Raw genomic sequence first — 115343 nt, forward strand, 5'->3', positions numbered from 1 at the left:
CAGTGTTGGACTGACCGAAAAACAGGCGGCCGGGCAAGGCTTTGACGTCAAAATCGGCAAATTTCCATTCCAGGCGATCGGAAAAGCGTTAGTCCATGGTGAAGCTGATGGCTTTGTTAAAATAATTGCCGATAAAGACACAGACGATTTACTTGGTGTACATATGGTCGGACCGCATGTTACCGATATGATATCAGAAGCTGGCCTAGCTAAAGTGCTTGACGCCACACCCTGGGAAATGGCGCACAGTGTGCACCCGCACCCGACACTTTCGGAAGTGATGGGTGAAGCAGCAATGGCTGTTGAAGGTAATCAGATACACGGATAATAACTTATCTTTCGTATAAAGGGGAGGGAACGTAAATGGCACAAAATCGCCATCAATCATTAGGTTTAACGGATGAACAGGCAGTAGACATATACAGGCACATGGTCTTAGCCCGTAAAATTGACGAGCGGATGTGGCTGTTGAACCGTGCCGGAAAAATCCCGTTCGTCATTTCATGTCAGGGTCAAGAGGCCTCTCAGATAGGTGCCTCATTTGCGCTCGACCGGAATGCAGACTATACTGCACCTTATTACAGGGATCTGGGAGTTGTCCTGGCATTCGGGATGACGGCTAAAGAATTGATGCTTTCGGCGTTTGCAAAGGCTGAAGACCCCAATTCCGGTGGTAGACAAATGCCAAGTCACTTCGGGCAAAAGAAAAATCGGATTTTAAGCCAATCCTCACCAGTGACAACACAGTTGCCGCATGCTGTGGGTATTGCGCTGGCAGCTAAAATGGAAAAGAAAGATTTTGCATCGTTTGTAACATTAGGTGAAGGCTCATCAAACCAAGGTGATTTTCATGAAGGTCTGAACTTTGCCGGCGTTCATAAACTGCCTGTCATAACGATGGTCGAAAATAATAAATATGCCATCTCTGTCCCGCTGGATAAACAAATTGCAGGCAAAAATGTGTCCGATCGCGCTTCAAGCTATGGCATGCCAGGTGTGACGGTCGACGGCAATGACCCACTGGCAGTATACGAGGAAGTTAAAAAGGCAAGAGAACGTGCCATCAATGGTGAAGGACCGACATTGATTGAGGCTGTATCGTACCGGTTTACCGCCCATTCAAGCGATGATGACGACCGGCAATACCGGGAAAGTGCTGAAGTGGAAGAAGCAAAGAAAAACGATGCGATTATCTCATTTGCTGCTTATTTAAAAGAAGCTGGCATTATGACAGACGACCAGGAACAAACGATTCGCAGTGAAATCGATGCGACGGTTAATGAGGCGACTGATTACGCGGAAAAAGCCGCGTATCCTGAACCAGAGTCTGCATATCAATACGTCTATGAAGAGTAGGGGGAATTTGTCATGCCAGTCATGTCATATATTCAAGCAGTTACGGCTGCGTTACAAGAAGAAATGCAACGTGATGAAAAGGTATTTATTTTAGGGGAGGATGTTGGAAAAAAAGGCGGTGTATTCGGTGCCACCAAAGGCTTGCATGATGCATTCGGCGATGATCGCGTCCTTGATACACCTCTCGCGGAGTCGGCTATTGCAGGAGTCGGAATAGGTGCTGCCATGTATGGGTTGCGTCCCGTTGCGGAAATGCAGTTTGCCGATTTCATTATGCCGGCTGTTAACCAAATCATTTCTGAGGCTGCCAAAATGCGCTATCGCTCCAATAACGACTGGAACGTGCCAATGACGATACGAGCGCCCTTCGGTGGCGGTGTGCATGGTGCCTTATATCATTCGCAATCAGTCGAGGCTCTGTTTGCGAACCAGCCCGGATTAAAAATCGTCATGCCATCCACACCATATGATGTGAAAGGACTTTTAAAAGCGTCTATCCGCGACAACGATCCGGTTCTATTTTTCGAACACAAACGAGCATACCGGCTGTTAAAAAGTGAAGTTCCGGAAGAGGATTATGTCCTGCCAATCGGTAAAGCGGATGTGAAACGAGAAGGTTCTGATGTGACAGTTATCACGTATGGCTTATCCGTCCATTTTGCGCTGCAGGCCGCCGAGAAACTGGAAGAAGAAGGAATCGATACACACATTCTTGATTTGCGTACGGTCTACCCGCTCGATCAGGAAGCGATTATTGAAGCAGCCCAGAAAACAGGAAAAGTACTGCTGATTACTGAGGATAATAAAGAAGGCAGTATTATTGGGGAAGTGGCAGCGATTATTGCAGAAAACTGCCTATTTGACCTTGATTCCCCAATCCAGCGTCTTGCGGGACCTGATATACCAGCCATGCCATTTTCACCAACGATGGAAAAGAATTTTATGATCAACCCGGATAAAGTCGAACGGGCCATTCGCGAATTAGCAGAATTTTAATCTCAAATTAGGGAGGGAATTGCAGGATGGCAGCCGAAAAAATCAACATGCCGCAACTGGGAGAAAGTGTCACGGAAGGTACGATCAGCTCCTGGTTGGTTGGCCCAGGTGATAAAATTAACAAATACGATCCAATTGCAGAAGTCATGACGGATAAAGTCAACGCTGAAGTGCCGTCGTCATTTACAGGTGTTATCAAGGAGCTGGCTGCACAGGAAGGGGACACCGTTCAGGTTGGCGATCTCATGTGCTATATCGATGCAGAAGGCGAACCGTCCAGTGATGATTCCGGACCATCTGATCAAACGGAAGAAAAACAGGATGAAACAAAATCAGAGACTTCTACCGACCAGTCTATGAAAAAACGCTACTCGCCTGCTGTTATGAAGCTTGCACAGGAAAATGATATCGATTTGCAGCAGGTGAATGGTTCAGGCAGAGGTGGCCGCATCACGCGAAAAGATATCGAAAAGTTGATTGCTTCCGGTGACAAGCCGGAACCAGCAGCCGATACGGGCAGTGTGAAAGAAACCGCACAGTCAGCATCACCGCGGCCTACGCAGTCACCTGTGGCAGCTCAAACAGGTGATATCGAAGTTCCGGTTACAGGCGTCAGGAAGGCAATCGCCCAAAATATGGCGAAATCCACTCAGGAAATACCTCACGCTTGGATGGCGGTTGAGGCAGATGTGACGGATTTGGTCAGTTACCGCAATCAGATGAAAGACGAATTTAAACAACATGAGGGGTACAGTCTGACATACTTTGCATTCTTTGTAAAAGCTGTGGCCAGGGCATTGAAAGAATTCCCGCAGTTGAACAGTACATGGGCAGGAGATAAAATCATTCAGCATAAAGACATCAATCTGTCCATCGCGGTAGCAAAAGACAATGAACTGTTTGTACCGGTTATTAAAAATGCAGATGAAAAAAGTATTAAAGGCATCGCCGGGGATATTCATGATCTGGCAGCACGGGCGCGTTCCGGGAAATTGACATCAAAAGACATGCAAGGCGGGACGTTTACGGTCAACAATACTGGGTCTTTTGGCTCTGTACAGTCCATGGGGGTCATCAATCATCCGCAGGCGGCTATCTTACAGGTCGAATCGATCGTCAAACGCCCGGTCATTATCCAGGATATGTTCGCAGCGCGTGATATGGTGAATTTATGTTTATCCCTTGACCACCGGGTATTGGATGGATTAATTGTCGGACAATTTTTAGCAAGGGTAAAAGATATTGTGGAAACTATTAATGCTGAAACCACCAATTTATACTAGAAATGGCTGAATATGTTTACGGCTTCCGGGAGCATCTGCTGGAGGATACCGGCCAGGCGTCAATCATCACCAGATTTTAATAAACTCACTGGGACATTAATTTAAAAGTTTTCTAAATTGAATTTGGCCAACAAACTTGATAAGCTGACTTTAGGCAATACCAATCATTATTTAAAAGGAGATGGATTCACATATGGATTTCAACATATTCATGAACGATGTCGTCAACGCAGCCCGGGAAGATGTGCGGGAAGCAGGTTATGAAGAATTAACGACATCAGACTCTGTTGATGAGGCAATGAATCGTGAAGGCTCAACATTAGTTATGGTTAACTCAACTTGTGGCTGTGCCGGTGGTGTTGCGCGCCCTGCAGCAGTCAATGCAATCCATTATGATAAACGACCTGATCATCTGGTCACAGTCTTTGCTGGCCAGGATAAGGAAGCGACTGATAAAGCACGGGAATACTTTGAAGGGTTTCCACCTTCCTCACCATCTTTTGCATTTATGAAGGATGGCGAAATCGTTACGATGCTTGAACGTTCTGACATAGAAGGATACAGTGCAATGGATGTTGTCGGCAAACTGCAAAAAGTGTTCGATGATCATTGTGAGGAAGTCTGAGCATAATGATATAGTATGGGGCTGTCTCAACAACGGGTCAGCCTCATTTTTTAAATCATTAGCTGTATCACCGTTTAAGGAGAGTCTAACGTGAAAATTGGCACCCGTACCCTCAAAACAGCTATAGGAACACCGATTGCCATTTCAATTGCGCAGGTTTTGGGCTTGGCTAATTTTGTTTCCGCAGGCATTTTAACAATCCTGTGTATTCAGCCTTCCCGAAAAAGGTCTGTAATGAGCGCATGGCACCGTTTTTTAGCTTGTGTGGTTGCTGCTTTATTTTCGATGGTATTTTTTGAGCTTTTTGGTTATCACCCAATTGTGATTGGGATTATGCTTGCATTTTTCATCCCGGTAACCGTCCTGTTGAAAGTCACGCCGGGAATTGCAACCAGTTCGGTCATCATTTTGAATTTATACAGTGCTGAATATATTTCATTTACTTTTTTGACAGAACAATTTCTAATTATTATTATCGGCATTGGTACAGCGTTGCTCCTGAATCTATATATGCCGAGTATGGAAAACCAATTAAAGCAAAAACAGGATGAGCTGGAGCATAACTTTCAGATCATATTAAACGAAATCGCCTTGTACATACGCAATAAAAACGAAAATTGGGATGGAAAAGAGCTGCGGATTTGCGAGGAAGTATTACAGGATGCTATGGATTTAGTATTATTGGATAAAGAAAACCATTTGCTGCGAAATGAGCATCCTTATCGTGATTATTTTCAGATGCGTGGCAAGCAGCTGGAATTACTTGAAAGAATGCTTCCGTTGGTCAGCAAACTGCCTAACAGAGATGCCATCTCATTAAAAATAGCTCGCTTTTTTGAAAACCTGGGTGATAATGTTCATCCTGGCAATACAGCATCGTTTTATTTGGATGAATTGGAAGAACTGCGTCGAACTTTTGACCGGGAAAAATTGCCGGAAACACAGGAAGAGTTCGAAACCCGTGCCAATTTATTTCGCCTGCTTCACGATATAGAGGATTATCTGCTGCTGAAGAAAAAATTCAAAAAAAGTGATATGACCGATAAAAAAACCACCCAAAAAAGACCGGAATAACATACGCTCCAGTCTTTTCATCCTGTGGACCCGCTGTGTTTAAAATTTCGGCATCTGACTTTGCATAAACAAGGACATGTCCGTTTATTCCCGCCTTAACGGGTAGTAAAACCCCTGTTTTAAGATATTGGGGTGACTCCGAAAAAGATAAGTAGAGGATCAACTACCCGTAAAGGTCCGATTCTGTTCAACAAGCATTCAGTGGGAGTGGAAAGGAAACCTCCACTGAATGAAGTTTCACTTTATATAAACATGGACAGCCCCATTGTTAATGTCGAAAGGATCATAGCCAGAATCATAATATATATGATAACTTTTAATCTGCGTTCACGTTTTGATTTTCTTTTAGGTGCTTGCGATTTGGTTTGGTTTTTAGCCATTTTAAGTCCTCCTTAAATGCTTTGCCTGACTTGTATTTTACCGTTAATTAACGATTTGGACAAGTGCGATCATACAATAATTGTTAGGAACTGAAAAAAGAAAGCCACGTGATAATACTTCGAACGCTTTTCTGGAAAACAGCAAAGCCGTTCACGATTTTATCAAGGTTGAGCAGTTAATCTTCCCGGCTGTTCGGGGAATATTCAACAATACATGGCACATCGCCATAATCAATTCAGGAGGTATCGATAATGATTTCAATCAATCAAGACAGGCTGATCAACGAATTTTTTGAACTGGTTCAGATTGACTCAGAAACCGGTTATGAAGCGGAAATGGCAGACGTGTTAACAAAAAAATTCAAGGATTTAGGTCTGGACGTAAAAGAAGACGGAAGCAAAGAGGAAACAGGTCATGGCGCCGGCAATTTAATATGTACATTAAAAGGCAATCAAGCGGGTGTTGATCCGATTTATTTCACCTCCCATATGGATACGGTCGTACCTGGCAAAGGTATCAAACCATCAATCAAAGATGGTTATATTGTCTCCGACGGCACAACGGTTCTGGGCGCAGACGACAAAGCAGGGCTTGCTGCTATTTTGGAAACCATCCGTACGTTAAAAGAACAAGACATCACGCATGGTGATATCCAATTTGTCATTACCGTCGGCGAGGAATCCGGTCTGGTTGGCGCTAAATCCATCGATGGTTCACTCATCAATGCAAAGTACGGTTACGCAATCGATAGTAACGGCGCTGTCGGCGATGTTGTTGTAGCAGCACCGACACAGGCTAAGCTATATGCTGTTATGAAAGGAAAAACGGCACACGCTGGACTTGCACCTGAAAAAGGTGTTTCAGCGATTACACTTGCAGCAAAAGCGGTTGCCAAAATGCCACTAGGCCGGATTGATGATGAAACAACAGCAAATATCGGTCGGTTTGAAGGCGGGAAACAGACAAATATCGTTCCTGATCGGGTTGACATCTTAGCCGAAGCCCGTTCACTTGTTCCTGAAAAAATGGAAAAACAGGTTGCAGAAATGAAAGAGGCTTTTGAAAATGCCGCCAATGAATATGGGGGTAGTGCGGAAGTAGATGTTCAAGTTATGTACCCCGGTTTCAATCAAAAATCGGATGATGACGTCGTGGCAGTTGCCCAGGATGCAGCCAAATCAATTGGCCTTGAAAGCAACCTGCAAAAAAGTGGTGGTGGTAGTGACGCAAATATCATTTCCGGACTGGGCATTCCGACTGTCAATCTAGCTGTCGGTTATGAAGATATTCATACAACGGGTGAGCGGATTCCGGTTGACGAACTAGTGAAAATCACCGAGCTTGTGACTGCAATCGTGCAGGGAGTGACTGACAGATAAGAATAATCATCAAATGATCTGTGCCTGGGAAAGAGATAAATGCCCGGGCACATTCATTATGGTTATTTTATAAAAAATGGTTGCCTGACACAAAATCCATAAACTGCGACGTAAGTCAATAGTTGAGTGGAATGACATCGCTACGGAAATACACTTGGTGCTCGTCGTGTTGCAAGTGATTGCGGGAAGCAGCACTCCTTGCAACTCGCAGCTAACTCGGCGGATGTTTTGCTCGTCGCTTTCCGTGGGCGGCTGATGAGCCTCCTCGATCCGGCGCTCTGTGGGCTCTCATCTAGGCCTCTGCTCCCACAGGAGTCTCCGTGTATTTCCTCCGCTAGGTTTTATTGACTGGACTAAGAGTCGAGATAGAAATAACACCACTTCACTAGTCCGGGTGAGCGGAGGGCGGTGATTCCTGCGGGAACAGCACGTGTCCGAAGACCCCGCAGCGGCGGTTTTCCGCGAGGAGGCTGAGGCCGTGCCCGCGGAAAGCATCCGCCCGCAGCGATTCCGGACGGTGGGTTGAAAGATCGCTGTTTATCTCAACTACGAGGTTAAGAGCAACAAAATTTACGAAAAGACTTAAATAAAATACTTTTCCGAAATTAATGTAAAAAATGTTAAACTAACAGGGTATCGACATGAACTGTGATAGGGAGGAGAAGTTGACATGAAGGATGGGCTAAACAGACCAAAAGGATTCGGAGAAATACTTGATGCTGCCTTTACGTTATGTAAACAGTATTTCTCAAAGTTTTTTTTGATTGTACTGACAATCATTGGTCCCCTTTATTTACTGCAATCAATCATTTTACTATTAACCGGCACCAGTTTCTTCAGAGAAGCCGGCAGCGGTGATAATTGGTTTGAACAGACGTTGAACGGTTTTGAGGCAACGGCCAATACAACACTGGGAGAGGATTTGGTGAATATGGCTGTGGGACTTTTAACGTTTGTTTTCATCCCCGTTGCTCAAGCTGCCGTACTATTCGCCGTTTCCCAATTAAAAAAGCATGACACGTTTAAAATCGGTAGTGTTATGAAACAGGCATTTTCAAAATTCTGGCTTATTTTAGGCGGAAGTTTACTATTTGGAGTCATCTTGTTTGCGATGATCTTTATCCCGACGGTTGCCATTACAATTATCGGCTTTCTGAGTATTTTTGCTGATCCAGTTTCCGGTATCGCCGTAACGATTATTCTTTTATTGGCTGTGGGCTTAACGGCGGCTTATTTTCTGTCACGCTGGAGCTTTTATCTGGGAACAGCCGTTTTTGAAAATAACATACCAGGGCTTTCGAGAAGCTGGCATCTGACTCGTCAAAACAGCTGGAAAGTATTTGGAATCTATATTATCTTTTTTCTGATATTTTTAGCCATCAGCATAGCAGTTGAATCCATCGCCATCGCAATCCTTGGCAATAGTGTGCTCTACTCGATTATTATTAATCTAGTAACGCTGTTCACAACGACGATATTTATGGTTGGGTATGCCATCATTTATTTTGACTTGAAAATCCGGCAAGGCGGCGATGACTTAAAGGATATGATTGAGGACTATCAGAATGCCGGCGATAAAAAGTAGTGCAGGCATGTATAGCCAAGCTGGGTGGTGATCTTAATCGCAAATGCAGACAAAGCAGCGAAACAACTGCAGGAAATTTTAGATCAAAACGAATATCAAATGTACTATGAGGACGACCGGAATTTTCTTCAAATTTGGTGGGATCGTTTGACCAACTGGATTGGTGAGCAATTAGCTGAATTATTTTCCGGATTGGAGCCGTCCAGCGGTTTTGCCGACTTGGTTCTGTTTGTCGTCATTGCTGCTGTTCTTATCCTTATTGGAATGGTGGTTTTTCAGCGTGTCCGTCGTTCACGTAGAAGCCGTGGGTTTACCGAATATAAACCATTGCAGTCGCTGAATGAAGCAAAATGGGCGTTTACCGATCATCTTGAGGCAGCACGTAAGCAGGAGGAATCCGAAAATTATACAGATGCTGTTCGGCATACGTTCCTATCGCTCTTGCTTTATTTTCATGAGACAGGAAGGCTTAAGGCGCGTAATTGGAAAACAAACTGGGAATATTTGACCGAGTTGCAACAGGTGGACAGACAACTGGCGGACTCGTTTCATCAGCTTGCATTCGTATTTGATGAAGTGGTCTATGGCGAGCGGATACTAGAGAAAGATGAATACATCCATTACCGGGATGAAGCGTTTAAGTGGCTTCATGACGGATCAAGGGAACCGGATGTTTCCGGGGAAAGTTAAGGGGGGCAGCAGCTTGCAAACATCAAAAACGGGCAGAAGGACACTGTTATGGCTGGTTGTTGTTCTTCTGTTATTTATCGGAATCAGTTATATGTTCGTACCGGATACACCGGAAGAGTATCCCGGCTTTGTTTCGGAATCCCCATCCCCCACTGGTGTGAAAGCTTTTTATACATATATGGATGATCAATTCGGTGCCGTTAATAGATGGGACCGTTCGCCGGAACAACTGACTGAAAAAGGCGGAAATCAGTTATTGATGATGATTGGACCGTCTTTCACTCCGAATTCAAAGGAGATGGATGAATATATTTCCTTTCTGGAGTCCGGCAATACGATTTTGCTTATGAAAGAAAATCCGGACGGGATGTTTGGTGTGGAAACCGTGCCAGTACAGGGTGATGAAACCGGGAGTATAACCGATCAGGATGGGGACGGGTATCAGGCAGACTTACGTTCAGCGTTTCGAATCGACCCCGCCACACATGATAACGTACTCGTGTATGATAATGCCGGTGCCATCGCAGTTGAAAGCACGTTTGGAAAGGGTAGATTAATCACGTCGACAGCCCCCGAGTGGATGACGAACGAAAGCATCTTGGAGCAGGACCATTTGGAATTGGTTCTTTCACTCACACAGACCACCGAATGGGATACGGTTTATTTTGATGAGTATATGCATGGGTCCGGAAATGCACCAGCCATCACAACACTTTATCCGGACTGGCTGCTGGTATTGGCATTTCAAGCCATTTTGCTAACAACCCTATGGCTCATGTTCAAGGGGAAACGCTTCGGTTCTGTCATCAAACCACGGGAAGAAACAGTCCGGTTTAGTGATGAGCGTATCCAGGCTCTGGCAGCATGGTATCAAAGGGGGAACCGATATCGTGATGCATTGCGGCTTCAGGCGGATTATTTGAAACGCCTTCTGCAGGAACGCTGGGGGATTCCGTATTACAAGGACTGGCCGGATATTCATGAACAACTTGAGCGAAAAACGGCGGCAGGGCCGGAGATGGAAACATTCATTGATGAATTAGCAAATGTTTTACACCAGGATCACGTCAGCAAAAAAACGTACCTGTCATGGTCGAAAAGAATTGATCGATTACGGAAAGAGGTGGAAGAAGGATGAGAAATGAGCTGGTATCATTATTGGAAAAATATGAAGAGCGAATTCTTGGTCAGACTATGAATCTGAAACTTTTATTATCTGCTGTGCTGGCAGATGGCCATGTATTAATCGAAGGTGTGCCTGGTACAGGAAAAACACAAACGGTTAGGACACTGGCCGAATTATTGAACGGAACCTTTAATCGGATCCAATTCACACCAGACCTGCTGCCAAGTGACATTACCGGAAGCACCATTTACAATATGCAGGAAAGTAACTTCCAAACAATAAAAGGGCCGATATTTTCAAATATACTATTGGCTGACGAGATTAATCGGACACCTGCCAAAACGCAGGCAGCCTTATTAGAGGCAATGGAGGAGAAGCAAGTGACGATCCAAGGAGAGACGTATAAACTCCCGGAAGTCTTTTTTGTCGTGGCTACCCAGAACCCGATTGAATTCGAAGGCACCTATCCATTACCTGAAGCCCAGCAGGACCGATTCTTGTTGAAGCTGAACATTGACTTCCCATCGTTTGAAGATGAAACGAGTGTATTAAAGCATGTACTAGAGGGTAAAAATGCCGGGATAGTAACGGATTCGGTGCTGGGCATGGACACGTTTTTATCCATACGCCAGGAAGTAACGGCCATTACGTTGAATGATGATATTCTACATTACATTATGCAAATGATTCGCCGGACAAGAGATATGGAAGCTGTTCGATTCGGTGCCAGCACAAGGGCGGCCATCTCCATTGCTAAAGCTGCAAGAAGCTGGGCGTATTTAACAAACCGGGATTATGTAACGCCTGATGATGTTAAAATGGTTGCCAAACCGGCATTGCGGCATCGTTTGCAACTAGCGCCGCATATGGAATTGGAGGGAGTTGGACTGGATGAAATCATTGAAGAGCTTGTGGGATCGATTGCTGTTCCGAGATAGGGGCATTTTACCGGCGGGTCGGCTGCTTGTTTTGTTTCTCATTTTTTCCTTTGGTGTTACTGTCCTGGCGGCTTTCTCGACCATGTCATGGCCTTGGCTCTTTGTCGTCAATGGCCTCTTTCTTTTGATCAGTCTGCTGGATGTATGGTTGGCACCGAAAAGGAAAGACCTGTTGTTTAATCGGGAGGTTCCTGATGAATTGGAGCGGGGCATGACGTATGCTGTTCAAATTGATGTTGCCAATGCCTCGGCCCAAGTCTGCCACGTCCGACTAATCGATGGATTACCGCAATCATTCCGGGCGCCTTTTCCACTGAAGGGAACGGTTAAAGCGCGCGGAACTTCTGTATTGTCTTATCAGGTGAAGGCACCGGTAAGGGGAAACTATGCGGCAGATAAACTGTTCATCCGTTACAAAAGCATCTTGGGACTATGGGAAAAACAAATGGCTGTTAACATCAAACAAAATGTGAAAGTCATTCCTGATTTAACGGAAACCAAACAATATCTGGAAAGCCCGCAGCGGTTTCTACTGTATGAAGGTATGAAAATCCGTAAACAACGTGCGGAAACAGGGGAGTTCGCGCAAATCCGTAACTATGTCGTTGGTGATGATCCGAGAAAAATCAACTGGCGTCAAACAGCAAAATGGCAGGAAATCATGACCAATGAGTACGAACCGGAACATGGGAAGTATGTCACGATTTTAATCGATTGCGGACGGATGATGGGAGCCGAACTTCAAAAAGGGAACCGGCTCGAAAAAGCCTTGGAAGCAGCATTGACAACGGCTGCAGCAGTACTTAAAAACGGGGACTACGTCGCAGTGCTTGCGTTTTCTAAAGATATCACCCGGTTTGTGCCGCCTGCAAAAGGTATGAACCAACTACAGAAGATATTACAAGCTATCTATAATGTAAATGTCGAGGCAAGTGAAGCCAATTATTCAGCAGCCATCAATTATTTGTCTGCCACGCTGAAGAAACGAAGTCTGATCCTGTTATTCAGTGATATTCAGACTTTTCTGCATGAAGAAACGGCTCTGTTGTATTTGAAACGGTTGCGCAGGCAGCATTTATTTATGATGATTGGCATCGAAGACGAAACGCTGCTGGCAGCTGCAAGACAACAACCGGACAGTGTCAAAACGGCCACGGTCAAAAGTATTGCGCAACAGCAAATACACATCAAAAAACGCGAGAAAACAAACTGGGAAAAACAGGGATTCTCCATGGTGGAAGCCAAAGAAGAACACCTGGCATCCGTTGCCGTTTCACAGTATATCCGTATTATGAATGAAGGCTTGCTTTAGCGTCGCTTTTTTGCAGCAGTATTTTTCCACTTAAGATATATAGAATTAAGCCGGCCATGGTCAGGATCGCGACGGCATATTTTGTTTCCGGTGAAAGGGAGGCGGGGGTGATGAACCCTTCAATGATACCGGCGATGATGAAGAGCGGAATCGTTCCCAGCAAGAGCTGGACAGATCGCTTTGCCTGTCTTTTTAATTGATAACCGCGCGAAAACGCACCCGGTACAAACAATTTATAGCCCATCAAAAGCCCCGCGCCACCTGCAATGAAAATGGCTGAGAGTTCAATGACACCGTGCGGAACAATATAAGCCCAGAATTCATAGGAACTGCCGTAATGCCAATATAAACCGGCTAGTGCACCAACCATGATACCGTTTGACACCATAATATAGACCGTCAGTATGCCAAACGTGATGCCGCCTGCAAAGGCCAGGAAAGCCACTTGAATATTATTCGTCATGATTGAGGCGGACATTAAAGAAGCATCCATCGACCCGGTGTTGGTATTCAGCTGTTCCGGGTCGACTGATTGTGCCACTTGTTCCGGCAACAGCGAATAGAGGTTCAGCGGGTCATCCAGTACAGAAAGAAATGCTGCCAATGCGCCGACTGCAAACAGGACCATGGCGACGATGACCGCCTTCCATTGCTCCAGCAGCAGTCCAATAAATGTTGTGCCGAAAAATGTGCACATTTGCCGGAAACTGGACACTTGGTCCTTGTATAATAAATTGTGGGCCTTGGCAACCAGTTTGTTCAAATAATCTGTTACATCTTCATTCGGAAAATAAGTTTGACTGTAGGACAAATGCTGGGTTGCTTTTTGGTAAAGCCGGTTAAATTGGTCAATATCATTTCCAGACAAGTGTCGTTTATTTTTACTTAGCTTCGTTATGTATTGTTCAAGCGTTTTCCAGCTCCCGCGGTTCTGTTTGATAAATGGTCTGATGTCCATGAATGCACCTTCCTTCACGACGTTAAATCTATTATAATTTGTCTCGAAGCTAATTGAAACCTATACAGACAAAAAAGGGGAAAATAGTGATGAATCAGGAGAACGTATCTGTCAAGACACCGGAATTCGTATCATTGGATTTTAAACTGGCCGGTCTGGGCAGTCGTGCAGGAGCCATGATTATTGATCAACTTTTACTGATGATATTCAACATCCTTACGATTCTTATTTTGGTATTTGCGACCCAGGCAGATTTTATTACATTTATGAATGGGTCAACAGTGCCATTGGCAATAGGTATTATTTTGATATTTATCATGAATTGGGGCTATTTTTTCGTAAGTGAATATTTTTTTGGCGGAAAAACACTCGGCAAACGACTATTGGAGATCAGGGTTATTCAGGATAACGGCCACAGCATCACATTGCTTTCCAGTCTGATCCGCAATCTGCTGCGCATTATCGACATGATGCCACCTGCATATTTTATCGGGATAATCATGGTTTTCTTCCATTCGAAACATAAACGGCTTGGCGATATTGTTGCCGGAACGATTGTTGTGCATGAACGAAAAGGAAAGAGCGCTACTAAATCCAGTTTGATTGAAAAAGAAATAGAGGCAAGAGGTCTCACAAAAGAAAGCTTATCCATTGATGATTGGGCGCTTCGTTCGTTCGGAATGAAAGAATGGAAACTAGTAAGAAGGTACAGCGAGCGACTGTTGCAATTAGAGGAGGCCGATCGCCTGCAGCTAACGAAAGAATTAGCCACCGTTCTTTTTCCGAAAATCGGACTTGAACCGGAGAATATGAACAACCAGGAGATAGAGGATACACTGCTCGCTCTGTATCTGATTTTTAAAGACGAATGGGAATTTGAGTTGTGAATGGAACAACAATTTCTCTCGGATTTGTCCATTCTTCCTTTAGTGGTATAATAAAATTAATGATGTTTGAAGGTGGGTGCAGCTCATGGATAATAACGAGAAGTTCGAACATTGGCAAGATATTGCGGAGTATGATTTAGAAACTGCGGAAGCCATGTATAAGGCTGGCCGATATTTATACGTGGTGTTCATGTGTCAACAAGCTATAGAAAAACTCACCAAGGGACTTCATGTTTTACACAGGGAAGAGGAAGCAACCAGGACGCATAATATTTATTCGGTTTTTAAAAAAGCTTTTGATCCCAGTCAAAAGGATGAAAAGTTTATTAGGAAAGAAGAAGAATACGCACCTTTTTTTGCAGAACTTTTAGCGTATTATATTTCAGAGCGATATCCCTCTTATCGGGAAAAACTCTCAAATACCATTAAACAAGGAAAAGCTGAAGAAGTATTGAAACAAACGAGGGAGGTGTTCACATGGCTGCACTCCCTCCGAAAGTTATAGAATCCATTGAACAGTTTCTTTCAAATATCTCCTCGGAGATTCCTGTAAAAAAAGCAGTTCTTTTTGGATCGTTTGCCAAAGGAACATACGATGAGGATAGCGATATAGATTTGGCGATCTTTTCCGACTACTTCGAGAACATGTTGAGAGTGGAAGGAACAACCTATCTGCTGATTCAGGCTCAGGAATTTGACTTGGATCTAGAGCCAGTTGCTTTTACCGGTAAAGAATACGATGAACGTTTGGGTATCGTTGATGAAATTTTAAAAACAGGTATAGATGTTCAAGAGACGATGTGAGAATCAGAAGTTAGAGTATTGCCAGCCTTTTTCTTTTTAATAGGTCTTAGCAATGTGCCGGTATATTTTTGCAAGGGTTATATTGATAAAATGATCTGGCAGACTGTTGTAATCTATATGATATAATAAGGGAAACACGTTTAAAGGGATGTCTACGATGTCACAATGGTATCCGAAAAAAGGAAGGGTCATTTTTCATGTGGATATGAACTCATTTTATGCTTCCGTTGAAATGGCCTTTGATCCAAAACTGAAAGGCAAACCGCTCGCCATTGCCGGTAATCCGGAAGAACGCAAAGGCATTGTCGTCACAAGCAGTTATGAAGCCAGGGCTAAAGGTGTCAAGACAACGATGCAGCTATGGCAGGCAAGAAAGCTCTGTCCGGAATTGATTGTTTTGCGTCCCAATTTTGACCGATACCGGACAGCATCGAAGGAAATGTTTCAAATGCTTGCGGAAATAACGCCATATGTCCAGCCGGTATCCATCGATGAAGGCTATATAGACGTAACCGGCACCGAACAGCACGGCAGTCCGATTGAAATCGCCCAAAATCTGCAGCAAAAAATCAGCAGTGAATTAGACCTCCCCTGCAGCATTGGCATTGCACCCAACAAATTTCTGGCAAAAATGGCCTCGGATATGAAAAAGCCGATGGGGATCACGATTTTACGCAAACGCGATATAAGTGACAAGCTATGGCCGCTTCCGATTGAAGAAATGTATGGTGTCGGGGAAAAAACGGCGGAAAAACTGCGTGCAGTCGATATCAATACAATTCGTGATCTGGCCAATGGTGATGCTTATCAGCTGAAACGGATCCTCGGCATCAACGGGGAACGGCTGCAAAACAGGGCAAACGGGATTGATGTGCGGCCGGTTGACCCGGATGCGGTACATGAATTTAAAAGTATCGGCAGCTCCCAGACACTGGCGGAGGATACGACAGATGAAACAGCAATCCGTAAATTGATGCACCAGCTTGCCGACAATGTTGAGCGGCGGATGAAACGGAAGCAAGCGGCAGGTCAAAGTGTGCAGATTATGATTCGGTATCACGATCACAAAACGATTACCCGGAGTAAAAAGCTCCCTCATTTTATTGAGAATAAAGATGATATCCTGCATTTTTCCAATGAACTGTTTCAAAAGCACTGGAATCTCGAACCAATCCGATTACTGGGCATCACCGTCCAGGATGTTGACGAAAAAAAGAACCTAGCCAAACAACTGGATTTGTTCACGTATGAAAAAGAAGCCGGAAAAGAAAAGTTGTATGAAGCGATGGATGAATTATCGCAAAAATACGGTAACAATATTTTTAAACAACTCCATAATGATGACAAAGACGAAGAAAAGCCACGGACAAGTTTCCAAAAAGACTTTCTGGATGATTTCAAAAAATAAGCGCTCCCGCCGGTTAAAAAGCAGGAGCGCTTTCATTATTTCATGAGCCGTTCGACAATCGCTTTGGACAATCTGCCGCTTGGGTATCTGAATGGAATGTCGAATTTGGTTGTCTGTTTTAAGATGCTTTTTCGGTGTGAGAAGGTATCAAAGCTGTATTTGCCATGATAAGCGCCCATGCCACTATTCCCGATACCACCGAATGGCAGGTGCGGGTTAGCCAGGTGGTAAAGCGTATCGTTGATGCATCCGCCGCCAAAGGGTACGTTTGTCATGACGTGCCGCTGTTTCTGTTCAGTTTCGCCAAAATAGTAAAGGGCGAGCGGCTTTTCCATCTGTTTCATTTCTCCGATGACATCATCAAGTGACCTGAACGTCATAACTGGTAATAGGGGGCCGAAGATTTCATCCTGCATAAGCGCGTCATCCCAGCTTATTTTATCCAGAATGGTCGGTTCAATGGATAGCTTTTCGTCATTGACGTTACCACCATGAACAATATCACCATCCGCCAGAAAGGCATGAAGCCTGTCAAAATGATCTTTGCCGACAATCCGTACATAATCTTCATTTTGGAGCGGTTTTTTACCGTAAAATGATTGGATATGTTTTTTCATCGCCCTTAACAGCTTTAATTTAACTTTTTCATGCACATAAACATAATCCGGGGCAACACACGTCTGGCCGGCATTCGTGAATTTGCCCCAGACGATCCGCTTGGCTGCCAGGTCAACCTTCGCATCCTTATCTACAATGACCGGGCTTTTGCCACCCAGCTCCAGTGTAACCGGTGTTAAGTGTTTGCTCGCTTTTTCCATGACAATCTTGCCGACGTTTGTGCTGCCGGTGAAAAAGATATAATCCCACCGTTGTTCCAGTAATTGCTGGCTGACATCCTTAGCACCTTCAACAACCGTAAAATAACCCTCGTCAAACGTTGCTCTGATCATGTCTGCAAGGATGGCTGATGTTGATTGCGTCAATTCGGAAGGCTTCATGACGACTGTGTTTCCGGCTGCAATAGCGCCAATTGCAGGAGCGATGGCCAATTGCAGCGGATAATTCCATGGTGCCATAACCAACGTGACACCATAGGGTTCTTTTTGAATATAACTTTTACTCCCTTTGTGGGTGACGGGTGTTTCCGTTTTCTCAGACTTCATCCAATTCTTCAGATGTTTCAGTGCAAAATCGATTTCCGTATGAAGGAAGCCTAATTCGGTTGTGAGGGCTTCATATTCGGATTTGTTCAAGTCATTTTTCAGAGCTTGGTATATTTCTTTTTTATAGCTTTTTAACATGTCCTTCAATGCGGTCAGCTTTTGTTTCCGAAATTCGTACGCTAGTGTTTCACCGGTTTGAAAAAAGTTTCGCTGACGATTGATGATTTTCTCTGCTTCTATCGTCCCCATGTAATAAACGCCTCCTATTTGGATCCAATTATTACCTGATAAAAATCACGTGCAAGCTCTGTTTCCGGAAAAATGTTTCGGGCTTCCTCCACTAGCATTTCATCATCACCTTGCTGATACCGGGATGATATATGTGTTAATACGAGTTTGCCAACATGACTTTCCCTGGCAAGCATAGCCGCTTGTGTCGTTGTGGAATGAAAATAAGCATGTGCTAACGTCTCTTTTTCCTGTCCGAATGTTGCCTCATGAACGAGCACATCAGCCCCCTGGACAAAGGATTCATGTTGATCCGGTACTCGTGTATCACCCATGATTGTTATGATGCGGCCTTTTTTAGCCGAACCGAGATAATCATCACGATGGATAACCTGGCCATCGTTTGTTCGGACAACCTCCTGTTCTTTGATTTGCTGATAGATTGGGCCAGGCTCGATCCCGATGTTCCGTAATTTATCCACCAACAATTTTCCGGGTTTATCCTTTTCAGTGATACGGAAACCATAACTTGGAATCCCGTGATCAAGCTGTTTACAGGAAACCATAAATTGTTCATCTTCAAATAATGGTCCTTCCGTATATTCGACAATGGAAAGGGGATAAGTCAGGGTTGTTCCGCTGACAGACAGACTTGTTTCAATAAAATCTCTAATGCCTTCTGGACCGTATACGGTTAAACGATCCTCCCCCCCCTGAAACGACCGGCTGCTTAAAAACCCCGGCAATCCGTAGATATGGTCCCCGTGCATGTGGGTAATAAAAACTTTCGTAACTTTCCGCGGCTTGATGGTCGTATGCAAAATTTGGTGCTGGGTTGCTTCGCCGCAATCAAACAGCCAAATACTGTTTTGCTCCTGCAGCAGTTTCAAAGCGATTGCGGATACATTCCGCTCTTTGGAGGGGACACCTGAACCAGTCCCGAGAAAAACGAGTTCCATTATTTCCATCCCCGTTCGTACTGTTTTGGTGCTGGCAAGGTTTCGTTTAATTCATCAGCAGCAGCTTTTGGCCAATACGGGTTCCGTAGCAGGGCGCGGCCGATCACCACAAGGTCGGCACGGTCATTTTGCAGGATTTCTTCTGCCTGAATGCCAGTTGTAATCAGACCAACCGCGGCGGTGGCAATCGATGCTTCCTGCTTAATGGTCTCACAGCGTTTCACCTGGTAGCCAGGATAGGGTTTGATGGATGCCGGCACAACCCCACCAGAGCTGCAGTCAATTAAATCAATGCCTTGCTGTTTCATTTGCCCGGAAAAATAAAGCATATCGTCCAATGTGTTGCCGCCCTCAGCATATTCATTTGTTGATATGCGGACGAAAAGCGGCCCGTCCCATATGGTTTGAACAGCATCAATCACCTGTGACAGGAAACGATAGCGATTTTCTTTGCTGCCGCCATAGTCATCAGCACGTTTATTGGTTAACGGTGATAGGAACTGATTGATTAAATAGCCGTGTGCGCCATGAATCTCAATAATATCAAAGCCGGCCTCTTTGGCACGTTTGGCCCCATCTTTGAACGCTTCAATCGTCTGATCAATGTCTGCTGCAGTCATTGCGGTTGGTGTTTTCGATTTTTCATTGAATGCGAATGCTGAAGGAGCGTAGATAGTTGAATCAAGCTGGGCTTTTCGGCCAGCGTGGGCAAGCTGAATGCCGGTTTTGGCGCCATAATTGTGAATTCGTTCATTTAATTTCTTCAAACCATCAATATGTTCATCATCCCAGATACCCAAATCCTCATGGGAAATTCGCCCCTCTGGCACGACAGCGGTTGCTTCTGTCATAACAAGCCCTACCTGACCGACTGCACGGGAGGTATAATGTGTTTCATGGAATGGTGTTATCTTCCCATCCTGCTCCATGCAGGAATACATGCACATCGGTGACATGACAATCCGATTTTTAAGCGCGACATTGTTAAATTCGATTGGTGTAAATAGTTTGGTCATTATGATTCCTCCTCATTACTTCCTTGAGTGGTTTTGAAATTGATCCCGGTAATGGACCGCCATTTCCGGAACATCTGCGAAAACTCCGTCACATCCTATGGATAGCGCACGCAGCATTTGCCGTGGTCTGTTCACGGTATACGCACGGATGGCCATATTTTCTTGATGACTTTGATCCACTAGAAGGTGATCGAGCAGTCTGTATTTGATATGGATCGCGTTCGCACCTAAGTCTTTGGCAGCCGATACAAGATTTCTGGAACGTTTTGATGTTAATAAGGCTACACCGATATTCTGATTCAAATGTTTAAGCCGTTTGACACTGATTGGATTAAACGTTGACAGTATAGTACGATGTAATAAGTGATATCGCGATAGTTTGTCATACACGATGGTTTCCAAGTGTTTATAATCTATTTTATTATTTTTCAGTTCAATATTTAAATATAGTGACTTATCCTGAGTCCATTCGAGACATTCTTCCAGCGATAAAATGCGTGATCCGGCAAACTCGGGGGAGAACCAGGCGCCTGCATCAAGCTGTCTCAACTGTTCGAACGTGTAGTCTTTTATGTAGCCACTGCTGTTCGTCGTCCGGTTCACGCGTTCATCATGCATCAAAACCGGGATATGATCTTTTGTCAGATGGACATCTGTTTCGATTCCGTCTGCACCTTGCTGATGGGCTAGGCTGAAGCTGGCCATCGTATTTTCGGGCGCGTACTTGCTGGCACCCCGATGTGCGAAAATATTCGCCTGCAATTAAATCACCTCGATTTGATTGTGTTTGATTTTTGTGGAGAAGTCAATTTATACAAGGAGGAATTCTATGAAAACCTGGCAGACGAAAGAGCAATTATTGGATTTATTATCTTCTCTTGTTAACCACCAGAGTATTACCGGAAGCAATGCGGAAATCGCTCTTGCTGAATATTTGCAGCATTTGCTGGCACAAAAACCCTACTTTCAGGAAAATCCGGATCATTTGCAATTGCATCCACTGGAAGACGGACGCCGGCTTCTCACCGCATTGGTGAAAGGGAACGACTCACCGGAAACAGTCATTTTGCTGAGTCATTTTGATGTAGTTGGCGTGGATGATTATGGTTCGTTAAAAAATCTTGCCTTCTATCCGGAAGAGCTGACAAAAGAAATGGCAAACATGAAAGAGCGGCTGCCGGAAGCTGTCCAAACTGATATCTCATCCGGCGAATGGCTTTTCGGCCGCGGTACAATGGACATGAAAGCGGGTATTACCCTGCACCTGTCCATGCTGGAAAAGGCGATGGATGGCGAATTTAATGGGAATATTTTGCTGTTGTCTGTCCCTGATGAGGAAGTCAATTCACAGGGCATGATGACATCCCTGCCTGTTTTGGAGCAAGTAAAAAAAGAAGAGAACCTGACATATAACGCTTGTTTGAATGGGGAGCCAATGTTCAGTAAGTATCCCGGTGACAACCATTATTATGTTTATGCCGGTTCGATCGGTAAGGTGCTGCCCGGTTTTTACTGTTATGGTCAAGAATCACATGTCGGCGAACCATTTGCTGGCATCAATCCGAATTTGATGGTTAGTTTCTTGTCCCAACAGCTGGAGTTAAATGAAGCATTCATTGAAAAGGTCGGCGATGACGTGACACCGCCGCCCGTCAGTCTGATGCAGCGCGATTTGAAGGAACACTATTCAGTTCAGACACCGAATGCAGCGATCGCCATGTACAATGTGCTGTATTTGAAGCAGACTTTCCAGGAAATAAATGACAAACTCCTGGCAGGTGCCCGTACTGCGGCCGGTAATATTGAACGTTATATACAGCAAAAATCGAATCATTTTGCGGGTGTCGTCAACGATTTTACCATGCCGGATTCCCATGTCGCTGTCATGATGTACGAAGATTTATATAGAGAAGCAGTCAAACGTCACGGGGAAGAGGAAGTGACACGACGGCAAAACCTGCTCGTCAGCCAGCGTGATCAGGGAGACCGTGATTTCTCGACCATATTAGTTCAGGAACTGGCAGCCATGTGTAAGGATTTGGCACCCATGATTGTGCTGTTTTATAGTCCGCCATTCTATCCGGCGGTTTCGTCGTTTGATGACCCGTATATTCAACACGTGATGGAGGACATCAGGGATTATACCCGCGCCCATTACCAGCTGGATCTGACCGTGGCCGAATTTTTCACAGGGCTTTCTGACTTAAGCTTCGTCGGCCCCGTTTCATCTGAGAGTAGATTACAACAGCTGACGACGAATATGCCTTTGCAGCATAATGGCTTTTCGTTCCCGGAGAATATCATGGAGCAGCTGACAATGCCCATTTTAAACATTGGGCCTCTGGGAAAAGACCCGCACCAATGGACAGAACGTCTGGAGCTGACATATAGTTTTGATCATTTGCCATCCATATTGACTGAGGCCATTCATCGTTTGTTCAAGTAGACGTATGTGACTTTTTGGTGAAAAAGGTATATAATAGCCATCATAAACTGAACCGCTATTCATTTTTTGGAGGATCAGCCATTATGAAAGTATTGGACAAAACAATCAGTCAGCTGACCATACCAACACCATTTGCGGTAGGTGATACACATGTCTATCTGCTTAAAGGTGATAAACTGTCATTAATCGATGCCGGTGTTAAAACGAAAGAGGGTTGGGAAGCTCTGAAAACACAATTAAATGAATTGGGCTATGCACCAAACGATATTGAACAAATCATTTTAACACATCATCATCCGGACCATATCGGCTTAATTGAAGGGTTTCCCCGTGCCCAAACGATGGCAGCACATCGGAATGCTGCCCCATATTTAACACGTGATGAAGCGTTTTTCGCGCATTATGAACAATTCTTTCAACAATTTTTTGTTGCTTGCGGTGTACCTGGAGCGTTGATGCCAAGCTCCGGTGAGTTGCGTGGGACCATGCATTTTGCAGGGAAGGGACAGTTGACGGATATGCTGGATGAAGGGGACACGCTGCCGGGGCATGACGATTGGCATGTCATCGAAACGAAAGGACATGCACAAAGTCATCTGTCGTTTTTTCGCAAAAGTGATGGGGCGTTTATCGGGGGAGACCATTTGCTTCACCACATTTCCCCGAATCCGCTGATGGAATCGCCGATAGGGAAGGAAACGGTGCGCCCGAAGCCGATGCTGCAATACCGGGCCAACTTAATGAAATGCCGGTCGCTGGCTATTCAAACAGTTTATCCCGGACATGGTGACATTTTTTCGGACGTGGGCGACTTAATTCCTTTACGTCTGCACAAACAGGAACAGCGGGCTGAAAAAGTATACGCATTTTTACAGGAAAAGGCCCAAACACCTTTCGAACTGTGTCAGCAACTGTTTCCGAAACAGTATGAAAACCAATTAAACCTGACTATGTCTGAAACCATCGGACAGCTCGATTATCTTGAAGATGAAGGGCGTGTTACCGAAACATTGAAAGACGGTGTGTATGTGTGTGATGCTGTAAAATAGCCATGAATTAAATCGGGTTTTTTCCGATTTCTTCCTGTTCTGACCCCTGCTATGCCTGGTGCCCGCCAATTTTGCTGCTGCGCTCGATGGTGATGCCTGCATCAGTATAGCTTGTGGCCCGAAGTATGGCAGTTGACCCGTATTTATTCCGGATGGCATCCATGACGTAGCCAATATCTTTTTTCTTTGGCCGGTCATCGAAAAGGTCCAATTGGGTTTCGCCGTCTTCATACAGGTTATCAAGGGTGACATAAACATGTCGGATATCACTTGCGCCATCGTAGAATTCGTGAAATAACTGCATACAGATATTGTACATATCCATAGTGATATTGGTGGGAAGGCTGACAGACCGTGATCGGTTGAAGCCACCGCCTGTTTCTTTGGCGTAGAGAATACCAAGATGGATGGTCTTGCCGGCCTTGTTGGCACTTCTTGCCCGGCGGCATGCCTCTTCACACAAATCAAGAATACAGATGGCGACTTCATCACCGGAATAATCACGCAATAACGAGATGCCATGACCAAATCCTTTTTGTTCCGTTTTGGTGAAATTGCCGAAAACAGGGCTTAAGTCGATCCCCCAGGCATGCCAATAAAGCTGTTCACCCATGATACCGAATCGTTTGGTTAAGGACTTCAAGGAAAAATTAGCCAGCTGTCCAAGTGTGACGATGCCCATCCGGTTTAAATTACGCTGCATCCGCCGGCCAACTCCCCAAATGTCCTGTACCGGGAACGGCCACAATTTTTCCGTGACGTCTTCATAGGCGCATTCCGCGATACCGTGTTTTTTAGCGTGCAAATCCATGACCACTTTGGCCAGAAATTTGTTATCGCCTATTCCGATAGAACTTGTGATTCCGAAATTTTCCAGAATGTCTTGTTTGATGAACCAGGCCACCTGCCACCGGTCACCTGCCAATTTTTCCAGCCCGTTCACGGTTACCCAGACTTCATCAACCGAATACTGGTGAATCGCTTCTTTCGGGACATACTGTTTAATTAATTTGGTAATTTCCATCGACACCTCTAAATAATCAGCCATATGTGCTGATGCAATCACAATATCGGGGTCATCAGGCAGCTCGAAAAACCGGCTGACATTGCTGATGCCGTGTTTTTTCTTCAGAGGTGGGGAGGCAGCGAGGACAATGCTCCCCGGTCTACTCACATCACCAACGACAGCCAGTTGAACCGTCAACGGATCAAGCCCCCGTTTGACCGCCTCAACACTTGCATAAAAGGAACGCATATCAATACACAAGACATCATTTCGCGGATAACCGGAATAATCCATCTGTATTCACTCCATCATAAGGAACGTTTGTTCTAATATTATATGCCCCTCGTTGAATATTATCAATGGAAATTAGTGTCATTGATCTGGATGGAAACCCTCTTTCGTGACTATAATCGTCTCTAGACACTAAAAGGGGGCATGAAAAAAATATTTTTTCATGCCCCTTTTTCCAGAAAACTTTCGATTATAGTGATGAAAAGGCCTCTATCGATGTTTGGTATATTGAATCGCTTTTGTGATGTCTTGAATGTTCCGGTACGTTTCATCGGTTAATGGCGCGTGATGAAAATCGGTGTTGTCAAGAACCTGGCTGACAGAACTTGCACCAAACACAGCACTCGCAACTGTGGGATGTTTCAAAACATAGTTTAGCGCAAAAGCATTCAGTGATTCATCGCTGTTTATGTTTTCGAGTTCACGGTGGATGGTTTTCAGTTCATCATAAGAATAATCGAGAAAACCGTCCGGGCCTTTTTTCTCAATTTGTTCGGAAGCTCGATTGCTGAGCATACCCTTTGCTAACGGTCCCCGTGCCAACACACTGATATGGTTTTCATGCAGCAGGTCCAACACTTTCTCTTCCGGCCGGCGGTCCAGCATATTATACTGCATCATGACCGCGTCAATATTGGAACGTTCCACATATTCACGGATGACGTTCGGGCGGATGGAGGAGATCCCGTAAGCTCGAATCCATCCTTCTTTTTTCAGACTTTCAAACGCTTCAATCGTTTCATCGATCGGGTCATCTATGGTGCCGCCGTGCAGCATATAAAAGTCGATGTAATCCGTGCCCAATCGGTGCAAGCTGTCTTTAGCACCTTGTTCAATATGCTCTTTAGACGGATCCCAGAACCAGTCCTGCTTGTCTTTGTTAAAATGATTACCAACTTTTGTTGTTAAAATAACCTGGTCTCGTTTACCTTTTATCGCGTCACCGACCATTGCTTCATTTTGACCAAAGTCGTACAAATCTGCCGTATCGAGGTGATTAATGCCGGCGTCCAGTGCACGATCGATAATCTCATTAGCTTTTTTGCTGTCCGTTCCCAGCGACATACACCCCAGTGTCAGTTCGGAAACATATAAATCCGATTGTCCCAGCTGATTCTTTTTCATTGTAACAACCTCCATTGCCATACTGTTTAACTCTATTGTAAAAGAGTGATGGCGGCAAATACAACGAATTAATAAATGTGCTAGAATAGATATAGTATTTTTGCCAAAAAGGGTGAAGCCATTTATGAAAAAATTTGAGGAAAAAACGATCCAAACCGAAACCATATATGACGGCAAAGTTGTTAAACTGCAAGTGGATGAAGTGATGCTGCCTGATGGGAATACTTCCAAACGTGAACTGATTAAGCATCCGGGGGCAGTAGGGGTTATCCCGATTACACCGGAACAAAAAATCATTTTTGTTGAACAATACCGGAAACCGTTGGAAAAGCCACTGGTGGAAATTCCAGCTGGTAAACTGGAAGACGGGGAAAAGCCGGAAGTGACCGCACGGCGTGAATTAGAGGAAGAAACCGGGTATACGGCAGGCCCTCTGGAATTCGTCACATCATTTTATACATCACCCGGATTCGCGGATGAACTCATGTATCTCTATATAGCTGATGGGCTGGAACCTGTGAAGGATCCGGCAATAGGTGATGATGACGAGTTTATCGAGTTGCTTGAATTAACCCTGGAAGAGGCAAAACAGTACGTTCAAAACAATAGGATACATGACGCGAAAACAAACTATGCGATCCTGTATTTAGAAACACTTGAAATGTGTGTTCAAAAAGGAGGATAAAAAGGACCGAGAAGTTCGAGGCGGCGCAGTTTCGAGCAGCGGAGAAACAAGCCAACGAGCTTCCACAGGATGTGGTGACTTCTGCGTTGCCCACAGGACGTGGGCGCTTTTAGCAGAAGGTCCCCTTTCGAAGCGTCATTTTTACCGGACTTTTTGAACAACCTCTTGAAAGGATGCAGACAATGCTGGAATCATTTTTTGCCGATATGCATATTCACATTGGACGGGATATATACAACCATCCCGTCAAAATTACCGGAGCCAAAACATTAACCCTGACCAAAGTTCTAAAAGAAGCAAGCCGGAATAAAGGGATCCATATGACAGGGGTGATCGACAGCCACGCACCTGCTGTACAACAAGAGATTAAGGAACTTATTTCAGCAGGTCATGCTTATGAGCTGGAAGGCGGTGGGGTTCGTTTTGAAAATGTAACCTTAATACTTGGATCGGAAATTGAGATTTATGACGAAAATTGCCGGGGGCCGATCCATGTCTTGTGCTTCCTCCCGAATTTGGAAAAAATGGAGAAGTTTTCGGAATGGCTAACTACGAAAATGAAAAACATTACATTGAGTTCCCAGCGTTATTATGGAACAGCAAAAGAGCTGCAGTATAAAGTAAAAGAGCTTTCCGGTCTGTTTATTCCCGCCCATGTGTTCACACCGTTTAAAAGCATGTATGGAAAAGGAGTGGAACGGTCACTGAGGGAAGTCCTTGATCCGGATCTGATTGATGCGATCGAATTGGGACTCAGCTCGGACACAACGATGGCTGATCAAATCAGTGAGTTGCACAACTTTACGTTTGTATCAAATTCCGATGCTCATTCTCTTCCCAAAATCGCACGGGAATACCAGGAAATAATCATGGAAGAGCCGTCATTTGAGGAATTCAACCGTGCGCTTCACAATATAGACGGGCGGCGAATTAAGCGGAACTTTGGCATGAACCCCCATCTTGGAAAATATTACACAACAGTTTGCAGTCAGTGTCTGGAGCCTCTTGCAGCTGACACAGTCAAATGTCACAAGTGCGGATCAACAAAAATTATAAAAGGTGTGTTTGACCGGATTCTGGAGTTAAAAAGCACTGATGAGGCAAACAGAAATCGGCCGCCTTATTTATACCAGGTTCCACTGGAATATTTGCCGACGCTTGGACCCAAGACGTTCACGAAGCTCCTGGAACATTTTCAGACAGAAATGAATGTGATCCATTACGTCTCCTTCGACGATTTGAAAGAGGTCGTACCTGAAAAACTAGCAACGGCCATTATAAACATGAGAGAAGGTAGGTTATCAATTAAAGCCGGTGGCGGTGGGAAATATGGGACAGTCACAACATCTTAATTTCAAGTATCAAAAATAAGTTGGTATTTTTACATGGAATTCTTCATAGTTTTTATCAGAGGCCATTTTAAGACAAGCCGCTGGAAAAGACATTACATGTGATGGAGGATTCTCATGAATACTAAACGCACACTATTAATAGACCATGTAAAAGAACACGCAACCATCTATATTTTTATGACAATTCTTTTTCTGACCGGGATTATTTTTGGAGCAATCATTGTAAACAGTATGAACTTTGTACAAAAACAGGATTTATTCTTTTACCTCGAGCGCTTTTTCGGCGATATTTCTGAGGAAGAACAAGTGAGCAGTCATGAAGTACTCAAGAGCAGCTTTTTATATCATGTGAAATATCTATTTATGCTGTTTGTTTTGGGACTATCGGTTATAGGTCTCCCGCTTGTATGGGTTTTACTATTTTTAAAAGGCTTGGTGGTCGGCTTTTCGGTCGGTTTCATGGTTAATCAGCTTGGGGCAAACGGACTCTTTTTGGCTTCGCTATCGGTTGCACCGCAAAATTTGCTGGTCATTCCGATTTATATCATCGCTGGCAGTTTATCCATGATTTTCTCAATGATATTGTTAAGAAAACTTTTTTCGCGGCGTGTCTCTCAACCTGTGCTTCAGCCATTCGGCAAGTATGCGGCAGTGTTTGCTTCGTTAATGGTGTTTTCCCTGGCTGCAGCAGCAATGGAAGCATATGTGGCAAATGAAGCAATGGAAATGTTCATTAAATCCCTTTATAATAAGTAATAAATGTTATATAATAATAATTATAAATAACAAATTATAATCATTATATTTTGACATGGTTCATCTGTCCGCATATAATGAGGTTGGGGATAACAGGGAGGAGACTTGCCATGGAACATCGAATCGAACATATAAAAAAACAGCTCCATGCACAAAGTTATAAGCTTACTCCACAACGGGAAGCCACACTCAGGGTGCTGCTGGAACGTGAAGAAGATCACTTGAGTGCTGAAGATGTCTATCTGCTGGTAAAAGAAAAAGCACCTGAAATAGGTTTGGCTACGGTGTATCGGACATTGGAATTATTATCAGAATTGAAAATTGTGGACAAAATAAATTTTGGTGACGGTGTTTCACGCTATGATCTGCGCAAAGAGGGAGCAGAGCATTTTCACCATCACCTTGTTTGTATCGAATGTGGTTCTGTAGAGGAAATAGTGGATGACCTCCTCGGGGATGTTGAAAAAATAGTCGAGAAAGATTTCAGCTTTCAGGTGGAAGATCACCGGTTGACTTTCCATGGGATTTGTAAACAATGTCAGGAAGCAGCAGTGCAATCAGCAAGATAATAAATTTAACACGATGCCTTTTTTCTATTTGGAAAAAGGTTTTTACTTTCTGTGGTCATCATTTACATTTTCAAAAAAATAGAGTATTTTGGTGATAGGCCAATCGCACTTTAACAGTACCATGTATATTATAAGCCTTTTTAGGCATATCTTTACTAGTAACAAGTAGTGATAGAAGCTGAAAGCCACATTTCAAACAGCTTCCACTGGATATGCAGAAGAGGTGAAAATATATGGTACAATGGATACGAGACATTTTGAAAGTCTTTATTCTTTTTGTTGGCTGTACATGTCTGTTTTATGTTGGTTTACGGTATATGCATACCGAGTATGAACAATTTCACCGGTATGATCCGCCGGAAGGGCCGTCTGTAAAAGTTTTTGAAACGGATGATGAAAGTTTCGTTGATCGGCTCAACTTATTTTTACGTCTAGGGGAGTAATGATGATGCTTAAGCCCGCTTTTGAAGATTTTGTCCACTATTTAATAGTCGAACGGGGCGTAACGGACAATACGTTAAACTCGTATCAGCGGGATCTGAAAAATTATATGCATTATCTGGAAAAGGTGTCTCGGAAGTCAGTATGGAACGACATTGGACGAGCCGACATTATAGGATTCCTCTACAAGCTTAAAGAGGACGATAAATCGTCTGCAACAGTCGCCCGAACGATTTCCTCGATCAGGTCATTCCATCATTTTCTGATCCGGGAACAGCTTGTCAACCATGATGCCAGTATACATATCGAAACACCAAAAAAAGAACGGAAATTGCCTGTTACGTTATCATCACAGGATGTAGAGGCTTTACTGACAATTGACAGCAATACCCCCTTGAAGATCCGCAACAAGGCAATGCTTGAGTTAATGTACGCCACAGGCTTACGTGTATCTGAATTAGTGTCCTTGAACGTAAGCGATCTTCATTTGACAATGGGGTTTGTGCGCTGTATGGGAAAAGGTACAAAAGAAAGAATTGTTCCGCTGGGTGATGTCGCCAAAAAAACGGTAGATGATTACTTGCAGGATGCCAGACCAGCCCTTGTGAAACGGAAACAGGACGGAAATAAGTTATTTGTTAACCAGCATGGAAGGCCATTGTCACGGCAGGGTTTTTGGAAAATATTAAAAGGGATTGCACGGGAGGCTGGCATCACGAAAACGATCACGCCACATACGTTGCGACACTCATTTGCGACACATTTACTGGAAAACGGCGCAGATTTGCGGTCTGTTCAAGAAATGCTCGGTCATTCTGATATTTCCACAACGCAAATTTATACACATATCACAAAAGCCAGATTAAAAGATATTTATCAATCGTATCATCCACGGGCTTAATTTACATATCAATATAATTAGCAGTGGGCGATTCATTTGTCTATCAAGTCGTCAGACATCCTACGACAACAAGGAACTGACATATGATTCAGCAAAACCGGGAAGAACAACTATAGGAGGTATCAATTATGGAACGATTTAAACGTGTTTTTTTGATTGTAATGGATTCCGTTGGGATTGGAGAGGCCCCGGATGCTAAGGCGTTTAATGATGCAGGTGCCGATACACTGGGACATATTGCGGAACGAATGAACGGCCTAAACATGCCGAATATGGCAAAATTAGGGTTGAGTAATATTAGGGAAATAGAGGGAGTTGAGAAAACAGAGCCTCCAATGGCCTATTATACTAAAATGCAAGAAGCTTCCAACGGTAAAGATACCATGACAGGTCATTGGGAGATTATGGGGTTGAACATCCAGCAACCATTCCGGACATTTCCGAATGGCTTCCCGGATGAACTGATTGCTGATTTGGAAGCGAAAACAGGCAGGAAAGTTATCGGTAATAAACCAGCGTCAGGTACGGCTATCATCGACGAATTAGGTAAGGAACATTTGGAGACAGGTGCATTGATTGTTTATACGTCGGCAGACTCTGTTTTGCAGATTGCCGCTCATGAGGACGAAGTGCCGTTAGAAGAATTGTACAATATTTGTGAAATTGCCCGTGAGCTGACATTGGATGAGAAATACATGGCGGGGCGAGTTATTGCACGCCCATTCGTCGGTGAACCAGGTGCATTTCAACGGACAGCCAACCGGCATGACTACGCGTTGAAGCCGTTTGGGCGTACCGTGATGAATGAACTTGAAGATCATAGCTACGATGTAATTGCTCTAGGCAAGATTTCAGATATCTATGATAATGAAGGGGTTACAGAGGCCATCCGTACAACCGATAATGACGATGGTATGACCAAATTGATCGACTCGATGTCAAATGATTTTACGGGATTAAACTTTCTGAACTTGGTTGATTTTGATGCTAAATACGGACACAGACGTGACCCTGAAGGCTATGGCAAGGCACTTGAAGCATTTGATGCAAGATTGCCGGAAGTTCTGAACCATCTGAAAGAGGATGATTTGCTCATTATAACAGCAGATCACGGAAATGATCCGATCCATCACGGGACTGATCATACAAGGGAATTTGTTCCGTTGCTTGTCTATCATACGAACGTGGATAAAGGTAAAAAGCTGCCATTAAGGGAAACATTTGCTGATATCGGAGCCACGGTCGCGGACAACTTTCATATTAAAATGCCGGAACACGGAAAAAGCTTTTTGGATGATATAAAGTGAAACTTCATTCAATGGGAAGTCTTTCCCCCATTGAATGTTAGTTGAGCAGAATCGGGCATTTATGGACAGTTAGCCGATGTTTTCCGGCGGGTTACTGTCCATTACATGCGGGACAAAGTAAGGGGGATATCATGAATCAGTCAACGATAACAGAGGCAGCCGCCTATATAAACGATAAATTAACAAATACTCCCTCCATCGGTCTTATTTTAGGATCGGGACTTGGGGTTTTAGCTGATAAAATTGAAAATCCGGTTACATTTTCCTACAAAGACATTCCCCATTTCCCGGAATCGACTGTATCCGGGCATAAGGGGCAGCTTGTTACAGGCGAACTGGAAGGAAGACACGTTATCGCGATGCAGGGACGCTTTCATTACTATGAAGGCTATTCCATGCAGCAAGTAACATTTCCCGTTCGAGTGATGAAAGAATTGGGAATTGACTCAATCGTTATTACGAATGCAGCCGGTGGAATTAATAAGATGTTTCATCCTGGTGACTTAATGCTGATTACTGATCATATCAACAATATGGGTGACAATCCGCTGCTCGGACCGAATGATGACGCGTTGGGTGAACGTTTTCCGGATATGTCACAAGTATATGACGAAGCCTATTTGCGCCATGCAAAGGACTGTGCGGCAAAACTCGGGGTGACGGTTCAGGACGGCGTTTATGTCGGCAATTCCGGACCAACATACGAGACACCGGCAGAAATAAACATGCTTCGGAAGTTTGGCGGAGACGCTGTCGGGATGTCAACTGTCCCGGAAGTAATCGTTTCAAGACATGCAGGGCTGCGCGTCTTGGGTATCTCCTGCATTTCCAATATGGCTGCGGGGATTCTTGATCAGCCGCTCACCCATCATGAAGTGATTGAGACAACGAAACAGGTGCGTGAAGACTTTCTCACGTTTGTTAAAGAAATCATCCGCACACTACCACATTAATAATGGACTAAAGGTGATTATATGCGAATGTATGATATCATTGAAAAAAAGCGTGACGGCAAAAACCTTACGAAGGAGGAAATCCGTTTTTTTATTAATGGCTACACAAATGGTGATATCCCGGACTATCAGACGAGCGCTCTTCTGATGGCGGTTTTTTTTCAGGACATGACCGCAGCGGAACGTGCAGAATTGACCAGTGCGATGGTTGAATCCGGTGACCAGATTGATCTTTCTGCTATCTCCGGTCTTAAGGTGGATAAACATTCGACCGGAGGAGTTGGTGATACGACAACCTTAATACTGGCCCCACTGGTTGCGTCCGCCGGGGTCCCGGTTGCCAAAATGAGCGGCAGAGGTTTGGGACACACAGGCGGAACAATCGATAAACTGGAAGCGGTGCCGGGATTTCATGTTGAAATTTCCAGTGATGAATTTATTAATCTGGTTAACCAAAACAAGGTGGCTGTCGTCGGCCAGACCGGTAACCTGACACCGGCCGATAAAAAACTCTACAGTCTAAGGGATGTCACGGCAACGGTTAATTCGATCCCCTTGATTGCCAGTTCGATTATGAGTAAGAAGATAGCTTCCGGTTCGGATGCGATTGTTTTGGATGTCAAGACCGGTGCCGGTGCTTTTATGAAGGAACTCGACGATGCCAGGGAATTGGCTCAGGCAATGGTATCAATCGGCAATCGCGTCGGGAGGAATACGATGGCAGTCATTTCTGACATGAGCCAGCCGCTTGGGTACGCTGTAGGTAACGCACTGGAAGTCAGAGAGGCAATTGATACCCTACAGGGAAACGGGCCTGACGATTTAACCGAATTATGTCTCGAATTAGGCAGTCAAATGGTGGTGTTAGCAAACAAAGCAAACACACTTGATGAAGCACGGAAACAGCTGACCGACAACCTGAACACTGGAAAAGCAATTGAGCAATTTAAGTTGTTTCTAGAGTCACAGGGGGGTGATTCGCGTGTTATCGATCAACCGGACTTATTGCCGCAAGCATCGCACACATTTGAACTACCTGCAGAAAAATCCGGAACTATTTCCAAAATCAGCGCTGATGATATTGGAAACTCTGCCATGATGCTTGGTGCAGGAAGAGCAACCAAAGAATCGGCCATTGATTTGTCTGTCGGACTCGTTCTTCATAAAAAAATCGGGGATTACGTAAATCATGGTGAATCACTGTTGACCATTCATGCAAACACCTCGACCATAGAAGACGTAAAAGAAACATTATACCAAAGCATTGTTATATCGGATGAACCCGTGAAAAATCCCCCGCTCATCTATGAGAACATCACGAAATAAGTTATACCTGAAGCGAAAACGCATGCTGAAATCAGCATGCGTTTTCCTTGTATAAGAACACCTTCTAATGGCAATCCTAAAGCTATATTGAATGTTGGAGGTTGAACAATGAAAAAGTTTGTTTTATTGACTAGCATCATATTTTCCATTCTGTTCATGCCATTTACTGTGTTCGGTGAGGAGAATGAAGGGGATAATACGGATCAGGAGCTGAATTTAGCCCCCGACGCGCGTTCGGCTATTTTGATTGAGCGTGATACCGGTGAAATGCTGTTTGACAAAAATGCACATAAGAAATTGCCGCCGGCCAGTATGACAAAAGTTATGACTCTACTATTGATAATGGAAGCCCTTGATCAGGGTAAGATTGAAAAAGATGAGACGATCAGAGTCAGTGAGCGCGCTGCCTCGATGGGAGGTTCGCAAATATTTCTTGAAGCGGGAGAAGAAATGAGTGTGAATGATCTTTTGAAAGGTGTTGCAGTTGCCTCCGGGAATGATGCAAGTGTTGCTTTGGCTGAACGAATTTCCGGAAGTGAAAAAGCGTTTGTGGAACAGATGAATAAAAAAGCTGAAGCACTCGGGCTGGAAAACACCCAATTTCAGAATGTAACTGGATTGCCGACCGAAAACCATTACAGCACCGCCCACGATATGGCGGTCATGTCCAAAGAATTATTAAAATATGAATCCATAACCAACTATACATCGATTTATGAGGATTATTTACGAAAAGGTGAAGAAAACGAATTCTGGCTCGTAAATACCAATAAACTGGTAAAGTCCTATCCGGGGGTTGACGGGCTGAAAACTGGTTATACGAATGAGGCAAAATATTGCTTAACGGCCACAGCGGAAAAAAGTGACATGCGTATGATTGCAGTGGTCATGGGTGCTGATACAACCAAAGAACGAAATGCATCGATTTCCGGTATGCTTGATTATGCCTTTAATCATTACGAGACAAAAAATTTATACGAGAAAGGGCAGACGATTACAACGTTAGATATGTTGAAAGCGGAGGATCCCTCCATTGATGTGACAGCATCTGAATCCATCAGTACGATTCATCGGAAGGGCGAGAAGGATAAAAAGGTGAGCACATCTGTGAACCTGAAATCCGACATTGAACTGCCAATCAGTAAAGGGGATGAGGTTGGTGAGCTCGTGATCAAAAATAACGGAAAAACTTTGTCAAAATCACCATTGATTGTGGATTATGATGTCGAGGAAGCTTCTTATCTGACATTACTGAAGAGAACCGCTCAAAATATGGTGAAATAGCAGAGTCTCTGACGAATTGGTTCTTATTTTGTCAAGAGGCAGGAATCAATGTGACTTGTAACGAAAAAGTACGTGGAATGAATTTAAGTGGGGAGGAAAAGACATGAGTCTGTCTACTGCGTTTAACGTCAAGCAGGATGTCCTGGTCGTCAGAATGTCCGGGGAATTAGATCACCATGAAACGGAAGTATTACGGAATGAATGGAAGGAAATGATGTATACAAATGCCATTAAGCATGTTGTGCTGAACCTTGAATCGGTAACATTCATGGACAGTTCAGGGCTTGGTGTTGTTCTTGGGAGATACAAAGAAGTACTGCAGCTGGGAGGGGAGATGGTTGTGTGTTCCGTTTCAGCGCCAGTCCGGAGATTGTTTGAAATGTCAGGTATGTTTAAAATTGTGAGGTTAGAGGAGAACGAAGAACATGCGTTATTTACGTTGGGGGTGGCATCATGAAAAATGAAATGTTTGTGGAATTTTCGAGTGTCAGCGAAAATGAATCGTTTGCCAGGGTGACAGTCGCTTCGTTTGTCGCACAGCTGGATCCGACAATGGATGAGCTGACTGAAATTAAAACGGTCGTTTCGGAGGCCGTAACGAATGCCATTATTCACGGTTACAACAATGAACCGGGTAACCATGTTTCCATATCCTGTGTACTTCATGAAGATGAAGTTGAACTGACCATTAAAGATAACGGTATTGGCATCGGTGATGTGGATGAAGCCAGACAACCGCTTTATACATCAAAACCTGAATTGGAAAGATCGGGCATGGGTTTTACGATCATCGAGAATTTTATGGATGTATTGGAGATTATTTCTTCACCTGAAAATGGCACATCTGTTCACATGACAAAACAACTTTCAAAAAAAACGGTTTCTAAATAGGGTTGCCTATGGATGTAAATGTTAGTCACAGAAACCTGCAGGAATCGTTAAATGATGAACAGGTGAAGACATATATTCATAAAAGCCAAGAAGGCGACAAAGAGGCACGGGATATACTTGTTGAAAGTAATGTCAGGCTAGTATGGTCGGTTGTACAACGATTTATCAATCGCGGATATGATTCGGATGATTTATTTCAGATAGGAAGTATCGGACTTATTAAAGCCATTGATAAATTCGACTTATCTTATGACGTCAAGTTTTCCACATATGCTGTCCCGATGATCATCGGTGAAATACAGCGTTTTATCCGGGATGATGGCAGTGTTAAGGTGAGCCGTTCCTTAAAAGAAACCGGCAATAAAATACGTAAAAAGCGGGATGAATTGACTAAACAGCTTGGACGAGCGCCAACCGTTCTGGAAATCGCCGAATCACTTCATATTACACCTGAAGATGTCGTTCATGCTGAAGAAGCCGCAAAATCACCACACTCCATCCATGAAACAGTTTTTGAGAATGATGGTGATCCAATCACATTATTGGATCAAATCGCCGATGATGATACAAAGTGGTTTGATAAACTCTCCCTGCAGGAAGCGATCAGACGGCTGAATGAGCGAGAACGGCTGATTTTGTATTTACGGTATTACAAAGACAGGACACAATCCGAAGTAGCTGACAGACTTGGTATATCACAAGTGCAGGTCTCCAGGCTTGAGAAAAAGATCCTGGAAGAAATGAAAGTGAATATGAATCCATGATTTAAGGCTGTCCTGATCACAATCGGGACAGCCTTTTCTGATGAATCTTTTCTCTATTTCGCATCGTTGACCTTTTCAGCATCACCTTTTTGGTGTTTGCTAATGACTTCTGCCATCACCTTAGCCGTGTTGCTAAGGTCTTCGCGCGTATTATCAATCCCCCCGAATTCGACTAACAGTGACCGTTCTGAAACATCCTGGTTATAAACGCCATTCCCATCAGATTTACTTTTTTCATATATCCCTTTACTGAGCCCGGGATATTTCTTTTTAAGCAGACGGTGCAACTCTTTTGCAAATTGAAGATTTTTCTTGTAGTCCTCATGTTCAATTCCCACTATGAAGTATACTCTGGCATAATCCTTACCGTTGATGGTAACCGTTGTTTCATCATTTCGTTGTGCATCACGGTGTATATCAATGAAGTATGATAAATTGTCATTGGCTGAGGCGACGTCTTCAATCGTTTGACGGGAAAATTTATACGAATCACTGTACCCCCAGCCTTTATCATGCAGCCCCGTGGTGACGTTTGTTTTATCATGAATTGTGTTTATCCCTTTTTTCTCCAGTTGTTCAGTGAGCATCGAGCCAACATGTATAACATTTTGATTATTGTTTGTGGTTGAAGCTTCACTCGGCTTTTTCTCTGCATTATCCATTAGCGGCAAATAAGCTTCCCAGGCATGACTGTGATAAATGAAGACATCTGCGTCAGTTGAGTCCTGAATTGATTCATCCTCTTGTTCGGGCTGGTCCTCTTCAAGTAATTTATCAAAATCAGGAGGCGGTGACTCTATCGGCATGGTCGTTAGATCAGATTCCTTTCCCACCAAATACGCGCCACTGGAAAATGACTTCCTACCAGGCAATTCCAGTTCAAGTAAGCTTGTGAAACTTTTTGGTGTTATCCCGGAGGTAAATTCAAATAGCAATGACGAAAAATCCGGTGTTTGTCTATCATTTTCATATAAATTCCCTTCCAGTTGGGGGACTTCCGCGCTCATCATGAACAGTAATGATTCTGATATCAAATCGGACGCTGTTAATTCATTAATCATGGCGAAACGAAAAAAATTATTTTGGCCTTTGGATACCGAAATAAATGATACAAGCAGCAATAGAAGGGAAAAACTCACGATATACGCAACGATAGGATGCTTTATTTTCACCAAAACCAGCCTGCCTTTAATTCATCGTTACTAAAAATAATATGCCGGTTTGATTGGATTAGAATGAAATTCAAAACATTTAACAATGATAAGCCAGCTTTTTCTGTGATAATTATAGTACTTTAAACAAATACTATTTTGTACAACATCGTAAAGAGGATGAGTCCTGCATGTCAGAAATCGTATACTTACGCATGAAAAAGAACGTCGAAATGACTTATTTGAAAAAAGTTAAGCTGAAGGATATTGCCTGGATTTCCACCACATCAGCATTGAAAAACGAATTGGAACAAACACCGATTTACCGGATTACCAAAAAAGACTTGAATGTGGTGATTGTGGACAGTTTCTTAGTCATTGATCATTTAAATACACATTACCGTGACCTGGAATTTCAGCTTGTCGGACCATCTCATACAATTATCCGGATTCAGAAGTATAAAAAATCGCCAAACATATTAATAACGGCTATTGTTTGGCTGCTTCTCTTTATTGGTACTGCCATGACCATTATCAATTTTCATTATGATGTCAGTATGCAGGAGGTTCAGCAAAAACTCCATTATATGCTGACAGGTGAACAAAGCCAATATCCGTTGTGGATTCAGATACCGTACTCATTCGGACTCGGAATCGGAATGCTGTTATTTTTCAACCACTGGTTCCAGAAACGTATTAATGAAGAACCAAGCCCTCTTGAAATCGAAATCTTTAATTACCAGCAGGATATGGATCACTATCTCACCCATTATGAGAACACGCTGAATGATCACAAACATTCTCACGAGTCTTCTTGAAGTAACGATCGGTTTTGCTGCTGGTGTTGCTGTCGGGGGCGGGTTTGTCGCATTTTTAACGGTATTGGGAATAATCCCTAGAATCATCCAATTGAGTAAGACGGGGCAATTTATACCTGTTTATATTGCTGGTATTATTCTTGGCTCTTTATTTGGGATATACATGTCATTCTCGGACGTATCCTGGAATCAGCCGTATATTTTACTCATCATTTGGGGCGCTTTTCACGGCGTATTTAACGGCATGATGGCCGCTGCTTTGACCGAAGTATTGAATGTAATTCCAATTCTTTCAAAACGTATCCGAATGGAAGAGAAATTACTATGGTTATTAATGGCTATTGTATTTGGCAAGATTGCCGGATCCCTTTTTCAATGGACGGTATTTGTGAAATAAGTGATTTCCGAAACAAATAAAGTGGAGAGTTGAATGTTATGAGCCAAAATAAAACGAAAAGTCCAATATACGCAAAAATAGATAAAAACAAGCAGTACATGAAGGATCGGGTCGGGCTGGATACTTCATTTGATTTTGGTTTTCGTGAATTAACCGTTTTGAAAACAAAAATTCAGCTGTATTACGTGACCGGACTCTGTGATGGTGAAGTTGTCCAGCAAATCATGCGCCAGCTTGTTCAGATCAATGATGATGAAGTTAACACGAAAAAAGTGCCGGAAATCGTTGAAAACCGAATCATTTATCAGCAGGTGGAACGGACCGAGTCCCTGGATGAATCGGTCGACCAAATATTATCCGGCTTGATTGTTATTTTTATTGATGGCATCAAATATGCCTTTATCGTTGATGTGCGCAATTATCCCGGACGATCACCTGAAGAACCTGATACAGAACATGTTGTAAGAGGTTCTCGTGATGGTTTTACCGAGAACATTATTGAAAACACGGCACTAACAAGGAGACGGATCCGCGATGCCAGACTCCGGCATGAAATGCTGAAAGTCGGGGAACGCTCAAAAACGGATATTTGTTTGTGCTATATTGATGATATCACTGACAGAGATCTGATCGCTACCGTTAAGGAAAAATTGAACCGGATTGAAATCGATGGCCTGACGATGACAGATAAAACTTTGGAAGAATTTTTTTCCGGCCCCAAATGGAAACCCTATCCTTTAGTCAGATATACCGAGCGCCCTGATGTTGCCGCGACGCATCTGATGGAAGGACATGTCGTATTAATTGTAGATACGTCCCCAAGCGTCATTATTCTGCCGACAACTTTTTTTCATCATATACAGCATGCCGAAGAATATCGTCAGACACCATTGGTCGGAACGATTATGCGCATATCCAGGATCCTTGCCATTATGATGTCGATATTTCTGATGCCTTTATGGCTGTTATTTGTGATAGAGCCATCACTGCTGCCGGCGGAACTTTCGTTTATCGGACCTAAGGAAGATGGGACCATCCCGGTCGTGATACAAATTCTGTTGGCAGATCTGGGAATTGAATTTTTACGGATGGCCGCTATCCATACACCGACGCCCTTGGCCACTTCAATGGGACTGATCGCTGCTGTTTTAATCGGTCAGATAGCTATTGATGTCGGCCTGTTTGGGCCGGAGATTATTTTGTATGTCTCCATTAGTGCGATAGGTGTGTACGTTACGCCAAGTTATGAACTGGGTGTCGGCAATAAGATTATTCGAACGATATTAATCCTTGCTACGGCGCTGTTCAGTATAGTTGGTTTCACCATTGGTGCGACACTATATGTGCTCTATATGGTTCATTTAAAATCTTTGCAGACACCATTCTTGTGGCCGTTCATTCCGTTCAATGGCCGTGGATTAGCTGAAATTCTATTTCGTGTTCCCATTCCATATTCCAAAAAACGTCCAAGCATTGTCCACCCTAAAAATGATTACAGACAGCCAAAATCGAAAGCATGAACTTCCCGGATAACCAGAAAAATGGCCGCCTGTTTAAGATAGCAAATCAGACGTGGGTCAGCATCCAAGCCAATTTCAGGTGCTTAGCTTCCTCTTTCGTTTTTGGCTTTTGTGTGGTAAAGTATCTTTACACTTGGGATTGAGCGGGGGAATTTTATATGATACTGGATCATCATCCATTCAACATAAATGACGTGGGGCATTTAGCAATTGGCGGAATTGACGCAGTGGGCCTTTCGGAAAAATATGGTACACCGTTGTATGTTTATGATGTTTCGTTAATACGGGCGAATTGTCGCCGTTTTGTCGAAACATTTGAGGCACTTGGGGTCCGGGCGCAGGTGGCTTATGCAAGCAAAGCTTTTTCTTCTGTCGCGATGCTTCAGGTTATTAAACAGGAAGGTTTAAGTCTTGATGTCGTATCACAGGGTGAATTGTATACAGCACTTCAGGCTCAATTCCCTGTCGACAGAATTCACATGCATGGCAATAATAAAAGCGCCAATGAACTGGAAATGGCCATCGATTATGATATAGGGTGCATCGTAGTCGATAATTTTCATGAGATTGAACTAATCAACGAAATTCTACAGCGGAAAAATAAAACAATGGATGTTTTAATGCGTGTGACACCTGGAATTCAGCCGAATACACATCAGTATATTGTAACTGGCAATGAAGATTCCAAGTTTGGTTTCAATTTAGCTGATGGACAAGCAGATGAAGCGTTTTTACAATTGCAGAACAGTGAAAATATTCATTTTAAAGGTTTGCACAGCCATATTGGCTCACAGCTATTTGAAACTGATGCCTTTGTGCTGGCGGCGAAAGTCCTGTTTCGTAAACTAGCCGATTGGCATGCTGAATATCATTATTCCCCGGATGTTCTGAATCTAGGGGGAGGCTTTGGCATCCGGTATACAGAGGGCGATCAGCCGCTTGATTATTCTACGCATGTTAAGGAGCTGACAGCCGTCGTTCAGGAACAAGCAGCTTACTTCAATATGCCTTTACCGGAAATATGGATTGAACCGGGCCGTGCTATCGCCGGGAATGCCGGGGTAACATTATATACGGTTGGTTCCATAAAAGAAATCCCCGGTGTACGCAATTATGTTTCGGTTGACGGGGGAATGACTGATAATATACGTCCGGCGCTTTACCATGCGAAATACGAAGGTGTGCTGGCAAATAAGGCGGGAAAGACTGCGACGGATACAGTTTCGATCGCTGGTAAATGCTGTGAATCAGGAGATATGCTGATGTGGGATCTTCCAGTGCCGGCCGTCGAAAGTGATGATATTCTGGCCGTGTTTTCGACCGGTGCATATGGCTATTCAATGGCCAGCCATTATAACCGCTTTCCAAAAGCAGCAGTGGTTTTTGTGGAAAATGGCCGGGATCAGTTGGTCATAAAACGTGAAACCTATCATGATGTTGTGAAAAATGACATTTCCTATGAATGATACAGTTGTTTTCTATCGTAACGTCAGCTAAAATAATAAAATAGGTTGTTCAAAAGTCTGGTGAAAATGACACATCGATAGAGGACCTTCTGCTAAAACCACCGACGTCAATCGTCAACGCGGAAGTCACCACATCCTGTGGAAGCTCGTCGGCTTGCTTTTCCGCAACTCATGAATTGAAATGGATCCATGTCGTTGCTCAAAGTTACGCCGCCTTGAACTCCGACGTACAGGACGTGCTAATATCAGCGTTGGCGATTGACATCGCAAACTTAGCCGATGACGGTCATTTTTATCTTTCTTTTTGAACATGAACTATCAGTACAATAAAGGGGATGAAAGCATGCGAAAAAAAGGATATATTTTAATGGAAAACGGGAACAAAATAGAGTTTGAACTTTATCCGGATGAAGCACCAAACACCGCAGCAAATTTTGAAAAGCTGGCGAACAGCAATTTTTATGACGGTCTGACGTTCCACCGGGTAATTGACGGATTTGTCAGCCAGGGGGGCTGTCCGAATGGTGATGGTACTGGCAATGCAGGGTACACAATCAAATGTGAAACTGAAGGGAACCCGCATAAACATCAGGAAGGTTCGTTGTCGATGGCTCATGCCGGAAAAGATACAGGAAGCTGTCAATTTTTTATCGTTCATGAAGCCCAGCCCCATTTAGACGGTGTCCATACGGTTTTTGGCCAAGTTACCTCGGGCATTGAGTTTGCCAAAGCGATGGAAAACGGCGATGTTATGAAGCATGTAAAGGTTACGGCAGAATAATAGACATGTATGGATATTTATACGTTTCTATTCCTGATTTTTGTTGTTGCGCCGGCTGGAACGACAGTCCATGAATTAGGCCATGTGCTTGGCGCAAAATCAGTCGAAGCTGATCAAGTTTTTTTATCGATAGGTGCTGGCACTACCGTTTACCGCACGAAGTGGAAGCATATCCATATGACGATGCGCATCCTCTTCTTTATTGGAGGTTTGACGAGCAGTAAACGAAAGGTTCCGTATCAGCGGCACGAACAAATCAGGATAGCTGCTCTTGGGCCTTTCAGCAGTTTTTTGGCTGCAGTTCTCTGTTATGCCTTGTATACCGTATACCCCAACAATTATTTAATGTTATTGTTACTGTTTAATTTATGGGTAGCCGTTGTTAATATCATTCCCTTTCGTTTTAAAGGGAAACCATCAGATGGCTATACGATCTTGAGCGTTATCAGACAAAAATAAGAAAGCGTATGTTTATCCGCAAGTATGGTCATGATGATAAAGGATGAACACCAGTTCAAATTAGCATTAACAGAAATTTGCTGTGATTATACCGGATCAAGGGATAACTGGGAAGATGGGTTTGTCATTGTTTTTTAACAAAAGCAACGGGTATTTTGAATATTATAGCCGGCCGATGTTGACAAATCATGCCTTGTGTTGCATAACTATATATACAAACCCTATCGGTAAGGAACCCATTCAGTATGGTATGTTCTGCTCTTTTTGATTGGTAAGCTATTATCATAATGAGGGATATCTATGTTTATTCGTTATAAAAAAAATTATGAAAAGATTGCGATGGGATTATTATCTTTCATGCCTGAAGAAAAAGATGTTAAGAAATTGCAGCAAACGATTAAAGAGTATGAGACAAATCCGAATTGGTACCTTTTCCTCTGGAAGGAGGAAGATGTACTGGGTGCGATTGGCGTGCGTATTGAGAATGATATTGACGCAGTTGTCCAACACATATCTGTTAACCCCTCACATCGAAACTCGGGGATCGGCAAAAAGATGGTGAAAGAAGTGCAGAATATGTTTGGCGATAAGTATGCCGTTTGTGCCGATGAGATAACACAACAATTTTTGAATAAGTCAATTGATGAAGGACAGCACAAAAACGAAGAAAGTGACTAAACAAAAGCCAGCTCTCTTTAAGAGGTGGCTTTTGTTTGTAAGAAAACTTACAGAATGATATTGTCAATCAGCTCGGCATGATTACATCCATGCAGCACCGACAATAATCAGAAGGATAAACAGTACAACGATTAGCGCAAATCCTCCGCCGTAACCCATAATGAAATTCCTCCTTTTTCGCTTAACGGATAAATGTTTTTTTGGTAACATTTATCTTACGTTAATAACATATGATGACAATCGCAAAATTGTATGGGCGTATACGCAATAAGGAAAACTTTAAACGCCTGGAATGTGAATGCCCCTTAATACGGGGGTTTTTCCGCTCATGAAAGGAGAACTGTTGTGAATCAGCCATATCAAGTGAAATTGGATGGTTTTGAAGGTCCTCTTGATCTATTACTGCACTTGATCAACCAATATGAGATTGATATATACGATATACCTGTGGCACAGATAACCGAGCAATATATGCACTATATTCATACCCTGCGGCAGCTCGAACTAAATGTCGCGAGTGAATATTTGGTAATGGCTGCCACGTTGCTTGCTTTGAAAAGTCAGATGCTTTTACCAAAACAGGAGATTGAAGAAGCAGATGAGGAATACATGGAAGATCCACGTGAAGAATTGATGCAGCGTCTGATTGAATACCGGAAATACAAAGATGCAGCTCAAAAATTGCATGATCGGGAAATGGAAGCGAATCAGACGTTTACAAGGCCACCGGTTGCATTCGATGATGATGAGAGCAAACCGCCTGTAAACAAGGGGGATTTATCCATTTATGATATGCTTCATGCTTTAGGAAAAATGTTCGAACGCAAGAAATGGAACGACCCGTTGGAAACAAAAGTTAAAAGCAGTGAGATCCCGATCGAACAGCGCATGACTGAAGTCCTTGACTTGGTGAAACACAAACGGTCGGGGATAACGTTTGATCGGTTATTTGAATATCCCTCTCGTTCACATATTGTGGTGACATTTATGGCAATATTGGAGCTGATGAAAAATAATGAGGTGAGATGTGAGCAGGAAAATCATTTAGATCAATTGTATGTTTTTTATATGGGGGGTTAATCGTGGAAATTAATGAACTGAAAGCTATAATGGAAGGCTTATTATTTGCAAGTGGCGATGAAGGCATTACTGTGACACAAATAGCGCGTGTTCTGGATGCTCCGGATCATACAGTTAACCATTTACTGCAGGAATTAAAGTACGATTATGATCATACGAACCGCGGAATGCTCTTAATGCAATCGCATGAAGTGTTTCATTTGACAACCAGGCCTGAACACAGTCCGTATTTTAAAAAACTTCTTGAAACACCACAAATGACAAGAATGTCACAGGCTGCTTTGGAAACATTGGCAATTATCGCCTACCAGCAACCGATCACCAGAACCGAAATTGAAGATATACGAGGTGTAAAAAGTGATCGGCCTGTACAGACATTGATTGCCAGATCACTAATTGAAGAAGTCGGGAGAAAAGAAGGGGCTGGACGGCCCATGTTATTTGCAACAACAACAGACTTCCTGACTTATTTTGGCTTAACATCGCTTGAAGAATTGCCGCCGCTTCCGGAAGATATCAGTACTGATCAGCTTGAACAGGAAGCAGACCTGTTTTTTGAAAAGTTTTCGGAACAGATTGATGGAAACAGTTATGCATAAATACATTTTACCATTATTCAGTAATCCTTACGTTCATCGTAAGGATTTTTGCCTCCATAGGATTCACGATCCCGGAGACCTCCAGTTTACGAAACCCCGATGACCACTATTGGGGTATTATTAGCATATTCACTTGTATAACGCGCATAAACTGTATAGATAAATTAATCATCTGCAGGAGGAAAATGTATGCGTTATGCTGTCATAACACTTGCCTGTCTTATCCTTGGCTTTTTTTTGTACCCGGCAGTTGGACAAGCAAAACCGGGTGTATCAGCTAATAATGCCGTATTGATCGAACAATCGTCAGGAAGGGTGCTCTTCGAAAGACAAGCACATGAAGAACAGCCCATAGCCAGTATTACGAAAATTATGACTGCCATTATTGCCATTGAATCAGGAAAACTCGAGGAAACCGTAACGGTCAGCAATCGTGCTGTCAATGCGACCGGATCTTCCATTTATTTGGAAGAAGGCGAACAAATGCCACTCAAGGATCTTGTTTACGGATTATTGCTGCGTTCCGGCAATGATGCAGCTGTTGCGATAAGCGAACATGTAGGAGGAAGCAAGGAAGGTTTCGTCCATTTAATGAACCAAAAGGCGCAGTGGCTTGGTATGACCAACACTTCGTTTGAAAATCCACATGGACTCGACGCCGATCATCATTTTTCCACTGCATATGACATGGCCACCCTAATGCGCTATGCGATGGATAATGAAACATTCAGGCAAGTTACCAAAACAAAAAACTATAAATCAGAGAACCGGGCGTATGCTTGGAAAAATAAACACAAGTTGCTGACCGGTATGTATGAATATACAAACGGCGGGAAAACCGGATTCACCCGAATCGCTGGAAGGACCTTGGTAAGTTCGGCACAAAAAGGGGACATGGAACTAATCGCTGTAACGCTAAATGGACCTGATGATTGGCAAGATCATATCGGAATGTTCGAATGGGGGTTTGATAACTATGATATGACAACGATTGATCAAGAAGGGGAAAATCGTTACCAAATGGCCAAATCCGGCAATCAGGTTACAGGCTATTTGCATCATGATATTACATTACCGCTTCAGAAAAATGAACAAAAACAACTCGAACGTCAATCATTTATATTACGTGAGCATCCGGAGACAGTGGAAGATGTTATCGGAAAGACCATATATTTTGTGGATGCTGTGCCGATTACAGAGACCCCAATTTATTCCGAACGGCGTGAAGGGGACTTTTTAAAAAATATTATTTCGGTATATCAACGGTTTACCGGGTTTGATCCAAATGGTTAATATCATTTGGGCGTTTATGGCAGCTGTCGGAATCGTTTATGCCATGTTTAATGGAACGATGGACGAGGTCAATAAGGCTTTATTTGAAAGTGCGGAAGAGGCTGTTACGTTGACGATTGGACTGATCAGTATATTGGTATTTTGGCTTGGCATTATGAAAATTGCCGAGGAAGCAGGGATATTAACATTTCTCGCTAACCTGTTCAGGCCAATTATTGTCCGGATTTTTCCTGACATTCCAAAGGATCACCCGGCAATGGGCTATATATTATCCAACATTACCGCTAACATTTTTGGTTTGGGGAATGCTGCGACACCAATGGGGATTAAAGCGATGGAGCAAATGAAGGAGTTGAGTGGGACAGATACGGCTTCCAGATCTATGATCACATTTCTCGCTTTAAATACATCCAGTCTCACACTTATTCCAACAACTGTCATTTCTATCCGGATGCAATATGGTTCTGGATCTCCAACTGAGATTGTGGCAACTACCATTATCGCAACACTTATTTCATCAGTCAGTGCACTGATCATTGATCGTATCTTTTATTACAGAAGCCTTAGGAGGTGATAAGTTGGGTGTTATAACGCTAATCAGTACGTGGCTGATACCATGTTTCCTTCTGGTTGTACTTTTTGTGGCAACATGGAAGCGGGTGCCTACATATGAAATGTTTGTGGAAGGGGGGAAAGACGGTGTCAAAATGGCATTTTCTTTACTTCCCTTTTTAGTAGGTATGATTGTGGCCATATCGATACTTCGGAGCTCAGGGGCATTGGACGCATTTATTCAGTTTATTTCACCTTTGCTCATATTCATCGGTGTACCACCGGAAATCATTCCACTGGCAATGGTAAGACCCATTTCCGGGACGGCAGCTTTAGGGATGACGACTGAATTAATCGGGACACATGGTCCTGATTCATTTATAGGCAAACTGGCGTCCACCATGCAGGGAAGCACAGATACAACCCTTTATATATTAACCATTTATTTCGGTGCAGTTGGTATCCGAAAAATGCGATACGCGCTTAAAGTTGGACTGTTAGCTGACCTGGTTGGTATAATTGCTTCGATCATTATTGTAACGTTAATATTTGGATAAACTGTTGAAATAGCGTTAACATATGATTAACGCTATTATTATGCAGAAATTAAAGAAGGCTGTTTCAAAATGCTGTTGTTCTTGACACAAAAAACCATAAACTGCGACACAAGTGCTGGAATGTTTTCTATAAGTAACTTTTCAGTCCACCGTCCGGGATCGCTACGGGCGGATGCGCACCTTAGGGCACGGCCTCAGCCTCCTCGCGGAAAACCGTCGCTGCGGGGTCTTCGGACTCGTGCTTTTCCCGCAGGAGTCACCGCCCTCCGCTCACCCGGACTAGTGAAGTGGTTTTAAACGTATTTCTATCACGACTCCTGGACCAGTCAATAAAACCAGCGGAGGAAATACACGGAGACTCCTGTGGGAGCAGAGGCCTGGATGAGACCCCTTAGTGCTTAGCTCGAGGAGGCTCATCAGCCGCCCACGGAAAGCGACGAGCAAAACATCCGCCGAGTTAGCTGCGAGTTGCGAGGAGTGCTGCTTCCCGCAATCACTTGCAACACGACGATCACCAAGTGTATTTCCGCAGCGGTAGTTTAACACTCATAAAACGTTACGTCGCAGTTTATCTCAACTATGAAGAAGCAACAATATTTAAAAAAATGACTTTCAAGAAAATGGTGATATGATGACACACTCATTGGAACGACTGCAAAAAGTAATTGCCCAAAGCGGTGTAACATCCCGCAGAAAAGCGGAAAAACTGATAGTTGACGGTAAAGTAAAGGTCAATGATAAAACAGTAACCGAATTGGGGTCAAAAGTAAGCCTGCATGATAACATCGACGTTAACGGGGTGCGTCTGGAGAAAGAAGAACCGGTCTATTATATTCTATACAAACCAAGGGGCGTTATTTCCAGTGTACAGGATGATAAAGACCGAAAAGTTGTAACAGATTATCTGGGAGAAATCCCAGAACGTATTTACCCAATCGGCAGACTGGATTATGACACATCCGGCATTCTGCTGTTGACAAATGACGGGGAATTTGCCAATCTGCTCATGCATCCGAGATATGGTATTGATAAAGTTTATGTTGCGAAAATTAAAGGGATACCGGACAAGCGTGAGCTGAACACGTTGCGGAAAGGTGTCCGTTCCGAGGGCGATCTGTTGAAAATCATTCGATACAAAATCCTTGAAACAGACAGGCAAAAAAATAGCATGATTCTTGAAATGACTCTTCACGAAGGAAAAAACAAACATATAAGACGGATGATGGATGTATTGGGCTATCCGGTTTCCAAGCTGAAACGGGAAAGATATGGTCTCCTGACACTTAAGGGAATGCAGCCAGGTGATTACCGCCGTCTTACGCCACATGAGGTAAAAAAAATGCGGTTGTCAGCCCGCGATGAAATTGTTGATTAATAGACAAATTTACAGCAATGATAACATGGTATAATGGCGTAGGGAGTGAGCATGCATGAATACGAATCAAGCGAAAGCCAGCAAAAAATACAAAAAAAGAAACCGTCTGATTTTCAGAACAATTGTATTTGCAGTACTGCTTGTCGCCGTTATATATGCTTTAGTGACCAATTTGAGGCAGGACGAAACAGCTGTTAATGCGGGAACGCAGGCACCCGATTTCAAACTTGAACAAATAAACGATCACAACGAACGTGAAACCGTTCAATTGAGTGACCTGAATGGCAAAGGCGTCATGCTGAATTTTTGGGGCACATGGTGTGAACCATGTGAAGACGAGATGCCCTATATGGAAAAACTTTATCCTGAGTATAAAGAAAAGGGAATCGAGATTGTTGCGGTTAATCTTGATACGACGCAATTTGTTGTTGACCGGTTCATTAACAAACATGATTTGACATTCCCTGTACCATATGATTCCACCAAGGAAGTCATGCACGCTTATAATATCGACCCACTGCCAACCACATTTTTCATTAACCCTGATGGGGAAATTGAAGAAGTTGTTGAAGGTGGCCTGACGTTGGACAGGATTGAAGGGCACCTACAGCAGATACTGCCTGAACAGTAGGAAATGTGTTAATTGTGAGGGATTCAAATGGCGAAAATAAAATGTGAATGCGGGCATATTAACCCGGAAGGTACCGTTCTTTGTGAGGCATGCGGTAAACCAGTGGAAGAAAACCAGCATATCGACGGCAATGATAAACAGAAGCTGCTTAATATGCGGTATGATGGGAGCGCCCGCAGGTCACAGACATACAATAAATCAATTATCGATAAGTTATGGAATTTCTTTTCCTCGGTAAAAGTTGGAGTCTGGCTGATTGTGCTGGCTTTAATTGCTTCGGGAATTGGAACCATTTTCCCCCAGGAACAGTACATACCGGCAAATGCCGTTTCACGCGACCCGTCCATTTATTATGAGGATCAGTATGGTATTTTCGGTCTCATTTATTATCAATTGGGTTTTCATAATTTATACAGCTCGTGGTGGTATTTGCTTTTAATTGCGTTAATCGGGATTTCACTTGTTGTGTGCAGTATAGACCGGTTTGTTCCATTGTACAAAGCACTGAAACGACAGAAACCGAGGCGTCATACGCAATTTCTAAAACGGCAACGATTATTCAGCCAAACAGATGACGTGACAGATGACGATAAAGCAAAACTTAAATCTAATCTCAAGAAAAAACGATACAAAGTATATGAAGAAAATGGTCACCTATTGGCTGAAAAAGGCCGTTTTTCCCGCTGGGGCCCCTATGTGAACCATATCGGACTGATTATTGTTCTGATTGCGGCCTTGTTACGTATGACACCGCTTATGTATATGGAAGAATATGTCTGGGTCAGAGAAGGCGAACAGACCGTCATTCCCGGAACAGACAGTGAATACTACCTGGAGAATAAAGAATTCGTTTTGGAAACATATGACAAGGATGACGAACGATACCAGGAAGCACTTGAAATGCAAGGGGATGTCGTCAAAAATTACCAGACGAATGTCGCCATATACAAAGATAGTGGGGAACAAGTGGCAGGCGCAAAACCTGAACTCGACAAAGTAACGGAAGACGAAATCCGCCTTAATCATCCATTGGAAGTTGACGGCTTTACGTTGTTCCAGTCCGGCTATCAGAATAATGAATTCAAAAACATGACGTTCAAGATCCACGAGACAGACGATAATGATGAAAAGTCTCTTGGTTCATTCACGATTGATTTATCATCACCTAAAGATAAATACGAATTGGACAACGGCTTTACTGTTGCTGTGAACCAATATTATCCCGATTATGAATTGGATGAAGGTGAACCAAGGTCGAAAACCAACTATCCCAGGAAACCAGCTTTTGTCTTCAGCGTTCATACACCAGATGGCGAAGAACCTGAAATGAGTTTCGTCGGGGTTGGTAATAATGTTGACCCAACCGGAGAAAATGATTACAAACTGGGTATCGAGGATTTTGATATGCGCTATGCCAGTGGATTGAGTGTGAAACGTGATTACACATTACCATTCTTTATAATTGGGGCAGCCATCTTCATGATCGGTGTTATCCAAGGCATGTACTGGCAGCACCGCAGAGTATGGATACATCCGGAAGGTGAAGGTGTTATGGTGGCTGGTCACACCAACAAAAACTGGTTTGGCCTAAAAAAAGATATTGAACAGGTTATAGAAGATACAGATGTGGAAATGGTCACTGATCAACAAGAACTTAAGTAATTGATCACAGGCCTAAAAGGAGGGCATATGAATGGATTCGATGGCAAATATCAGCGGTACAGCGCTGTATATCGCGTTTGTTCTTTACTTTATAGCCACCATATTTTTTGGTGCGACCGTTAAACAAAAGAAGCAGGATACCAGCAAAAGCGTAAGTGGCGCGATCGGTATTACAATCACCATGATTGGTTTTTTGGTACAAATCGTTTACTTTGTAACGAGGTGGATAGCAAGTGGACATGCTCCTGTCAGTAACTTGTTTGAGTTCATGACATTTTTCGGTATGGGGTTGGTGTTTGCATTCATTATCCTCTACTTTATTTACAAATTGAATATACTGGGATTGTTTGCACTCCCGATCGCGATGATTGTGATTGCCTATGCCAGCGTATTTCCGACTGAAATATCACCGCTTAGTGCATCACTTCAAAGTCACTGGCTGTATATTCATGTGACGACCGTATCATTGTCATATGGCATTTTATCAATCAGTTTTGTGGCAGGTCTTATTTATCTGATCAGACAGATTGATCAGACAAGACGAAGCAAACGGACGACCTGGCTGGAAGTTGTGTTGGTTTCCTTATTCGTTTTTGTCGGATTCAGTATCATATCTCTCGTCTTCAATGTTTCAGGATACAGTGCCGAATTTGAATATTCATTCAATGGTGAGACCGTCACAACAGATTATCACCTGCCACCCATTGTTGGACCAAATGAAGGAAATTTATTGACGGGTGACAGGATGAATCCGTTTTTTGAGGCACCCGGATGGATGCAAGGTGTTGAGGCATCCCGTAAATTCAATACAATCATATGGTCAACGCTCACCGGGCTACTGTTGTATGGGGTTGTCAGATTGATTCTTCGTAAGCGTATTGGAGCAGCTATTCAACCATTACTGAAAAAGGTCAAACCAGACCTTCTTGATGAAGTGTCTTACCGGGCAGTCGCCATCGGTTTCCCATTGTTCACATTGGGCGGACTCATCTTTGCATCTATTTGGGCTCATTATGCCTGGGATCGCTTCTGGGGCTGGGATCCGAAAGAGGTATGGGCTCTCGTCACCTGGTTCTTTTACGCAGCGTTTCTGCATTTGCGGCTTTCAAGAGGATGGCATGGCGAGCGATCAGCCTGGCTTGCTGTTGGGGGATTTGCGATTATTTTGTTCAATCTGATTGCTGTCAACCTCGTTCTGGCAGGGCTTCACTCGTATGCATAACCATTAATGTTCAAAGGAGGGTGAAGATAAATGAATACAAATCCGAGAATCCTGGTTGTAGATGATGAAGAACGGATACGCAGGCTGGTGCAAATGTATCTTGAAAAAGAAGATTTTCTTGTTGAAGAAGCGGAAAACGGTAAAGAAGCATTGGAGCTGGCATTAAACACCGACTACGATGTTATATTGCTGGATATTATGATGCCGGAGATGGATGGTATTGAAGTTACAAAGGAATTGCGCAAGGAGAAAGAAACGCCCATTATCATGCTGACGGCAAAGGGGGAGGAATCCAACCGCGTCCAAGGATTTGAAGTCGGAACGGATGACTACATTGTTAAACCGTTCAGCCCAAGAGAGGTCGTTCTCCGGGTAAAGGCCGTTTTAAAGCGGGTTTCTTCCAACAGTTATCATGAAGCGGAAAAACCGACGAAAAATTTGCTCGTATTCCCTCATTTGACGATTGACTATGATGCCCATCGTGTCACATCCGATGGTATCGAAGTCAGTCTTACACCGAAAGAATATGAACTGTTATGTTTTCTGGCTGAAGCACCTGATAAAGTGTTCAGCCGCGAAGTTTTACTAAAGGAAGTATGGGAATATGAATTCTTTGGGGATTTGCGTACAGTTGATACACATGTGAAACGTTTGCGGGAAAAATTAAATTATGTATCCAAGCAAGCAGCAGACTTGATTGTGACTGTTTGGGGCGTCGGATATAAATTTGAGGTAGATGATGCATAATGTTTTGGCGTAGTGTTGTAGGCAAACTAGCAATAACGATATTATTGCTAGTTTCTTTTGTATTATTTATTTTAACAATTTTATTATTGGAGTTCTTTGAAAGCTTTCATGTCGATGAAGCTGAAAATGATATGATGCAGACAGCAACAAAGATATCCCAAATGGTTGAACAATATGATGATCAGGAACTGGCGTTGGAAAATGTAGAATTGGTTAAAGACCCGGTAAGTCGGATTACCATTATTTATGGAGATGGAACATTACAGACAACGGACAGCGCTGATAATGATTTAAATGAGTTTAGTTCACAATGGCTGCGGAATGACGACGAGCTAAAGAATGTTTTTACGAATGGTGTGGATGTCAAGAAAGAGATTATGCTTCCAAATAGTAACGTTGAAGCCATGATTGTTGGTACGCCAGTCAATCAGAATGGGGCTGTTTTCATTTACCAGTCATTGGATATTCTGAATCAGACAAAAGCGGAAACGACAAAAATCATTTTTTTGGCGGCCGGTATTGCCATATTTTTAACAACGATTTTTGCCTTTTTCCTGTCTACACGCATTACCTCGCCCTTAATTAAAATGCGAGAAGCGGCTCTTGATCTGACAAGAGGGGAATTCAATACAAAAGTGCCGATTTTGACACATGATGAGATCGGTGAACTGGCGGTGGCCTTCAATCGAATGGGGAGACAGCTAAAATTTCATATCAATGCATTAAGGCAGGAAAAGGAACAGTTTTCAAGTATTGTCAGTTCAATGGCCGACGGGGTCATAACCTTGAATCGGAATGGTGATATGCTTGTGATTAATCCGCCTGCAGAAAATTTTATCGAAAAACTTTATTTTGAAAACGGCATTGAACCGGATGAGGATCATCAAAAATCTCCTGAGCCATTAAACGAAATTTTGCAAACTGTGATCAAGGACGAAAAAGAGGTGATCCGGGAAATCAATACACAGGGCCGGACATGGGTTATGATCATGACGCCTTTGTATGACCAGTCTTATGTGCGCGGCGCCGTAGCTGTCATCCGTGATATGACGGAGGAAAGACGGCTGGATAAAATGCGGCAGGACTTTATTGCCAACGTTTCGCATGAATTGCGGACGCCTATATCAATGCTGCAGGGGTATAGTGAAGCAATTGTTGATGATGTTGCGGAATCAAAAAAAGAAAAAAATGAACTCGCACAGATTATTCGTGAAGAATCACTCCGTATGGGAAGGCTTGTCAATGAGCTCCTGGACCTTGCCCGTATGGAAGCGGGTCATATCATATTAAACAAGGGAAGTGTTGATCCGGGTAAATTTATGGAACGCATTTTAAAAAAGTTCAGAGGGATAGCTGAAGAAAATGATGTGCAGTTAATTCCGGAACAGAATCTTACAATTGCCGGCATATCAATGGATGCAGACCGGATGGAACAAGTATTCACGAATCTGATTGATAATGCCATCAGACACACGGAAGAAAAAGGATATGTCAAAGTTGCGATTGGAAATACAGATACAGACCTTCATATATCGATAGCGGATAATGGAAGCGGCATACCGGAAGAGGATATTCCCTTTGTTTTTGAACGTTTTTATAAAGCCGACAAATCACGAACACGAAACGGCAAGAAAAAGGGGACTGGGCTGGGTCTTGCGATTGCTAAGAATATAGTTGAAGCTCATGAAGGTACGATTAACGTTAAAAGCATGGTGGGTGAAGGCACAACGTTTGAAATCAGAATCCCGTTGTATGTTGAATAGAGCCTATCCTCAATCGTACTGGAAAAAACAATTGGTTTATGATATTATATTCCTGAAATTTTAATAGGAATAACAGATGTTGGTGTATTTGCTTAAAAGGGAATCCAGTGAAGAACTGGAACTGTCCTCGCAACTGTAAGTGATATACGAAATAAGCGTCAGCCACTGTATGACATACCATATGGGAAGGGCTTAGAGTAGGTGAAAGTCACAAGTCAGTAGACCTGCCAATGTCTTATGTTTCAATGCTTCGGGGATTTGAGCGATTGGGGCAACCGAAAACGTGATATGGTTTCAGTATATATGTTTCGATTGTCTTTTGAGCTGACCTTTGAAGAGGGTTGGCTTTTTTTCTGGTACTGTACTGTCATTCCAGTAATGCTTTTGGTTTCCATCGCACGCAATTCCTTTAAAAAACTATGGGGAGGAAACAGAAATGAACAAATGGTTTTTACGTCTTGCATCATTATTTGTGGTGATCGGATTGCTGGCCGGCTGTGGTGCTGGTGAAGAGGATCAGACTGGATCAAACAATAGTAACATGCAGCCCGATACAAATGAAAGTGTAGACGGTGAGCTCAGTGAAGATGAGGTCCGCATAACAATAAGCAAGGATAATCAATCAGAATATATTGCTGAAGAAGAAATTGAAATTGAAGAAGGCGCTATTTTAATGGATGTCCTGCAAGAAAATTTTTATGTGAAGACTGGGGAAGACGGGCAATTTATCACGTCCATTGAACGGGTTCCAGCTGAAGAGGACGAGAAAAAAGCATGGCTTTTCGAGGTGAACGGCGAAACGGCCAATGTAGGTGCCGCCGAATATGAGCTTTCTCAGGGTGATGAAGTATCATTCGACTATCGGGCATGGGAATAATGAATGAACACTTATAAACTGACTTTGCTGGCATTGCTTGCTTCACTTGCAGTTGTCGGGAGGAGTGTGTTTGCGTTTCTTCCTAATGTACAGCCGGTCACATCCTTGATTATCATTTGCGGGCTGCTGCTTGGGCCTATCGCTGCTATGATTCTCGCTTTATTAACAGCGTTTTTATCAAATATGCTGCTGGGAATGGGCATTTGGACTGTATGGCAAGTCGTTTCCTGGGCACTGGTCGGTCTTATAAGCGGCTGGATTGGAAAGTATCCGGGAAGGATTCCGGTATATGTAATCGTTATATTTGCAGTTTTCAGCGGTTATTTATATGGGTTTGTCATATCATTGACAACGTATTCGATTACCGGGAAATTTTGGCCATATTATTTGGCGGGGCTGCCCTTCGATACGTATCATGCGTTTGGAAATGCCGTTTTTATCATATTGCTATACCCAATTATCAGCTATTACTTTAAAAAATATGCCAATAATCGCTTTCATTTGCAAAATACCAACTGAATCAGGTTGGTATTTTTTCAAAAGATAAGATAGTATAAAATTTTTGGCTATATGAAGCTCTTTGTCAGCAATAGCCATGTCCAGTTCCAGCACCTGCCCCCAGCTTTTCTGGGGTGAAAAAGGCGTCCTGCGCTTTTCTTGCTTTTTTCTTTATATTAGAAATGAGTGTAACGTGATACTATTTATGAACGACTATTGCGAATGAATGAATGGGGGGGCTTCATGGAATCCGTGTTCGAGAAATTTTATGAGAATTATCATCGTGATTTATATCATTTTGTGTTTTACATGGTAAAAGATAAAGAAACGTGCGAAGACCTCGTCCAGGAAGTTTACATCAACGTGATGAAATCCTATCATTCATATAAAGGTGAAAGCAGTGAGAAAACATGGCTCTTTTCAATTGCCCGGCATATTACGATGGATTACTTTCGAAAGCAGAAACGAAAGCGTAAGCGAATAGCAGAATTCTTTGACTGGGGAAAACGAGGTGCGTTCATTCGGGATGAGAACCCCCTTCCTGAGGAACTGACACTTCGTAATGAAATGATCCGCAATGTATATTGTTACCTGGATAAATGCACACCCGAACAAAAAAGTATCCTCATCCTTCGATACATTCAATCATTTTCCATTCAGGAAACAGCGGCTATTTTGAATTTTAGTATAAGTAAAGTTAAAACAACACAACATCGCGGATTAAAAGTTTTGCGAAAATACATCCATTTAGAACAACAGAAAGGAGGGGATACCTAATGCACAAGTTTAGTGACAATGAAGAGCGGATTAAAGAGTCGTTAAAGCATATGCCTGAAATTAAAGATGATTTGGATAAAAGCCAGTTATATCAGCGTATCTCCTCAGAAATAAAACAGCCGGAAACATCACATACGAAGAAGCGATTTGCATTTGTTCCAGTTTTCGCTGCTATTATAGCGGCAGGGGTATTATTACTGTTAGCTCCGCTGGTGATAGATGAAACAATGGTCCAGGATCAAAGCGAACATACTGCTGACCAGGCCCTGGATAAAAACACGTCCGATAAAGGGACAGAAGTCAGAGAAGAATCCAAGTCGGCAGCTGAGAGTGAGACGGACCCGGAAACGTTTGCGAAGTTTCAAAATGCTTCTGATTCACACGTGATTCAAGATATGAAGAACCATGAAACAATCGTTTATGGAGCGGTCACCGATTTACAGGGGCAATATATCATACCCTTATCATTGATTGTTCCAGAATCAGCTGACAAAAATCAGTATTACAGTGCACTCGGTCATTATCTGAACGAGGAGGCGTGGGGGATTAGGAACTACATGTTTTCCGAAGCGGATTTCCAAATGGACCAGGCGAATCACCAGGTTCAGATCGATTTTCCAGAAGGTTTTTCGCCTGCTGGTCAAGAAGGAGCTATAGCGGCAGGACTGTTTGAAGACTTATTAGCGACTATGTTTCTCCCGGTTCAGATTAATCAAGCCGTATTTAAAGAGCCGTTAAACATGAAGCAAATTGGAACGGTTAAAGAAATACCGTTACACCCACAAAAAACGATCTATAAACGCTATCAGGCAACAGGAGTTGACAGAGGTTTCCTGGTGCAAGTGCCAATTGACGGCCAGTCTGATTTTAAAACAGCTTTAGCCGAGATGAAACAAGATGAGGAAACATATCATGTAACTGGAACGGTTCCGGATGCAGCCGATTTTTCAGTAAAGGAAAATGGCTCGCAGCTTCAACTCCGTTTTATTGATTATGCAACGATACCCAAGGGTCAAACAATGATAACCATGATTGATGCCATTCTGATGACAGCTAACAGTTTCGGGTATGAAGAAGTGATGTTTTCCAATACTTCCGCAGAAAAGATTGGTTCATATGATTTAACCGCTCCTGTTAAGGTTCCTAAAGGGGCAAATCCGATTCACGTTCCATAGTTCGTGTGTGAGGACTGGCCGCGATAGCGACAGACACATTCTCCGCGGCGTTCCCGGCTTCTTGCTTTTCATCAAATGTAAAGCGCTTCTTATGAAGACTTTCTAAGAAACGCATATCTCTGCTTTTGTTTTTTGCTAATCGTCTTCATATTTTAATGGATCACCGTGAAAAGGTTGAGAAGCGATTTTAATCGAATCTGTTGGACATCCTTCATAAGCGTCTAACACATCGTCTTCTAAAGCCTCAGGTACCACGGCTGTTCCTTCGTTGTCATCCAGAACAACATAAGACAGCGCTTCATCATTATAATCATATATATCGGGTGCTGTGGCGCCACATGCCCCACAGGCAATACACGTTTCCTGATCCACAATCGTATATTTCGGCATGTTATCTCTCCCTGCATTTATAAACCAGCTTATCTTCTATTCTATTGTAAAAAAGAATATTATAGATTTCAATTGTGGCGTGACGTGTTATGATTGGAATGAAAGAAAATTTGAAGTTTCACTTTATCGTAAAGGAGTTTATCCATTGTTGTTCGATTATATCGTGATTTCATGCTGCTCCAGGTTTCGCGATGGACGAAGCATTTCCGCCGTCTATCATTTACTTAAAGGGAAACGGTCAATTCAGACAGTTCAGGATTCACATATCTATCAATTGAATCATTTTTATGGTATCTACCCGACGCTGCAAAAACAGGATTTTGACGAACAAATACATAAACTGGTTGACGACAGCTTACTGGTCCTGAACAATGACAATACTGCAGCATTAACTGATTCGGGTCAACACTTACTCCATAGGCAGGCAAACCATGGTATCGTTCACTATTTTAACGGTATGGATTATTATCAGAAAGCACCTGTCTTTCTAGAGCGGCTGTTACTGCTTATTCAGACAGTGACAAACAGCGCTGAAAATAACTTTCAATTTATCCCGGTCATCGATAAGCCAATCATAACGAACTGGGTTAAAAAACAATACCATCAATTGCGGCATCATCAGGCGGTATTTCGGAGCCAATTATATAAAGAACTTTATCAGTTGCTGCAATGTTGTTCAGAGACGGAGGCAAATATTTTTGTTGATAGTTTGTCCGGCTATAATCATTATGGCATGAGCAGTTTTCAAATTGCTGATTCCTATGGGTTGAAGCGGGTTGATATCCCGTTAGTCAAAACGGCTATGATTCATCAGATGCTGTCTATCATCACCCGAAATACAACAGCATACCCTATTTTCGCGCGTTTCTTTCATGACCTGCCACAGGCTTCTGGAATCACCAATTCGGCGAGTAAGACAAAAGAACTGTTGGACAAGCAGTATTCTGCAGAAGAGATTGCCGCCCGACGCCATTTAAGGCTGAATACCATCTATGATCATGTGGTTGAAATTGCGCTGTATGAGGATGAGTTCCCGCTTGAACAATATGTAACAACGGATAAACAGTCTGAAATCCTTGCTGCTGTTAACGATACATCATCCTACAAACTAAAGGATATCAAATGGAAAGTAAGCGAAACCATCAGTTATTTTCAGATACGACTCGTTTTAGCAGTAGAAAAAATATCATGACAAGGTGAGTGTATTGATAAAACGTAAACTGGAAGAACAGTTAAAAAGCCAATTTCATATTTCCTCATTCCGCCCGGGCCAGGAAGAAATTATACAAGATATAATGGACGGGCATGATGTACTGGCAATTCTCCCGACCGGATCGGGTAAGTCACTCTGCTACCAGCTGCCCGCAAGTTTGTCTGAAGGGCTTACGATTGTTGTTTCACCACTCATTTCATTGATGGAGGATCAGGTCAAACAATTAAAAGCAATCGGGTTTAAAGCGGTTGAGGCATTGAACAGTTTTATGGATCCCCGTGAAAAAAGACGTGTTTTACAGCAATTGGATCAATACAAACTGATCTATCTGTCGCCGGAAATTTTGCAGCAGAAAGATATTATTGGGCGCCTGAAGCAGATTACTGTTGATTTACTTGTCATTGATGAGGCACATTGTATTTCACAGTGGGGACATGAATTCAGACCGGATTATTTGCGGCTTGGTGATGTCTTAAAGCAGTTGCATGATCCGGCTGTCATGGCCTTAAGTGCAACAGCTACCAAAGAAGTGCAGCACGATATAATCGCGTCGCTGGACAGACCTGATATTGTCCGTCATATTTATCCAATGGACCGAGAGAATATAACGTTTACGGTGAAAAAGGTGGAGAATGACAGGCAAAAACAGGATACGATCACTCGTTTATTGAAACGATACCGCGTTCCAACACTGATCTACTTTTCCAGTAAACGAAAAACGGAGGAAGTGGCTGCCGTGCTATCCAAACATCTTCCGTCCCATCGGATCGCTTTTTATCATGGGGGTATGGACCAGTTAGACAGGGTTGCTATTCAGCAGCAGTTCATGAACGATCAGCTTGATATTATTTGCTGCACAAGTGCATTCGGTATGGGCATCAATAAACAGGATATCCGGCTGGTATTGCATTATCACTTTCCGTTACAGATTGAGTCCTATTTGCAGGAAATCGGGAGAGCTGGACGGGATGGCCAATCAAGTGTCAGTTTGTTACTGTATTCGCCTGGTGATGAGGCGCTTCCGAAGTCGATCATTGCCAATGAACTGCCACAGGCGGACGATGCAGATCAACTATTTAGAACGCTGTATCAGCTGTATTTAAAAGAACCGCAGCTGCCGTCAACAGATAAAGTACTTGACCTATTAGAGGTAACTGAAATTCAGTGGCGATTTTTGCACTATCAGATGGAAAAGCATGGTATGATTAAGAATAATCAGCTGGTTTTTCAAAAACAGGATTGGGAGCAGTCTATCAGGGAAATCAAACAATTTATGATTGCAAGAGCTGCTTTAAAACAAAGAAAACTTGATGAGATAACGAGTTGGATACATGAAGAGCGGTGCTTGCGCGAACATCTTTATAAAGGGTTCCAGAACAATTATAAGTCCCCCACGTACGCGTGCTGCAGTAACTGTGGTTTCTCTTTTAAAAACTGGGTGCCGGAACAAACGCGAGCTGAGAAGACCATTTATTCATGGGAAACCAAACTAAAGAAGTTGTTTTTCATTGGAGATTATGACAGTGAAACAAAGTGAAATCGTTAAACAACTGACAGATAAAGAATTAACGAAACAACTGATTTTTTCGCAACTGTTACTATTGCTGTTAAGTATCCTTTTAAGTTTTTTGCTGTTTGACAATATAGCAGGCTGGTTGGACTATTTCAGTTTAGACATGAGGGACTTCTTTTATTATGGTGTATTGACCGGCATTGTCATTGTCGTACTTGATTTAATGCTTATGTACATTTTCCCGAAAAAATACTATGATGATGGCGGTATTAATGACCGGATTTTTAAGAATCGTTCCATCAAAGGAATTTTTGGCATTGCGTTGCTTGTTGCCATTACGGAAGAACTGCTGTTTCGGGGACTCATTCAGGCATCATTCGGGTATGTAGCTGCAAGCACGTTATTTGCACTTGTGCATATTCGTTATTTGAAAAAGCCGGTATTGCTGGTTTCTGTATTGGTTGTAAGTTTTTACATTGGGTATATTTTTGTCCTTACAGAAAATTTAGTTGTTACAATTATTGCCCATTTTACAGTGGATTTTGTGTTAGGGATGATCATTCGCTTTCAGAAATGAGGTGCAGGTAATTATGAGTGAACCCAAGGATTATCATGATCAGGGGGCAGAGTTACGAAAGCTTCTGGAGGAAGTGGAAGACGGTAGTGAACAAAAAGTTCAGGAACAAACGCACACGCAAGAATTAGACAAAAAGACTCAGCGCGAAGTTGACATCTTAGACTTACCACCGAGAAAAGAAGTGCATAGCCACCACCATAACCGCACAAAACTAAAAATTGGCCGTGCATCAATACGATTAATATCCGTCATTATCATTTTAATTGTTGTACTCCTTGTGGTGTTTAATTTATGGGGAGAAGAGCTTATCGATGCGTTCAATCAGATGTAGCAGAACAAAGATGGCAATATTTCCGGCTCGTAGGAACGTCCGCATCATTTGTCTAAAAACGCTGGAAAAACGCGCATTCACTCGTTCTTTAGTGAATGATTCGTTTTTCTTTTATACTTTCTAACATTATTTATAATACATACGATTCATTTGGTCGTGACGTTTAAAAATAACGTGCTGTGTTTTTATTCTTTCATTACGGGCTGATCATCTGTATAATAATGGTTCGGTTATAACATATAAAAACCTTATAGACAATGTAAAGTGACAAATAATAATTATAATGTTCAACAATGGCAAGAGACGCATATAGTATAGTAAAGGAATAACTGCTATTGTAAACAGGCATTTTGAATACAATACCGAGAAGGTTTTAAAATGTAAATGGAAGCAAGAAGGGGGATGCTTTATGCGCGTGGAGCGGATGTCCAATAACCAATTCACCATATTTTTGACATTTGACGACTTGATAGATCGAGGTTTCACCAAAGAGGATTTATGGTACGATGCCGCAAACGTACGTCACTTGTTCAGTGATATGATGTATGAAGCAAGCAGCGAATTGGGATTTGAACTTGAAGGTGTGCTGCTTGTTCAAGTTCATATCATGCAAGCACAGGGTATGCACGTCGTTGTAACCCAAAAGGGGATGAATTCAGATTGGGACGACGATTTTGTGGAGATGAAAGTAACATTGGACGAAAGCAAGGAGTTAATGTTCGCATTTGATGATTTTGAGGATATTATTCAAGTGACACCCAGTTTGGTAAAATTAGGTATCAATGGTGGTCAGATATATCATATGAATAAACGTTACTACATGCTGTTCCGTGAAGCAGAGCTTCCTCAAAGTAACAAGGAGAATGTGATTGCGGTCATGTCAGAATTCTCTTTCCCGAGCATTATCACATCCTACAGGTTGAAGGAATACGGCAATGTGATTATGGATTCATCTGCTGTCATACAACTATTCGATACGTTTTGCCGTTAAAGAACGGGTACCACAAAGCCTGGTAATGGAAACGTTTCCATGGGTGGTTTTTAAGTTAAGGAAATCCACTGATTATATTGCATATTCAGTGGGAAGGTGTATACTAATCTCTGAGTAAAGCTATAATAAAAATATTTTTCGATTATCTAGGAGGTAAATTCATGGTAGCCGATAATGCAGCAGATTCTACCAAAGAAAAGAACGAAAATACGGATGTGTTAGCATCAACACGGACTGTTGTCAAAAATGCATTGGAGAAATTGGGTTACCCTGATGAAGTATTCGAATTGATGAAAGACCCTATGCGTATGATGACAGTAAGAATCCCTGTCCGGATGGACGATGATTCAATCAAAATTTTCACTGGGTACCGCGCACAACATAATGACGCTGTCGGACCTACAAAAGGCGGGGTCAGATTTCATCCTAACGTTACGGAAAAAGAGGTAAAAGCTTTATCCATCTGGATGAGTTTAAAAGCTGGTATTGTCGATTTGCCATATGGCGGCGGCAAGGGTGGTATCATTTGTGACCCGCGCGAGATGTCATTCCGTGAACTGGAAGGACTCAGCAGGGGGTATGTACGGGCAATCAGTCAAATAGTAGGCCCCAACAAGGACATCCCTGCCCCTGATGTGTTCACAAACTCACAGATTATGGCGTGGATGATGGATGAATACAGCCGTATTGATGAATTTAACAATCCGGGTTTCATTACAGGGAAACCAATCGTTCTTGGAGGGTCACATGGCAGAGAATCTGCGACTGCAAAAGGTGTCACAATAGCCATAAATGAAGCTGCCAAAAAAAGAGGTATCGATGTGAAGGGCGCAAGAGTGGTCGTCCAGGGTTTCGGAAACGCCGGAAGCTTCCTGTCGAAGTTTCTGTATGACGCGGGCGCCAAAGTCGTGGCGATTTCGGACGCTTACGGGGCACTTCACGATCCTGATGGCCTTGATATTGATTATTTATTGGACAGAAGAGACAGCTTTGGAACAGTGACGAAGCTATTTCAAAACACACTGTCCAATAAGGAGTTACTAGAGCTGGATTGTGATATTCTTGTCCCTGCAGCAGTTGAAAATCAGATTACTGAAGAAAATGCAAACAACATCAAAGCAGATATCGTTGTGGAAGCTGCCAACGGGCCAACCACACTGGCAGGCACCCGAATTCTGTCAGAACGTGGCAAATTGCTTGTTCCCGATGTCCTTGCATCTTCCGGAGGAGTCACAGTTTCTTACTTTGAATGGGTGCAGAATAACCAGGGGTACTACTGGACTGCAGAGGAAATTGATCAAAAGCTCCATGAAATTATGATAAAATCCTTCAATAATATTTACGATACTGCGGAAACAAGACGTGTTGATATGCGATTAGCAGCATATATGGTTGGCGTTCGAAAGATGGCTGAAGCAGCAAGATTCCGCGGCTGGGTCTGATACAGAAGCATTACCAGAACAGATTCTGCCCGAGTCCATAAAACGAAAAAAGTGACGAAAAAACTCTTATCATGTATAGTTGGATAGGAGTTTTTTAATGGTAAGTTAAGAATTTACAAAATTCATCCGGCAAATAATCTGTAAAACCATCATGATAAGGAAGTGCGTACGATGCAAAATGAAAATACAATTATTGTGGGCGGCGGACCTTGTGGCATGGCATGTGCCATCGATCTTCAGGAGCGTGGGATTAACCCATTAATCATCGAAAAGGAGAATGTCGTCAACACTATTTACAATTTTCCGACCCATCAAACATTTTTCAGTTCAAGTGATAAGCTTGAGATTGGGGGCGTCCCTTTCATAACCGAAAAGCAAAAACCGGTTCGTAACCAAGCCCTGTCTTATTACAGGGAAGTCAGCAGCCGAAAAAACCTAAGAGTACATACGTTTGAAAAAGTTACCAGTATCACCTCTACTGACGAAAAATTTAAAACGGTTGAAAGCCAAAACAAATATGGGCAAAAACAAACCTATTCAGCAGAAAATATCATCATTGCAACTGGTTATTATGACCAGCCAAATAAGATGAACATTCCCGGGGAAGAGCTGCCAAAGGTCATGCATTATTTTAAAGAGGCTCACCCATTCTACAATAAAAATGTAGTTGTGATCGGCGGGAAAAATTCTGCGGTTGATGCAACACTTGAGCTTCATAAGGCAGGAGCAAACATTACTGTACTATACCGTGGGGAACAGTATTCCAAAAGTATAAAACCCTGGATTTTGCCGGAATTTGATTCACTTGTCCGTAAAGAAATTGTTAAAATGGCGTTCAATGCGCGAGTCGAAGAAATTACCGCCGATAAAGTTATTTATACGGTTGGAAACGAAACCAGGGAAGCCGCTAATGACTTTGTATTTGCCATGACCGGTTATAAGCCTGACCTTCAATTTATGAAAATGGCGGGGGTCCTGACTGATGAAAACAGCGGCCGTCCATATTTTGAACCGGAAACGATGGAAACAAACGTACCTGGAATTTATGTAGCGGGTGTCGTCGCGGCAGGTTACAATAACAATGAAATATTCATTGAAAACGGTCGTTACCATGGCGAAACAATCGCCAGGGCCATTACATCGAAAGGGTAACAGCCCGGATGGAGCTGTTTCCCTTTCTTCGTAATAAGCGATAAAATCTGCTTGGCTATTTATTTAATTATTTTTCTCAAAAAGGTCCTTTAACTTTGCTGCATCTTTTGTGGTTTCCAGGGTGATCAGTAATTTAAGCCTTGCTTTTGGGCCGGTTAATCCGTTGGCCAAAATGACGCCCATTTCTTTTAGTTGTTTTCCGCCCCCATCATAACCGTATGTGGGCTGCACAATACCCTGATAACATCTCGACACCAATATAACAGGTATTTGATCATCCAAAAATTGTTTCAGAGATGACAATGCTTGTTTTGGCAAATTTCCCTGGCCAAATCCTTCCAATACCAGTCCTTCCGGTTTTAACTGGCGAATAGCGTCAAAAATTTCCCCATTCATACCCGCATATGCCTTTAGCAAAAAAACATTGTGAGTAATTTGGTTTACAGGCAGGGTGTTCCTTGCCAAAATGGTATGATGGAAGATGATGGATTCTTTTGTAATAATGCCAATTGGTCCATATTGTGGACTTTGAAATGTAGCTACGTTACTTGTTGACGTTTTCGTGACATTCTGTGCCGTATGGATTTCATCATTCATGACGACTAATACACCTTTATCCCAGGCTTCATCACTTGTTGCCGTTCTTAACGAACTGATGAGGTTGTAAAGGGCGTCAGAGCCAATTTCATTTGTCGACCTCATTGCACCGGTAATGATAACCGGTTTATCGGTTTCTAAAATCAGATCAAGGAAATATGCCGTTTCTTCCAGTGTATCCGTTCCATGTGTGATCACGAAACCATCATAGTCATTCATCTTTTCCTGAATAGTAGTCGCCAGTTGCAGCATGTGCTGTGGTGTGATCTGCGGCGATGGAACTGAAAACGGCGTGATTTCATCAGCATGTGCATAATGCTCAAACTGATATGATAAACCTGACAATGGGTGCTTATTTGTTGTCGTCACTTCTCCTGTTTGCTTGTTTTCCAACATTGATATCGTTCCGCCAGTATGAATAATGAGTATACGTTTCAAAATAATCACCTTTCTTGCTCGTTATTTTCATTTTCATAGCATCATGATATGATAAAGTGAAACTTATCGGCATATATGGACAGTCAGTCACCGTTCTCCGGCGGGTTGATTACTGGCCGTTATATCCGGGAAATGTGAAACTTCATTCTCCCAATGTTCATAAGGAACAAATGCTTAGAACGCAACTTCCTGTGCGGACGCCCTCCGAGACTTACATTGGACCGATGGTTTTCTTTGCAGTATCCTTTAGAACTTGAAGCGAGGAGAATCCGCTCAGTTAAGGCGCGATAATTATAATTAAGTCTGGAAGAGGTTTTAAAATGCTTGCTCTTTTTTCAGCAGGTATTGCGCCTGCATTTACATTAATGGCTTTTTTTTATTTAAAAGACCGCTTTACTGAACCATTGTCATTAATGGTTAAAACATTTTTGTTCGGCGCCCTGCTTGTATTCCCGATCATGTTTATTCAATATGGCTTCTCGACTGAAAATCTAAGCGAGAGCAGCTTTGTTGAATCCTTTTTCCTATCGGGTCTGCTGGAGGAATTTTTTAAATGGTTCGTTTTTATGTACATCATTTTTCACCATACAGATTTTGATGCGCATTATGATGGTATCGTTTATGCCGTTTCCATCAGTCTGGGTTTCGCGACGGTTGAAAATGTTCTATATTTATTTACCAATGGTATTGAATATGCGTTTTCAAGAGCGTTATTTCCAGTGTCATCGCATGCATTATTCGGTGTGTTGATGGGCTTTCATTTTGGTAAGGCTAAAATGGGCCACGCTCATAAAAACAGGCATATCATACTTGCTTTATGGGTGCCATTCCTCTTGCATGGTACCTACAATTATATCCTTCATGCGATCACGAGTGACTGGTTGATATTACTGACCCCGTTCATGATTGGGCTATGGTTCCTTGCCCTGCACCGAATGAAGACAGCGAACCAACATGTTAGACAAAAAAAGAAAATGCAAGCCTGAAATCCTTTGTACCCTATGGTATAAAGGATTTTTTAAAAGATAACAAAGTATAAAATTTTTGTCTATATGAAGCTCTTTGTCAACAATAGCCATGTCCAGCTCCAGCGCTGCCTCCTGCCATCATTTTACGTGGCAAGACCCGCTACTATAAATTCCTGCTTAAGCTTTTCGGGGCTGAACAAGGCGCCCTGCGTTTTTCTTAAATTTCATTTGTCTGCGGATAGATATATTTTTCTAAAAAGACATTCCGAATGAATAAAAAGGCAGTTTCGTAAAAAAATAGGTGCAACATGACAATGCTTAGCAGGAGGAAACGATATGACCTATAAAAAAATGATCCTATTTATCATTATATTCCTTATCGCAATAGGACTGCAAACCACTCATTCCGCGAAGCCAGCGTTTGCATTTACTGAACAAGTCATTCAGCAAGGTGCCGCAGGGGAAGATGTGATTGAGTTGCAGGCAAGATTGCAATATCTTGGGTATTACAACGGAGATATCGATGGCGTGTTTGGATGGGGGACATATTGGGCATTGCGGAACTTTCAGTATGAATTCGGAATGGAAATTGATGGTCTTGCCGGTGCAGAAACAAAGGAAAAATTAGCCTCGGCAAGTGAATATGACAGGAATTTTGTCATGAGCCAAATTAACCAGGGAACGGAATTCACACATTATGGCGGCGTCGATCAATCGAAACAGTCCGAATCAAAACCTGACAACAATAAAAATACGGCGAATAATAACACAACCAATGATAATGCCAATGCTGCCGAGCCGACAGCCGTTAATGTACCGCAGGGTTATTCGCAAAATGATATTCAATTAATGGCCAACGCGGTTAATGGAGAAGCACGAGGAGAACAATATGTAGGAATGGTTGCAGTAGCTGCTGTTATTTTAAACCGGGTCGAGAGCCCATCATTCCCAAATTCAGTTTCGGGTGTCATTTTTGAACCGCGGGCATTCACTGCAGTAGCTGACGGACAAATTTGGCTGACACCAGGTGAGACTTCCAAGGAAGCTGTTCTTGATGCGATTAATGGATGGGACCCATCGGGGAATGCCATCTATTATTTTAATCCGAATACCGCCACATCAGACTGGATCTGGTCGAGACCGCAAATCAAGAAAATTGGAAAACATATATTTGCCAAATAGGAAGGAGTGAAGCAAATGGGACGTTGGATTTTAATTGGTATCCTGACGCTGGGGATAGCAGGCGTTGGTTTCTGGGGGTATCAGGAGCATCAGGAGAAAAATGCAGTATTAATACAAGCCGAAAATAATTATCAAAGGGCGTTTCATGAGCTATCTTATCACATGGATCTCATGCATGATAAGATTGGCACAGCACTGGCAATGAACTCAAGAGAGCAACTCTCACCGCAAATGGTAGAAATTTGGAGACTGACATCAGAAGCGACTTCTAATGTCGGACAGCTTCCGCTGACATTAATGCCATTTAACAAAACAGAAGAATTTCTTTCAAATATAGGTGAATTTACCTATCGCACAGCTGTTAGAGATTTACAGGAAAATCCGCTGAACGATAAAGAGGTAAAGACACTGCAAAATTTATATGAACAATCCGGTGATTTGAAAGACGAATTACGAAACGTCCAGCATACCGTATTGGACGAAAATCTGCGATGGATGGATGTTCAATTAGCCTTAGCTACCCAGGATGAACAGGCAGATAACACAATTGTTGATGGGTTTAAGACTGTCGAGAAAAAAGTGGAAGGTTTTGCTGAAAGTAATGTAGACTCCGCATTAACAGGAACCTCTGCTGAAGAACACGAATATCGGAATCTGAACGGTGAAAAGATTAATAAAGAAAAAGCAACGAAACGAGGTCAGGAGTTACTCCAGGTTAAAAATACAGATAACCTGACTGTGACAGACAGTGGCAAAGGTGCTGATGTACCGGTATACAGTATTTCCTATCAAAACGGAAATAAACATGGTTACCTTGATCTAACAAAGCAGGGAGGACATCCCCTTACACTGTTGGTTAATCGCGAAGTTCAGGAACAAAAGATTAGTCTGAATGAGGGGCTGGAAAAGGCAAAAGGATACCTTAAACAATATGACTTTGAAGATATGGACGTCTTTACTAGTAATCAGTTTGACAATATCGGTGTTTACTCTTTTCTTTATAATCAGAATGGTGTACGGATCTATTCGGATGCTATTGAGCTGAAAGTCGCGCTGGATAATGGTGATCTACTAGGAATGACGGCGAGGAATTACTTTATGAACCATAAGGAACGGGATATTCCCGAACCGGAGCTTTCCATTGAAGAAGCAAAAGAAAAAGTCAATCCGGATGTACAAATTAACGAGGAATATATGGCAGTTATTGACAATGACGTCGGCGATGAAGTGCTGGTATATGAGTTTCTTGGTGTACTTGATAATGAGACATATCGGATCTTCATCAATGCAATGGATGGTACAGAAGAAAAAGTGGAAAAACTCGATGGTACTGAAATTAATTTTGCATCCGTTTCACAGGGAAGGGCTTAGGTCTTTCCCTTTTTTTGCTTTTTTGTAATAATAGGTATAAAGACTCAGTGCGGAGGCGTTTATATGAAGATCGGCACCTTACTTACTCTAGAGGCAAAGAACCCTGAGACAGGTGAAACACATAAGTATCGCAGTCAAATTATCGAAAAAAACGCGCACTATTTATTGATTGATCTCCCAATTCACCATGAAACAAATAAAACTGCATTTTTTATGAAAGGCACCCATTTTAAAATGACTTATATTGGTACCGATCAAGCCGTCTATATGTTTACTGCAAAATTGATGAAAATGGTTAAAGGGGACATACCCTCACTTGCTGTCCAGGCTCCTGAAAAAGAAGCGATCAGGATTATACAGCGACGGGCGTTCGTCCGGATTGACACCGCAGTTGACGTAGCGGTCCATTATACAAATGATTCGTTTACGACAGTGACCTCGGACATCAGCGGTGGCGGTATGTCCATTATTTTGCCTGAGCCCCATGAACTCAATGTAAATGAACGGACGGATTTATGGATGGTGCTGCGGATGCAATCAGAGCATTACCAATATGTACATGCTGCAACTGAAGTTACCCGCATAGTTGATGATAACGGTATCAGAAAAGCATCCATGAAGTATCTGTCGATTAATCAAAAAGATCAGCAGTTTATTATTCGCTATTGTTTTGAGAAACAGCTTGAAGCAAGGAGAAAGGAATTATCATGAGTTAGCTGGGATTCGAAAAACAGTAGAACTTTTTTATTGATGTATGTTATGATTTTAAGTATAGGCCTACATACCTTAAACTTGGAAGGCTTCATATTTGGTTTTTCTTTTCCCACCTACATATGAGAGGACTGAAAGGAAGTAATGGTTACAAAGCAAATAGCGATCGCAATCGACGGTCCTGCGGCAGCCGGGAAAAGCACTGTTTCCAAAATTGTCGCTAAGGAGCTTTCATTTATTTATATTGATACGGGAGCCATGTATCGGGCGTTGACATATAAAGCACTCCGGGAACAAATTTCTTTGACTGATGAACAGAAACTATCCGCACTTCTGGCTGACACCACCATAGAACTTGTGCAAGGCAAAGACCAGCAGCGTGTTCTCGTTGATGGAACGGATGTAACAGAAGATATTCGTTCTTCGACGGTGACCAATCAAGTGTCTTATATAGCTAAACACTCGAGTGTTCGCAAGGAAATGGTCAAAAGACAGCAGAAACTCGCCCAAAAACGGGGGGTCGTGATGGATGGCCGGGATATTGGAACCCAGGTTCTGCCTGATGCGGAAGTAAAAATCTTTTTAAAAGCCTCCGTTGAGGAGCGGGCAAAACGCAGATATGATGAAAACGTCAAAAAAGGGTTTTCCTCAGACTTTGAGAAATTAAAGCAGGAAATTGAACAAAGGGACCAGATTGATTCAAAGCGTGAAGTTGCTCCATTAGTAAAAGCGGACGATGCAATCGAACTGGATACAACCGATTTATCGATCAATGAAGTCGCTGAATCGATTCTTAACGAGGTCAAAAAGGCAACACAGGATAGAGGGAATACTGATGAGTCTATATAGAATCGCCAAAGGGGCCGTATCAGCCGTGTTTTTTCCTCTATTTCGTATCCGGGTTATTGGAAAGGAGAACGTTCCCGAAAATGGTCCTGTCATTATTTGTTCAAACCATATTTCCAACTTCGATCCCCCTGTAGTCGGAATCACATCACCCCGTGATATTTATTTTATGGCAAAAGGGGAATTGTTTGAAAAACCTTTTTTGGGCAAATTATTGACGGGTATTCATGCGTTTCCGGTAAAAAGGGGGATGAGCGACAGGAATGCATTGCGAAAAGGACTAAAAATATTGGAACAGGGCAATACCTTGGGGTTATTCCCCGAAGGAACCCGAAGCAAAACGGGACGGCTCGGAAAACCATTGGCCGGCGCCGGCTTCTTTGCACTGAGGTCTAAGGCGGCGATTATCCCATGTGCCGTCATCGGTCCATATAAACCAGGAAGTAAACTGACTGTTGTTTATGGTGAGGCAATGAATATGGAAGCTTACCGTGAGAAAAAAGCTTCAGCGAAAGAGGCAGCGGAAGCAATTATGGAGGAAATTGGAAATTTGATTGAAAATTATTATTCCCAACATGCTTCGCTTGACAAATAATTATAATTATTAGAAGTTATAAAAAAGACATTTTATTTTTGTTGTTATGTATTTTAAGGAGGGCTAATGGTATGAATGAATCCAGCAATGAACTAACGCAATTGAATATAGGAGATATTGTAACAGGAACGGCTATAAAAGTGGAAGAAAAACAAGTTCTTGTCGATATTGGCTATAAAACGGAAGGTATTGTTCCGATTGGCGAATTATCAAGTCTTCACATTGAGAAAGCGAATGACGCCGTCGAAGAAGGTGATTCACTGACTTTATACGTGAAAAAGCTGGATGATGATGAAGTTATATTATCCAAAAAAGCAGTGGATGCTGAAAAAGCCTGGGAAAGCCTTGAAGAAAAATATCAGGATGGCAGTGTTTTTGAAACGGAAATCAAAGAAGTCGTGAAAGGCGGACTTGTTGCTGATGTCGGTGTACGCGGATTTATGCCGGCTTCACTGGTGGAAACGTATTATGTTGAAGATTTTTCCGATTATATAAACAAACCCCTTCGAGTTAAAATTGTTGATTTGGACAAAGAACAAAATCGTATCATTCTATCGCATAAAGATGTCATCCAGGACGAATTGAACGCAAAAAAACATGATGTACTCCAATCTTTGGAAGAAGGACAAGTACTCGAAGGCACTGTCCAGCGCCTGACTAATTTCGGTGTTTTTGTTAACCTTGGCGGGATTGATGGACTTGTGCACATCTCACAACTTGCACATGAGCATGTCGAGAAAGCATCAGATGTTGTCTCAGAAGGGGAAACGATAAGCGTAGAAGTGCTATCCATTGACCGGGACAATGAACGTATATCCCTTTCACGCAAGAAAACACTCCCAGGGCCGTGGACAAACATTGAAGATCGGGTTTCACGAGGAGACGTACTTGAAGGTAAAGTTAAACGTCTTGTGAATTTCGGTGCCTTTGTTGAAGTATTCCCAGGGGTTGAAGGATTAGTCCATATTTCGCAAATTGCAAACCGGCATATCGGAACGCCACAGGAAGTACTTGAAATTGGCCAGCAGGTTGAAGTGAAAGTTTTGGATGTCAATGAACAAGACGAACGTATATCACTGAGCATAAAAGAACTGGAACAAGAACAGGAAGCTTCAGAAGTGAAACAATATGAAAAAGACGACGACCAGTCAGGATTCCAGCTCGGTGACTTTATCGGTGACAAACTCAATAAATACAAATAATACTCGAACTAAAACTCTTTCCATAACGGAAAGAGTTTTTTTGCTATTTATTGTTCAAAGATAAGAGTGTATAAAATTTTTGGCTATATGAAGCTCTTTGTCAGCAATAGCCATGTCCAGCTGCAGCGCCTATCTCTCGAGGTCGTAAGCAAGAATTTTGCGTGGCAAAACCGCCACTACAAATACTTGCTTAAGCTTTTCGGGGGTGAACAAGGCGCCCTGCGATTTTTTTTATGGTGTATTAAAAGCCCTTTGTTTAAAACTTATAAAAAAAGCCATAATGGTAGTGGCAGGTGAGGTTAATGTACAGCGGACTTCTTTTTTATTGGTTCTCCTGGATCTTATGGGTTATTGTCACTTTTTTTATGAAGAAAAGTCGATATAGAGCAATACTGGCATGCTGGCTTTTACTATTGGTACTATGTTCTGAGTTTCACATATCATTTGAACCCTACGAAATGACCCTGAGTTACCTAGTGATTTTGTCGGGAGCCCTTATGCTGCATGCCAGGATCCCCGGCATATTTTTTCATTTGTTTGTGTCATTCACGATCATGATTGGATATACCGCCGCCCTCATTTGGGAAAGCCACGTTCCGCTAAAACATTTTTTCTCACCAACGTTGGCCATTTCATGTTTTCTTTTCGTGCTAATTGTCTTAATGACTTCAGGATTATGGCATAGACTCGCTTGTGGTCTGCTCGGAATGGCCGGTGGGGAAATGCTTTACAGTCTTATTATCGCCAATTATTCCATACTTGACGTTACCGGGGATAAACGTTTTTTGGATTTAGTTTCTGTAATTATTTTATCTTTAGTCTGTCACGATTCTGTTTTAAGGCTAACACAGACAATCGTAAAGAGGTTTCGCAAATCCATTGCAAAATCAAAACCGCTTTTCAGAAAGCAAGCCCAATAATGATTGTGGTTAAGTTGTTCTTTTGCTAAAATGAATAAAGTGCGTGTTAAAAAGGTTGGTCAAAAGTCCGGTAAAAATGTCGTATCGAATTTTATTGTTCTTTTGATCATCCTTTTCGAACACATATTTAACGAAAATGAGAGAGAGACGGAAAGGATGTTCCTTTCATGAGAAAATCTGTTGCAGCAATAGTAGGAAGACCAAATGTAGGAAAATCAACCATTTTCAATCGGCTTGTCGGAGAGCGCATTTCAATTGTTGAAGACACACCCGGTGTTACACGTGATCGGGTTTATGCAGAAGCGGATTGGCTTTCAACTGTCTTCAATGTCATTGATACAGGAGGCATTGAAATGAGCGATGAACCATTGCTTGTGCAAATGCGTCAGCAGGCCGAAATAGCCATCGCTGAATCGGATGTAATTATCTTTTTACTGAATGGCCGGGAAGGCATGACCGCTGCCGATGAAGAGGTGGCAAAAATTTTATATAAATCCAATAAACCGGTTGTTGTGGCAGTGAATAAAATCGATAATCCGGAAATGCGCGAAAAAATTTATGAATATTATGCATTAGGTTTTGGAGAACCCTATCCAATATCGGGGGCTCATGGTCTTGGGCTTGGTGATTTATTGGATGCGGTTGTCGGATATTTCCCGGAAATACAAGGTCAAGCGTCCGATGAGGATACGGTTTACTTCAGTTTGATTGGAAGACCCAACGTCGGAAAGTCATCACTTGTTAATGCGCTGTTACATGAAGAACGCGTGATTGTAAGTGAACAGGGCGGAACAACCAGAGACGCGGTTGATACACATCTACATAAAGATGGACAGGACTTTGTGATTATCGACACGGCCGGTATGCGTAAACGCGGTAAAGTTTATGAAGCAACTGAGAAATATAGCGTGCTGCGTGCATTAAAAGCAATCGAACGATCAGATGTTGTATTAGTTTTAATTGACGCTGAAACAGGTATAAGGGAACAGGATAAAAAAATTGCCGGTTATGCACATGAAGCAGGGCGGAGCATCATTATTACAGTTAACAAATGGGACACGGTGGAGACGGACGAAAACACAATGAAAGAATTTGAACAAAAAGTCCGGGCACATTTTCAGTATTTGGACTATGCTCCAATTGTTTTCCTGTCGGCTAAAACAAAGAAACGTTTACATACACTGATTCCTGCCATTAAAACTGCCAGTGAAAATCACGCAAAACGTGTGCAGACAAACACATTGAATGATGTGATCATGGATGCGCTGGCAATGAATCCAACACCGACAGTTAAAGGGAAACGGCTGAAGGTCTTGTATACAACTCAGGTTGCTGTCAAACCTCCAAGCTTTGTTGTATTTGTTAACGAACCTGAATTAATGCATTTTTCGTATAGACGTTTTTTGGAAAACCGGATCAGAGATGCTTTTGGATTCGTGGGGACGCCCATTAAGATATTTGCTCGAAAACGGCAATAAGGAGGAACAACATTGACTAAAATAGCAGTATTAGGTGCTGGAAGCTGGGGGACTGCATTAAGTATTGTGCTGGCGGATAATGGACATGATGTCAGATTGTGGACACATCGCCAAGAGCAGGCGGATACCATTAACCAAAAACATAAAAATGAAAAATATCTTGATGCAACCATCCCTGAACAGGTCAAAGCATTTTATAGATTGGATAAAGCAATAGAAGATGTTTCTGCCGTTCTTATCGTCGTACCTGCGAAAGCAATTCGTGATGTCAGTATGGAATTGGACAAGGTACTGAAAGACCCTGCAGTCATTATCCATGCAACGAAAGGAATTGAACCAGAGTCACTGAGGCGAGTCTCCCAATTGATTGGTGAAGAAATGACCGGTTATGACTATGAGGACGTTGTCGTGCTTTCGGGGCCAAGTCATGCGGAAGAGGTTGGCAAACGACAGCCAACAACGGTGACCGTTTCATCCATCAACAGTCAGAATGCCGCATTTGCACAGGACTTGTTCATTAACGAATCATTTCGCGTGTACACAAGTAATGACATGGTTGGAATTGAATTGGGCGGTGCATTAAAAAATATTATTGCATTGGGGGCAGGTATCTCCGACGGTCTGGGATACGGTGACAATGCAAAGGCAGCTCTGATTACAAGAGGACTGGCTGAGATCACCAGGCTGGGGGCATCGCTTGGAGCAAGCCCTTTAACGTTTCTTGGATTGCCGGGTGTCGGTGATTTGATCGTCACATGTACAAGTCCTCACAGCCGAAATTGGCGAGCAGGCAACCTGTTGGGAAAAGGACAGAAACTGGACGAGGTGCTCGAGCAAATGGGTATGGTTGTTGAAGGTGTCCGAACAACAAAAGCAGCTTATCAGTTCGCCAAGGAACAACAGATTGAGATGCCAATCACGGAAGGATTATATCAGGTTCTTTTTAATGACGAAAAACCCAAAGATATTGTCGAACAATTAATGAACCGGAATAAACGTGACGAAATGGATGATATTGCTTCGTTCATACGTACAAGTTTACCGGAATAACACTTAATCGCCCGCTTTGCATATAATATGTTGAACTAAATATGCAAGGAGGCGAGCATGTGAGTAACTCTCAAGACAATATTTTTGATCAGGTTCAGCAGAATTCTGATATCAGCCCAAATGAAATCTATAAAGTTGCAAATTCTGTAAAAAATGCCGATTTTTCGGATGAAAAAACGGTTAGATCGCTCGTGCAGCGATTGTCAAAATTAGCAAACAAACCGATTCCCAAAGCAAAAGAAGACAAAATTGTAGAATCCATAACTAAAAATAATATGCCAGTGGATATACAGACGCTAAATAAAATGTTTAAAAAATAACTATAACTGGGCAAGTGAGGATACAATGGTTCGTATGCTCGCATAAAATAAATCGCACAAGCATTCATGGATAGAGTTGCTGTGGGTATTATTTAGTCATACCAGGATGAAGCAAGCCCCCTTCATCCTGGATTTTTTGTTGCTTAAGATATATATGTTGGTGACTCAAGAGATCTCCCTGTTGATAGGTTTGTTCTGTCTCTGCATCATTTCGTATGTTATAATACGCTGTGGAAGTTTTAAATAGAGGTGAATGACATGTCCGAAAGTATGCTGAATATGTGGATTTCATTCGTTGGGATGGGCTTGTTGCTTCTGGCGATGGGGCTTATATTGCTCAGCAGGTATAAATTAAAAGGTGTGTTGTCAGGGATTATAACATTGCTGGCATACCTGTCACTATTATCTGGTGCTATTATTATTTTATATATCGTTTTTAGCGGACCGACCGCATAGGAGGTTCAGGGTGATGAACAATACATATATCCGGTTTCTTTGGCCATTGCTGATAATAATTCTGCTGTCTGGCTGTCTCTATCCGGAAAGTGAATTACCAAAAAACAAGGAGCCGAACGAATCTCAACTTGAAGAGATGCAATCGGCTGTCGATCAATATCGTGAACAGACACAGGGTTTAGTACCGATTAAAACAAAACCCAGTGATACACCTATTTTCCAAAAATATTTAGTTGATTTCCAGTCGTTGAAAGAACGGAACATTATGACTGAAATCCCAGGGACTGCTTATGAGAATGGTGGCGTTTATCAATACACCATTTTAACACCTGAAGATGACCCACGCGTAAAGCTGATTGATCTCCGCATTTCAGATGCCGTCAGAGAAGTGGCTGTAAAACTCAACGTCTACCGCAACGAACATATTTATCCGCCATTTGGCGAGGAAATTGCTGACGGTGTTTTTCAGGTGGATCATGAAAAACTGGGACTTGAATCCCAGCCGTATGTGGTCAGTCCTTATTCACAGGAAAACCTGCCAATCGTGATGGACACTAAAGGGGATCTTTATGTTGACTATCGAATTGATTTAGCCAGTGCACTAGATGAATATGAACATGATTATAAAGAGGGCGATGATATTCGCTATCTCCTGGCAGAAAACACGCCATTCGTACCCGCCTATTCGCTCCCATATACGGTACAGGACGGTGAACCTGTTTTCCAATTACCGTCTGGTAAATAGACAAGAAGTACAGCGACATTAAAATAAATCATCATAATCAATCCCTTGCGACATATATTGTGTTGCAAGGGATTTATTGCTTTTCAGATGTTGTTCAAGAAGTGCGGTGAAAATGTCATATCGACAGAATTGTCGTCGCGAGCTTAGCCTGCAGGTCCTTTTTCACACTCCTTTTTGAACATCCATTTTAAAACCCTTTGAATCTTTTTTGCCTCTTTTAGGAATAATTAAGTCATAATTTGATAGGACAACATCATAGACTTGTAATGTCAATAATTCGCAGGTTGCTTTTGATTTTTGAAAAGGAGATCGGGAGGGGATCGTTTGGAAAGAGTTGATATTTTCAATGATATTTCGAAACGGACGAATGGAGATATTTATCTTGGAATTGTAGGTGCTGTCCGAACAGGTAAATCAACGTTTATTAAACATTTTATGGAACTGGGGATCCTGCCGAATATTGGGGACGAGAGTGAGCGAGGCAGAGCGCAGGATGAACTGCCGCAAAGTGCCTCCGGTAGAACAATCATGACGACCGAGCCTAAATTCATTCCCAATCAGGCTGTTTCAGTGCATGTTGACGAAGGACTCGATGTCAATGTCAGGCTCGTAGATTGTGTCGGATATGCTGTTGAAGGTGCCAAAGGATTTGAGGATGAAAACGGCCCAAGAATGATTAACACACCCTGGTATGAAGATCCGATACCATTCCACGATGCAGCTGAAATCGGAACCAGAAAAGTAATCCAGGAACACTCTACAATTGGCGTTGTTGTAACGACTGATGGCACATTCGGGGAGATAGAACGTGGGGATTATCAGGAACCGGAGGAACAAATTGTAGAGGAAATGAAGGAAGTTGGCAAACCGTTTATCATGGTGATCAATTCAGCACAACCGACCAGCCAGGAAACAGAACATCTGCGCCAGGAACTCACGGACAAATATGACATCCCGGTGCTGGCAATGAATGTGGAAACCATGACGGAACATGATGTCTACAATGTCATGCGTGAATCTTTATACGAATTCCCGGTATTGGAGGTGAATGTGAATTTACCAAGCTGGGTAATGGTTCTTAATGAAGATCATTGGCTGCAACGAAATTATCAGGATGCCATTCAGACGACTGTTAAGAATATCAGAAGACTGCGCGATGTAGATGACATAGTAGGTGATTTCACTGACTATGACTATATCGATAAAGCAAATATCGCCGGGATGGAGATGGGGGATGGTATTGCTGAAATCGATTTGCATGCCCCGGATTATTTGTATGATGAAGTGCTCAAAGAAATCGTCGGCGAAGAGATCCGCGGAAAAGACCATCTGCTTGAGCTGATGCAGGATTTTGCACATGCCAAACGCGAGTATGATCAAGTAGCAGGGGCTCTGCAGATGGTGAAGCAGACTGGCTATGGCATTGCTGCACCAACTTTGGAAGATATGGAATTGGACGAACCGGAAATTATTCGTCAGGGGTCCCGGTTCGGTGTCAGACTAAAAGCCATTGCACCTTCCATTCACATGGTAAAAGTTGAAGTTGAATCTGAGTTTGCGCCTATTATCGGGACAGAAAAACAGAGTGAGGAACTGGTCAGATACTTAATGCAGGATTTTGAAGAAGATCCACTATCCATATGGGAGTCGGACATTTTTGGCAGGTCGTTGAGCTCTATTGTAAGAGAAGGTATACAGGCAAAGATTTCACTGATGCCTGAAAATGCAAGATACAAATTAAAAGATACACTGGAACGTATCATCAACGAAGGTTCCGGCGGGTTAATAGCCATTATTTTATAGCAGCTATACGTAGTTGCTATTTTTTTGTTTTGAATGACATAAGAAAAGCGCAGGGTGCCTTGTCCCTCCCGAAAAGCTTAAGCAAGAATTTGTAGTGGCGGGTTTTGTCCCGTAAAATGATTGATTAAGACCTCGAGGTAGTAGGCAAGTAGGCGCTGGACATGGCTATTGCTGACAAAGAGCTTCATATAGCCAAAAATTCTATACTCTCATATCTTTTGAGAAAAAAATTAAATTTTTTTCTGTGAGAGGCAGGAGTTCAGGAATTAATGTCGTATATCATAACTAAGGGATTTAACAGAAGATTTCATTTTCGATTGGATTATGTAAACAGCGATACCAAAAAGGTGGAAAATTATAGTCGAAAATGAAATTAAACCTGATAAATTAGGCATTTATTGTTGAATTTTGTTCCAATCTCGGTTAATATAAGCCATGTCATCAATGATTTTGGTGGTATTAAGTATAAAAAAAGACAAATCGGGAACAAATGATGATATATTTACAGTTTGTTCCAATGTCATTGAGACACTCTGGGAGGAGGTGAATGTCATGAATAAAACAGACTTGGTTAATGCTGTTGCAGAAAAAAGCGACCTTGCCAAAAAAGATGCTACAAAAGCTGTCGATGCCGTTTTTGAATCTGTCATGGATTCACTTAAAAATGGTGAAAAAGTACAACTGATTGGATTCGGGAACTTTGAAGTACGCGAACGTTCTGAGCGCAAAGGACGTAATCCGCAAACCGGGGAAGAAATTAAAATTCCCGCAAGTAAGGTTCCTGCATTCAAACCAGGAAAAGCCCTTAAAGAAAGTGTTAAATAATTTTTTCTTACATAGGGCCGGCTTAAAAAGGGCACGTGATTGCGTGCTCTTTTTTCGCTTTAAGCAAGAAAAATATTCCCAATATCAATTATTTGGTACGATAGTTGATTGAACTATGGATAACATTATGCAGGAGTGGTTGCTGTGGAACATAATGATTATTTTGTCATTAAGGCCTTAGAAGACGGTGTAAATGTTATCGGGTTAACAAGGGGTTCGGACACCCGGTTCCATCATTCAGAAAAACTGGATGAAAATGAAGTGATGATTGCACAATTCACCGAACATACCTCTGCGGTAAAAGTCAGAGGAAAAGCTGTAATACAGACCGATCATGGTGAAATCAGTAATAATTAGAGTATAATGCGAACGCTTATTTCATACGCATGGCTTATTTATCCCGGCAGTTAACTGACCCTAAGCGGTTCGGGTCAGCACGATATTGATCACAAAGGCGGTGGCGCTGGGTGTAACGCTTTTAGCCTTTGTTCTTATGATCGGTGTCCAGAACCATCCCACTGAATGAAGTTTCGCTTTATAGTTATGGAACGCACACATAATATGCTATAATATCAATATGATTTTTGAAATGGATGGAAGGGTACAGGTGGTTGTTTTGCAGACACCCAGTGTGGAGGTAAATAAGCTTAAAGCATTAATAAACGAAAAAATGCATCATTCCTATATTGAACAGTATGTACAGACGCCTCATTTGAACGAAGATAAATTATATATGTTGGCTTTAATTTTAAACAACACGGGTTTACCGGAATACAAAAAAAATCAATACATCGTCACGGCTATGCTGGTACAGATGGCGCTCGACACGCATGATTTAGTATCGAACACGGATCGTGACGTGTTAACCGATAACGATGAAAAATCAAAACAATTAGCCGTTCTTGCCGGAGATTATTACAGCGGATTATATTATTTTCTTCTATCGGAAATAGAAGAAGTCAAAATGATTCAAGTTCTGGCAACTGCCATTACGGATATTAACGAGTACAAAATGCAATTATATTATAAAGACATACATTCCCTTGAAACGTTTTTTCATGTCTTTAAAAAGATAGAGACACTCCTGATCACCCGTATTGCTGCATTTGCAGGAGAAACGGACATTAGTGAGGTAGCAGCGGAATGGCTATTGGCGAAACGATTACTAAACACAAAAAATATCTCCGGCTATTCCAGACTTGATAGGTCTTTAGGACACTGGTCTGAACAAATCCCTGTCAGTTGCCGCGAGGAAGCCTTGCATGCCATTGACAAATTCATCCACGAAGAAACCTCACTGGTTGAAAAGGGGCTTGCTCATTTTCCGGCATATCTTTCATCCATTAAAACCTGTATGCTGGATACGTTAAGGGCATCTGCGTCAAATAAAAGTTCAATGGCGGAGGAAGGGTAACTTATGCAGCAGGAAACAAAAGAAGAACGTGTACATCATGTTTTTGAAAAAATATATGGCCAATACGATTCTATGAATTCCATTATTTCTTTCAAGCGTCATAAAGCTTGGCGGAAAGACGTCATGAAGCGTATGGACGTTGAAAAGGGAGCAAAAGCCCTCGATATATGCTGTGGCACCGGAGATTGGTCCATTTCTCTTGCCGAAGCCACCGGCAGTACCGGAGAAGTAGTTGGACTTGATTTCAGTCACAATATGCTCTCTGTTGCCAAGGAGAAAAATGCTTCTTTACAATTTAATCAGCTGTCATTTATCCAGGGAAATGCGATGGAACTTCCATTTGATGATAATTCATTCGATTATGTAACAATTGGGTTTGGCTTGCGTAATGTTCCGGACTATCTAACGGTTCTAAAAGAAATGTACCGGGTTGTAAAGCCTGGGGGCAAAGCAGTATGTCTTGAAACATCCCAGCCAACGCTGTTTGGATTTCGTCAAGGGTACTACCTCTATTTCCGTTTTATTATGCCTTTATTAGGAAAAATGGTTGCCAAAAGCTATAAAGAATATGCTTGGCTGCACGAATCGGCAAAGAACTTCCCGGATAAACAAATGCTTAAGCAAATGTTTTATTCTGCGGGATTTTCACAGGTAAATGTCAAACAATATACAGGCGGTGTTGCTGCCATGCATATGGGTTCAAAAGAATGACAATAAAAGGTGACATGCATGAAACTAACGAAAACATACGGACATCTAAAAAAAGAACTGGATATCATTGAACATGCGTTAACTGAGGCCATTCAGTCCGATCATGATGTTTTGCGTGAATCTTCCACAAAATTGCTCCAGGCAGGGGGAAAACGGATCCGCCCTGTTTTTGTCTTGTTATGCGGCCAGTTCGGAAATTTTGATATTAACCGGATAAAAACAGTTGCTGTATCACTTGAATTAATACATATGGCATCACTGGTACATGATGATGTGATTGATGATGCCCCTTTACGCCGCGGAAAACCAACCATCAAGCAGTTATATGGGAACCGTGTTGCCATGTACACCGGTGATTTTATCTTAGCGCGGGCACTTGAGAACATTACAAGACTTTCAGATCCCGAAGCTCACCGCGTTCTCTCTAAAACAATGGTTCAGCTTTCTGCAGGTGAAATTGAACAAATCAGGGACAAGTACAATTGGAAACAAAATTTACGTGATTATTTGCGCAGAATTAAACGAAAGACTGCCTTATTAATCGCGACGAGCTGTCAGCTGGGGGCTATTGCTTCAGATGCTCCAGTAGATTACGCCAAAAAATTATTCCGTTATGGCTATTATGTCGGAATGTCCTATCAGATTATCGATGATATACTTGATTTCACGGCATCTGAAGCAGAATTGGGCAAGCCTGCAGGTAATGACCTTCTGCAAGGAAACGTCACACTGCCGATTTTATATGCTATGGAGGATCAAGCCTTTTACAAGCTTTTGAAGGGAAAGTTTTTCAATCCGGAACAGGTAACTGACAGTGATATGAACCAATTACTTGAAAAACTTAAAGAAACCGATGCCATCCCGCAATCCTATCGGGTCAGTGATCATTACCTGCAAAAAGCATTAAAGGAACTGGATGGTATACCGGACCACAAGGCCAAACATACTTTGCAAAGCATTGCAAAGTATATCGGAAAAAGGCGCTCTTAGAGTCATCTTGCATAGAAGGATCACCAATTCGGCAGTTAACTGACCTTAAATGTCCGATTGGGCTCTGAATAACAGGAGGTTCGTCACAAACGCGTTGACGATTGACGACGGGCTGAGTTCTTAGCCCTTGTTCCTTTACTTTAGTGGTGCAAAAGCGTCCTGCTTCATTGTTATTCAGATGAAAGTTTGTTAAAATTTCTAACGGTTGATATACAAATACATACAAACGAGGTGCAGAATATGGAACAAACATTTTTAATGGTAAAACCTGATGGTGTCCAACGTAACTTAACAGGAGACATTGTTAATCGATTTGAACGTAAAGGATTCAAACTGGCCGGTGCTAAACTAATGCAAATATCTAATGAATTAGCTAAAACACATTATGGTGAACACAAGGACAAGCCCTTTTTCGGGGAATTGGTTGAATTTATCACATCCGGCCCCGTTTTCGCTATGGTCTGGGAAGGTGAGAATGTTATTGCGACTGCCCGAGGCATGATGGGAAAAACAAACCCGCTTGAAGCAGAACCGGGAACGATCCGTGGCGACTTTGGCATGACAGTAGGCAAAAATATTATTCATGGATCCGATTCAGCAGAAAGTGCGGAAAAAGAAATTAACCTGTTTTTCGAAAGCAGTGAAGTGCTTGCTTATTCGAAACAAGACAGTGAGTGGATTTATTAAGAACCAAGGCTGCTGGTTGCTTCAAAAGATAAGAAAGTATAAAATTTGAGCTTTATTTTTATTCTCGGACAGAACAAGTCATGTCCAGTTCCAGCGCCCAGCAATAGCAGATCTTTTGGTGGGGCGAGCTTTAGCGCAGCCCCAAACTTCACACTCCGCCACTACGATAAGTCAACATCGGTTCGCTTGATAAAGGAAGGCCGACTAAGAACGGCCTTGCCGGCCAACGTCGGCATACCCCTGATGCAGGGGCATGTTTCCTTTATCTCATTGCGGCTAGTGGGGAGGATCGGCTAACCCCGCCGCGATGCGCGGCAACGCCGACCCACCTGTGATGCACAGGCGCAGTTTGTACGTTGCTAAACGGGCGCTTGCGCTTTTCTTATAAATTTTATCCTCAGTTACCTGAGAAACATAAAGACCTTCGTGTTAAGCGAAGGTCTTTATGAATAAAACGGGGGGATGAGGCCCCCATGTTGTCGGCAGTATGGAACAATATTCACACTTATATTAAAAGATTAAGAATAGCAATACGTTTGTTATGACAGCAAGCGTATTTTTTCTTGAACCATTCCGATGTTTATCTCATTTTTCCGATACATGAATCTCTGGAAGTTTTGAAACTTTTTTAAAGTGTAACAAAAAATCGGTCATTTATGATATAGTAATACAAAATTCATCTTCAGAGGAGGCTGCTCACATGCGTTATTTGACAGCGGGGGAATCACATGGCAAACAATTAACTACGATTATTGAAGGTGTTCCATCCAATATGCCGCTCGTTCAGGATGACATTAATCAGTCATTGCGCCGCAGACAAAAAGGTCATGGGCGTGGTAAACGGATGCAAATCGAAAAAGATATGGCCGAAATCACCAGTGGGGTTCGCCATGGTTATACATTGGGCTCACCTATTTCCCTTATCATACATAATGATGATTTTAAACATTGGGTGGATATCATGGGGGAAGATCCAATCGAAGAAAGGGCAGACAAAAAACTAAGACGAACTGTCTCACGCCCCAGGCCGGGTCATGCTGATCTGAATGGTGCTTTGAAATATGGCCATCGAGATATGCGCAATGTGCTGGAACGCTCTTCGGCAAGAGAAACAGCTGCCAGAGTAGCTGCCGGAGCTGTTGCTAAAACACTGCTGAAGCAGCTGGGAATTGAAGTCTCCGGGTATGTTAAGGAAATAGCCGGTATTGTTGCTCACGATCAATCAACTCTTACAATGGAACAGCGGCAGCACGTGTCTGAGGAATCTCCTGTCCGAACGTTGGATAAAGGTGTCGAACAGGAGATGATGGATGCCATCGATCAGGCTAAAAAAGATGGTGATTCAATAGGTGGTGTTGCAGAAGTTTACGTGGAAGGTGTCCCGGCGGGTCTTGGATCGTATGTTCAGTATGACCGGAAACTGGACAGCAGGATAGCTGGCAGTGTGGTTAGCATCAACGCTTTTAAGGGGGTCGAATTCGGTCTTGGATTCGAAGCAGCGCAAAAAAACGGCAGTGAAGTACACGATGAAATAGCCTGGAATGAACAAGCTGGCTATCACCGTAAATCAAACCGCCTTGGCGGATTTGAAGGGGGCATGACAACCGGTATGCCAATTGTCGTGAAGGGTGTCATGAAGCCGATCCCAACCCTTTATAAGCCGCTCCAAAGTGTCGATATCGAAACGAAAGAACCGTTCAACGCAAGTATTGAGCGGTCAGACTCTTGTGCAGTACCCGCAGCTTCAGTTGTTATGGAACATGTTGTCGCGTTTGAAGTGGCCAAAGCCATTACCGAACAATTTCCAAGTGATCATTTTCCAAAATTGAAACAGGCAATCAATGATTATCGAGAGGAAATAAGGTGTTTCTGATGAACGAAACGAGTGTAAAATCAGCGGCCCATTTGTATCCTGTGTATATCGGCGAAAACCTCCGTCACCAGACAGACCACTATTTGTCGAAGTCCTATTCCTCTGTTCTGATCATTACGGATGAAACAGTGGCTTCTCACTATTTATCGGATGTTCAGGAAAGCGTGTCACAGGAAACTGTGTATGTTCATGTGATTCCGGCAGGGGAAAAAGCAAAAAGTGTTGATACATTTTATCAGCTGCACACGAAAGCCATTGAATATGGTCTTGACAGACAGTCGCTCATAATCGCACTCGGCGGTGGCGTTGTTGGCGATGTGGCAGGTTTTGTTGCTGCCACCTTTATGCGCGGAATTGATTTTATCCAAATGCCGACAACCATCCTTGCACATGACAGCAGTGTTGGTGGAAAAGTCGCGATCAATCATGAACAGGGAAAAAACCTGATCGGCAGTTTTTATGCACCTGTTGCTGTTATTTATGACGTGGGGACGCTTCATACATTACCTGACAACGAAATCAGATCCGGCTATGCAGAGTTATTGAAGGAAGCATTGCTCGCGGATGGAGATTTATATCAATCACTCATCATGAAAGATCTTTCGTCGCTATCCAATAAGGACCTTGCCGATAAATTACTTAAAGGCATTGAAATTAAAGCTGGAATTGTCGGGATCGATGAGCGTGAATCAGGTATACGGCAACATCTCAATCTTGGGCACACATTGGGACATGCTTTGGAATCTTTACTCGGTTACGGCTACCGGACACATGGTGAATTAGTCGCTCTAGGCTTATTATTTGCTTTTAGAGTCAGCGAAAAAACATTTTCATCACAGCTGCCGTACGAACAATTATATACTTGGCTTAAAAGCAATGGTTATCCATTCAAATTACCATTTGTTGAGCCGGCGAGAATTCTGTCAAAAATGAAAAAAGATAAAAAAACATTGCGCACCACGATTCAAATGGTCCTTTTAAAGGATATTGCCAAACCAGCATTAGTGGAAATAAGTGATGAAGATCTATTGAACTACTTGCATGATTTCCAGAAAGAGCTTGAACAAAGAAACGATTGAATGAGAGGCGGTACGGCATGAAAAGCAAACATATATTAACGGAAATGACGCCTTATCAGCCCGGGAAACAGACAGAAGAAGTCAAAAGAGAATATGGGCTGAACCGGATTGTCAAGCTGGCATCAAATGAAAACCCATTTGGTTATTCCAAGAAAGTCGATGATTATCTTTCCGAACAGAAACCAGCACTTAACATTTACCCGGATGGCTATACATCGGAATTAAGACATGCCCTTGCAAACAAGTTGGGCGTTTCGGAAAAACAGCTGATTTTCGGAAATGGCACAGATGAGGTTGTGCAACTCATCGGACGCGCTTATTTATACCCAGGCGCCAACGCCGTTATGGCAACCCCGACATTTCCGCAGTATAAGCACAATGCACTCGTTGAAGGTGCTGACGTAAAAGAAGTTGCAACCAGAAACGGGTATCATGACCTTTCAGGAATGCTGGATGCCATAGACGACAGTACGAACGTTGTCTGGCTGTGTTCACCGAATAACCCGACAGGATGTCTTATTCCCAATGATGATTTTTACGACTTTATGGAAAAATGTCCATCAGACGTTTTGGTTGTTGTGGATCAAGCTTATCTTGAGTACGCTGACAGAGTGCTGTCCCCGGATAGATTATCCGATTTGGATCAATACAAAAATTTAGTGATTCTGCGTACGTTTTCCAAAGCATACGGGCTGGCAGGCTTACGAATCGGCTATGGCATTGCAAACGAAGAGTTAATACCGGGACTTGACGTTGTCAGAGGTCCTTTTAATACGTCATCTATCGCCCAAAAAGCGGCATTACTGGCACTGGAGGATGACGCATTTATTGAAGATACGTTTAGCCGGAATCGTTCGAATAAACAATCATTCGAACAATTTTTGGATTCAATCGGCTGGCATTACTATGATTCCCAAACAAATTTTTTACTCGTTTCCACGCCTATCAGTGGTGAGAAGGTGTTCCATTATTTACAGGAGAATGGTTTTATCGTCCGTCCAGGTGAAGGGCTTGGTTCCCCGAAAACAGTGCGGGTGACCATCGGCAATGAAACGGACATGGAAGATTTACAAGAAGTATTATACAAACTGCACCAGAAGGTAAATGAGGGATTATTAACGTGAAAAAGACAGTAGTCATTATCGGACTTGGCCTGATTGGCGGCTCTCTGGCCAAAAGTCTTCATGAATCGAAAGATAACTATATTATTGGCTGTGACGTTAATCAACATACACTTGAATTCGCGTTGATGAATGAAATGATTGACGAATCCAGTTCGAGTCTAGCAGAAGCTGCCAAAAATGCCGATATTATTATTTTAGGAACACCCATTACCGAAACCATTGATTATATGACCCAGTTGGAACAGATCAGTTTTGATCATGATGTAATTGTGACAGATGTATCTTCAGTTAAAAAGCCAGTCATTGATAAAGCGAACACATTGACCAATCAGCACATCCAGTTCATCGGCGGCCATCCGATGGCAGGGTCGCATAAAAGAGGGGTTACAGCAGCCAAAGGACATCTGTTTGAGAACGCCATATACGTGCTGTCCCCGGCCACGAATTGTCCGGCAACAGCAGTAGATACCCTGGAAGAGCTGTTGCAGAATACAAACAGTCATATGATCACGTTAAAGGCTACTGAACATGATGAGATGACAGGGGTTGTTTCCCATTTTCCCCACCTGATTGCCTCTGCACTCGTTCAACAAGCCAAAAAGTGGGAGGAAACACATGAATTCATTCCAAAGCTTGCTGCCGGTGGTTTTCGCGATGTGACAAGAATAGCATCAAGCAACCCGGAGCTGTGGCAGGATATTTTCTATCATAATAAACAAAAAATGGTGCGGATGATTGATGATTGGACACACGAAATGACTGCCTTAAAGCAGATGCTCCAAAATGATGGCAGGACAGAGCTGACAGACTATTTGAAACAGGCAAAGGATTACCGCGATGGTCTCGGTGCCAAGAAAAAGGGTGCTATCCCGTCTTTTTATGACCTGTATGTCGACATTCGCGACCAGACTGGAGCCATTGCTTCTGTTGCAAATTTGCTGGCGGAAGAAGAAATCAGCATTACCAATATAAGAATACTCGAGATACGCGAAGGCATTACGGGTGTTTTGCGATTAAGTGTATCCACGAAAAATGAGCAGCTGAAAAGTCAACGGATTTTACAGCAGTATGGCTATGAGTTAATGCTTGAAGAATAATCAAACAGAGGGGAAGGGATTCCAGTTGAAAGAGGTAACATTAACACCATTATCAGTCCCACTCTCGGGGCAATTGCAAGTACCAGGGGACAAATCAATCTCTCACCGCGCCGTGATATTGGGATCTCTTGCAGAGGGGACGACAAACATCACGAACTTTTTAACTGGTGAGGATTGTATGCGAACGGTACACGCTTTTAGACAGTTCGGCGTATCAATTGAGCAGAACGGCAGTTCGCTTAAAATTAACAGCAGCGGTCCCGCGAGTTTTAAAGAACCGTTAGCGCCTCTTTATTTCGGTAATTCGGGAACCACTGCCCGACTGATGCTTGGTGTACTTGCTGGTTTGCCATTTTTCACGTCCGTATATGGTGATGTTTCTTTGGCAGCACGTCCTATGGATCGGGTGATTTCCCCGCTGAAAAAACTGGGGGCTTGGTTTGATGGACGTGCAGGTGGCTCCCGTTTGCCGATGGCGGTAAGAGGTGGAAATCTTGAGGGTATTCACTATACATTGCCGGTAAAAAGTGCACAAGTAAAATCAGCGGTGCTGCTGGCCGGGCTATTTGCCGAAGGGGTAACAGAAGTGATCGAGGAGACCCCTTCCCGAAATCATTCTGAAAACATGCTACAAGCATTTGGTGCCGATATAACTGAAAAAAATCACCACATCCGGATCACAAACCATAAATCGTTGAAGGCGACCGATGTTGACGTCCCGGGTGACATTTCCTCAGCAGCCTTTTTTATGGCAGCTGCAGCGATTGTCCCTGGCAGTAAATTGACGTTGACAAATGTTGGGCTTAATGACAGCCGTACAGGAATTATTGATGTTTTGCAGGAAATGGGAGCATCGGTAGCTATTTCAAATAAGCAAGTGACTGGCGGCGAAGCATACGGGGATGTTACGATTTCCTCTCAAAAACTTAAGGGGGTTGTCATAAAAGGTGACATCATTCCAAGGTTAATTGATGAGATTCCGGTTATCGCGTTAGTGGCTACCCAGGCAGAAGGTGAAACGGTTATCCGTGACGCAACAGAACTGCGGCTGAAGGAAACAGACCGTATCAAAGCAGTGACAGATGGCTTAACTCGCCTTGGGGCCAATGTCAAACCAACAGAAGATGGCATGATTATTAAAGGTATTACTGCACTGACTGGCGGAAGGGTAAAAGCGTATCATGATCACCGGATTGCTATGATGCATGCCGTTGCATCTTTCATTACAAAAGAGAACGTTATAATCGATGATATTTCATCCATCGCTGTATCCTACCCAGACTTTTTTGAGCATCTAAACAGGGTAACCAATAAAAACTAAAGTACGAACTTCAATCAGTGGGGGATTTCATTAGCCCCCAATTTTTTGTCCTTGAATAAACAAAGTGTTTCCGATATGATAAAAAAATCAGAAGATATGTATGAATGAAAGGATGTTCTTCATGGACAGCACGATAATGGAAGCCGTTCATCTGATGGAGGCAAAACAATCGGACAAGGCGATTTCAATGCTTGAAGATTATTTGCCGAATGCTGATGATGAAGAAAAATTTACCATTGCCGAATTATACATTCAATGGGGGTTTTTAACGGAAGCAATTGATATCCTCCAGGAATTAACGCAGCGTTTTCCAAACGAGAGTGAGATAAAAATTATGCTAGCGGACGTTTATATTGAGCAGGATAATGATGGGGAAGCGATAAACATGCTGAATGAAATCGATGAAGATGACCCCGCCTATGTACAGGCCCTGATGCAGCTGGCAGATTTATATCAGGCACAGGGATTATTTGAAGTTGCTGAGCAAAAATTATTAGCGGCCAAGCATTATGAACCTAACGAGCCAATTATTGATTTTGCACTTGGCGAATTGCTCTTTTCGAATAGTGATTACCGCGAGGCGATTACCTATTATGAAAAGATACTACCTGTTGCAAAAGAAGTAGCCAACGTATCGATTAATGACAGGCTGGCAGAGGCATACGCGGCATCCGGAGAATATGAGAAGGCACTGGAAACCTATCAGGATATCGACAGTGAGGATCCGGATACATTGTTTAAATACGGCTTCACTGCGCTGCATGCAGGACGCCGGGACATTGCCATCCAAGCGTGGAAACATGTCATCGAACAGGACATGTACTATCATACAGCCTATTACCAATTGGCAAAAGCTTATGAAGATGAAGAAATGATTGACGAAGCGTATGAAACAGCCAAACAAGGCATCAAGGTAGATGAATTTAACAAAGAGCTGTACTTTTTCGCAGGTTCAATGGCACACCAGTTAAATAAAGACGATGAAAGTGAAAAATGGGTTCGGGAAGCTGTCACACTTGATCCGGACTACAAAGAAGCGATTTTGTTCTTAATTGAGTTATTTAAACAACAGGAAAAAGAGGACAGCATTGTTGACCTGGTGAATGATATTAAAAAGCTGGGTGCAAATGATCCTCTCTACGAATGGGAGCTTGCTCGTGCGTACAATGAATTAGAATCATATAACGATGCATTAAAGCGCTACCAGGAAGCATATAATAGCTTAAATCAGGATAGTGATTTCCTGAAAGAATACGGCTATTTCCTGACAGAGGAAGGGAGGATCGATAACGCCATCCAAATATTTGAGGAATATTTGCTTCAACAGCCGCTGGATCCTGAAATCGAAGAATTTGTACAACGGCTAAAGCAGACCGGGGAAAATTAGTCCACATGAATGCATATAAAAGGATGTGTTCAAAAAGAAGGATAAAGTGAAACTTCATTCAGCGGGACAATTTGCTCCGCTGAATGTCGGTGACCAGAATCGGGGGTTTAGAGGTAGTTAGTTGCCCCTGGGATTTTTGAATAGTCTATAAAAGGAGGTTCGTTACATCAATGCAAACTCCTGTTTCTATAAAAGATAAAAAAAGTTTTATTCAATGGTTCTTGAATCACTATCAGTTAAAAAAGCGGGAAAGTGTATGGATTCTCAATTACATTGTTAACCATCAAAAGCTGCTGTCAAATATCCATTTTGTACGAGAGGCTAAATTCTGCCCGCGGGGATTAGTCATGACCAGTACTTGTTCCGATGAAGTCCCGTTCCGCTTTTATAAGAAGCAATTAGTAACGACCGATGCGGAAAAGTCTTTTCATGACATACGGATGAATCAGCATGAGCCATTATACATTCAATTGAATTTTAATAAATCCTACCAGAATATCTTCTATGCAGCGGTACTTGTTGAAAATCCGTTCATTCCTGATGAATACTTCATAACAGAGAAAGATCAGAAAATGGCGAAACAGTTATTGGATAAAACCATTTATGACTCTCGACGGAAATCCCTTCAAAAAGAAATAGACAACGCTTTAGATGAACGTAATCAGCAAACTTTCATCGAGCTGTCCAAACAACTACATAAACTGGAAAACGCTAAATCAGATCAACCTTTTTGACATATGCAGAGGTTGATTTTTTTTGTGGCATTAGGATAAGATGTAATTTATATGGAGTTTTTTCTTTTGAAGTATAGACAGAAGGGCAGGTTGTATACTATGAAATGGATACAACAGGATTTACAGCAATATGTTCAAGCAAAAGCGTATGTTGATACCATAATAGTGCCGTTAATACCCTTTCATTTTTCAGATGACGCGAGTCTCGAAAAGGATGCTTTTCAGCGTGAGGTACTATCCGTATTCATGCGTGAACTGGAAAAAGAATTTAGCGGCCGGATTCTGCTCTCGCCGGATTACCATTATTTAAAGTCAGCTGATAAGGCTGAAGAAGTTAAACGGGTTCGGTCATGGGTTGAAGATTCCTGGGCACAGCCCTTTCATCACATATTTTTCATGACAGTCGATTCCAGCTGGAAGAAGTTTGAACAGGATATGAATGGAACATTAATCTGGCTTCCGCAAATCGTGACAGAATCCATGCAATTCAGTGAAAGGCAGTCGGTTGTCCACAGTCAGGTACAACAAGTCGGTGAGTTTATACGTTCCTATTGGGAGGATGACAAATAGCGTTCTTGCTTATCAATTTCAGACAAAGTTTCTGAATAGCTTGATGAGATTCTGGTAAACATACAAATGGATTTATATTGACCCGTTTAACGGATTGCGCTATCATGGTATTGTCCTAGTAATCTGATTAATAAACTTGTCCGTGAAAAATGTATAGAGGGGGGAAAATCATGAGCGAAGACAAACGACCAGTGTCCCGTCGACAATTTTTGAATTATACACTCACAGGTGTGGGCGGATTTATGGCAGCCGGCTTAATGGTTTCACCGTTGCGAATGGCGATTGATCCCGTATTGCAGAAAGAAGCAGCTGATGGTGATTTAACCAATGTTCAGCTTGCGGAGGGTGATATCACAAATGAACCTCAGCGTATTGACTGGGAAATTGATCAAGTGGATGGCTGGTATGAATCCAAAGTCAGCAAGACAGCATGGGTTTATAAAGATGACAATGGTGATATAGTTGCACTTTCCCCGATTTGTAAACACCTTGGCTGTGTTGTTTCATGGGAAGGCAGCGAAGATTATCCAGATCAATTTTACTGCCCATGTCATGACGGACGCTATTACAAAGACGGTATGAATGTTCCGGGCACTCCGCCGACAGCCGGACTGGATATCTATGAGCACAAAATTAAAAACGGGATGTTATTCCTTGGTAAAGCACAACCAAGAGAGGAGGCGTAAGGGGTAATGCTGCAAAAAATATATGACTGGATAGACGAGCGTGTCGATATAACGCCATTGTGGCGAGATATTGCAGACCACGAAGTACCGGAACATGTTAACCCGGCTCATCACTTCTCAGCATTTGTTTATTGCTTTGGTGGATTGACATTTTTTGTGGTTGTAATTCAAATACTGTCCGGTATGTTTTTGACCATGTATTATGTTCCGGATATTGAAAATGCATGGCGTTCTGTTTATTACTTGCAGACGGAAGTCGCACATGGTCAGATTGTACGCGGTATGCATCACTGGGGAGCCAGTGTTGTCGTCGTCATGCTGTTGTTACATACGATGCGTGTATTTTTCCAGGGAGCCTACAAAAAGCCGCGTGAACTTAACTGGATGGTTGGTGTTCTTTTATTCTTCATCATCCTTGGCTTAGGATTCACAGGTTATCTGCTACCTTGGGACAATAAAGCATATTTCGCTACAGAAGTGGGTTTGAACATCGCACAGGATGTTCCGATAATTGGGGATGAATTAAAAACATTACTGTCCGGCGATGAAGAAATTGTCGGTGCACAGACGTTGGCACGGTTCTTTGCCATCCATGTTTTCTTCCTGCCTGCTGCTTTGTTCGCCTTATTAGGTGTACACTTTATATTAATCCGTAAACAAGGAATTTCCGGACCACTATAATTTAATGGAGGAGGTTAAGCTGTGCATAAGGGTAAAGGAATGAAGTTCGTCGGGGATTCCCGAATCTCCGCAGAACGCAAACCGAACATACCAAAAGATTACTCAGAATATCCCGGCAGGACAGAAGCTTTTTGGCCCAATTTCCTATTGAAAGAGTGGCTGGCAGGATCTGTATTTTTAGTTGGATTTTTATGTCTGACGTTAGCACATCCATCTCCACTTGAAGGAATGGCCGATCCGACTGATTCAGGCTATATACCTTTGCCGGACTGGTACTTCCTGTTCTTATATGAATTGTTGAAATATGACTTTGCCTCTGGGCCATACATTTTATTTGGCATCATTATTATCCCTGGATTGGCATTCGGCGGATTGTTGCTGGCGCCTTTTCTGGATAAGGGCCCGGGCAGACGGCCGCACCGGCGTCCGGTCGCAGTTGGTATGATGCTTTTGGCACTGACCTCGGTTATTTGGCTCACTTATCAATCTGCATCACATGTTGATTGGGAATCACGTGCAGAAGCAAATAAACCGGTCCCGCCATCCGAACAAGTAAATATTGATACGGATTCCGAGGGGTATGCCGTATTTGAGAATAACTGTATGAGCTGTCACGGCGAAGATCTTCAGGGGGGAGCCGCCGGACCTTCGTTGGTTGGTATCGATCGCTCTGTTGATGAAGTCAAGGACATTGCCCAGAACGGTACCGGTTCAATGCCACCGGGGCAGTTCTCAGGTTCTGACGAAGAATTGAATAAACTCGCTGAATTTATTATTTCAGTGAATAAAGAAGAATAGCTTAATTAAAAAACACCTTTGCCAAACAGAATTGGTGAAGGTGTTTTTTAATATGCTGTTTTCTAAAAGTACGTCCACTTTTCACCCCACCGTCCGGGGTCGCTTCGGGCGGATGCTTTCCGCGGGCAACGCTTCAGCTTCCTCGGAAGCAAAAACCGCTTCCTGCGGGATCTTCAGCTGTTGCTTTTCCCGCAGGAGTCACCGTCCTCCGCTCACCCGGACTAGTGAAGTGGTGTTAAACGTATTTCTATCACGACTCCTAGACCAGTCAATAAAACCAGCGGAGGAAATACACGGAGACTCCTGTGGGAGCAGAGGCCTAGATGAGACCCCGCAGTGCGCCAGCTCGAGGAGGCTCATCAGCCGCCCACGGAAAGCGTAGTGTATTTCCGCAGCGGCAGTTTAACACTCATACAACGTTACGTCGCAGTTTATCTCAACTGCGAAGGTACAAAGCAACATTTTTTAAGAAGGGACTTTGTGATGATTAAATACTTGCTCCTTGATAAATGGTTTTTATTCCTTTTGTTTATCATTAACTTATTAGGGACTGTTTATGGTTTTTTTTGGTATCGCTATCAGTTATTCGATACGCCGGATATATTTCTGCTGTTTGTTCCTGACAGTCCGACTGCCAGTTTATTTTTTACAATCGTTTTATTGTTTTTTCTGTTTAAAAAAAATGCACCTTACATTGAGGCACTTGCCATGATTACATTATTTAAATATGGTATATGGGCTGTCGTGATGAACCTGCTCACCTTAATAGTTGAAGGATCACTGGGCGGGATCGGCTATATGCTAATGTTCTCACACGGGGCGATGGCCATCCAGGGTTTACTGTACGCTCCTTTCTATGCGATTAAACTGCGACACATTGTACTTGCTGCTATCTGGACATTGCATAACGATGTCATTGATTATGTGTTTGGCCAGATGCCGGTATATTCTTCGTTAACAGAATACATGGACGAGATTGGCTACTTTACGTTTTGGCTGAGTATGCTATCAATAGGGATCGCTTACGTATTGACCGTTAAGCCCAAAAATTCGATGACCTGACCAAGTTATATATTGAATCACCCTCACATACATTAGTGGTGAAGATGTTATGTGAGGTGATCTCCATGAAATTCATAAAGTGTTTGCTGATTGCCTTCATCGGGATATACATATACATTCAATTGTCAGCACCGATCGTCGCCTCAGCGCATCAGCCCTTAACATTAACTGCAAAAACCACTTCCAGCATAAACATGGTCCCTTTTTATTGGATGGTGGGAATAGTTGGCGGTTCGATAGCCATTACTTTATCTTATGTCAGCTGGAGAAAATACAGAGCAGAAAAAAAGAAACAAACAGACGACGATTCAAATAGTTGACTATCCATGTGTTTTTAACTAAACTTGACTTTAGGGCAGTATATGAAAAGGTATAAAAAATGATGGAGGAATAAACATGCTAGGTGGTCTCGGCGGATATCTAATTTATATCGCGCTTTTGATGATTATCCCTTTATGGGCACAATCCAAAGTAAAAAACACGTATAAGAAATATTCCAAAAAAGCAACATCGTCTGGTATGACAGGTGCCGAAGTGGCGCGGAAAATATTGAATGACAATGGTATTTATGATGTACAGGTTCTGGAAACAAAAGGGGTATTATCGGACCATTATCACCCAAAAAAGAAGACAGTTAATCTTTCAAGCGATAATTTCCATGGACAATCCATGGCATCGTCTGCTATCGCAGCACACGAGGTGGGGCACGCGATTCAGGATGCACAGGATTATGCGTTCCTGCGCTTCAGATCCTCGCTGGCTCCCTTGGCTGCAACTGGTTCGAATATGGCGATTTTCCTGATCATCGGTGGTATGATTTTTAGTCAGGGATTATTTTTACTTGGTATTATTTTCTTTTCGGCAGCTGTCTTATTCCAGTTAGTAACACTGCCGGTTGAATTTGACGCTTCCAACAGGGCAATGGCACAGCTTGTATCGACAGGTGTTATCCGCAATAATGAAGAACGGGAAACGAAAAAAGTACTAAGTGCTGCAGCCTTAACGTACGTTGCAGCTGCCTTGGTTGCTGTTGCTGAACTGGTTCGGTTTATCCTGATTTACGCTGCAAGTAATGAATAAGGAATCGAATATGGCAGGGGATGGCATTCATGTGCCATCCCTTTTTAAAAAGATAAGAAATTTTTGGCTAACCTTGACGTTTGGGCGAGGACGCCGACCCACTTGCAGTACTGAACGCAGTTTGTACGACGCTAACCGAGCACTTTAGAAGGCCGTCTTACTATTACAATCGAAAAATACAAGGAAAAGGGGGCATCTTTTTTTAAAAAAAAGATGCCCCTTTTTCCTGTTTCAATTCGATTATAGTCATGAAGATAGGTCCCGTGTAAAAACGCTGAAATATAGTCGGTTTAATCTATTGGGTTTTTATTTTCATCCAGTGTGAACCCTTCTCCAACGACGTCATGAACCGAACTCATAGCGACAAATGCATGGGGATCAATCTCATTTATAATATTTTTCAGCCGGACAATTTCATTCCTTCCGACAATGCAGTACAGCACATCCCGTTTTTCACCGGTAAAACTGCCTCGGCCGTTTAAAACCGTCACACCCCGATCCATTTTTTTAATAATGGAAGCGGCAATCTGATTACTTTGACCGGATATGATGGTTGCACCACGTGCTGCATAGGCACCTTCCTGGATAAAATCAATGACTCTTGCTCCAATATAGACAGCTAACAACGTATACATCCCCTGCACCATGTCAAGGTAGGCAGCAATGGATGTAGCAATTACAAAAAAATCAAAGAGAAACATTGTTCTGCCCATGCTCCACCCGGCATATTTGTTGACAAGCCTTGCAATGATATCGACACCGCCTGTTGTGCCACCATACCGAAAAATAATACCCAATCCGACACCAATAAACACCCCTGCAAACAGTGATGCCAAGGTCATATCCGATTCCAGGTCAATCGCAAATGGGTTGATCTGAAAAATAGCCAGAAATAATGAAACGGCCAAAGTTCCAATAACCGTATAAATAAAGGTATTGCGTCCCAGGAATTTCCATCCAATAAAAAAGACCGGAACATTAAGGACAATATTGGAGACGGCAGGATCCCAGTTCCATAAGAAATAAAATAGCAGCGTTATCCCGGTAAATCCGCCTTCACCGAGATTGTTTTGCATATTAAAATGAACAATGCCAAATGAAAAAATAGCAGACCCAATTAAAATAAATAAAATATTTTTAAGTTTTAAACCAAATATCATAAATGAACCTCCCATCTGAATCAATACTTTTTCTATTATAGACAATTTGCCTGTAAAGTCAAAAGTCCAATGATTTGTCAAAACAGCACCTTTTAGCTAACATAAAAAGAGATTCCATGTAAACAGAGAGGGGATTTAAATGACAGCAAAAGATCCATGTTTTACAACGGAAGAAATCCAAAAAAGAGTCGATGATTATATTGGACAATTTAAAGAAGGTTATTTTTCCCCGCTGAGTCTGATGGCTCGGCTGAGCGAGGAAACCGGTGAATTAGCCCGTGAAGTCAATCATTATTATGGCGAAAAACCGAAAAAGCCGACAGAAAAAGTGAAAACAGTAGAAGATGAGCTTGGTGATATCATTTTTGTTTTAACGTGTTTTGCCAACTCATTGGACATTGATTTATCAGAAGCGTTTGAGCTTTCCATCGGTAAAATAGAAACACGTGACAATAATCGCTGGACACATAAGAAATAATAACGATAGCGAGGCAATACAACAGGAGGTATGAACAATGCAAATTAACATCATTATAGCAGGGCCGCGCGGGAAAATGGGGTCTGAAGCTGTTCGGATGGTACATAATGAAGAAGCGTTCGAACTTGTAGCTTGTATTGACCGTAAAAATGGCGGGAAAACATTAAAAGATATTGAAACACTGCCCGCATTGGACGTTCCCGTATTTGAAGATCCCGAACAATGTTTTCAGGAAATAGATGCCGATGTATTTATTGATTTAACTGTTCCAGAGGTTGGCTTTGAGCATACGAAGTTGGCACTTTTATACGATATTCGACCGGTTGTGGGGACTTCAGGCTTCACAAAAGAACAAATTGATGCATTAGAAGACTTGTCCATTACCCACGGGACTGGATGCATTATAGCTCCCAATTTTGCAGTTGGGGCCGTTCTAATGATGCAGTTCGCCAAAACGGCAGCAAACTATTTACCAGATGTCGAGATCATTGAAAAGCATCATGATCAAAAACTGGACGCGCCCTCAGGTACGGCCGTCAAAACCGCAGAACTGATTCGAGAAACCCGCGAAAGCAAACAACAGGGACACCCTGATGAACAAGAAACGCTCGACGGGGCACGGGGGGCGGATAAAGATGGCATCCATATTCACAGTGTACGTCTGCCCGGGCTAATGGCACATCAGGAAGTGGTTTTTGGCGGTCCCGGCCAGACACTGACCATCAAGCACGACTCCTTTAACCGTGCATCATTTATGGAAGGGGTCAAATTGTCAGTCAATAAAGTCATGACATTAGATAAACTTGTCTACGGGTTGGAAAATATTCTTGAATAGGCGGAGATACAATGAATATTGCATTGATTGCGCATGATAAAAAGAAACAGGAGATCCTTCATTTCACAATCGCGTACAAGCACATTCTGAAAAATCACCAGCTATTTGCAACAGGGACAACCGGCGGAAAAATTACTGATGGGGCTGGACTGGCTGTACACAGGTTCCAGTCAGGACCATTGGGTGGTGATCAACAAATCGGTGCAAAGATTGCCAACAATGAGATGGATGCCATTATTTTTTTTAGGGATCCGTTGACTGCACAGCCGCATGAACCGGATGTCAGTGCGCTAATGCGATTGTGTGACGTTCATTTGATTCCGCTGGCAACCAATCCCGCAGCAGCTGAAATCATGATTCAGGCACTTGCCAGGGGTGATTTTGAATGGCGTCAGATTTTAAAACACAATAGGCAGGAAGGTAAGAACATATGATGAAAATTGGTATTACATGTTATCCGACAGTTGGCGGTTCAGGTATCATTGCCACTGAACTCGGCATGTTGATGGCGGAACAGGGACATGAAATTCATTTTGTAACCTCCAGTCTTCCGTTTCGATTAAACCGGATTCACCCAAATATTTATTATCATGAGGTAGAACTTAATCACTATCCTGTTTTTCAATACCCGCCGTTTGATCTGGCACTTGCCAATAAAATGGCAGAAGTCATTGACCAGGAAGAGCTGGATGTTCTTCATGTCCACTATGCCATGCCACATGCAATCTGTGCTATACTGGCTAAAGATATTGCCAAACATGACGTAAAAATTGTGACCACATTGCATGGCACTGATATTACAGTGCTGGGGATCGATCATTCCCTAAAGAAAATGATCCGGCACGGCATCGAACAGTCTGATGCGGTCACTGCGGTATCCGAAAGTCTGGTGGAACAAACACGAGATGTGGTTGGTGCTGATAAAGCGATTCAGGTTATATACAATTTTGTGAATGAAGCAGACTATAGAAAAAACCCTGCCGGTTCGATCCGTGAACAATATGGTATTAACCCGGACGATAAAGTGATCATTCACATTTCAAATTTCCGCAAAGTAAAACGCGTCCAGGAGGTCATTTATACCTTTCAACAAATTCAGGAAAAAATGAATGCAAAGCTTCTTCTTGTAGGGGATGGACCGGAATACTCTGAAATGCATCGGCTTGTAAACAAATTAGGGCTGGCTGACGATGTATTATTTTTGGGAAAACAAAAAAACGTCCGCGACCTGTTATCGATATCTGATTTAAAATTATTAATGTCGGAAAAGGAAAGCTTCGGCCTTGTGCTGTTAGAAGCCATGTCGTGTGAAGTTCCCTGTATCGGTACAAATACAGGGGGCATCCCTGAAGTGATTAAACATCATGAAACAGGTTTTATCGTCGACGTGGGTGATACAGATCAGGCTGCGGCGTATGCCATTGATCTGCTGCAAAATGAATCACGTTTACAGCAGTTTTCTCATAATGCTTTAATACATGCAAGAAATCGTTTCTATTCACAGGACATTGTCCAGCAATACATTGATTTATATGATCAGCTTATTAATTAACACTGGAAAATGGTGATGCTGATGGGACTGACCAAACAGTTCGGACAGGCAGTTAAGGTATTGGAACAAATTGAATCATTTGGCTATGACGCGTATTTTGTTGGTGGATGTGTCCGGGACTCATTGCTGCATCGGCAAATCGGTGATATCGATATTGCTACATCAGCAAAGCCCGGCGTCATTCAACAAATTTTCAGCAAGGTAATCCCGATAGGTCTGGAACATGGCACGGTCATTGTGCGGCACCATCATCAATCATATGAGGTGACAACATTCCGGGTGGATGATCATTATACGGATCAGCGGCATCCTGACACCGTTCAATTCGTCCAAACGATTAATCGGGACTTAGAGCGGCGTGACTTTACGATCAATGCCCTCGCGATGGACAAAAACGGATACATCATTGACTTATTTCATGGAGAAGAGGACATACGAAATGGCATAATCCGGTCAGTAGGAAACGGATATGACCGGTTCACCGAAGATCCTTTACGTATCATGCGGGCGATCCGGTTTTCCAGCCAATTAGGGTTTTCCCTTGACGATCACACGCTGAAGGCCATGCAATCTGTTAAAAACGAATTGAAATCCATAGCCGTGGAACGAATTTTACAGGAAACGTCGAAATTTTTTGCTGGGGCATACATTAAAACCGGTATGTATTACTTCAAACTGATAAACTTAGCGGCGTATTTGCCTGTTTTGCAGGATAACGGCCACATTATGAAACGTTTGCCGGAACAGATCAAACCTTTGAAGTCTTTTGGAGCGGTTATTGCAATGTTTCACGTTGTCAAACCAGATATATCCATTCATACATGGGTAAAAGAATGGAAATGTTCCAATAAAACCAAATTCGAAGCAGAATCCTTATACGAGGCATTATGGCATTATAAGCATGACGGGTTGGATCAATGGCTCGTTTACCGTTTACATTCCAATAGTTATAATGATTTTGTCAGGTTAGTTAATATGTTGTTTGGGGAGCATTTGACTAAGCAAAAGATAAATGAATTGCTACGTTCTCTCCCGATTCATTCCAAACAAGAATTGGCGGTGAATGGTGATGATTTGTGTCATTTGTTCCCGGAGAGACAGAAGGGTCCGTGGATCGGGAATACATTGAAACAAATCGAAAAACACGTCGTTACGGGAAAACTCAGTAATCATAAGAATGCACTAAAGGAATGGGTAAAATGGAATCCACACGTTACCGGTTAATTGAACTTTTGGAAGCAAGCAGGGAACAATATGTTTCAGGACAGTTTCTCTCGGAAAAATTGAATATATCCCGCAGTGCAATATGGAAGCATATGAAAGAATTGAAGAAAGATGGTTATGTCATCGAAGGCATACGCCGAAAAGGATACAGGATTGTCAAATCACCTGATAAAGTGAGTGAGAACACAGTGCAGTGGGGCTTACAAACCAATTGGCTGGGCAAACAGATCATACATAAAGCGACAACAAACTCGACACAGCAAGTTGCCCATCAGGCTGCCCGTGAAAATGCTGAACATGGTACTGTCATTATTGCCGATGAACAGACAGAAGGAAAGGGGCGGATGGAACGTCATTGGCACTCACCAAAAAACAAAGGAATTTGGATGAGTCTGATACTCCGGCCGCCTATTCCTCCTGCTGCTGCACCGCAACTAACATTATTGACAGCTACTGTGCTGGCCGATGTTATAACGGAATACACGACGGCCAGTCCAAACATTAAATGGCCAAATGACCTGTTAATTCGTGATAAAAAGACAGCCGGTATTTTAACTGAAATGCAGGCAGAACAGGATCGTATCAAATATGTCGTTGCGGGGATCGGGATAAACGTGAATCATTCATATGATAATTTTCCTTCAGAGATAAGCAATAAGGCAACCTCTCTTAAATTAGAGACTGGCCAAGACCTGCAAGTCGTACCAATCATTCAACACATATTACGGTGTTTTGAGAGGTCCTATGATGCGTTTATCCGGGATGGTTTTTCAACGATTAAAAATAAATGGGAATCCTATGGTTACAAAATTGGAGAAGCCATTAAGATCCGTACAAACCACGAAATACTGGAAGCAACCTTTACAGGCATTGCTGAAGATGGTGCATTGCTTGTACATACGGACAGCGACGGGACCCGAAAGATGTATTCGGGGGAAATTGAATGGTTTCGGAAATAACATTGGTAAATTTTTATTGTAATACGTTTAATTGAGAGTAAGGTGGCATTATGAACGAAAGGTTTGTTGTCGTTGATTTAGAAACGACAGGACATTCACCGGTAAATCCTGATAAAATTATTGAAGTTGGAATAGTTGTCATCGAAAATAATGACATCACAGGTGAGTTCTCCACTTTTCTTAATCCAAACAGGCCAATACCGGCTTTTATAACAAATTTAACCGGGATTACGGATGCGGATGTTTATGAAGCGCCTGCATTCCGGGACAAAGCGGCTGAAATAACGGCTTTGTTTGAGAATAGTTATCTGGTGGCGCATAATGTTCCATTTGATTTAGGGTTTCTGAATGGGGAACTGGCGGCAAGTGGTTTTTCTCAACTGCACAATCCTGTATTGGATACGGTGGAACTTGCCCGAATTCTCTACCCGCAGGCTCCCGGTTTTAAACTGGGGCAATTAGCAGACTATCTGGACATCACACATAAAGCGCCGCATCGTGCAATAGCAGATGCGCACATGACTGCAAAATTACTATTAATTTTGTTGCAGAAACTTAAACAATTGCCTTATGAAACCATCGCCCATTTGCTCAATTTGGAAAAAAGATTGAACTCTGATGTACATGCCATACTGTCAGAACAGCATCAGGCACTTGCTTTTTCAAGTGATGAAAATGAACAAATGGATATATACAGAGGTCTGGCTATGAAGGCATTAACCGATGTCAAACCGGAAAAGCAACACATCGATACTTCTTTCGGTAGCTATCTTGATGGTATATATGAAGTAGAAGGGACCATGGAACAATATATGCCTGGATATGAAAAGCGGAATGGACAACGCGAAATGTCTGAAACGATATTCGACGCTTTTCAGGCAAAAAATCACGCACTGATCGAAGCAGAAACCGGTACAGGGAAATCATTGGCTTATTTGCTCCCGGCAATTTATGAAGCAGTGTCCCGGAATAAAAAAATCGTTATTAGCACCTATACAACCCAGCTGCAGTCCCAGTTGCTTGACGAGGAAATCCCATTAATGCATCAACTCGTATCATTTCCGTTTCATGTTGCGTTACTCAAAGGCAAGCAGCATTATATCAGTCTTGATAAATTTGAACGTGTATTAGCTTCTGAGGAGTCGGATAATTACGATGTAGCGCTAACAAAAGCGATGCTTCTCGTATGGTTGACAGAAACTGAAACAGGGGACATTGACGAGATTCAGCTGCCATCAAGCGGTTACTTATTTTACAGGCAAATATCCACCGATACGGAAGGTGCTATTGATCCATCATCTCCATGGTTTTCCCGGTCATACTATCAGAGAGCCCGCAGAAAAGCACAACAAGCAGATATTCTGATTACCAACCATGCCTTACTATGCACGGACATGTTTAATGATTATCAACTACTGCCATCTTATGACAAAGCCATCATTGATGAGGCACACCACTTGGAAGAGACTGCTTCAAGAAACTATGGCTTAACACTAAATTACGTTCAGATTCAAAATACGCTGAATCAAATCGGACGAACGGACGAGGGTAACTGGCTTGGGAAACTGCTTATGAAGCCCCCGATTGACGATAGTTATGATTTTTCAAAAACCGATTGGAATGATATTTTTGGGAAAGCGAAATATGAAGTAGACGATTTATTTCGGATGCTGTTTCAATATGTTGTTGAACAAAAACAAAAAAGTAAATCGCTGAGTGATACAGGCAGAATTCAATATCGTTTTGATGGTGAAAAAGAAGATCCTGCCCAGTGGGAAGTTATTGTGGAAATGGTGAACAGATTATCCTTTTATCTGCGCGATCTAATCCATTTGCTTTCATCGTTATCGCAGCCGTTTGTCTCCAATCATTCGTTTAACGACTATTATTTGGAAGACTTGAAAACAACTATGGAGGCACTGCAATCAATTATTGACAGGATGGAGCAATTATTTTTAACAGATGATAACCATCCCGGAGTAAAATGGATTGAAATGGAGACGCGTGGTGCCAGGAATGCTGTCTATTTGTACAGTGAGCCAATAGATATATCGACCTTACTGGCAGACGACTTTTTCAGTCGAAAAGAAAGTATTATTTTAACAAGTGCCACGTTGTCAATTCGGAATTCTTTTTCATTTAGCCAAAAACGGCTTGGCCTGTCACCGGAAAACCTGATGACAGCTAAAATTCATTCACCATTTTCTTATCAGAATCAGGTGCAGTTAATGATCCCGGATGACTTCCCTGATATCAGACACAGCACAATAGATGGATTCATACAGGCGGTGTGTGAAGCTATTATTTCGCTGTCTGACATTACGGACGGCAGAATGCTCGTTCTGTTCACATCATACGATATGCTCAGGAAGGCCTATTATTTGCTGAGAGAAACAATCGATACCAGCCAGTATATGCTGATCGCCCAAGGGATATCCAGCGGAAGCAGATCCCGGTTAAAGAAGAATTTTCAAACGTTCAGTCAATCGATTTTGCTTGGCACGAGTTCCTTTTGGGAAGGCGTTGATATTCCAGGACAGGATTTATCGTGCCTCATGATTGTACGGTTACCGTTTCAACCACCGAATCATCCCGTATATGAGGCAAAGTCGAATCAGTTTAAAAACGAAGGGAAAAGCCCATTTTTTGAATTGGCGTTACCAAATGCTGTTATTCGTTTTAAACAGGGTTTCGGAAGGCTGATTCGGTCCACAGATGACCGGGGGATTGTATTTGTGTGTGATGCGCGTATCATGAAAGCAAGGTATGGAAAATATTTTACCGAATCAATCCCGGCTGTCCCGATAACCCATGATTCAACAAAATTGATCATGAAACGAGCGGAAGAATGGTTTTAAAGACTTCAGACCATTGAATCGACAGAATTAAAAAAATACTGATGCACCGGCTAATGCATCAGTATTCAAGAGAGGTATGGGGCTGGAAAAAATATTTGTTGAAATAAATAACAAATTTGTCGCAATGCTTGTTATACTATATAATGTGTCTGCTTATTTATTTTCAACGATACTTATATTGTTGGCATTGCCACCAACAATATAAGTAGCAAAATATGATAACACAAGCAGTATTTATAACTGGAGGACAATTAATGGATTTAAAAATCAGGATTTTATCAGCGGGATGAGATAAATGAGGAACAATCGATTGTTACAGTTAACGATGCCGGGATGGCTCAAATGGGTATTGGGAATCGCTGGTTTTCTGATGGTTGCGATTTTTATCTTTGGCATTTATTTGTACCAGGCGATACAGGAAAATCGTACAGCATCATTTGACCAAGTTGAAGAACAAGTGTTGCAGGAAACGGCATTAAACAACATCAGCAAAATCAGACGGTTTCATGGTGAAAATGCATATTATACAGTTTACGGGGAATCGAATCAAAATGAGGCTATGATAGTATTTTATCCGTTTGATGGGAACCAAACCAATATCATAAGTGTGCATCAATCGGAAATCATAGCTGGAGACGAGGTTAGAGCTTATTGGTATGATCAGTGTGATGGCTGCACGCTGTTTAATATGAAACCGGCTGTTATTTTGAATGATGGGAAACAGCCTGTGTGGGAAATGACGTATGAAGATAATACAAACCATTATGTGATGGAATATTTATCTTTCCAAGATGGATCAAGAGTTGAACTGATTCGTTTCAACCAGTTATATGATTAGGAAGGTGATACTAAAAATGGATCTTGCAAATCGGGTGAAAACATTGACCCCCTCATCTACATTAGCGATTACCGCAAAAGCGAAAGCGTTAAAAAACCAGGGATATGATGTTATCGGACTTGGTGCAGGCGAACCCGACTTTAATACCCCTGAGTACATACTGGAAGCTGCAGAAGAGGCTATGCGTAATGGATTTACAAAATACACACCAGCCGGTGGTATAGCAGGGCTTAAACAGGCTATAGCCAATAAATTCAGCCATGATAACGGGCTCACTTATACAACTGACGAAATCATTGTTACGACAGGTGCCAAACATGCTTTATATACACTTTTTCAAGTTCTTGTAAATCAAGGGGATGAAGTGATTGTACCTGCTCCTTATTGGGTCAGTTACCCGGAACAGATTAAACTGGCTGAAGGAAAGCCTGTCATCATTAACGCAGAGGAAAAAAATGAATTCAAAATAACGCCGGCACAGCTTGAGGCAGCTATTACACCGAAGACAAAAGCAGTTATTATCAATTCGCCGAACAATCCAACCGGGATGATGTATAGTCAGCAGGAGCTGCAACAGCTTGGCGAAATTTGTCTAAAACACCAAGTTCTAATTGTATCAGACGAAATATACGAAAAACTCATTTACACCAATGACAAACATGTTTCAATAGCCGAAATTTCCAGCCAACTGAAGAATAACACCATTATTATTAACGGGGTATCCAAATCACACGCTATGACCGGATGGCGGATTGGATATGCTGCTGGCTCTGCTGAAATCATTAAACCCATGACAAATCTGGCGTCACATTCAACGTCCAATCCAACGTCAATCGCCCAATTTGCAGCTTTAGCTGCTTATAATGCCGATGAAGATCCCAATGCTGAAATGCGGGCAATATTCAGTGAACGGCTTGAGCTGCTGTATGATTTATTAAAAGACATACCAGGCATTTCATGTGTTAAACCAAAAGGGGCTTTTTATATGTTCCCAAACGTGCACGAAGCTGTCCGACAGAATGGTTTTGATACGGTTGATAATTGGGTGAAGGCATTACTTGAAGAAGAAAAAGTTGCCCTTGTGCCCGGGACCGGATTCGGTGCTCCGGAAAACGTCCGGTTATCCTATGCTGTATCAACTGATTCACTAAAAGAAGCAGCAAAACGAATCAAACGATTTGTTTTAACTCATCAATCATAGCTTTGGAGGGTCTATTTTGAAAACAACGATTACACAAGTACCAGCCTATGAAGGGCAAGTTGTAACCATTGGTGCGTGGCTTGCCAATAAACGATCAAGCGGTAAAATTGCTTTTTTGCAGCTGAGGGATGGCACTGGTTTTATTCAAGGTGTTGTCGCCAAAAGTGACGTAACGGAAGACGTCTTTCAGCTTGCTAAAAATATGACACAGGAATCATCAATGTACATTTCAGGAACCATTGTAGAAGATAAACGGTCTCCATTTGGCTATGAAATGCAGGTGAGCGACATCCAACTGATTCAGGAAGCAGTCGATTATCCGATAACACCGAAAGAACACGGCACCGAGTTTTTAATGGACCACCGCCATTTGTGGCTGCGTTCCAGCCGCCAGCATGCCATTATGAAAATAAGGAATGAAATCATTCGGGCAACTTATCAATTCTTTAATGATCAAGGGTATGTGAAGGTCGATCCGCCTATTTTGACAGGTTCCTCAGCAGAAGGTACAACTGAACTTTTCCATACACAATACTTTGATGAAGAAGCTTATTTGTCACAAAGCGGCCAATTGTATATGGAGGCCGCAGCTATGGCATTCGGTAAAGTTTTTTCATTTGGTCCGACGTTCCGGGCGGAAAAATCCAAAACGAGACGACACCTGATTGAATTCTGGATGATTGAACCTGAGATGGCCTTCGTCGACCACGAAGAAAGCCTGGAAATCCAGGAACAATATGTCAGTTTTGTGATACAGTCTGTTTTGGAAAATTGTCAACTTGAACTCGACACACTCGGACGGGACACCTCTAAATTGGAAGCAATTAAGGCACCGTTTCCGAGAATCAGTTATGATGATGCCATTGCTTTATTAAAAGATAAAGGATTCACTGATATTGAATGGGGAGAAGATTTCGGCGCCCCGCATGAGACGGCCATTGCCGAAAGCTTTGAGAAACCTGTTTTTATTACCAATTATCCGGCAGCTATCAAGGCATTTTATATGAAACCAGATCCCGCGCGACCAGAAGTTGTATTGTGTGCAGACCTTATTGCTCCGGAAGGGTATGGGGAGGTTATCGGCGGCTCCCAGCGTATTGACGATCTTACACTTATGGAGCAGCGTTATGAAGAGCACAACCTGTCCGGGCCTGCTTACAAATGGTATCTGGAATTACGCCAATATGGCAGTGTGCCACATTCTGGTTTTGGGTTAGGCCTAGAACGGACGGTCGCCTGGATCGCTGGAGTGGACCACGTTCGTGAAACAATTCCTTTTCCAAGACTCCTGAACCGTCTATATCCTTAATGCGATTGGATATGTTTCGTCACAATCCCTTGCCGATGATAAAGCAAGGGATTTTAACATCTATCATAGGGTAAACATGCTATAATTGGAAATGAGGTGGCCATTTATGAAAAAATTCATTTCATTTCAGGATATTGTATTAAGTCAGGTGCAAGTGCCTGTTCAGTTACTTGATAAATATACAACGTTAGGGCTTAAGGAACAAGAAGTTATGGTTATCCTGCAGCTGCTGCGCTTTCTACAGGACAAAAATGATTTTCCGACACCAAATGACTTGTCCAGCCATCTGACAATCAGTGAAAAGGAATGCGCTAATATTTTACGGCGGTTGATTCAAAAAAATTTATTATCCATCGAACAATTAAAAAACGAACAAAACCAGATAAGCGAAGCATATAGTCTTAATCCGCTTTGGGAAAAGCTTTTTGCAGAGGAAGCAGAAGACCGTACAGAAAGTGATGGAACACTATTTGTTTTATTTGAGCAGGAATTCGGCAGACCGCTGTCACCGTTTGAAATCGAGATGATCAACACGTGGCTGGATGAAGATGAGCTGGCACCATCGCTTATAAAAGCGGCATTAAGAGAATCTGTTCTGATGGGGAAGCTTAATTTTAAATATATTGATCGGATTCTCCGTGACTGGAAGAAGAAAGGAATTCACACTGTTGAACAGGCCCGTGAAGCAAGCAAAGCTTTCCATGAAAATCAGTCAGCAAAGAAGGGACCTGCACCCGAAAAACGGGATACATCCATTTATTACAACTGGCTGGAGGAGGAGTAGGGGATGCTTAATAAATCACAGGTTCAGCATTGTCTGGATGTCATGAAAGAAATGTACCCAGAAGCACAGTGTGAACTGAACCACGCAAATCCTTTTGAACTTGTTATTGCCGTGTTATTATCCGCCCAATGTACGGATAACCTAGTCAATAAAGTAACGAAACCATTATTTAAAAAATACAAAACGCCTGAAGATTATTTAGCAGTATCTTTGGAAGAACTACAGCAGGATATCCGATCAATTGGGCTTTACCGGAATAAAGCGAAGAATATTCGAAAGCTCTGTCAAATGCTGATTGATGATTACGGCGGAGAAGTGCCACGAACAAAGACAGAATTAATGAAACTCGCGGGTGTAGGGAGGAAAACTGCAAATGTTGTAGCATCTGTTGCATTCCGGGAACCGGCGATTGCCGTTGATACACATGTTGAGCGTGTCGCCAAACGATTGGCTATTTGCCGGTGGAAAGACTCTGTTCTGGAAGTGGAACAGACCCTGATGAAAAAGGTTCCAAAAGATGAGTGGGCCGATACCCATCACCGAATGATTTTTTTCGGGAGATATCACTGCAAGGCAAGAAATCCGCAGTGTTCGGAATGTCCGTTGCTTGATTTATGCCGGGAAGGGCAAAAGCGGATGAAGAAAGAAAAAAAGGCCGGGGAAAAATAAAGAAGAGGCAGTCTCCAAAATTGGATGACTGCCTCCTTTATTATGGGCGGCGATTAACTTTCTTCATCATTTTCATCTTGACCGTTTCCTTCCTCACTTTCATTCTCGTTTCCGCCTCCGCTGTCTTCTCCATTATCACTGTTACTCTCGTCGTCGCCTTCAGAGCCACCTGAATTGTCTCCGCCAGGAATGCTGACTTCTGTACGTGACGGTTCCCCTCTAACACCTTGGTTGGCGCCGTTTTGGCCAACAGGCGTAACAACTATCGAATAGGTTCTGCCCGGCTGAACACCGTCACCTTCAATGACAATTCCCTCTGAGTCGACCGTTTGTGTCTGGAGCTGGCTGCCGTCTTGCTCAACAGATACTTCAAATTGAGCAGGCGGACCATTGTACTGCCAGGAAACATCGATAGCCGAATCAGCTGCAGCAGCATTTAATCCCTCGACAGGTGGTACGTTTCCGCCTTCGTCTTCCTCTTCATTCTCGTCCTCTTCTTCGTCTCCCGGCACTTGAACAGAAGTTGTCGCAGGTTCGCTGGTACTTCCCTCAGTTGTGGCGACTACCTCAATTTCATACGTTGCACCAGGTTCAACATTGGAAATTTCCATTGATGTTTCGTCGGTGGACGAAAGATTCTGCATTTGGCCACCATCAATACTGGCGCTCACGTCATAGGACACATCTTCTTCTGAATCATAATCCCATTCAACTTGAATAGCTTCAGATTCCTCATCATAAGCTGCATCAAGTCCATCTACCGGGTCAAGCTGGTCATATTGCTCTGAAGTCTTGGTTGGTTCCGTTCCTTTTACAAACAACTCTGTTACGGTTTGAGATTCAGGCGTGTAATCACTTGGCAGTTTGGCAGGGTTTGATCCTTTTTCCACGGCCACTTCCACAACCGAATCAGGTTTTGTAAAATCTGCTGTGTCAACGTCTTGTGACAGCTCCATCATCGTGCTTTTATATAACGCATGCGGAATTTTCGTATCCGGCAATGTTATATTATTGTCATTGTAACCGGTCCAAACCGAAATCGTATAATCTGTCGTATACCCATTGAACCAGGAATCGGGGGAGCCGTCCACCTTTTCTCTTGTGGTCGTACCTGTTTTACCAGCATCCGGCAGACCAGGTACATTCGCTTGGGCGCCTGTTCCTTCTGAAATAGCGGTTTTGAGCATATCGGTTATCATGTATGCTGTCGACTCTGACATGGCCGCTTCAGGTTCCGGTTTTAATTCAACGGTTCTGCCGCTATCCGGAAACTCTACTTTTGTAACAGCGTATGGCTCGTTATAAATACCACCATTTCCAAATGCACGGTAGGCACCTGCAAGATCAAGCGGGTTCGTTCCTATACCACCGCCAATCGCGTCTGTCAGACGAATATCGTTGTCTCCAAATGAAATACCTAAGCCCTCTGCAAACTGTTTAGCATTACTGGCACCAACTTCATCAAACGTTTTGACTGCCGGAACGTTCAATGACTGCTGAAGTGCATACCTCATGGATACCCATCCATAATACTGGCTGGCCCAGGTATTAATTTTTTGGTCACTGCCAGCGATGTCATATGGTCCATCATCATTCAGCTGATGATACGTGGACCACTGATTTTGTTCAATGGCGGGGCCATAATCAATAATCGGTTTGAACGTTGATCCCGGC

At 42.7% G+C, this 115343-nt stretch carries 120 protein-coding genes and 1 riboswitch (2 of these 121 cut by a window edge); of the genes, 106 read left to right on the forward strand and 14 right to left on the reverse strand.

The annotated features are described in order from the left end of the window. From lpdA to E4U82_RS05060, 6 genes are all read left to right on the forward strand, one after another. Positions 1 to 328, forward strand: partial view of a dihydrolipoyl dehydrogenase gene (gene lpdA / locus E4U82_RS05035; protein ID WP_135108982.1) — the 3' end only. It extends 1094 nt beyond the left edge of the window; only the last 328 of its 1422 coding nucleotides appear in the window; its start codon lies beyond the left edge, outside the window; it ends in the stop codon at positions 326 to 328. Between the two features lie 35 nt (positions 329 to 363). Further along, the gene (locus E4U82_RS05040) at positions 364 to 1356 is read left to right on the forward strand and encodes a thiamine pyrophosphate-dependent dehydrogenase E1 component subunit alpha (protein WP_135108983.1); all 993 of its coding nucleotides are present in this window, start codon (positions 364 to 366) and stop codon (positions 1354 to 1356) included. Positions 1357 to 1368: 12 nt separating this feature from the next. Further along, positions 1369 to 2352 carry an alpha-ketoacid dehydrogenase subunit beta gene (locus tag E4U82_RS05045; RefSeq protein WP_135108984.1) on the forward strand — a complete coding sequence of 328 codons (984 nt, stop codon included), beginning with the start codon at positions 1369 to 1371 and terminating at the stop codon, positions 2350 to 2352. 26 nt (positions 2353 to 2378) lie between these two features. After that, positions 2379 to 3635, forward strand: coding sequence for a dihydrolipoamide acetyltransferase family protein (locus E4U82_RS05050; RefSeq protein ID WP_135108985.1), 1257 nt, complete (start codon positions 2379 to 2381; stop codon positions 3633 to 3635). A 193-nt stretch (positions 3636 to 3828) separates the two neighbouring features. Then, positions 3829 to 4260 (forward strand): BrxA/BrxB family bacilliredoxin, encoded by a 432-nt coding sequence (locus E4U82_RS05055; protein WP_135108986.1) that lies wholly within the window; start codon positions 3829 to 3831, stop codon positions 4258 to 4260. A 90-nt stretch (positions 4261 to 4350) separates the two neighbouring features. Then, on the forward strand, positions 4351 to 5334 hold the full coding sequence (locus tag E4U82_RS05060; RefSeq protein ID WP_135108987.1) for an aromatic acid exporter family protein: 984 nt from the start codon (positions 4351 to 4353) through the stop codon (positions 5332 to 5334). Between the two features lie 242 nt (positions 5335 to 5576). Here the strand turns inward: E4U82_RS05060 and prli42 are convergent, their stop codons facing one another. Further along, positions 5577 to 5714, reverse strand: coding sequence for a stressosome-associated protein Prli42 (prli42, locus tag E4U82_RS19800; protein ID WP_167751333.1), 138 nt, complete (start codon positions 5712 to 5714; stop codon positions 5577 to 5579). A gap of 252 nt (positions 5715 to 5966) precedes the next feature. On the opposite strand from prli42, the gene E4U82_RS05065 reads away from it, so the two are divergent. The 6 genes from E4U82_RS05065 (at position 5967) to E4U82_RS05090 (ending at position 12745) form a co-directional block, all read left to right on the forward strand. Continuing rightward, on the forward strand, positions 5967 to 7094 hold the full coding sequence (locus E4U82_RS05065) for a M20/M25/M40 family metallo-hydrolase (protein WP_135108988.1): 1128 nt from the start codon (positions 5967 to 5969) through the stop codon (positions 7092 to 7094). A gap of 670 nt (positions 7095 to 7764) precedes the next feature. After that, entirely contained in the window at positions 7765 to 8679 is a 915-nt protein-coding gene (locus E4U82_RS05070; RefSeq protein ID WP_135108989.1) for a hypothetical protein, read from the forward strand. Between the two features lie 24 nt (positions 8680 to 8703). Continuing rightward, positions 8704 to 9369 (forward strand): DUF4129 domain-containing protein, encoded by a 666-nt coding sequence (locus E4U82_RS05075; protein ID WP_135108990.1) that lies wholly within the window; start codon positions 8704 to 8706, stop codon positions 9367 to 9369. 13 nt (positions 9370 to 9382) lie between these two features. Further along, positions 9383 to 10507, forward strand: coding sequence for a DUF4350 domain-containing protein (locus tag E4U82_RS05080; RefSeq protein WP_245183525.1), 1125 nt, complete (start codon positions 9383 to 9385; stop codon positions 10505 to 10507). After that, on the forward strand, positions 10504 to 11433 hold the full coding sequence (locus E4U82_RS05085) for an AAA family ATPase (RefSeq protein WP_135108991.1): 930 nt from the start codon (positions 10504 to 10506) through the stop codon (positions 11431 to 11433). Before E4U82_RS05080 ends, E4U82_RS05085 begins: the two co-directional genes overlap by 4 nt. After that, complete coding sequence (locus E4U82_RS05090; protein ID WP_135108992.1) at positions 11387 to 12745, forward strand: DUF58 domain-containing protein; 1359 nt, start codon at positions 11387 to 11389, stop codon at positions 12743 to 12745. The genes E4U82_RS05085 and E4U82_RS05090 overlap by 47 nt, the downstream gene beginning before the upstream one ends. On the opposite strand, the gene E4U82_RS05095 is transcribed toward E4U82_RS05090, so the two are convergent. Further along, a complete protein-coding gene (locus E4U82_RS05095) occupies positions 12723 to 13703 on the reverse strand; it encodes a stage II sporulation protein M (protein ID WP_135108993.1) in 981 nt (326 codons plus the stop codon). The two genes, E4U82_RS05090 and E4U82_RS05095, sit on opposite strands and share 23 nt — an antisense overlap. An 89-nt stretch (positions 13704 to 13792) precedes the next feature. Here E4U82_RS05095 and E4U82_RS05100 point away from each other — a divergent pair, with 89 nt between their 5' ends. From E4U82_RS05100 to E4U82_RS05115, 4 genes are all read left to right on the forward strand, one after another. After that, a complete protein-coding gene (locus tag E4U82_RS05100) occupies positions 13793 to 14590 on the forward strand; it encodes an RDD family protein (RefSeq protein ID WP_135108994.1) in 798 nt (265 codons plus the stop codon). 85 nt (positions 14591 to 14675) lie between these two features. Continuing rightward, a complete protein-coding gene (locus E4U82_RS05105; RefSeq protein ID WP_135108995.1) occupies positions 14676 to 15095 on the forward strand; it encodes a HEPN domain-containing protein in 420 nt (139 codons plus the stop codon). Beyond that, positions 15068 to 15394 (forward strand): nucleotidyltransferase domain-containing protein, encoded by a 327-nt coding sequence (locus tag E4U82_RS05110; RefSeq protein WP_135108996.1) that lies wholly within the window; start codon positions 15068 to 15070, stop codon positions 15392 to 15394. The genes E4U82_RS05105 and E4U82_RS05110 overlap by 28 nt, the downstream gene beginning before the upstream one ends. 157 nt (positions 15395 to 15551) lie before the next feature. Further along, positions 15552 to 16802, forward strand: a complete 1251-nt coding sequence (locus E4U82_RS05115; protein ID WP_135108997.1) for a DNA polymerase IV — start codon at positions 15552 to 15554, stop codon at positions 16800 to 16802. Positions 16803 to 16837: 35 nt separating this feature from the next. Here E4U82_RS05115 and E4U82_RS05120 read toward each other — a convergent pair whose 3' ends face one another. Genes E4U82_RS05120 through E4U82_RS05135 form a run of 4 tightly spaced genes read right to left on the reverse strand, consistent with a single transcriptional unit; the run spans position 16838 to position 20930 of the window. Next, positions 16838 to 18214, reverse strand: a complete 1377-nt coding sequence (locus tag E4U82_RS05120) for an aldehyde dehydrogenase (RefSeq protein WP_135108998.1) — start codon at positions 18212 to 18214, stop codon at positions 16838 to 16840. Positions 18215 to 18228: 14 nt separating this feature from the next. Beyond that, positions 18229 to 19152 (reverse strand): ribonuclease Z, encoded by a 924-nt coding sequence (gene rnz, locus E4U82_RS05125; protein WP_135108999.1) that lies wholly within the window; start codon positions 19150 to 19152, stop codon positions 18229 to 18231. Beyond that, a complete protein-coding gene (namA, locus tag E4U82_RS05130; RefSeq protein ID WP_135109000.1) occupies positions 19152 to 20168 on the reverse strand; it encodes an NADPH dehydrogenase NamA in 1017 nt (338 codons plus the stop codon). Before namA ends, rnz begins: the two co-directional genes overlap by 1 nt. A gap of 15 nt (positions 20169 to 20183) precedes the next feature. After that, entirely contained in the window at positions 20184 to 20930 is a 747-nt protein-coding gene (locus tag E4U82_RS05135) for a glycerophosphodiester phosphodiesterase (RefSeq protein WP_135109001.1), read from the reverse strand. Between the two features lie 67 nt (positions 20931 to 20997). Between E4U82_RS05135 and E4U82_RS05140 the strand changes: the two genes are divergently transcribed. Together E4U82_RS05140 and E4U82_RS05145 are read left to right on the forward strand one after the other, a co-directional pair. Beyond that, positions 20998 to 22614 (forward strand): M20/M25/M40 family metallo-hydrolase, encoded by a 1617-nt coding sequence (locus E4U82_RS05140; protein ID WP_135109002.1) that lies wholly within the window; start codon positions 20998 to 21000, stop codon positions 22612 to 22614. 83 nt (positions 22615 to 22697) lie between these two features. Then, positions 22698 to 23663, forward strand: coding sequence for an MBL fold metallo-hydrolase (locus tag E4U82_RS05145; RefSeq protein ID WP_135109003.1), 966 nt, complete (start codon positions 22698 to 22700; stop codon positions 23661 to 23663). A 49-nt stretch (positions 23664 to 23712) separates the two neighbouring features. On the opposite strand, the gene E4U82_RS05150 is transcribed toward E4U82_RS05145, so the two are convergent. Together E4U82_RS05150 and E4U82_RS05155 are read right to left on the reverse strand one after the other, a co-directional pair. Beyond that, positions 23713 to 24963, reverse strand: coding sequence for a Y-family DNA polymerase (locus E4U82_RS05150; RefSeq protein WP_135109004.1), 1251 nt, complete (start codon positions 24961 to 24963; stop codon positions 23713 to 23715). Between the two features lie 207 nt (positions 24964 to 25170). Further along, a complete protein-coding gene (locus tag E4U82_RS05155) occupies positions 25171 to 26085 on the reverse strand; it encodes an aldo/keto reductase (RefSeq protein WP_135109005.1) in 915 nt (304 codons plus the stop codon). 124 nt (positions 26086 to 26209) lie between these two features. On the opposite strand from E4U82_RS05155, the gene E4U82_RS05160 reads away from it, so the two are divergent. The 13 genes from E4U82_RS05160 (at position 26210) to sigF (ending at position 37314) form a co-directional block, all read left to right on the forward strand. Then, a complete protein-coding gene (locus E4U82_RS05160; RefSeq protein ID WP_135109006.1) occupies positions 26210 to 26770 on the forward strand; it encodes an NUDIX hydrolase in 561 nt (186 codons plus the stop codon). 182 nt (positions 26771 to 26952) lie between these two features. Further along, a complete protein-coding gene (locus tag E4U82_RS05165) occupies positions 26953 to 28122 on the forward strand; it encodes an endonuclease Q family protein (protein ID WP_135109007.1) in 1170 nt (389 codons plus the stop codon). Positions 28123 to 28236: 114 nt separating this feature from the next. After that, positions 28237 to 28878 (forward strand): stage II sporulation protein M, encoded by a 642-nt coding sequence (gene spoIIM, locus E4U82_RS05170; RefSeq protein WP_135109008.1) that lies wholly within the window; start codon positions 28237 to 28239, stop codon positions 28876 to 28878. Positions 28879 to 28988: 110 nt separating this feature from the next. Further along, a complete protein-coding gene (gene fur, locus E4U82_RS05175) occupies positions 28989 to 29447 on the forward strand; it encodes a ferric iron uptake transcriptional regulator (protein WP_135109009.1) in 459 nt (152 codons plus the stop codon). Between the two features lie 233 nt (positions 29448 to 29680). Further along, the gene (locus E4U82_RS05180; RefSeq protein WP_135109010.1) at positions 29681 to 29890 is read left to right on the forward strand and encodes a YqzK family protein; all 210 of its coding nucleotides are present in this window, start codon (positions 29681 to 29683) and stop codon (positions 29888 to 29890) included. Positions 29891 to 29895: 5 nt separating this feature from the next. Next, positions 29896 to 30789 (forward strand): site-specific tyrosine recombinase XerD, encoded by an 894-nt coding sequence (gene xerD, locus E4U82_RS05185; protein WP_135109132.1) that lies wholly within the window; start codon positions 29896 to 29898, stop codon positions 30787 to 30789. A gap of 128 nt (positions 30790 to 30917) precedes the next feature. Beyond that, positions 30918 to 32096: a phosphopentomutase gene (deoB, locus tag E4U82_RS05190; protein ID WP_135109011.1), complete on the forward strand. Its 1179-nt coding sequence runs from the start codon at positions 30918 to 30920 to the stop codon at positions 32094 to 32096. Positions 32097 to 32227: 131 nt separating this feature from the next. Continuing rightward, a complete protein-coding gene (locus E4U82_RS05195) occupies positions 32228 to 33049 on the forward strand; it encodes a purine-nucleoside phosphorylase (protein ID WP_135109012.1) in 822 nt (273 codons plus the stop codon). Positions 33050 to 33070: 21 nt separating this feature from the next. Further along, positions 33071 to 34375, forward strand: coding sequence for a pyrimidine-nucleoside phosphorylase (locus E4U82_RS05200; RefSeq protein WP_135109013.1), 1305 nt, complete (start codon positions 33071 to 33073; stop codon positions 34373 to 34375). Positions 34376 to 34483: 108 nt separating this feature from the next. Continuing rightward, on the forward strand, positions 34484 to 35659 hold the full coding sequence (locus tag E4U82_RS05205) for a D-alanyl-D-alanine carboxypeptidase family protein (protein WP_135109014.1): 1176 nt from the start codon (positions 34484 to 34486) through the stop codon (positions 35657 to 35659). Positions 35660 to 35762: 103 nt separating this feature from the next. After that, positions 35763 to 36116 carry an anti-sigma F factor antagonist gene (gene spoIIAA / locus E4U82_RS05210; protein ID WP_135109015.1) on the forward strand — a complete coding sequence of 118 codons (354 nt, stop codon included), beginning with the start codon at positions 35763 to 35765 and terminating at the stop codon, positions 36114 to 36116. Beyond that, complete coding sequence (gene spoIIAB, locus E4U82_RS05215) at positions 36113 to 36550, forward strand: anti-sigma F factor (RefSeq protein ID WP_135109016.1); 438 nt, start codon at positions 36113 to 36115, stop codon at positions 36548 to 36550. Before spoIIAA ends, spoIIAB begins: the two co-directional genes overlap by 4 nt. Before the next feature lie 8 nt (positions 36551 to 36558). Beyond that, entirely contained in the window at positions 36559 to 37314 is a 756-nt protein-coding gene (gene sigF / locus E4U82_RS05220; protein ID WP_135109017.1) for an RNA polymerase sporulation sigma factor SigF, read from the forward strand. Positions 37315 to 37367: 53 nt separating this feature from the next. Here sigF and spoIIP read toward each other — a convergent pair whose 3' ends face one another. After that, positions 37368 to 38486, reverse strand: coding sequence for a stage II sporulation protein P (gene spoIIP / locus E4U82_RS05225; protein ID WP_135109018.1), 1119 nt, complete (start codon positions 38484 to 38486; stop codon positions 37368 to 37370). Between the two features lie 170 nt (positions 38487 to 38656). On the opposite strand from spoIIP, the gene E4U82_RS05230 reads away from it, so the two are divergent. The 7 genes from E4U82_RS05230 (at position 38657) to E4U82_RS05260 (ending at position 44584) form a co-directional block, all read left to right on the forward strand. Next, positions 38657 to 39283, forward strand: a complete 627-nt coding sequence (locus tag E4U82_RS05230) for a stage V sporulation protein AA (protein ID WP_135109019.1) — start codon at positions 38657 to 38659, stop codon at positions 39281 to 39283. Further along, complete coding sequence (locus tag E4U82_RS05235; protein WP_135109020.1) at positions 39252 to 39680, forward strand: stage V sporulation protein AB; 429 nt, start codon at positions 39252 to 39254, stop codon at positions 39678 to 39680. Before E4U82_RS05230 ends, E4U82_RS05235 begins: the two co-directional genes overlap by 32 nt. Positions 39681 to 39718: 38 nt before the next feature. Continuing rightward, on the forward strand, positions 39719 to 41200 hold the full coding sequence (locus E4U82_RS05240) for a spore germination protein (protein ID WP_135109021.1): 1482 nt from the start codon (positions 39719 to 39721) through the stop codon (positions 41198 to 41200). Positions 41201 to 41358: 158 nt separating this feature from the next. Continuing rightward, on the forward strand, positions 41359 to 42666 hold the full coding sequence (lysA, locus tag E4U82_RS05245) for a diaminopimelate decarboxylase (RefSeq protein ID WP_135109022.1): 1308 nt from the start codon (positions 41359 to 41361) through the stop codon (positions 42664 to 42666). 343 nt (positions 42667 to 43009) lie between these two features. Beyond that, positions 43010 to 43447, forward strand: a complete 438-nt coding sequence (locus tag E4U82_RS05250) for a peptidylprolyl isomerase (RefSeq protein WP_135109023.1) — start codon at positions 43010 to 43012, stop codon at positions 43445 to 43447. Between the two features lie 9 nt (positions 43448 to 43456). After that, the gene (locus tag E4U82_RS05255) at positions 43457 to 43906 is read left to right on the forward strand and encodes a site-2 protease family protein (RefSeq protein ID WP_135109024.1); all 450 of its coding nucleotides are present in this window, start codon (positions 43457 to 43459) and stop codon (positions 43904 to 43906) included. A gap of 300 nt (positions 43907 to 44206) precedes the next feature. Beyond that, complete coding sequence (locus tag E4U82_RS05260) at positions 44207 to 44584, forward strand: GNAT family N-acetyltransferase (RefSeq protein ID WP_135109025.1); 378 nt, start codon at positions 44207 to 44209, stop codon at positions 44582 to 44584. Between the two features lie 81 nt (positions 44585 to 44665). Here the strand turns inward: E4U82_RS05260 and E4U82_RS05265 are convergent, their stop codons facing one another. Then, positions 44666 to 44743: a YjcZ family sporulation protein gene (locus tag E4U82_RS05265; protein ID WP_135109133.1), complete on the reverse strand. Its 78-nt coding sequence runs from the start codon at positions 44741 to 44743 to the stop codon at positions 44666 to 44668. 186 nt (positions 44744 to 44929) lie between these two features. On the opposite strand from E4U82_RS05265, the gene E4U82_RS05270 reads away from it, so the two are divergent. The 15 genes from E4U82_RS05270 to E4U82_RS05340 all read left to right on the forward strand — a co-directional run bounded on the left by E4U82_RS05270 (position 44930) and on the right by E4U82_RS05340 (position 59392). Beyond that, a complete protein-coding gene (locus E4U82_RS05270; RefSeq protein ID WP_135109026.1) occupies positions 44930 to 45664 on the forward strand; it encodes a segregation/condensation protein A in 735 nt (244 codons plus the stop codon). 2 nt (positions 45665 to 45666) lie between these two features. Beyond that, positions 45667 to 46263 (forward strand): SMC-Scp complex subunit ScpB, encoded by a 597-nt coding sequence (gene scpB / locus E4U82_RS05275; protein WP_135109027.1) that lies wholly within the window; start codon positions 45667 to 45669, stop codon positions 46261 to 46263. Positions 46264 to 46452: 189 nt separating this feature from the next. Continuing rightward, complete coding sequence (locus tag E4U82_RS05280; RefSeq protein ID WP_135109028.1) at positions 46453 to 47556, forward strand: D-alanyl-D-alanine carboxypeptidase family protein; 1104 nt, start codon at positions 46453 to 46455, stop codon at positions 47554 to 47556. Continuing rightward, on the forward strand, positions 47549 to 48130 hold the full coding sequence (locus E4U82_RS05285; protein WP_135109029.1) for a nucleoside recognition domain-containing protein: 582 nt from the start codon (positions 47549 to 47551) through the stop codon (positions 48128 to 48130). The genes E4U82_RS05280 and E4U82_RS05285 overlap by 8 nt, the downstream gene beginning before the upstream one ends. A 4-nt stretch (positions 48131 to 48134) precedes the next feature. After that, entirely contained in the window at positions 48135 to 48665 is a 531-nt protein-coding gene (locus tag E4U82_RS05290) for a spore maturation protein (protein WP_135109030.1), read from the forward strand. 631 nt (positions 48666 to 49296) lie between these two features. Then, a complete protein-coding gene (locus E4U82_RS05295; protein ID WP_135109031.1) occupies positions 49297 to 50040 on the forward strand; it encodes a pseudouridine synthase in 744 nt (247 codons plus the stop codon). A gap of 55 nt (positions 50041 to 50095) precedes the next feature. Continuing rightward, complete coding sequence (gene resA / locus E4U82_RS05300; RefSeq protein ID WP_135109032.1) at positions 50096 to 50671, forward strand: thiol-disulfide oxidoreductase ResA; 576 nt, start codon at positions 50096 to 50098, stop codon at positions 50669 to 50671. Between the two features lie 27 nt (positions 50672 to 50698). Beyond that, a complete protein-coding gene (gene resB / locus E4U82_RS05305) occupies positions 50699 to 52333 on the forward strand; it encodes a cytochrome c biogenesis protein ResB (RefSeq protein WP_135109033.1) in 1635 nt (544 codons plus the stop codon). A gap of 31 nt (positions 52334 to 52364) precedes the next feature. Next, on the forward strand, positions 52365 to 53555 hold the full coding sequence (gene ccsB, locus E4U82_RS05310; protein ID WP_135109034.1) for a c-type cytochrome biogenesis protein CcsB: 1191 nt from the start codon (positions 52365 to 52367) through the stop codon (positions 53553 to 53555). Between the two features lie 30 nt (positions 53556 to 53585). Further along, positions 53586 to 54302, forward strand: a complete 717-nt coding sequence (locus E4U82_RS05315; RefSeq protein WP_135109035.1) for a response regulator transcription factor — start codon at positions 53586 to 53588, stop codon at positions 54300 to 54302. Further along, complete coding sequence (locus E4U82_RS05320; protein ID WP_135109036.1) at positions 54302 to 56065, forward strand: ATP-binding protein; 1764 nt, start codon at positions 54302 to 54304, stop codon at positions 56063 to 56065. The genes E4U82_RS05315 and E4U82_RS05320 overlap by 1 nt, the downstream gene beginning before the upstream one ends. A gap of 63 nt (positions 56066 to 56128) precedes the next feature. Beyond that, positions 56129 to 56311, forward strand: a riboswitch (cobalamin riboswitch). Positions 56312 to 56501: 190 nt separating this feature from the next. Further along, positions 56502 to 56942, forward strand: coding sequence for a DUF4430 domain-containing protein (locus E4U82_RS05325; RefSeq protein ID WP_135109037.1), 441 nt, complete (start codon positions 56502 to 56504; stop codon positions 56940 to 56942). Between the two features lie 3 nt (positions 56943 to 56945). After that, positions 56946 to 57461 carry an ECF transporter S component gene (locus E4U82_RS05330; RefSeq protein WP_135109038.1) on the forward strand — a complete coding sequence of 172 codons (516 nt, stop codon included), beginning with the start codon at positions 56946 to 56948 and terminating at the stop codon, positions 57459 to 57461. 222 nt (positions 57462 to 57683) lie between these two features. Continuing rightward, complete coding sequence (gene sigX, locus E4U82_RS05335; RefSeq protein ID WP_135109039.1) at positions 57684 to 58217, forward strand: RNA polymerase sigma factor SigX; 534 nt, start codon at positions 57684 to 57686, stop codon at positions 58215 to 58217. Continuing rightward, a complete protein-coding gene (locus E4U82_RS05340; protein WP_135109040.1) occupies positions 58217 to 59392 on the forward strand; it encodes a hypothetical protein in 1176 nt (391 codons plus the stop codon). The genes sigX and E4U82_RS05340 overlap by 1 nt, the downstream gene beginning before the upstream one ends. 135 nt (positions 59393 to 59527) lie before the next feature. Here E4U82_RS05340 and E4U82_RS05345 read toward each other — a convergent pair whose 3' ends face one another. Next, entirely contained in the window at positions 59528 to 59782 is a 255-nt protein-coding gene (locus E4U82_RS05345) for a ferredoxin (protein WP_135109041.1), read from the reverse strand. Between the two features lie 145 nt (positions 59783 to 59927). Here E4U82_RS05345 and E4U82_RS05350 point away from each other — a divergent pair, with 145 nt between their 5' ends. The 7 genes from E4U82_RS05350 to E4U82_RS05380 all read left to right on the forward strand — a co-directional run bounded on the left by E4U82_RS05350 (position 59928) and on the right by E4U82_RS05380 (position 67001). Continuing rightward, the gene (locus tag E4U82_RS05350) at positions 59928 to 60974 is read left to right on the forward strand and encodes a YpbB family protein (RefSeq protein ID WP_167751334.1); all 1047 of its coding nucleotides are present in this window, start codon (positions 59928 to 59930) and stop codon (positions 60972 to 60974) included. A 13-nt stretch (positions 60975 to 60987) separates the two neighbouring features. Continuing rightward, complete coding sequence (locus E4U82_RS05355; RefSeq protein WP_135109043.1) at positions 60988 to 62532, forward strand: RecQ family ATP-dependent DNA helicase; 1545 nt, start codon at positions 60988 to 60990, stop codon at positions 62530 to 62532. Next, on the forward strand, positions 62513 to 63085 hold the full coding sequence (locus tag E4U82_RS05360) for a CPBP family intramembrane glutamic endopeptidase (RefSeq protein WP_342447719.1): 573 nt from the start codon (positions 62513 to 62515) through the stop codon (positions 63083 to 63085). Before E4U82_RS05355 ends, E4U82_RS05360 begins: the two co-directional genes overlap by 20 nt. 13 nt (positions 63086 to 63098) lie before the next feature. After that, a complete protein-coding gene (locus tag E4U82_RS05365; protein ID WP_135109045.1) occupies positions 63099 to 63416 on the forward strand; it encodes a hypothetical protein in 318 nt (105 codons plus the stop codon). A gap of 409 nt (positions 63417 to 63825) precedes the next feature. Continuing rightward, positions 63826 to 64407, forward strand: coding sequence for a genetic competence negative regulator (locus E4U82_RS05370; RefSeq protein WP_135109046.1), 582 nt, complete (start codon positions 63826 to 63828; stop codon positions 64405 to 64407). 161 nt (positions 64408 to 64568) lie between these two features. Further along, the gene (locus tag E4U82_RS05375) at positions 64569 to 65849 is read left to right on the forward strand and encodes a Glu/Leu/Phe/Val family dehydrogenase (RefSeq protein WP_135109047.1); all 1281 of its coding nucleotides are present in this window, start codon (positions 64569 to 64571) and stop codon (positions 65847 to 65849) included. Between the two features lie 171 nt (positions 65850 to 66020). After that, the gene (locus tag E4U82_RS05380) at positions 66021 to 67001 is read left to right on the forward strand and encodes a YpdA family putative bacillithiol disulfide reductase (RefSeq protein WP_135109048.1); all 981 of its coding nucleotides are present in this window, start codon (positions 66021 to 66023) and stop codon (positions 66999 to 67001) included. Between the two features lie 63 nt (positions 67002 to 67064). Here E4U82_RS05380 and E4U82_RS05385 read toward each other — a convergent pair whose 3' ends face one another. Next, the gene (locus E4U82_RS05385; protein ID WP_135109049.1) at positions 67065 to 68036 is read right to left on the reverse strand and encodes an asparaginase; all 972 of its coding nucleotides are present in this window, start codon (positions 68034 to 68036) and stop codon (positions 67065 to 67067) included. A 320-nt stretch (positions 68037 to 68356) separates the two neighbouring features. Here E4U82_RS05385 and prsW point away from each other — a divergent pair, with 320 nt between their 5' ends. From prsW to E4U82_RS05555, 34 genes are all read left to right on the forward strand, one after another. Further along, positions 68357 to 69022 (forward strand): glutamic-type intramembrane protease PrsW, encoded by a 666-nt coding sequence (prsW, locus tag E4U82_RS05390; RefSeq protein ID WP_135109050.1) that lies wholly within the window; start codon positions 68357 to 68359, stop codon positions 69020 to 69022. Positions 69023 to 69340: 318 nt separating this feature from the next. After that, positions 69341 to 70186 carry a spore cortex-lytic enzyme gene (sleB, locus tag E4U82_RS05395; protein WP_135109051.1) on the forward strand — a complete coding sequence of 282 codons (846 nt, stop codon included), beginning with the start codon at positions 69341 to 69343 and terminating at the stop codon, positions 70184 to 70186. Positions 70187 to 70201: 15 nt separating this feature from the next. After that, positions 70202 to 71557, forward strand: coding sequence for a germination protein YpeB (gene ypeB, locus E4U82_RS05400; protein ID WP_135109052.1), 1356 nt, complete (start codon positions 70202 to 70204; stop codon positions 71555 to 71557). A gap of 63 nt (positions 71558 to 71620) precedes the next feature. Then, positions 71621 to 72268, forward strand: a complete 648-nt coding sequence (locus E4U82_RS05405; RefSeq protein ID WP_135109053.1) for a flagellar brake protein — start codon at positions 71621 to 71623, stop codon at positions 72266 to 72268. A 144-nt stretch (positions 72269 to 72412) separates the two neighbouring features. Continuing rightward, positions 72413 to 73117: a (d)CMP kinase gene (cmk, locus tag E4U82_RS05410; RefSeq protein WP_135109054.1), complete on the forward strand. Its 705-nt coding sequence runs from the start codon at positions 72413 to 72415 to the stop codon at positions 73115 to 73117. Further along, a complete protein-coding gene (locus E4U82_RS05415; protein ID WP_135109055.1) occupies positions 73104 to 73709 on the forward strand; it encodes a lysophospholipid acyltransferase family protein in 606 nt (201 codons plus the stop codon). Before cmk ends, E4U82_RS05415 begins: the two co-directional genes overlap by 14 nt. 71 nt (positions 73710 to 73780) lie before the next feature. After that, positions 73781 to 74911, forward strand: a complete 1131-nt coding sequence (gene rpsA, locus E4U82_RS05420; protein WP_135109056.1) for a 30S ribosomal protein S1 — start codon at positions 73781 to 73783, stop codon at positions 74909 to 74911. A gap of 302 nt (positions 74912 to 75213) precedes the next feature. Continuing rightward, positions 75214 to 75831 (forward strand): YphA family membrane protein, encoded by a 618-nt coding sequence (locus tag E4U82_RS05425; RefSeq protein WP_135109057.1) that lies wholly within the window; start codon positions 75214 to 75216, stop codon positions 75829 to 75831. Positions 75832 to 75998: 167 nt separating this feature from the next. After that, positions 75999 to 77309 (forward strand): ribosome biogenesis GTPase Der, encoded by a 1311-nt coding sequence (gene der, locus E4U82_RS05430; protein ID WP_135109058.1) that lies wholly within the window; start codon positions 75999 to 76001, stop codon positions 77307 to 77309. Between the two features lie 12 nt (positions 77310 to 77321). Further along, the gene (locus tag E4U82_RS05435; RefSeq protein ID WP_135109059.1) at positions 77322 to 78359 is read left to right on the forward strand and encodes an NAD(P)H-dependent glycerol-3-phosphate dehydrogenase; all 1038 of its coding nucleotides are present in this window, start codon (positions 77322 to 77324) and stop codon (positions 78357 to 78359) included. 59 nt (positions 78360 to 78418) lie between these two features. Further along, a complete protein-coding gene (locus E4U82_RS05440) occupies positions 78419 to 78679 on the forward strand; it encodes a stage VI sporulation protein F (protein ID WP_135109060.1) in 261 nt (86 codons plus the stop codon). A 258-nt stretch (positions 78680 to 78937) separates the two neighbouring features. After that, a complete protein-coding gene (locus E4U82_RS05445; protein WP_135109061.1) occupies positions 78938 to 79135 on the forward strand; it encodes a DUF2768 family protein in 198 nt (65 codons plus the stop codon). A gap of 13 nt (positions 79136 to 79148) precedes the next feature. Continuing rightward, positions 79149 to 79880 (forward strand): hypothetical protein, encoded by a 732-nt coding sequence (locus E4U82_RS05450; RefSeq protein ID WP_135109062.1) that lies wholly within the window; start codon positions 79149 to 79151, stop codon positions 79878 to 79880. Positions 79881 to 80204: 324 nt separating this feature from the next. Next, positions 80205 to 81683 (forward strand): stage IV sporulation protein A, encoded by a 1479-nt coding sequence (gene spoIVA / locus E4U82_RS05455; RefSeq protein ID WP_135109063.1) that lies wholly within the window; start codon positions 80205 to 80207, stop codon positions 81681 to 81683. Positions 81684 to 82235: 552 nt separating this feature from the next. Further along, positions 82236 to 82508 (forward strand): HU family DNA-binding protein, encoded by a 273-nt coding sequence (locus E4U82_RS05460; RefSeq protein ID WP_135109064.1) that lies wholly within the window; start codon positions 82236 to 82238, stop codon positions 82506 to 82508. A gap of 144 nt (positions 82509 to 82652) precedes the next feature. Beyond that, positions 82653 to 82865 (forward strand): trp RNA-binding attenuation protein MtrB, encoded by a 213-nt coding sequence (gene mtrB, locus E4U82_RS05465; protein ID WP_135109065.1) that lies wholly within the window; start codon positions 82653 to 82655, stop codon positions 82863 to 82865. 259 nt (positions 82866 to 83124) lie between these two features. Further along, entirely contained in the window at positions 83125 to 83922 is a 798-nt protein-coding gene (locus E4U82_RS05470) for a heptaprenyl diphosphate synthase component 1 (RefSeq protein ID WP_167751335.1), read from the forward strand. 3 nt (positions 83923 to 83925) lie between these two features. Then, positions 83926 to 84633: a demethylmenaquinone methyltransferase gene (locus E4U82_RS05475; protein ID WP_135109067.1), complete on the forward strand. Its 708-nt coding sequence runs from the start codon at positions 83926 to 83928 to the stop codon at positions 84631 to 84633. A gap of 18 nt (positions 84634 to 84651) precedes the next feature. Next, a complete protein-coding gene (gene hepT, locus E4U82_RS05480; protein WP_135109068.1) occupies positions 84652 to 85623 on the forward strand; it encodes a heptaprenyl diphosphate synthase component II in 972 nt (323 codons plus the stop codon). Positions 85624 to 85863: 240 nt separating this feature from the next. Then, a complete protein-coding gene (ndk, locus tag E4U82_RS05485) occupies positions 85864 to 86310 on the forward strand; it encodes a nucleoside-diphosphate kinase (RefSeq protein WP_135109069.1) in 447 nt (148 codons plus the stop codon). A 700-nt stretch (positions 86311 to 87010) separates the two neighbouring features. Further along, positions 87011 to 88183, forward strand: coding sequence for a chorismate synthase (gene aroC, locus E4U82_RS05490; protein ID WP_135109070.1), 1173 nt, complete (start codon positions 87011 to 87013; stop codon positions 88181 to 88183). Next, positions 88183 to 89262, forward strand: a complete 1080-nt coding sequence (gene aroB / locus E4U82_RS05495; RefSeq protein WP_135109071.1) for a 3-dehydroquinate synthase — start codon at positions 88183 to 88185, stop codon at positions 89260 to 89262. The genes aroC and aroB overlap by 1 nt, the downstream gene beginning before the upstream one ends. A 17-nt stretch (positions 89263 to 89279) precedes the next feature. Beyond that, positions 89280 to 90386, forward strand: a complete 1107-nt coding sequence (hisC, locus tag E4U82_RS05500; RefSeq protein WP_135109072.1) for a histidinol-phosphate transaminase — start codon at positions 89280 to 89282, stop codon at positions 90384 to 90386. Beyond that, the gene (locus tag E4U82_RS05505) at positions 90383 to 91483 is read left to right on the forward strand and encodes a prephenate dehydrogenase (RefSeq protein ID WP_135109073.1); all 1101 of its coding nucleotides are present in this window, start codon (positions 90383 to 90385) and stop codon (positions 91481 to 91483) included. The genes hisC and E4U82_RS05505 overlap by 4 nt, the downstream gene beginning before the upstream one ends. A 25-nt stretch (positions 91484 to 91508) precedes the next feature. Beyond that, the gene (gene aroA, locus E4U82_RS05510; RefSeq protein WP_135109134.1) at positions 91509 to 92804 is read left to right on the forward strand and encodes a 3-phosphoshikimate 1-carboxyvinyltransferase; all 1296 of its coding nucleotides are present in this window, start codon (positions 91509 to 91511) and stop codon (positions 92802 to 92804) included. Between the two features lie 121 nt (positions 92805 to 92925). Beyond that, positions 92926 to 94191, forward strand: coding sequence for a tetratricopeptide repeat protein (locus E4U82_RS05515; protein WP_135109074.1), 1266 nt, complete (start codon positions 92926 to 92928; stop codon positions 94189 to 94191). Between the two features lie 170 nt (positions 94192 to 94361). Then, positions 94362 to 94925 carry a ReoY family proteolytic degradation factor gene (locus E4U82_RS05520; protein WP_135109075.1) on the forward strand — a complete coding sequence of 188 codons (564 nt, stop codon included), beginning with the start codon at positions 94362 to 94364 and terminating at the stop codon, positions 94923 to 94925. A gap of 99 nt (positions 94926 to 95024) precedes the next feature. Then, positions 95025 to 95495: a DUF2487 family protein gene (locus E4U82_RS05525; protein WP_135109076.1), complete on the forward strand. Its 471-nt coding sequence runs from the start codon at positions 95025 to 95027 to the stop codon at positions 95493 to 95495. Between the two features lie 170 nt (positions 95496 to 95665). After that, complete coding sequence (locus E4U82_RS05530; protein WP_135109077.1) at positions 95666 to 96181, forward strand: QcrA and Rieske domain-containing protein; 516 nt, start codon at positions 95666 to 95668, stop codon at positions 96179 to 96181. A gap of 6 nt (positions 96182 to 96187) precedes the next feature. Continuing rightward, a complete protein-coding gene (qcrB, locus tag E4U82_RS05535) occupies positions 96188 to 96862 on the forward strand; it encodes a menaquinol-cytochrome c reductase cytochrome b subunit (RefSeq protein WP_135109078.1) in 675 nt (224 codons plus the stop codon). 21 nt (positions 96863 to 96883) lie between these two features. Continuing rightward, positions 96884 to 97660 carry a menaquinol-cytochrome c reductase cytochrome b/c subunit gene (locus E4U82_RS05540; protein WP_135109079.1) on the forward strand — a complete coding sequence of 259 codons (777 nt, stop codon included), beginning with the start codon at positions 96884 to 96886 and terminating at the stop codon, positions 97658 to 97660. Between the two features lie 483 nt (positions 97661 to 98143). Then, the gene (gene lhaT, locus E4U82_RS05545; protein ID WP_135109135.1) at positions 98144 to 98722 is read left to right on the forward strand and encodes a lipoprotein heptaprenylglyceryl N-acetyltransferase LhaT; all 579 of its coding nucleotides are present in this window, start codon (positions 98144 to 98146) and stop codon (positions 98720 to 98722) included. Positions 98723 to 98787: 65 nt separating this feature from the next. Further along, positions 98788 to 99042 (forward strand): sporulation protein YpjB, encoded by a 255-nt coding sequence (locus E4U82_RS05550; RefSeq protein WP_135109080.1) that lies wholly within the window; start codon positions 98788 to 98790, stop codon positions 99040 to 99042. A 76-nt stretch (positions 99043 to 99118) separates the two neighbouring features. After that, a complete protein-coding gene (locus E4U82_RS05555) occupies positions 99119 to 99802 on the forward strand; it encodes a zinc metallopeptidase (protein ID WP_135109081.1) in 684 nt (227 codons plus the stop codon). Positions 99803 to 100092: 290 nt separating this feature from the next. Here the strand turns inward: E4U82_RS05555 and E4U82_RS05560 are convergent, their stop codons facing one another. Continuing rightward, positions 100093 to 100962 carry a YitT family protein gene (locus tag E4U82_RS05560; protein ID WP_135109082.1) on the reverse strand — a complete coding sequence of 290 codons (870 nt, stop codon included), beginning with the start codon at positions 100960 to 100962 and terminating at the stop codon, positions 100093 to 100095. 139 nt (positions 100963 to 101101) lie between these two features. On the opposite strand from E4U82_RS05560, the gene E4U82_RS05565 reads away from it, so the two are divergent. From E4U82_RS05565 to nth, 12 genes are all read left to right on the forward strand, one after another. Further along, a complete protein-coding gene (locus E4U82_RS05565; protein WP_135109083.1) occupies positions 101102 to 101440 on the forward strand; it encodes a nucleotide pyrophosphohydrolase in 339 nt (112 codons plus the stop codon). Positions 101441 to 101477: 37 nt separating this feature from the next. Further along, positions 101478 to 102275 carry a 4-hydroxy-tetrahydrodipicolinate reductase gene (dapB, locus tag E4U82_RS05570; protein ID WP_135109084.1) on the forward strand — a complete coding sequence of 266 codons (798 nt, stop codon included), beginning with the start codon at positions 101478 to 101480 and terminating at the stop codon, positions 102273 to 102275. 11 nt (positions 102276 to 102286) lie between these two features. Beyond that, positions 102287 to 102709, forward strand: a complete 423-nt coding sequence (mgsA, locus tag E4U82_RS05575) for a methylglyoxal synthase (RefSeq protein ID WP_135109085.1) — start codon at positions 102287 to 102289, stop codon at positions 102707 to 102709. After that, complete coding sequence (gene bshA / locus E4U82_RS05580) at positions 102706 to 103827, forward strand: N-acetyl-alpha-D-glucosaminyl L-malate synthase BshA (RefSeq protein ID WP_135109086.1); 1122 nt, start codon at positions 102706 to 102708, stop codon at positions 103825 to 103827. The genes mgsA and bshA overlap by 4 nt, the downstream gene beginning before the upstream one ends. Positions 103828 to 103848: 21 nt before the next feature. After that, positions 103849 to 105051, forward strand: coding sequence for a CCA tRNA nucleotidyltransferase (locus E4U82_RS05585; protein ID WP_135109087.1), 1203 nt, complete (start codon positions 103849 to 103851; stop codon positions 105049 to 105051). Next, entirely contained in the window at positions 105027 to 106010 is a 984-nt protein-coding gene (locus E4U82_RS05590; protein ID WP_167751336.1) for a biotin--[acetyl-CoA-carboxylase] ligase, read from the forward strand. The genes E4U82_RS05585 and E4U82_RS05590 overlap by 25 nt, the downstream gene beginning before the upstream one ends. Positions 106011 to 106060: 50 nt before the next feature. Next, a complete protein-coding gene (dinG, locus tag E4U82_RS05595; protein ID WP_135109089.1) occupies positions 106061 to 108868 on the forward strand; it encodes an ATP-dependent DNA helicase DinG in 2808 nt (935 codons plus the stop codon). Positions 108869 to 109163: 295 nt separating this feature from the next. Continuing rightward, positions 109164 to 109706 carry a cell wall elongation regulator TseB-like domain-containing protein gene (locus E4U82_RS05600; protein ID WP_135109090.1) on the forward strand — a complete coding sequence of 181 codons (543 nt, stop codon included), beginning with the start codon at positions 109164 to 109166 and terminating at the stop codon, positions 109704 to 109706. 16 nt (positions 109707 to 109722) lie between these two features. Then, positions 109723 to 110907 (forward strand): pyridoxal phosphate-dependent aminotransferase, encoded by a 1185-nt coding sequence (locus E4U82_RS05605; protein WP_135109091.1) that lies wholly within the window; start codon positions 109723 to 109725, stop codon positions 110905 to 110907. A 16-nt stretch (positions 110908 to 110923) separates the two neighbouring features. Further along, the gene (gene asnS, locus E4U82_RS05610; RefSeq protein WP_135109092.1) at positions 110924 to 112216 is read left to right on the forward strand and encodes an asparagine--tRNA ligase; all 1293 of its coding nucleotides are present in this window, start codon (positions 110924 to 110926) and stop codon (positions 112214 to 112216) included. Positions 112217 to 112322: 106 nt separating this feature from the next. Then, positions 112323 to 113000, forward strand: a complete 678-nt coding sequence (locus E4U82_RS05615; protein WP_135109093.1) for a DnaD domain-containing protein — start codon at positions 112323 to 112325, stop codon at positions 112998 to 113000. A gap of 3 nt (positions 113001 to 113003) precedes the next feature. Beyond that, on the forward strand, positions 113004 to 113669 hold the full coding sequence (nth, locus tag E4U82_RS05620) for an endonuclease III (RefSeq protein ID WP_135109094.1): 666 nt from the start codon (positions 113004 to 113006) through the stop codon (positions 113667 to 113669). A gap of 53 nt (positions 113670 to 113722) precedes the next feature. On the opposite strand, the gene E4U82_RS05625 is transcribed toward nth, so the two are convergent. Then, positions 113723 to 115343, reverse strand: partial view of a penicillin-binding protein 1A gene (locus E4U82_RS05625; RefSeq protein WP_135109095.1) — the 3' portion only. The gene runs 1151 nt beyond the window's last position; the window shows 1621 of its 2772 coding nt (coding positions 1152-2772); its start codon lies off the right edge, out of view; it ends in the stop codon at positions 113723 to 113725.

Origin of the sequence: Lentibacillus salicampi (assembly GCF_004565465.1) — a bacterium.
GTDB classification, from domain to species: domain Bacteria; phylum Bacillota; class Bacilli; order Bacillales; family Amphibacillaceae; genus Lentibacillus; species Lentibacillus salicampi.

What these genes read in the sequence shown, in the direction of transcription:
- hepT (WP_135109068.1), top strand. Translation starts at nt 84,652, where the DNA reads ATGAAACTAACGAAAACATACGGACATCTAAAAAAAGAACTGGATATC.
- resB (WP_135109033.1), top strand. Translation starts at nt 50,699, where the DNA reads ATGGCGAAAATAAAATGTGAATGCGGGCATATTAACCCGGAAGGTACC.
- prsW (WP_135109050.1), top strand. Translation starts at nt 68,357, where the DNA reads ATGCTTGCTCTTTTTTCAGCAGGTATTGCGCCTGCATTTACATTAATG.
- qcrB (WP_135109078.1), top strand. Translation starts at nt 96,188, where the DNA reads ATGCTGCAAAAAATATATGACTGGATAGACGAGCGTGTCGATATAACG.
- E4U82_RS05040 (WP_135108983.1), top strand. Translation starts at nt 364, where the DNA reads ATGGCACAAAATCGCCATCAATCATTAGGTTTAACGGATGAACAGGCA.
- hisC (WP_135109072.1), top strand. Translation starts at nt 89,280, where the DNA reads ATGAAAAGCAAACATATATTAACGGAAATGACGCCTTATCAGCCCGGG.
- cmk (WP_135109054.1), top strand. Translation starts at nt 72,413, where the DNA reads ATGGTTACAAAGCAAATAGCGATCGCAATCGACGGTCCTGCGGCAGCC.
- dinG (WP_135109089.1), top strand. Translation starts at nt 106,061, where the DNA reads ATGAACGAAAGGTTTGTTGTCGTTGATTTAGAAACGACAGGACATTCA.
- E4U82_RS05565 (WP_135109083.1), top strand. Translation starts at nt 101,102, where the DNA reads ATGACAGCAAAAGATCCATGTTTTACAACGGAAGAAATCCAAAAAAGA.
- E4U82_RS05605 (WP_135109091.1), top strand. Translation starts at nt 109,723, where the DNA reads ATGGATCTTGCAAATCGGGTGAAAACATTGACCCCCTCATCTACATTA.
- E4U82_RS05445 (WP_135109061.1), top strand. Translation starts at nt 78,938, where the DNA reads ATGTCCGAAAGTATGCTGAATATGTGGATTTCATTCGTTGGGATGGGC.
- fur (WP_135109009.1), top strand. Translation starts at nt 28,989, where the DNA reads ATGGAACATCGAATCGAACATATAAAAAAACAGCTCCATGCACAAAGT.
- E4U82_RS05320 (WP_135109036.1), top strand. Translation starts at nt 54,302, where the DNA reads ATGTTTTGGCGTAGTGTTGTAGGCAAACTAGCAATAACGATATTATTG.
- E4U82_RS05070 (WP_135108989.1), top strand. Translation starts at nt 7,765, where the DNA reads ATGAAGGATGGGCTAAACAGACCAAAAGGATTCGGAGAAATACTTGAT.
- dapB (WP_135109084.1), top strand. Translation starts at nt 101,478, where the DNA reads ATGCAAATTAACATCATTATAGCAGGGCCGCGCGGGAAAATGGGGTCT.
- lysA (WP_135109022.1), top strand. Translation starts at nt 41,359, where the DNA reads ATGATACTGGATCATCATCCATTCAACATAAATGACGTGGGGCATTTA.
- aroC (WP_135109070.1), top strand. Translation starts at nt 87,011, where the DNA reads ATGCGTTATTTGACAGCGGGGGAATCACATGGCAAACAATTAACTACG.
- mgsA (WP_135109085.1), top strand. Translation starts at nt 102,287, where the DNA reads ATGAATATTGCATTGATTGCGCATGATAAAAAGAAACAGGAGATCCTT.
- E4U82_RS05140 (WP_135109002.1), top strand. Translation starts at nt 20,998, where the DNA reads ATGAAAACCTGGCAGACGAAAGAGCAATTATTGGATTTATTATCTTCT.
- E4U82_RS05315 (WP_135109035.1), top strand. Translation starts at nt 53,586, where the DNA reads ATGAATACAAATCCGAGAATCCTGGTTGTAGATGATGAAGAACGGATA.
- E4U82_RS05095 (WP_135108993.1), bottom strand. Translation starts at nt 13,703, where the DNA reads ATGGACATCAGACCATTTATCAAACAGAACCGCGGGAGCTGGAAAACG.
- E4U82_RS05110 (WP_135108996.1), top strand. Translation starts at nt 15,068, where the DNA reads ATGGCTGCACTCCCTCCGAAAGTTATAGAATCCATTGAACAGTTTCTT.
- E4U82_RS05085 (WP_135108991.1), top strand. Translation starts at nt 10,504, where the DNA reads ATGAGAAATGAGCTGGTATCATTATTGGAAAAATATGAAGAGCGAATT.
- E4U82_RS05115 (WP_135108997.1), top strand. Translation starts at nt 15,552, where the DNA reads ATGTCACAATGGTATCCGAAAAAAGGAAGGGTCATTTTTCATGTGGAT.
- E4U82_RS05150 (WP_135109004.1), bottom strand. Translation starts at nt 24,963, where the DNA reads ATGGATTATTCCGGTTATCCGCGAAATGATGTCTTGTGTATTGATATG.
- E4U82_RS05520 (WP_135109075.1), top strand. Translation starts at nt 94,362, where the DNA reads ATGCAAACTCCTGTTTCTATAAAAGATAAAAAAAGTTTTATTCAATGG.
- E4U82_RS05415 (WP_135109055.1), top strand. Translation starts at nt 73,104, where the DNA reads ATGAGTCTATATAGAATCGCCAAAGGGGCCGTATCAGCCGTGTTTTTT.
- E4U82_RS05090 (WP_135108992.1), top strand. Translation starts at nt 11,387, where the DNA reads ATGAAATCATTGAAGAGCTTGTGGGATCGATTGCTGTTCCGAGATAGG.
- E4U82_RS05340 (WP_135109040.1), top strand. Translation starts at nt 58,217, where the DNA reads ATGCACAAGTTTAGTGACAATGAAGAGCGGATTAAAGAGTCGTTAAAG.
- E4U82_RS05205 (WP_135109014.1), top strand. Translation starts at nt 34,484, where the DNA reads ATGAAAAAGTTTGTTTTATTGACTAGCATCATATTTTCCATTCTGTTC.
- spoIIM (WP_135109008.1), top strand. Translation starts at nt 28,237, where the DNA reads ATGAATACTAAACGCACACTATTAATAGACCATGTAAAAGAACACGCA.
- bshA (WP_135109086.1), top strand. Translation starts at nt 102,706, where the DNA reads ATGATGAAAATTGGTATTACATGTTATCCGACAGTTGGCGGTTCAGGT.
- E4U82_RS05330 (WP_135109038.1), top strand. Translation starts at nt 56,946, where the DNA reads ATGAACACTTATAAACTGACTTTGCTGGCATTGCTTGCTTCACTTGCA.
- spoIIAB (WP_135109016.1), top strand. Translation starts at nt 36,113, where the DNA reads ATGAAAAATGAAATGTTTGTGGAATTTTCGAGTGTCAGCGAAAATGAA.
- E4U82_RS05560 (WP_135109082.1), bottom strand. Translation starts at nt 100,962, where the DNA reads ATGATATTTGGTTTAAAACTTAAAAATATTTTATTTATTTTAATTGGG.
- spoIIAA (WP_135109015.1), top strand. Translation starts at nt 35,763, where the DNA reads ATGAGTCTGTCTACTGCGTTTAACGTCAAGCAGGATGTCCTGGTCGTC.
- E4U82_RS05515 (WP_135109074.1), top strand. Translation starts at nt 92,926, where the DNA reads ATGGACAGCACGATAATGGAAGCCGTTCATCTGATGGAGGCAAAACAA.
- E4U82_RS05260 (WP_135109025.1), top strand. Translation starts at nt 44,207, where the DNA reads ATGTTTATTCGTTATAAAAAAAATTATGAAAAGATTGCGATGGGATTA.
- E4U82_RS05600 (WP_135109090.1), top strand. Translation starts at nt 109,164, where the DNA reads ATGAGGAACAATCGATTGTTACAGTTAACGATGCCGGGATGGCTCAAA.
- der (WP_135109058.1), top strand. Translation starts at nt 75,999, where the DNA reads ATGAGAAAATCTGTTGCAGCAATAGTAGGAAGACCAAATGTAGGAAAA.
- E4U82_RS05345 (WP_135109041.1), bottom strand. Translation starts at nt 59,782, where the DNA reads ATGCCGAAATATACGATTGTGGATCAGGAAACGTGTATTGCCTGTGGG.
- E4U82_RS05460 (WP_135109064.1), top strand. Translation starts at nt 82,236, where the DNA reads ATGAATAAAACAGACTTGGTTAATGCTGTTGCAGAAAAAAGCGACCTT.
- E4U82_RS05200 (WP_135109013.1), top strand. Translation starts at nt 33,071, where the DNA reads ATGCGAATGTATGATATCATTGAAAAAAAGCGTGACGGCAAAAACCTT.
- E4U82_RS05550 (WP_135109080.1), top strand. Translation starts at nt 98,788, where the DNA reads ATGAAATTCATAAAGTGTTTGCTGATTGCCTTCATCGGGATATACATA.
- E4U82_RS05525 (WP_135109076.1), top strand. Translation starts at nt 95,025, where the DNA reads ATGAAATGGATACAACAGGATTTACAGCAATATGTTCAAGCAAAAGCG.
- E4U82_RS05235 (WP_135109020.1), top strand. Translation starts at nt 39,252, where the DNA reads ATGATCACAAACATTCTCACGAGTCTTCTTGAAGTAACGATCGGTTTT.
- E4U82_RS05370 (WP_135109046.1), top strand. Translation starts at nt 63,826, where the DNA reads ATGCGCGTGGAGCGGATGTCCAATAACCAATTCACCATATTTTTGACA.
- deoB (WP_135109011.1), top strand. Translation starts at nt 30,918, where the DNA reads ATGGAACGATTTAAACGTGTTTTTTTGATTGTAATGGATTCCGTTGGG.
- nth (WP_135109094.1), top strand. Translation starts at nt 113,004, where the DNA reads ATGCTTAATAAATCACAGGTTCAGCATTGTCTGGATGTCATGAAAGAA.
- E4U82_RS05530 (WP_135109077.1), top strand. Translation starts at nt 95,666, where the DNA reads ATGAGCGAAGACAAACGACCAGTGTCCCGTCGACAATTTTTGAATTAT.
- sleB (WP_135109051.1), top strand. Translation starts at nt 69,341, where the DNA reads ATGACCTATAAAAAAATGATCCTATTTATCATTATATTCCTTATCGCA.
- E4U82_RS05045 (WP_135108984.1), top strand. Translation starts at nt 1,369, where the DNA reads ATGCCAGTCATGTCATATATTCAAGCAGTTACGGCTGCGTTACAAGAA.
- E4U82_RS05405 (WP_135109053.1), top strand. Translation starts at nt 71,621, where the DNA reads ATGAAGATCGGCACCTTACTTACTCTAGAGGCAAAGAACCCTGAGACA.
- E4U82_RS05250 (WP_135109023.1), top strand. Translation starts at nt 43,010, where the DNA reads ATGCGAAAAAAAGGATATATTTTAATGGAAAACGGGAACAAAATAGAG.
- E4U82_RS05240 (WP_135109021.1), top strand. Translation starts at nt 39,719, where the DNA reads ATGAGCCAAAATAAAACGAAAAGTCCAATATACGCAAAAATAGATAAA.
- E4U82_RS05180 (WP_135109010.1), top strand. Translation starts at nt 29,681, where the DNA reads ATGGTACAATGGATACGAGACATTTTGAAAGTCTTTATTCTTTTTGTT.
- E4U82_RS05100 (WP_135108994.1), top strand. Translation starts at nt 13,793, where the DNA reads ATGAATCAGGAGAACGTATCTGTCAAGACACCGGAATTCGTATCATTG.
- lhaT (WP_135109135.1), top strand. Translation starts at nt 98,144, where the DNA reads ATGATTAAATACTTGCTCCTTGATAAATGGTTTTTATTCCTTTTGTTT.
- namA (WP_135109000.1), bottom strand. Translation starts at nt 20,168, where the DNA reads ATGACCAAACTATTTACACCAATCGAATTTAACAATGTCGCGCTTAAA.
- E4U82_RS05280 (WP_135109028.1), top strand. Translation starts at nt 46,453, where the DNA reads ATGCGTTATGCTGTCATAACACTTGCCTGTCTTATCCTTGGCTTTTTT.
- xerD (WP_135109132.1), top strand. Translation starts at nt 29,896, where the DNA reads ATGCTTAAGCCCGCTTTTGAAGATTTTGTCCACTATTTAATAGTCGAA.
- prli42 (WP_167751333.1), bottom strand. Translation starts at nt 5,714, where the DNA reads ATGGCTAAAAACCAAACCAAATCGCAAGCACCTAAAAGAAAATCAAAA.
- E4U82_RS05230 (WP_135109019.1), top strand. Translation starts at nt 38,657, where the DNA reads ATGTCAGAAATCGTATACTTACGCATGAAAAAGAACGTCGAAATGACT.
- E4U82_RS05050 (WP_135108985.1), top strand. Translation starts at nt 2,379, where the DNA reads ATGGCAGCCGAAAAAATCAACATGCCGCAACTGGGAGAAAGTGTCACG.
- E4U82_RS05375 (WP_135109047.1), top strand. Translation starts at nt 64,569, where the DNA reads ATGGTAGCCGATAATGCAGCAGATTCTACCAAAGAAAAGAACGAAAAT.
- E4U82_RS05295 (WP_135109031.1), top strand. Translation starts at nt 49,297, where the DNA reads ATGACACACTCATTGGAACGACTGCAAAAAGTAATTGCCCAAAGCGGT.
- resA (WP_135109032.1), top strand. Translation starts at nt 50,096, where the DNA reads ATGAATACGAATCAAGCGAAAGCCAGCAAAAAATACAAAAAAAGAAAC.
- E4U82_RS05055 (WP_135108986.1), top strand. Translation starts at nt 3,829, where the DNA reads ATGGATTTCAACATATTCATGAACGATGTCGTCAACGCAGCCCGGGAA.
- E4U82_RS05365 (WP_135109045.1), top strand. Translation starts at nt 63,099, where the DNA reads ATGAGTGAACCCAAGGATTATCATGATCAGGGGGCAGAGTTACGAAAG.
- E4U82_RS05065 (WP_135108988.1), top strand. Translation starts at nt 5,967, where the DNA reads ATGATTTCAATCAATCAAGACAGGCTGATCAACGAATTTTTTGAACTG.
- E4U82_RS05155 (WP_135109005.1), bottom strand. Translation starts at nt 26,085, where the DNA reads ATGAAAAAGAATCAGCTGGGACAATCGGATTTATATGTTTCCGAACTG.
- E4U82_RS05615 (WP_135109093.1), top strand. Translation starts at nt 112,323, where the DNA reads ATGAAAAAATTCATTTCATTTCAGGATATTGTATTAAGTCAGGTGCAA.
- E4U82_RS05120 (WP_135108998.1), bottom strand. Translation starts at nt 18,214, where the DNA reads ATGGGGACGATAGAAGCAGAGAAAATCATCAATCGTCAGCGAAACTTT.
- E4U82_RS05105 (WP_135108995.1), top strand. Translation starts at nt 14,676, where the DNA reads ATGGATAATAACGAGAAGTTCGAACATTGGCAAGATATTGCGGAGTAT.
- rnz (WP_135108999.1), bottom strand. Translation starts at nt 19,152, where the DNA reads ATGGAACTCGTTTTTCTCGGGACTGGTTCAGGTGTCCCCTCCAAAGAG.
- E4U82_RS05265 (WP_135109133.1), bottom strand. Translation starts at nt 44,743, where the DNA reads ATGGGTTACGGCGGAGGATTTGCGCTAATCGTTGTACTGTTTATCCTT.
- E4U82_RS05590 (WP_167751336.1), top strand. Translation starts at nt 105,027, where the DNA reads ATGGAATCCACACGTTACCGGTTAATTGAACTTTTGGAAGCAAGCAGG.
- E4U82_RS05450 (WP_135109062.1), top strand. Translation starts at nt 79,149, where the DNA reads ATGAACAATACATATATCCGGTTTCTTTGGCCATTGCTGATAATAATT.
- E4U82_RS05165 (WP_135109007.1), top strand. Translation starts at nt 26,953, where the DNA reads ATGCTGGAATCATTTTTTGCCGATATGCATATTCACATTGGACGGGAT.
- E4U82_RS05585 (WP_135109087.1), top strand. Translation starts at nt 103,849, where the DNA reads ATGGGACTGACCAAACAGTTCGGACAGGCAGTTAAGGTATTGGAACAA.
- E4U82_RS05145 (WP_135109003.1), top strand. Translation starts at nt 22,698, where the DNA reads ATGAAAGTATTGGACAAAACAATCAGTCAGCTGACCATACCAACACCA.
- ypeB (WP_135109052.1), top strand. Translation starts at nt 70,202, where the DNA reads ATGGGACGTTGGATTTTAATTGGTATCCTGACGCTGGGGATAGCAGGC.
- E4U82_RS05425 (WP_135109057.1), top strand. Translation starts at nt 75,214, where the DNA reads ATGTACAGCGGACTTCTTTTTTATTGGTTCTCCTGGATCTTATGGGTT.
- aroB (WP_135109071.1), top strand. Translation starts at nt 88,183, where the DNA reads ATGAACGAAACGAGTGTAAAATCAGCGGCCCATTTGTATCCTGTGTAT.
- E4U82_RS05380 (WP_135109048.1), top strand. Translation starts at nt 66,021, where the DNA reads ATGCAAAATGAAAATACAATTATTGTGGGCGGCGGACCTTGTGGCATG.
- ndk (WP_135109069.1), top strand. Translation starts at nt 85,864, where the DNA reads ATGGAACAAACATTTTTAATGGTAAAACCTGATGGTGTCCAACGTAAC.
- E4U82_RS05160 (WP_135109006.1), top strand. Translation starts at nt 26,210, where the DNA reads ATGAAAAAATTTGAGGAAAAAACGATCCAAACCGAAACCATATATGAC.
- sigF (WP_135109017.1), top strand. Translation starts at nt 36,559, where the DNA reads ATGGATGTAAATGTTAGTCACAGAAACCTGCAGGAATCGTTAAATGAT.
- E4U82_RS05555 (WP_135109081.1), top strand. Translation starts at nt 99,119, where the DNA reads ATGCTAGGTGGTCTCGGCGGATATCTAATTTATATCGCGCTTTTGATG.
- E4U82_RS05360 (WP_342447719.1), top strand. Translation starts at nt 62,513, where the DNA reads ATGACAGTGAAACAAAGTGAAATCGTTAAACAACTGACAGATAAAGAA.
- sigX (WP_135109039.1), top strand. Translation starts at nt 57,684, where the DNA reads ATGGAATCCGTGTTCGAGAAATTTTATGAGAATTATCATCGTGATTTA.
- E4U82_RS05195 (WP_135109012.1), top strand. Translation starts at nt 32,228, where the DNA reads ATGAATCAGTCAACGATAACAGAGGCAGCCGCCTATATAAACGATAAA.
- E4U82_RS05475 (WP_135109067.1), top strand. Translation starts at nt 83,926, where the DNA reads ATGCAGCAGGAAACAAAAGAAGAACGTGTACATCATGTTTTTGAAAAA.
- E4U82_RS05285 (WP_135109029.1), top strand. Translation starts at nt 47,549, where the DNA reads ATGGTTAATATCATTTGGGCGTTTATGGCAGCTGTCGGAATCGTTTAT.
- E4U82_RS05255 (WP_135109024.1), top strand. Translation starts at nt 43,457, where the DNA reads ATGGATATTTATACGTTTCTATTCCTGATTTTTGTTGTTGCGCCGGCT.
- E4U82_RS05325 (WP_135109037.1), top strand. Translation starts at nt 56,502, where the DNA reads ATGAACAAATGGTTTTTACGTCTTGCATCATTATTTGTGGTGATCGGA.
- ccsB (WP_135109034.1), top strand. Translation starts at nt 52,365, where the DNA reads ATGGATTCGATGGCAAATATCAGCGGTACAGCGCTGTATATCGCGTTT.
- rpsA (WP_135109056.1), top strand. Translation starts at nt 73,781, where the DNA reads ATGAATGAATCCAGCAATGAACTAACGCAATTGAATATAGGAGATATT.